Annotated in this window: 104 protein-coding genes, 2 pseudogenes and 1 riboswitch (2 of these 107 cut by a window edge); of the genes and pseudogenes, 60 read left to right on the top strand and 46 right to left on the bottom strand. The window is 42.4% G+C overall.

Annotated features, from left to right (window positions below; all coding sequences use genetic code 11):
- Window positions 1–1,072 carry the end of a bifunctional [glutamate--ammonia ligase]-adenylyl-L-tyrosine phosphorylase/[glutamate--ammonia-ligase] adenylyltransferase gene (gene glnE, locus AACQ38_RS01480; protein WP_165577238.1) on the top strand. Its footprint begins 1,799 nt before the window's first position, so 1,072 of the gene's 2,871 nt are visible here — the last part of the coding sequence; its start codon lies off the left edge, out of view; it ends in the stop codon at window positions 1,070–1,072.
- Window positions 1,073–1,159: 87 nt separating this feature from the next.
- Window positions 1,160–2,584, top strand: coding sequence for a bifunctional D-glycero-beta-D-manno-heptose-7-phosphate kinase/D-glycero-beta-D-manno-heptose 1-phosphate adenylyltransferase HldE (gene hldE, locus AACQ38_RS01475; RefSeq protein ID WP_011148101.1), 1,425 nt, complete (start codon window positions 1,160–1,162; stop codon window positions 2,582–2,584).
- A gap of 81 nt (window positions 2,585–2,665) precedes the next feature.
- Here hldE and AACQ38_RS01470 read toward each other — a convergent pair whose 3' ends face one another.
- Window positions 2,666–2,815, bottom strand: coding sequence for a hypothetical protein (locus tag AACQ38_RS01470; RefSeq protein ID WP_158538189.1), 150 nt, complete (start codon window positions 2,813–2,815; stop codon window positions 2,666–2,668).
- 358 nt (window positions 2,816–3,173) lie between these two features.
- On the opposite strand from AACQ38_RS01470, the gene AACQ38_RS01465 reads away from it, so the two are divergent.
- The 3 genes from AACQ38_RS01465 to AACQ38_RS01455 are packed head-to-tail and all read left to right on the top strand — an operon-like array spanning window position 3,174 to window position 4,885.
- Window positions 3,174–3,845: a CsgG/HfaB family protein gene (locus AACQ38_RS01465; protein WP_011148100.1), complete on the top strand. Its 672-nt coding sequence runs from the start codon at window positions 3,174–3,176 to the stop codon at window positions 3,843–3,845.
- A gap of 21 nt (window positions 3,846–3,866) precedes the next feature.
- Complete coding sequence (locus tag AACQ38_RS01460) at window positions 3,867–4,226, top strand: DUF4810 domain-containing protein (RefSeq protein WP_011148099.1); 360 nt, start codon at window positions 3,867–3,869, stop codon at window positions 4,224–4,226.
- Window positions 4,223–4,885, top strand: a complete 663-nt coding sequence (locus tag AACQ38_RS01455; RefSeq protein ID WP_058589149.1) for a DUF799 domain-containing protein — start codon at window positions 4,223–4,225, stop codon at window positions 4,883–4,885. The genes AACQ38_RS01460 and AACQ38_RS01455 overlap by 4 nt, the downstream gene beginning before the upstream one ends.
- Window positions 4,886–4,964: 79 nt before the next feature.
- Here the strand turns inward: AACQ38_RS01455 and ubiK are convergent, their stop codons facing one another.
- Window positions 4,965–5,255, bottom strand: a complete 291-nt coding sequence (gene ubiK / locus AACQ38_RS01450; RefSeq protein WP_058589148.1) for a ubiquinone biosynthesis accessory factor UbiK — start codon at window positions 5,253–5,255, stop codon at window positions 4,965–4,967.
- 136 nt (window positions 5,256–5,391) lie between these two features.
- Window positions 5,392–5,569: riboswitch (FMN riboswitch) on the top strand.
- A gap of 145 nt (window positions 5,570–5,714) precedes the next feature.
- On the opposite strand from ubiK, the gene ribB reads away from it, so the two are divergent.
- Both ribB and ygiD read left to right on the top strand, forming a co-directional pair.
- Window positions 5,715–6,368 carry a 3,4-dihydroxy-2-butanone-4-phosphate synthase gene (ribB, locus tag AACQ38_RS01445; protein ID WP_165577237.1) on the top strand — a complete coding sequence of 218 codons (654 nt, stop codon included), beginning with the start codon at window positions 5,715–5,717 and terminating at the stop codon, window positions 6,366–6,368.
- 194 nt (window positions 6,369–6,562) lie between these two features.
- Window positions 6,563–7,348: a 4,5-DOPA dioxygenase extradiol gene (gene ygiD / locus AACQ38_RS01440; protein WP_058589147.1), complete on the top strand. Its 786-nt coding sequence runs from the start codon at window positions 6,563–6,565 to the stop codon at window positions 7,346–7,348.
- 238 nt (window positions 7,349–7,586) lie between these two features.
- Here the strand turns inward: ygiD and AACQ38_RS01435 are convergent, their stop codons facing one another.
- The 4 genes from AACQ38_RS01435 to AACQ38_RS01420 all read right to left on the bottom strand — a co-directional run bounded on the left by AACQ38_RS01435 (window position 7,587) and on the right by AACQ38_RS01420 (window position 10,455).
- Window positions 7,587–7,862, bottom strand: a complete 276-nt coding sequence (locus AACQ38_RS01435; RefSeq protein ID WP_165577236.1) for a type II toxin-antitoxin system RelE/ParE family toxin — start codon at window positions 7,860–7,862, stop codon at window positions 7,587–7,589.
- 2 nt (window positions 7,863–7,864) lie between these two features.
- Window positions 7,865–8,113, bottom strand: a complete 249-nt coding sequence (locus AACQ38_RS01430) for a CopG family ribbon-helix-helix protein (RefSeq protein ID WP_036778328.1) — start codon at window positions 8,111–8,113, stop codon at window positions 7,865–7,867.
- A gap of 470 nt (window positions 8,114–8,583) precedes the next feature.
- Window positions 8,584–9,744, bottom strand: a complete 1,161-nt coding sequence (locus AACQ38_RS01425; protein ID WP_165577235.1) for a glutathionylspermidine synthase family protein — start codon at window positions 9,742–9,744, stop codon at window positions 8,584–8,586.
- A gap of 6 nt (window positions 9,745–9,750) precedes the next feature.
- A complete protein-coding gene (locus tag AACQ38_RS01420) occupies window positions 9,751–10,455 on the bottom strand; it encodes a DUF1190 family protein (protein ID WP_011148090.1) in 705 nt (234 codons plus the stop codon).
- Between the two features lie 411 nt (window positions 10,456–10,866).
- On the opposite strand from AACQ38_RS01420, the gene AACQ38_RS01415 reads away from it, so the two are divergent.
- Window positions 10,867–11,268 (top strand): DUF2628 domain-containing protein, encoded by a 402-nt coding sequence (locus AACQ38_RS01415; protein ID WP_058589144.1) that lies wholly within the window; start codon window positions 10,867–10,869, stop codon window positions 11,266–11,268.
- Window positions 11,269–11,516: 248 nt separating this feature from the next.
- Here the strand turns inward: AACQ38_RS01415 and tolC are convergent, their stop codons facing one another.
- Window positions 11,517–12,890: an outer membrane channel protein TolC gene (gene tolC, locus AACQ38_RS01410; RefSeq protein WP_011148088.1), complete on the bottom strand. Its 1,374-nt coding sequence runs from the start codon at window positions 12,888–12,890 to the stop codon at window positions 11,517–11,519.
- Between the two features lie 359 nt (window positions 12,891–13,249).
- Here tolC and nudF point away from each other — a divergent pair, with 359 nt between their 5' ends.
- The 7 genes from nudF (at window position 13,250) to ftsP (ending at window position 22,421) form a co-directional block, all read left to right on the top strand.
- Window positions 13,250–13,891 carry an ADP-ribose diphosphatase gene (gene nudF, locus AACQ38_RS01405; protein ID WP_011148087.1) on the top strand — a complete coding sequence of 214 codons (642 nt, stop codon included), beginning with the start codon at window positions 13,250–13,252 and terminating at the stop codon, window positions 13,889–13,891.
- Between the two features lie 99 nt (window positions 13,892–13,990).
- Complete coding sequence (cpdA, locus tag AACQ38_RS01400) at window positions 13,991–14,830, top strand: 3',5'-cyclic-AMP phosphodiesterase (RefSeq protein ID WP_011148086.1); 840 nt, start codon at window positions 13,991–13,993, stop codon at window positions 14,828–14,830.
- A 128-nt stretch (window positions 14,831–14,958) separates the two neighbouring features.
- Window positions 14,959–15,567, top strand: a complete 609-nt coding sequence (yqiA, locus tag AACQ38_RS01395; RefSeq protein WP_011148085.1) for an esterase YqiA — start codon at window positions 14,959–14,961, stop codon at window positions 15,565–15,567.
- 72 nt (window positions 15,568–15,639) lie between these two features.
- Window positions 15,640–17,535 carry a DNA topoisomerase IV subunit B gene (parE, locus tag AACQ38_RS01390; RefSeq protein WP_011148084.1) on the top strand — a complete coding sequence of 632 codons (1,896 nt, stop codon included), beginning with the start codon at window positions 15,640–15,642 and terminating at the stop codon, window positions 17,533–17,535.
- Window positions 17,536–17,576: 41 nt separating this feature from the next.
- Window positions 17,577–19,844: a DNA topoisomerase IV subunit A gene (parC, locus tag AACQ38_RS01385; RefSeq protein ID WP_165577234.1), complete on the top strand. Its 2,268-nt coding sequence runs from the start codon at window positions 17,577–17,579 to the stop codon at window positions 19,842–19,844.
- 22 nt (window positions 19,845–19,866) lie between these two features.
- Window positions 19,867–20,595 (top strand): 1-acylglycerol-3-phosphate O-acyltransferase, encoded by a 729-nt coding sequence (locus tag AACQ38_RS01380; protein WP_011148082.1) that lies wholly within the window; start codon window positions 19,867–19,869, stop codon window positions 20,593–20,595.
- Window positions 20,596–20,999: 404 nt separating this feature from the next.
- Entirely contained in the window at window positions 21,000–22,421 is a 1,422-nt protein-coding gene (gene ftsP, locus AACQ38_RS01375) for a cell division protein FtsP (RefSeq protein ID WP_011148081.1), read from the top strand.
- 134 nt (window positions 22,422–22,555) lie between these two features.
- Here the strand turns inward: ftsP and dkgA are convergent, their stop codons facing one another.
- The 5 genes from dkgA to metC all read right to left on the bottom strand — a co-directional run bounded on the left by dkgA (window position 22,556) and on the right by metC (window position 26,831).
- The gene (gene dkgA, locus AACQ38_RS01370) at window positions 22,556–23,434 is read right to left on the bottom strand and encodes a 2,5-didehydrogluconate reductase DkgA (RefSeq protein ID WP_165577233.1); all 879 of its coding nucleotides are present in this window, start codon (window positions 23,432–23,434) and stop codon (window positions 22,556–22,558) included.
- Between the two features lie 398 nt (window positions 23,435–23,832).
- A complete protein-coding gene (locus tag AACQ38_RS01365; RefSeq protein ID WP_165577232.1) occupies window positions 23,833–24,504 on the bottom strand; it encodes a DedA family protein in 672 nt (223 codons plus the stop codon).
- Window positions 24,505–24,647: 143 nt separating this feature from the next.
- Window positions 24,648–25,136, bottom strand: a complete 489-nt coding sequence (locus tag AACQ38_RS01360) for a type II toxin-antitoxin system YhaV family toxin (RefSeq protein ID WP_165577231.1) — start codon at window positions 25,134–25,136, stop codon at window positions 24,648–24,650.
- A 5-nt stretch (window positions 25,137–25,141) separates the two neighbouring features.
- Window positions 25,142–25,492 carry a type II toxin-antitoxin system PrlF family antitoxin gene (locus AACQ38_RS01355; protein ID WP_165577230.1) on the bottom strand — a complete coding sequence of 117 codons (351 nt, stop codon included), beginning with the start codon at window positions 25,490–25,492 and terminating at the stop codon, window positions 25,142–25,144.
- 148 nt (window positions 25,493–25,640) lie between these two features.
- Entirely contained in the window at window positions 25,641–26,831 is a 1,191-nt protein-coding gene (metC, locus tag AACQ38_RS01350; RefSeq protein WP_165577229.1) for a cystathionine beta-lyase, read from the bottom strand.
- Between the two features lie 345 nt (window positions 26,832–27,176).
- Here metC and exbB point away from each other — a divergent pair, with 345 nt between their 5' ends.
- Window positions 27,177–28,148 carry a tonB-system energizer ExbB gene (exbB, locus tag AACQ38_RS01345; protein WP_165577263.1) on the top strand — a complete coding sequence of 324 codons (972 nt, stop codon included), beginning with the start codon at window positions 27,177–27,179 and terminating at the stop codon, window positions 28,146–28,148.
- A 3-nt stretch (window positions 28,149–28,151) separates the two neighbouring features.
- Window positions 28,152–28,577: a TonB system transport protein ExbD gene (gene exbD / locus AACQ38_RS01340; protein WP_112878294.1), complete on the top strand. Its 426-nt coding sequence runs from the start codon at window positions 28,152–28,154 to the stop codon at window positions 28,575–28,577.
- A gap of 107 nt (window positions 28,578–28,684) precedes the next feature.
- Here exbD and AACQ38_RS01335 read toward each other — a convergent pair whose 3' ends face one another.
- On the bottom strand, window positions 28,685–29,800 hold the full coding sequence (locus tag AACQ38_RS01335; RefSeq protein WP_165577228.1) for an ImmA/IrrE family metallo-endopeptidase: 1,116 nt from the start codon (window positions 29,798–29,800) through the stop codon (window positions 28,685–28,687).
- 10 nt (window positions 29,801–29,810) lie between these two features.
- On the bottom strand, window positions 29,811–30,410 hold the full coding sequence (locus AACQ38_RS01330; RefSeq protein ID WP_011148072.1) for a hypothetical protein: 600 nt from the start codon (window positions 30,408–30,410) through the stop codon (window positions 29,811–29,813).
- A 438-nt stretch (window positions 30,411–30,848) separates the two neighbouring features.
- Between AACQ38_RS01330 and AACQ38_RS23965 the strand changes: the two genes are divergently transcribed.
- Entirely contained in the window at window positions 30,849–30,929 is an 81-nt protein-coding gene (locus AACQ38_RS23965) for a DUF4311 domain-containing protein (RefSeq protein ID WP_165577262.1), read from the top strand.
- Window positions 30,930–30,951: 22 nt separating this feature from the next.
- On the opposite strand, the gene AACQ38_RS01325 is transcribed toward AACQ38_RS23965, so the two are convergent.
- Window positions 30,952–32,142 (bottom strand): MFS transporter, encoded by a 1,191-nt coding sequence (locus AACQ38_RS01325; RefSeq protein ID WP_339367018.1) that lies wholly within the window; start codon window positions 32,140–32,142, stop codon window positions 30,952–30,954.
- Window positions 32,143–32,323: 181 nt separating this feature from the next.
- Between AACQ38_RS01325 and AACQ38_RS01320 the strand changes: the two genes are divergently transcribed.
- The 3 genes from AACQ38_RS01320 to AACQ38_RS01310 all read left to right on the top strand — a co-directional run bounded on the left by AACQ38_RS01320 (window position 32,324) and on the right by AACQ38_RS01310 (window position 37,761).
- Window positions 32,324–33,217 (top strand): LysR family transcriptional regulator, encoded by an 894-nt coding sequence (locus AACQ38_RS01320; protein ID WP_165577227.1) that lies wholly within the window; start codon window positions 32,324–32,326, stop codon window positions 33,215–33,217.
- A gap of 385 nt (window positions 33,218–33,602) precedes the next feature.
- Complete coding sequence (locus tag AACQ38_RS01315) at window positions 33,603–35,351, top strand: GH39 family glycosyl hydrolase (protein WP_165577226.1); 1,749 nt, start codon at window positions 33,603–33,605, stop codon at window positions 35,349–35,351.
- Window positions 35,352–36,006: 655 nt separating this feature from the next.
- Window positions 36,007–37,761, top strand: a complete 1,755-nt coding sequence (locus AACQ38_RS01310) for a GH39 family glycosyl hydrolase (RefSeq protein ID WP_165577225.1) — start codon at window positions 36,007–36,009, stop codon at window positions 37,759–37,761.
- Between the two features lie 498 nt (window positions 37,762–38,259).
- On the opposite strand, the gene AACQ38_RS01305 is transcribed toward AACQ38_RS01310, so the two are convergent.
- The 7 genes from AACQ38_RS01305 to AACQ38_RS01275 form a co-directional block, all read right to left on the bottom strand.
- On the bottom strand, window positions 38,260–38,691 hold the full coding sequence (locus tag AACQ38_RS01305; RefSeq protein WP_165577224.1) for a DUF29 domain-containing protein: 432 nt from the start codon (window positions 38,689–38,691) through the stop codon (window positions 38,260–38,262).
- Window positions 38,692–38,766: 75 nt separating this feature from the next.
- The gene (locus tag AACQ38_RS01300) at window positions 38,767–38,928 is read right to left on the bottom strand and encodes a hypothetical protein (protein ID WP_165577223.1); all 162 of its coding nucleotides are present in this window, start codon (window positions 38,926–38,928) and stop codon (window positions 38,767–38,769) included.
- Entirely contained in the window at window positions 38,912–39,832 is a 921-nt protein-coding gene (locus AACQ38_RS01295; RefSeq protein WP_165577222.1) for a nucleotidyl transferase AbiEii/AbiGii toxin family protein, read from the bottom strand. The genes AACQ38_RS01300 and AACQ38_RS01295 overlap by 17 nt, the downstream gene beginning before the upstream one ends.
- Complete coding sequence (gene abiEi / locus AACQ38_RS01290) at window positions 39,822–40,361, bottom strand: type IV toxin-antitoxin system AbiEi family antitoxin (protein ID WP_165577221.1); 540 nt, start codon at window positions 40,359–40,361, stop codon at window positions 39,822–39,824. The genes AACQ38_RS01295 and abiEi overlap by 11 nt, the downstream gene beginning before the upstream one ends.
- Window positions 40,362–40,606: 245 nt before the next feature.
- Complete coding sequence (locus AACQ38_RS01285; protein ID WP_339367017.1) at window positions 40,607–41,866, bottom strand: Fic family protein; 1,260 nt, start codon at window positions 41,864–41,866, stop codon at window positions 40,607–40,609.
- Between the two features lie 44 nt (window positions 41,867–41,910).
- On the bottom strand, window positions 41,911–42,822 hold the full coding sequence (gene rdgC / locus AACQ38_RS01280; protein ID WP_165577220.1) for a recombination-associated protein RdgC: 912 nt from the start codon (window positions 42,820–42,822) through the stop codon (window positions 41,911–41,913).
- 205 nt (window positions 42,823–43,027) lie between these two features.
- A complete protein-coding gene (locus tag AACQ38_RS01275) occupies window positions 43,028–45,922 on the bottom strand; it encodes an aldehyde dehydrogenase family protein (protein ID WP_113049514.1) in 2,895 nt (964 codons plus the stop codon).
- A 1,869-nt stretch (window positions 45,923–47,791) separates the two neighbouring features.
- Between AACQ38_RS01275 and AACQ38_RS01270 the strand changes: the two genes are divergently transcribed.
- Window positions 47,792–49,747, top strand: coding sequence for a bifunctional 2',3'-cyclic-nucleotide 2'-phosphodiesterase/3'-nucleotidase (locus AACQ38_RS01270; RefSeq protein WP_165577219.1), 1,956 nt, complete (start codon window positions 47,792–47,794; stop codon window positions 49,745–49,747).
- 84 nt (window positions 49,748–49,831) lie between these two features.
- A complete protein-coding gene (locus AACQ38_RS01265) occupies window positions 49,832–50,605 on the top strand; it encodes a ribonuclease T2 family protein (RefSeq protein WP_165577218.1) in 774 nt (257 codons plus the stop codon).
- A 25-nt stretch (window positions 50,606–50,630) separates the two neighbouring features.
- On the opposite strand, the gene AACQ38_RS01260 is transcribed toward AACQ38_RS01265, so the two are convergent.
- Complete coding sequence (locus tag AACQ38_RS01260) at window positions 50,631–51,005, bottom strand: hypothetical protein (protein WP_165577110.1); 375 nt, start codon at window positions 51,003–51,005, stop codon at window positions 50,631–50,633.
- A gap of 119 nt (window positions 51,006–51,124) precedes the next feature.
- On the opposite strand from AACQ38_RS01260, the gene AACQ38_RS01255 reads away from it, so the two are divergent.
- The 11 genes from AACQ38_RS01255 to AACQ38_RS01205 all read left to right on the top strand — a co-directional run bounded on the left by AACQ38_RS01255 (window position 51,125) and on the right by AACQ38_RS01205 (window position 61,157).
- Window positions 51,125–51,730: a DUF1062 domain-containing protein gene (locus AACQ38_RS01255; RefSeq protein WP_165577217.1), complete on the top strand. Its 606-nt coding sequence runs from the start codon at window positions 51,125–51,127 to the stop codon at window positions 51,728–51,730.
- Between the two features lie 48 nt (window positions 51,731–51,778).
- The gene (locus AACQ38_RS01250) at window positions 51,779–53,293 is read left to right on the top strand and encodes an MFS transporter (RefSeq protein ID WP_113024695.1); all 1,515 of its coding nucleotides are present in this window, start codon (window positions 51,779–51,781) and stop codon (window positions 53,291–53,293) included.
- A 227-nt stretch (window positions 53,294–53,520) separates the two neighbouring features.
- The gene (locus AACQ38_RS01245) at window positions 53,521–53,670 is read left to right on the top strand and encodes a hypothetical protein (RefSeq protein WP_165577216.1); all 150 of its coding nucleotides are present in this window, start codon (window positions 53,521–53,523) and stop codon (window positions 53,668–53,670) included.
- A 293-nt stretch (window positions 53,671–53,963) separates the two neighbouring features.
- A complete protein-coding gene (locus tag AACQ38_RS01240) occupies window positions 53,964–54,551 on the top strand; it encodes a condensation domain-containing protein (protein WP_165577215.1) in 588 nt (195 codons plus the stop codon).
- 83 nt (window positions 54,552–54,634) lie between these two features.
- Window positions 54,635–54,766: a hypothetical protein gene (locus AACQ38_RS01235; protein ID WP_255562346.1), complete on the top strand. Its 132-nt coding sequence runs from the start codon at window positions 54,635–54,637 to the stop codon at window positions 54,764–54,766.
- A 257-nt stretch (window positions 54,767–55,023) separates the two neighbouring features.
- Window positions 55,024–56,877 (top strand): condensation domain-containing protein, encoded by a 1,854-nt coding sequence (locus AACQ38_RS01230; protein ID WP_165577214.1) that lies wholly within the window; start codon window positions 55,024–55,026, stop codon window positions 56,875–56,877.
- Window positions 56,870–57,013, top strand: coding sequence for a hypothetical protein (locus AACQ38_RS01225; RefSeq protein WP_157866907.1), 144 nt, complete (start codon window positions 56,870–56,872; stop codon window positions 57,011–57,013). Before AACQ38_RS01230 ends, AACQ38_RS01225 begins: the two co-directional genes overlap by 8 nt.
- A gap of 50 nt (window positions 57,014–57,063) precedes the next feature.
- Window positions 57,064–58,806, top strand: a complete 1,743-nt coding sequence (locus AACQ38_RS01220; protein ID WP_165577213.1) for an aminotransferase class III-fold pyridoxal phosphate-dependent enzyme — start codon at window positions 57,064–57,066, stop codon at window positions 58,804–58,806.
- Window positions 58,807–58,935: 129 nt separating this feature from the next.
- Window positions 58,936–59,424 carry a hypothetical protein gene (locus AACQ38_RS01215; protein WP_011148053.1) on the top strand — a complete coding sequence of 163 codons (489 nt, stop codon included), beginning with the start codon at window positions 58,936–58,938 and terminating at the stop codon, window positions 59,422–59,424.
- Between the two features lie 96 nt (window positions 59,425–59,520).
- The gene (locus tag AACQ38_RS01210) at window positions 59,521–60,390 is read left to right on the top strand and encodes a dihydroorotate dehydrogenase (RefSeq protein WP_058589532.1); all 870 of its coding nucleotides are present in this window, start codon (window positions 59,521–59,523) and stop codon (window positions 60,388–60,390) included.
- 17 nt (window positions 60,391–60,407) lie between these two features.
- Complete coding sequence (locus AACQ38_RS01205; protein ID WP_041380331.1) at window positions 60,408–61,157, top strand: creatininase family protein; 750 nt, start codon at window positions 60,408–60,410, stop codon at window positions 61,155–61,157.
- Window positions 61,158–61,640: 483 nt separating this feature from the next.
- Here the strand turns inward: AACQ38_RS01205 and AACQ38_RS01200 are convergent, their stop codons facing one another.
- Complete coding sequence (locus tag AACQ38_RS01200; protein WP_158538102.1) at window positions 61,641–61,784, bottom strand: hypothetical protein; 144 nt, start codon at window positions 61,782–61,784, stop codon at window positions 61,641–61,643.
- Window positions 61,785–62,283: 499 nt separating this feature from the next.
- Here AACQ38_RS01200 and AACQ38_RS01195 point away from each other — a divergent pair, with 499 nt between their 5' ends.
- On the top strand, window positions 62,284–63,186 hold the full coding sequence (locus tag AACQ38_RS01195; RefSeq protein WP_165577212.1) for an Rpn family recombination-promoting nuclease/putative transposase: 903 nt from the start codon (window positions 62,284–62,286) through the stop codon (window positions 63,184–63,186).
- A 355-nt stretch (window positions 63,187–63,541) separates the two neighbouring features.
- On the opposite strand, the gene AACQ38_RS01190 is transcribed toward AACQ38_RS01195, so the two are convergent.
- Together AACQ38_RS01190 and sbcD are read right to left on the bottom strand one after the other, a co-directional pair.
- A complete protein-coding gene (locus AACQ38_RS01190) occupies window positions 63,542–67,228 on the bottom strand; it encodes an AAA family ATPase (RefSeq protein WP_165577211.1) in 3,687 nt (1,228 codons plus the stop codon).
- A complete protein-coding gene (gene sbcD, locus AACQ38_RS01185) occupies window positions 67,225–68,460 on the bottom strand; it encodes an exonuclease subunit SbcD (protein ID WP_011148047.1) in 1,236 nt (411 codons plus the stop codon). The genes AACQ38_RS01190 and sbcD overlap by 4 nt, the downstream gene beginning before the upstream one ends.
- 386 nt (window positions 68,461–68,846) lie before the next feature.
- On the opposite strand from sbcD, the gene phoB reads away from it, so the two are divergent.
- The 3 genes from phoB to brnQ all read left to right on the top strand — a co-directional run bounded on the left by phoB (window position 68,847) and on the right by brnQ (window position 72,582).
- Complete coding sequence (gene phoB, locus AACQ38_RS01180; RefSeq protein ID WP_165577210.1) at window positions 68,847–69,536, top strand: phosphate regulon transcriptional regulator PhoB; 690 nt, start codon at window positions 68,847–68,849, stop codon at window positions 69,534–69,536.
- A gap of 23 nt (window positions 69,537–69,559) precedes the next feature.
- Window positions 69,560–70,900 carry a phosphate regulon sensor histidine kinase PhoR gene (gene phoR / locus AACQ38_RS01175; protein ID WP_011148045.1) on the top strand — a complete coding sequence of 447 codons (1,341 nt, stop codon included), beginning with the start codon at window positions 69,560–69,562 and terminating at the stop codon, window positions 70,898–70,900.
- Between the two features lie 350 nt (window positions 70,901–71,250).
- Window positions 71,251–72,582 (top strand): branched-chain amino acid transport system II carrier protein, encoded by a 1,332-nt coding sequence (gene brnQ / locus AACQ38_RS01170; protein WP_011148044.1) that lies wholly within the window; start codon window positions 71,251–71,253, stop codon window positions 72,580–72,582.
- Between the two features lie 130 nt (window positions 72,583–72,712).
- On the opposite strand, the gene ggt is transcribed toward brnQ, so the two are convergent.
- The 3 genes from ggt to AACQ38_RS01155 form a co-directional block, all read right to left on the bottom strand.
- Complete coding sequence (gene ggt, locus AACQ38_RS01165; RefSeq protein ID WP_165577209.1) at window positions 72,713–74,473, bottom strand: gamma-glutamyltransferase; 1,761 nt, start codon at window positions 74,471–74,473, stop codon at window positions 72,713–72,715.
- 219 nt (window positions 74,474–74,692) lie between these two features.
- A complete protein-coding gene (locus AACQ38_RS01160) occupies window positions 74,693–75,295 on the bottom strand; it encodes a peroxiredoxin C (protein WP_011148042.1) in 603 nt (200 codons plus the stop codon).
- A gap of 284 nt (window positions 75,296–75,579) precedes the next feature.
- A complete protein-coding gene (locus AACQ38_RS01155) occupies window positions 75,580–76,176 on the bottom strand; it encodes an acyl carrier protein phosphodiesterase (protein ID WP_011148041.1) in 597 nt (198 codons plus the stop codon).
- A gap of 104 nt (window positions 76,177–76,280) precedes the next feature.
- On the opposite strand from AACQ38_RS01155, the gene queA reads away from it, so the two are divergent.
- From queA to AACQ38_RS01090, 13 genes are all read left to right on the top strand, one after another.
- Entirely contained in the window at window positions 76,281–77,348 is a 1,068-nt protein-coding gene (queA, locus tag AACQ38_RS01150; RefSeq protein ID WP_165577208.1) for a tRNA preQ1(34) S-adenosylmethionine ribosyltransferase-isomerase QueA, read from the top strand.
- A 150-nt stretch (window positions 77,349–77,498) separates the two neighbouring features.
- Window positions 77,499–78,623, top strand: a complete 1,125-nt coding sequence (gene tgt, locus AACQ38_RS01145) for a tRNA guanosine(34) transglycosylase Tgt (protein ID WP_165577207.1) — start codon at window positions 77,499–77,501, stop codon at window positions 78,621–78,623.
- Between the two features lie 91 nt (window positions 78,624–78,714).
- Window positions 78,715–79,044 (top strand): preprotein translocase subunit YajC, encoded by a 330-nt coding sequence (gene yajC / locus AACQ38_RS01140; protein ID WP_011148038.1) that lies wholly within the window; start codon window positions 78,715–78,717, stop codon window positions 79,042–79,044.
- A 27-nt stretch (window positions 79,045–79,071) separates the two neighbouring features.
- Window positions 79,072–80,919 (top strand): protein translocase subunit SecD, encoded by a 1,848-nt coding sequence (secD, locus tag AACQ38_RS01135; protein WP_011148037.1) that lies wholly within the window; start codon window positions 79,072–79,074, stop codon window positions 80,917–80,919.
- 10 nt (window positions 80,920–80,929) lie between these two features.
- Entirely contained in the window at window positions 80,930–81,898 is a 969-nt protein-coding gene (gene secF, locus AACQ38_RS01130; RefSeq protein WP_011148036.1) for a protein translocase subunit SecF, read from the top strand.
- A 115-nt stretch (window positions 81,899–82,013) separates the two neighbouring features.
- Complete coding sequence (gene nrdR / locus AACQ38_RS01125; RefSeq protein WP_011148035.1) at window positions 82,014–82,463, top strand: transcriptional regulator NrdR; 450 nt, start codon at window positions 82,014–82,016, stop codon at window positions 82,461–82,463.
- Window positions 82,464–82,467: 4 nt separating this feature from the next.
- Entirely contained in the window at window positions 82,468–83,577 is a 1,110-nt protein-coding gene (gene ribD, locus AACQ38_RS01120) for a bifunctional diaminohydroxyphosphoribosylaminopyrimidine deaminase/5-amino-6-(5-phosphoribosylamino)uracil reductase RibD (protein ID WP_011148034.1), read from the top strand.
- Between the two features lie 126 nt (window positions 83,578–83,703).
- The gene (gene ribH / locus AACQ38_RS01115) at window positions 83,704–84,174 is read left to right on the top strand and encodes a 6,7-dimethyl-8-ribityllumazine synthase (protein WP_011148033.1); all 471 of its coding nucleotides are present in this window, start codon (window positions 83,704–83,706) and stop codon (window positions 84,172–84,174) included.
- A gap of 26 nt (window positions 84,175–84,200) precedes the next feature.
- The gene (nusB, locus tag AACQ38_RS01110) at window positions 84,201–84,617 is read left to right on the top strand and encodes a transcription antitermination factor NusB (RefSeq protein ID WP_011148032.1); all 417 of its coding nucleotides are present in this window, start codon (window positions 84,201–84,203) and stop codon (window positions 84,615–84,617) included.
- Window positions 84,618–84,717: 100 nt separating this feature from the next.
- The gene (gene thiL, locus AACQ38_RS01105; RefSeq protein ID WP_011148031.1) at window positions 84,718–85,707 is read left to right on the top strand and encodes a thiamine-phosphate kinase; all 990 of its coding nucleotides are present in this window, start codon (window positions 84,718–84,720) and stop codon (window positions 85,705–85,707) included.
- Window positions 85,700–86,191: a phosphatidylglycerophosphatase A gene (gene pgpA / locus AACQ38_RS01100; protein ID WP_011148030.1), complete on the top strand. Its 492-nt coding sequence runs from the start codon at window positions 85,700–85,702 to the stop codon at window positions 86,189–86,191. The genes thiL and pgpA overlap by 8 nt, the downstream gene beginning before the upstream one ends.
- A gap of 279 nt (window positions 86,192–86,470) precedes the next feature.
- Window positions 86,471–86,743: a type II toxin-antitoxin system RelB/DinJ family antitoxin gene (locus tag AACQ38_RS01095; protein ID WP_011148029.1), complete on the top strand. Its 273-nt coding sequence runs from the start codon at window positions 86,471–86,473 to the stop codon at window positions 86,741–86,743.
- Window positions 86,715–87,041 (top strand): type II toxin-antitoxin system YafQ family toxin, encoded by a 327-nt coding sequence (locus AACQ38_RS01090; RefSeq protein WP_242685493.1) that lies wholly within the window; start codon window positions 86,715–86,717, stop codon window positions 87,039–87,041. Before AACQ38_RS01095 ends, AACQ38_RS01090 begins: the two co-directional genes overlap by 29 nt.
- A 152-nt stretch (window positions 87,042–87,193) precedes the next feature.
- On the opposite strand, the pseudogene AACQ38_RS01085 reads toward AACQ38_RS01090, so the two are convergent.
- From AACQ38_RS01085 to xseB, 6 genes and pseudogenes are all read right to left on the bottom strand, one after another.
- Window positions 87,194–87,963 (bottom strand): annotated as a pseudogene (locus tag AACQ38_RS01085) (transposase).
- A gap of 140 nt (window positions 87,964–88,103) precedes the next feature.
- Window positions 88,104–88,628 (bottom strand): GNAT family N-acetyltransferase, encoded by a 525-nt coding sequence (locus AACQ38_RS01080; RefSeq protein WP_165577206.1) that lies wholly within the window; start codon window positions 88,626–88,628, stop codon window positions 88,104–88,106.
- Entirely contained in the window at window positions 88,625–88,903 is a 279-nt protein-coding gene (locus AACQ38_RS01075; protein ID WP_165577205.1) for a type II toxin-antitoxin system TacA family antitoxin, read from the bottom strand. Before AACQ38_RS01075 ends, AACQ38_RS01080 begins: the two co-directional genes overlap by 4 nt.
- A 652-nt stretch (window positions 88,904–89,555) precedes the next feature.
- Window positions 89,556–91,421, bottom strand: a complete 1,866-nt coding sequence (gene dxs / locus AACQ38_RS01070; protein WP_165577204.1) for a 1-deoxy-D-xylulose-5-phosphate synthase — start codon at window positions 91,419–91,421, stop codon at window positions 89,556–89,558.
- A 62-nt stretch (window positions 91,422–91,483) separates the two neighbouring features.
- Window positions 91,484–92,401, bottom strand: a complete 918-nt coding sequence (ispA, locus tag AACQ38_RS01065) for a (2E,6E)-farnesyl diphosphate synthase (protein ID WP_011148024.1) — start codon at window positions 92,399–92,401, stop codon at window positions 91,484–91,486.
- 4 nt (window positions 92,402–92,405) lie between these two features.
- A complete protein-coding gene (gene xseB, locus AACQ38_RS01060) occupies window positions 92,406–92,684 on the bottom strand; it encodes an exodeoxyribonuclease VII small subunit (RefSeq protein WP_011148023.1) in 279 nt (92 codons plus the stop codon).
- Window positions 92,685–92,883: 199 nt separating this feature from the next.
- Between xseB and thiI the strand changes: the two genes are divergently transcribed.
- Window positions 92,884–94,332: a tRNA uracil 4-sulfurtransferase ThiI gene (gene thiI / locus AACQ38_RS01055; protein ID WP_165577203.1), complete on the top strand. Its 1,449-nt coding sequence runs from the start codon at window positions 92,884–92,886 to the stop codon at window positions 94,330–94,332.
- 78 nt (window positions 94,333–94,410) lie between these two features.
- Here thiI and yajL read toward each other — a convergent pair whose 3' ends face one another.
- Together yajL and panE are read right to left on the bottom strand one after the other, a co-directional pair.
- Window positions 94,411–95,001 (bottom strand): protein deglycase YajL, encoded by a 591-nt coding sequence (yajL, locus tag AACQ38_RS01050; RefSeq protein ID WP_165577202.1) that lies wholly within the window; start codon window positions 94,999–95,001, stop codon window positions 94,411–94,413.
- Window positions 94,964–95,876: pseudogene (panE, locus tag AACQ38_RS01045) on the bottom strand (2-dehydropantoate 2-reductase). Before panE ends, yajL begins: the two are co-directional and overlap by 38 nt.
- A gap of 135 nt (window positions 95,877–96,011) precedes the next feature.
- Here panE and AACQ38_RS01040 point away from each other — a divergent pair.
- Window positions 96,012–96,503 carry a YajQ family cyclic di-GMP-binding protein gene (locus AACQ38_RS01040; RefSeq protein WP_165577200.1) on the top strand — a complete coding sequence of 164 codons (492 nt, stop codon included), beginning with the start codon at window positions 96,012–96,014 and terminating at the stop codon, window positions 96,501–96,503.
- Window positions 96,504–96,626: 123 nt separating this feature from the next.
- On the opposite strand, the gene AACQ38_RS01035 is transcribed toward AACQ38_RS01040, so the two are convergent.
- The 9 genes from AACQ38_RS01035 to AACQ38_RS00995 all read right to left on the bottom strand — a co-directional run bounded on the left by AACQ38_RS01035 (window position 96,627) and on the right by AACQ38_RS00995 (window position 106,397).
- Entirely contained in the window at window positions 96,627–98,006 is a 1,380-nt protein-coding gene (locus AACQ38_RS01035; RefSeq protein WP_109791807.1) for an MFS transporter, read from the bottom strand.
- A 154-nt stretch (window positions 98,007–98,160) separates the two neighbouring features.
- Window positions 98,161–99,045, bottom strand: coding sequence for a heme o synthase (gene cyoE / locus AACQ38_RS01030; protein ID WP_011148018.1), 885 nt, complete (start codon window positions 99,043–99,045; stop codon window positions 98,161–98,163).
- Between the two features lie 12 nt (window positions 99,046–99,057).
- Window positions 99,058–99,390 carry a cytochrome o ubiquinol oxidase subunit IV gene (locus tag AACQ38_RS01025; RefSeq protein WP_011148017.1) on the bottom strand — a complete coding sequence of 111 codons (333 nt, stop codon included), beginning with the start codon at window positions 99,388–99,390 and terminating at the stop codon, window positions 99,058–99,060.
- Window positions 99,390–100,004: a cytochrome o ubiquinol oxidase subunit III gene (locus AACQ38_RS01020; protein WP_112871933.1), complete on the bottom strand. Its 615-nt coding sequence runs from the start codon at window positions 100,002–100,004 to the stop codon at window positions 99,390–99,392. Before AACQ38_RS01020 ends, AACQ38_RS01025 begins: the two co-directional genes overlap by 1 nt.
- A complete protein-coding gene (gene cyoB / locus AACQ38_RS01015) occupies window positions 99,994–101,985 on the bottom strand; it encodes a cytochrome o ubiquinol oxidase subunit I (RefSeq protein WP_113024558.1) in 1,992 nt (663 codons plus the stop codon). The genes AACQ38_RS01020 and cyoB overlap by 11 nt, the downstream gene beginning before the upstream one ends.
- A gap of 4 nt (window positions 101,986–101,989) precedes the next feature.
- Window positions 101,990–102,925, bottom strand: coding sequence for a cytochrome o ubiquinol oxidase subunit II (gene cyoA, locus AACQ38_RS01010; protein ID WP_011148014.1), 936 nt, complete (start codon window positions 102,923–102,925; stop codon window positions 101,990–101,992).
- A 349-nt stretch (window positions 102,926–103,274) separates the two neighbouring features.
- Complete coding sequence (locus AACQ38_RS01005) at window positions 103,275–104,036, bottom strand: nucleoside-specific channel-forming Tsx family protein (RefSeq protein ID WP_011148013.1); 762 nt, start codon at window positions 104,034–104,036, stop codon at window positions 103,275–103,277.
- 250 nt (window positions 104,037–104,286) lie between these two features.
- Window positions 104,287–105,765, bottom strand: coding sequence for a muropeptide MFS transporter AmpG (gene ampG, locus AACQ38_RS01000; protein WP_011148012.1), 1,479 nt, complete (start codon window positions 105,763–105,765; stop codon window positions 104,287–104,289).
- Between the two features lie 53 nt (window positions 105,766–105,818).
- The gene (locus tag AACQ38_RS00995; protein ID WP_011148011.1) at window positions 105,819–106,397 is read right to left on the bottom strand and encodes a lipoprotein; all 579 of its coding nucleotides are present in this window, start codon (window positions 106,395–106,397) and stop codon (window positions 105,819–105,821) included.
- A 243-nt stretch (window positions 106,398–106,640) separates the two neighbouring features.
- On the opposite strand from AACQ38_RS00995, the gene bolA reads away from it, so the two are divergent.
- From bolA to ppiD, 7 genes are all read left to right on the top strand, one after another.
- Entirely contained in the window at window positions 106,641–106,955 is a 315-nt protein-coding gene (gene bolA / locus AACQ38_RS00990; RefSeq protein ID WP_011148010.1) for a transcriptional regulator BolA, read from the top strand.
- A 378-nt stretch (window positions 106,956–107,333) separates the two neighbouring features.
- Entirely contained in the window at window positions 107,334–108,638 is a 1,305-nt protein-coding gene (gene tig, locus AACQ38_RS00985; protein WP_058588442.1) for a trigger factor, read from the top strand.
- 273 nt (window positions 108,639–108,911) lie between these two features.
- Window positions 108,912–109,535 (top strand): ATP-dependent Clp endopeptidase proteolytic subunit ClpP, encoded by a 624-nt coding sequence (gene clpP, locus AACQ38_RS00980; protein ID WP_058588443.1) that lies wholly within the window; start codon window positions 108,912–108,914, stop codon window positions 109,533–109,535.
- Between the two features lie 136 nt (window positions 109,536–109,671).
- The gene (gene clpX, locus AACQ38_RS00975; RefSeq protein ID WP_011148007.1) at window positions 109,672–110,943 is read left to right on the top strand and encodes an ATP-dependent protease ATP-binding subunit ClpX; all 1,272 of its coding nucleotides are present in this window, start codon (window positions 109,672–109,674) and stop codon (window positions 110,941–110,943) included.
- Window positions 110,944–111,151: 208 nt separating this feature from the next.
- Window positions 111,152–113,506, top strand: coding sequence for an endopeptidase La (lon, locus tag AACQ38_RS00970; protein WP_011148006.1), 2,355 nt, complete (start codon window positions 111,152–111,154; stop codon window positions 113,504–113,506).
- Between the two features lie 228 nt (window positions 113,507–113,734).
- A complete protein-coding gene (gene hupB, locus AACQ38_RS00965; protein WP_011148005.1) occupies window positions 113,735–114,010 on the top strand; it encodes a nucleoid-associated protein HU-beta in 276 nt (91 codons plus the stop codon).
- A 293-nt stretch (window positions 114,011–114,303) separates the two neighbouring features.
- Window positions 114,304–115,343, top strand: the 5' portion of a protein-coding gene (ppiD, locus tag AACQ38_RS00960; protein ID WP_011148004.1) for a peptidylprolyl isomerase. Its footprint extends 832 nt past the window's final position; the window shows 1,040 of its 1,872 coding nt (coding positions 1–1,040); it begins with the start codon at window positions 114,304–114,306; the stop codon falls past the right edge of the window.

The raw sequence follows: 115,343 nt of genomic DNA, 5'->3' as shown, positions 1-115,343 counted from the left end.
GCCGCTGAATGCCTATAAAGATGAGTTGCGGCAATATTTGTTGCGGATACCAGAAGATGATGAAGAGCAGCAATTAGAGGCGCTCCGCCAGTTTAAGCAGGCGCAATTACTGCGGATTGCGGCGGAGGATATCACTGGCGTGTTGCCGGTGATGAAAGTCAGTGATCATCTCACTTACTTAGCAGAAGCGATTATTGAAGCGGTGGTTTTACAGGCGTGGGGGCAAATGGCAAAACGTTATGGTGTTCCATCACATCTGAGTCAGCGGCAAGGATTGGGATTTGCTGTGATTGGTTATGGTAAATTGGGCGGTTGGGAGTTGGGTTATGGTTCTGATCTTGATTTGGTTTTCTTGCTTGACTGCCCGATGGATGTGATGACTGATGGCGATCGATCGATTGATGCCCGGCAATTTTATTTGCGTCTTGCCCAACGAATTATGCACTTGTTCAGTGCTCGAACCTCCTCTGGTGTGTTGTATGACGTGGATGTCCGCCTGCGTCCTTCAGGCGAATCAGGCATGTTAGTCAGTACCATCGGTGCGTTTGCTGATTATCAGCGGAATCAAGCGTGGACTTGGGAACATCAGGCGTTGGTACGTGCTCGTATGGTATTTGGTGATGAAAACTTGCATCGGGATTTTGAGCGGATACGCCATCAGACGATATGTACGCGACGAGAACCCGCGTTGTTACGTCAGCAGGTAAGGGAAATGCGGGAAAAGATGCATAAACATTTAGGCAGTCACCATTCAGATCAATTTGATATTAAAGCTGATCCGGGGGGTATCACCGATATCGAATTTATCGCTCAATATTTGGTGCTTCGTTATGCGGCTGAAAATGAGCGTTTGGTGCGTTGGTCGGATAATGTGCGAATTTTTCAATTAATGGCGGCTTATGAAATTATGGATGAAGATGAGGCAGCCGGATTAACGCAGGCTTACGTTTCTATGCGTGATGAACTACATCATCTGACGTTACAGACGCATTCCAGTCGAGTATCAATCCACTGTTTCAGTGAGCAGCAGGAACGGGTACGTCGTAGTTGGCAACAGTGGTTGGGTGAATAATAACGGGTTTACCGGTTTGGTGTAGGGATTTTACGGTCATATGATAATATTTGGCACCAATTTGATATCTAATATTTGGAGCAAGGGATGAAAATGACACTCCCGGATTTTCACTGTGCAGAGGTTTTAGTCGTCGGTGATGTTATGTTAGATCGCTACTGGTATGGGCCGACCAGCCGGATTTCGCCGGAAGCGCCGGTGCCTGTAGTAAAAGTCAATACCATTGAAGAGCGTCCGGGAGGCGCTGCCAACGTTGCTATGAATATTGCTGCTCTTGGGGCAAATTCACATTTAATCGGTTTGACTGGGATTGATGACGCAGCACATGCGCTGAGTGAGAAACTGCGCAGCGTCAAGGTGCGCTGTGACTTTGTTTCTGTCCCAACCCATCCGACAGTGACTAAACTGAGGGTACTTTCCCGTAATCAGCAGTTAATTCGCTTAGATTTTGAAGAGGGTTTCGATAACGTCGATGCACAGCCAATGTTTGAGCGCATTGAACAGGCGTTACCCCATATTGGAGCATTGGTTCTATCTGACTACGCCAAAGGTGCACTGAGTCAGGTTCAGGAAATGATCAAACTGGCAAATGCGGCCAAAGTCCCGGTATTAATCGATCCAAAAGGTAATGATTTTGAGCGTTATCGAGGTGCAACTTTGCTAACGCCAAATCTGTCTGAATTTGAAGCGGTCGTGGGCCACTGCAAAGATGACAATGAGTTGGTTGAGAAGGGAACTCGGCTAGTTAAGGGTTTGGATCTTCAGGCATTACTGATCACCCGTTCTGAACAGGGAATGAGTTTGCTGAGTGTTGATCAGCCACCACTGCATTTGCCTACGCAGGCGCAAGAAGTGTTTGATGTTACGGGTGCTGGCGATACAGTTATTGGTGTGTTAGCAACGGCGATTGCGGCTGGAAAGCCACTGAATGAAGCTTGTTTCCTGGCGAATGCTGCTGCGGGGGTTGTTGTTGGCAAACTGGGAACGTCGACCGTTTCGCCGATTGAACTGGAGAATGCTATCCGTGGCCGCGCTGAAACAGGTTTCGGTGTGATGACCGAATTTCAGCTTAAACAGGCTGTTGTTGATGCTCGTCAACGTGGTGAAAGGGTTGTGATGACTAATGGCTGCTTTGATATTCTGCATGCAGGTCATGTCTCTTATCTGGAGAATGCCCGTAGACTGGGTGATCGGTTAATTGTTGCTGTTAACAGTGATGCATCAACTAAACGGCTGAAAGGTGAGAGTCGTCCAGTTAATCCACTAGAACAACGAATGATTGTGTTATCTGCTCTGGGCGCGGTGGATTGGGTTGTTCCATTTGAAGAGGATACACCACAGCGATTGATTGCGGATGTTTTGCCGGATGTATTGGTAAAAGGGGGAGATTATAAACCGGAAGAAATTGCTGGTAGTGAAGAAGTTTGGGCTGCGGGCGGAGACGTCAAAGTGTTGAACTTTGAAGATGGTATTTCGACAACCAATATCATCAAGGCGATTAAAAATCAGTAAATAATGCTTTAGCTTGTCATTGAAAATAGTCAGAAGATATTACTGCATTGATCACTGTAAATTATTTATTTGATCATATTATTAGAATGAAAGTCGGGTAAGAGATGAAATCTTCCCGGCTATTTTTTTATTTAATTTGTACTTAATTGAGTGATATTTCATCATAAATAATATATACCCGTCATCTTTCAAGTTGCCTCTTTGTTGGCTGCACTCACTTACCCCGGTCATATCGTTATCTATGCTCCCGGGGATTCGCACCCTTGCCGTCGCGATGCATCTTGAAATCCATAAGGTATAGATATTTGTAATATCGTGTGCGAGTCATTTAATTAACGATACAATTATTATAATAACAATTTAAGTTAGTGTGATTTTATTATCTATTTTGTGGGGGATTTATCAGAAGAAGTGTGATGTAACAGATAGTTTTTTATCTTTGTGGCATAAAATGCTGGTCACGTAACGTCGGCTTATTCATAATGATTTCTGATGTAAATGATTTTTTAATGGAATATGTTATCTATAACTTTTACATCTTAAAGTTAGTAGATAAACGGATAAATTTTTTACGTAGGAATAAGTTCTTATGCAAGGTAAGTTGATTTTATCTTCAATTTGTTTGGCTTCGGCAATATTAGCAGGGTGTACAACTGAATCTTCTAATACCGTCCAGGTACAAAAAGTTAATTCTTATAATACAGTATATCAAGGTGTTCGTAGTCCAATTGCGATTGGTAAGTTTGAAAACCGTTCCAGTTATCAAAATGGCATTTTCTCTGATGGCGTTGATCGCCTCGGTAATCAATCTAAAACGATTTTAATCTCGCATTTACAACAGACCGGGCGCTTTACGGTGCTGGAACGCACCAATATGGCGGAACTGAAAGCAGAAGCGGGTTTACAAGGTAAATCGCAGAAGTTGAAAGGTGCTGCTTACGTTATTACTGGTGATGTGACTGAATTTGGCCGTAAAGAAGTGGGTGATCATCAGTTATGGGGCTTGTTAGGGCGTGGTAAATCACAGGTGGCTTATTCTAAAGTCATGCTAAATGTGGTGAATGTAGAAACTTCCGAAGTGGTTTTCTCTGTGGCTGGTGCAGGAGAATATAAATTATCCAACCGTGAAATTATCGGCTTTGGTGGTACCGCCAGCTATGATTCCACACTGAATGGTAAAGTATTGGATCTGGCTATTCGTGAAGCAGTAAACCGTCTGGTTGAAAGTGTTGAAACCGGTGCATGGAAGCCATCTAATTAAGAAATATAGGGATATATATTCATGATATTAATGAAAAAAGCGGGCTTATTGCTGGCAGCTATGACCTTAGCGGGTTGTGTCACTCAGCCAAAAACAATTTATGAGTGGGATAAATACCAACCTACAATTTATCAGTATTATCAGCAGGATAAGATGGGGTTTGAAGAACAGTTACAGGCTTTGCAGCAGGTGATTGAAAGAGCGAAAGCCAAAGATAAGTCTGTACCGCCTGGGCTGCATGCTCAGATTGGCTTGCTTTATAGCAAAACAGGTCGTGTTTCAGAAGCATTTCATCAATTTGAAATAGAGAAAAAATTGTTCCCTGAGTCAGCGCCATTTATGGATTTTCTATTAAGTAAAAATAAAGGAACTATGCAATGAACCGTATTCTCGTCGCATTAAGTCTATTGGCGGCATTTGTGCTGACAGGATGTAGTAAATCTGTCCCTTATGATTACACTGCATTTAAAGAAAGCAAACCTAAATCTATTCTGGTTCTGCCGGCGGTAAACAAATCTCTGGAAGTTAAAGCAGGGCACAGCCTGATTTCTCATGTGACATATCCATTGGCAGAATCTGGCTATTACGTTTTTCCGGTTGCTGTTGTGGAAGAGACATTTCAGCAAAATGGTGTGACAGCGGCACAGGATGTTCAGGATATCAGTTACAAAAAATTGCATGATATTTTTGGTGCAGATTCAGCGCTCTATTTGGATATTGAAGAATATGGTACGCAATATCAGATTATCAACAGTGATACGCGTGTAACGGCTTCCGCGAAGCTGGTGGATTTGCGTAGTGGTAAACAACTGTGGCATGGTCGAGCAATGGCTTCATCAACTGAAAATCAAAGCAATTCGAATAATCTTGTTGGCATGTTGGTATCCGCCGTAGTTTCACAGATAGCTAATACCATTATGGATAAAGGTCATGAAATCGCTGGCATTACAAGTAACCGCTTACTGACAGCCGGTGGTAGTCGTAGTTTGCTGTATGGTCCACGTTCTGAGCATTACGGTAAAGAAAACCAGAAGCATTAATCTCTGATTGGTGTGGATGTGTAATGAGCAGATATCACATTCTGCTCATTATCACGGTTATTTTTATGTATGGTAATAATTACTCTTCTTTTTTTGTCGTGTTATCAGCAGATGGAACATTCTTATTCTCAAACTTCGCTTCTAGTTCACTTAAACGCTGTTCCATCGCGGTCAATTTTTCACGAGTACGTAACAGAACCTGAGTTTGGATATCAAATTCTTCACGATTCACTAAATCAAGCTTGCCAAGTTGGGATTGCAAAATCATCCGTAATTTTTTTTCTACATCACCACCAAACTCTTTAACCCCTTTTGGTAAAGAATCTTGGATCTGGCGGGCAATTTGTTCAATTTTTTTGGGATCGAGCATGATGCATCCTTTTTATGACATAAATAATTTCTGAATAGTGTAATACCAGATAGTAAAACCATAAACCATTGTGAGCTAGGTTTCATATTTGATTTTGTTGATTGCCGCTGGCAAATATTAGCGTTATAGTTCACTGGCTTATCTCAGGGCGGGGTGAAAGTCCCCACCGGCGGTAAACATCAGTCCATTTTTTGAGTGGCATGGTGAAGCCCGCGAGCGCTCCGTTTGTGGTTATCTTAATGATAAAGCGGAGGTCAGCAGATCCAGTGTAATTCTGGAGCCGACGGTGATAGTCCGGATGGGAGAGAATAACGGCATCTGTCGGGCTTTGTGCTCGCCTGTTGTTCCGGCTATGGTATTCACACATGATATTAATGTTATGGCATGATGTTATAGCGAGAACTCCTCAAGACCGCCCTGATTCTGGTAATCCATAAATTTTAATGAGGTTTCTTTACCATGAATCAGACGCTACTTTCTGAATATGGCACATCATCAGAACGTGTTGAACACGCCATTAACGCTTTGCGTGATGGAAAGGGGGTGATGGTGCTGGATAATGAAGATCGTGAAAATGAAGGTGATATTATCTTTGCGGCCGAAACAATGACTGTAGAGCAAATGGCACTGACTATCCGTTATGGCAGTGGTATTGTCTGCTTATGTCTGACAGAAGAGCGCCGTCAGCAATTACAATTGCCCATGATGGTAGAAAATAACTCTAGCCCGTTCCAGACTGCATTCACCGTAACCATTGAGGCCGCTCAAGGAGTGACGACGGGGGTTTCTGCGGCTGACCGCATCACGACCATTCGTGCAGCAATTGCTGATAATGCCAAACCAAGTGATTTGAACCGTCCGGGACATGTTTTTCCACTGCGCGCTCAACCTGGTGGCGTGTTGGTTCGTCAAGGGCATACTGAGGCAGCAATTGATTTAGTCAGTTTAGCCGGATTTAAACCGGCAGGTGTATTGTGCGAATTAACCAATGATGACGGTTCAATGGCGCGTACTCCTGAAGTAGTGCAATTTGCGAAGCTACATAATATGCCGGTAGTCACTATTGAAGATCTGGTGATTTATCGCCAGGCAATAGAACAGAAAGCAAGCTGAAACCTAATTGTCCGATAACCAGATGAAATATCAGTTATAACGTACATACTTTTTAAAGTCACAGTTTGCGCAAGCTGTGGCTTTTCAGTTTTTTTGAAAAACTCCATCACCATTAGCCCACTGTTTTGCTTATCTAAAAGGCGTAACCTGTCAGCAAGTATTAAAATTACCTATATTTGGTGTGAGAGGTCATTATGAATATTTCCAGAATGCCGGCACTGTTTATTGGTCATGGCAGTCCAATGAATGTACTGGAAGAAAATCGCTATACCAATGTGTGGCGTGAACTTGGTGAAAGACTGCCTGTACCCAGAGTGATTCTGGCGATTTCTGCTCATTGGTATACCAATGGCACACTGGTAACAGCCATGACACAGCCGAAGACTATTCATGATTTTCGTGGTTTTCCACAGGAATTGTATGAAACTCAATATCCGGCTAAGGGCTCGCCTGAACTGGCCGCTTTAGTGCAAGAGATGCTGGAACCTGTAGAAGTTTATGCCGATCATCATCAGTGGGGGTTGGATCACGGAACTTGGGGAATTCTGGTTAAAATGTATCCATGGGCCAATATTCCTGTGATTCAACTGAGTATAGATGATGCCAAGCCAGCGACGTACCACTATGAATTAGGGAAAAAGCTGGCTGCTTTACGGGATGAAGGTGTTTTAATCTTGGGGAGTGGTAATGTAGTACACAATCTTCGTGCCATGAAGCGGCAAGATCCTAATGCTGAACCTTACCCGTGGGCGGAATCATTTAACCATTATGTGCGTGATAACCTTACCAGTTATGAGCAACCTTATCCTTTGATTCATGCACTGGACAGAGAAGATGGTCTATTATCGAACCCATCTCCTGAACACTTTTTACCGTTGCTGTATATCATGGGAACGTGGGATAGAAAAGAAGCGGTTTCCATTCCTGTCGATGGTATTGAGTCTGGTTCGCTGAGTATGTTGTCTGTGCAGGTTGGTTGAATTGAACGTTCTTGTTGTTATTATCCGCATTTGACATAAGAGGAGTTCATTCAACAGCACAGCCGGTTGAGTGATGCTCAGGGGGTAATTGCCCATGAATTGGGGCTTTCAAGTTGGGTTAAGCTGAAAGCCCATGTCGACGTACTGGAACAGGTCAGAATGGCTAGTTAAATTCAGAATTTAGCACCAGATCATGAACTTGTTATACTGAATATCCTTTTGTGAGGATGGTTTTTAACTAACGGTTTTCGCGGGTATGCCAAAGGTCTACAATGTAAATTGTATCGTTGGATATCTCGTAATGGACTTCGTAATCACTAAAAAGTACCTTACGTACCTCGCGGGGCTTATATCTAGGCTGAGGAATCCCTATCTTAGGTTGCAGTGCCAGATCTGTAGTGCTGATAATTAGATGGTCTAACACATTATTAGCATGTGATTTACTGTATTGACAGGCAAAATGATAGATGCGCTTCAAATCATTTTGAGCTTTAAGTGTCCAATAAACCTCCATGATTATGATTTTTTCAGCTTGGATGCAAAATTAATAACATCTGAATGATTCACAATACGGCCTGTATCGACATCCGCGAGGCCAGCCAAAATCATTTGGTGGCGATGTTCACGTTCCTCAATCATTGAGGTAAGAGCCTCTTTAATGATCCACGATTTTGAGCGGTCTAACTCTTTGGCTAAATCGTTTATGGCTGTAGCTAGTTTGATCGGTATCTGTGCGGTAATTGTCTGTTTTGCTGATATGGACATAAGAGCTTCCAATAAAAACCAATAATAGTTATTGAACACTATAGCATCAATAACGGCTGGATTCTTTATTTTTTAAGGCTTGATAGCTGACCGGTGAGACAGGGATTTTCTTGCCCATTGTGTGAAAATGCATTGATGTTTCGTCACTAAAAATTTCATTGGTTCAATTATCTTTGTGTTATATATAAAGGAATCGATTTCGTGAGCAGTCTAATAGAATGAGGTCAAAAAAGATTGTAAAGTGATAACACTAAATTTTAGCTTAAAATATGGACAGTTATAACTGCAATTTTAATATCATGAGCTACAGTACAGAGATATTTAAAAATGACGAATAAGGTTGACATTGATAGAGGTAGATTAATCTATAGGGTATATAAGCTTATAAGAATACAACGTTTTTATCGGATTGTTGAAGGAGGAATCTTTGGCGTTGTGGCAACCTGCTTTAATTCCTCCTTGGTGAGTAATTAATCCAAAATAATATGTGGATAGAAGCGAGATAAATCTTGGGTTATTAGTTCACTGTCTTCCCGCAAACCAATACCGCAAGGCTGATCATTTACCAGCCAGCTACCAATAAGCGTATAATTGTCACCGAATTTTGGCAGTGTATGAAATTGCTGAACGATCATACCTTCTTTACCGTAAGGGCCATCAACACTGGCAATTTCCTTGCCCTTTTCAATAATACGGATATTAGCCCCTTCCCGTGAGAACAGCGGCTTAATAACATAGTTATCCATTGCCGGATAATTATCATCGGCAAAATAAGCAGGTAGCAGGTTTGGATGATTTGGAAACATCTTCCACAACATGGGTAGCAATGCTTTGTTGGAGATAATACTTTTCCACGCGGGCTCTAACCAACGAACGCCAGCATCTTCCAATTTGGTAGCGAAAATCTCACGGAACATCAATTCCCAAGGGTAGAGTTTGAATAGATTGCTGATCACCTGGTCTTTTAGATCAGTAAACTGCCCTTTTTCTCCCAGACCGATATCTTCAATAAATAAGAACTCGGTTGGAACACCGGCTTCCAGCGCACAATCTTGCAAGTATTGAACGGTACCGCGATCTTCTTCCGTATCTTGACAGCAAACCATGTGCAGTAAGCCAAAGCCATGTTCATCACGCAATTGAGCAAAGCGTTCAATCAATTGCTCTTGCATGCTGTTGAATTGATCGGCATGTGCTGGCAGTAACCCGGCATTCATCTGATCTTCTAACCAGATCCATTGGAAAAAAGCGGATTCATACAGCGAGGTTGGCGTATCAGCATTATTTTCCAACAATTTTGCCGGGCTTTTACCGTCGTAAACCAAATCCAAACGGGAATAGAGTGACGGCTGGCTGGTAATCCAGGAACTACGGACAAAATCCCAACAATGTTTTGGGATCTGAAATTTAGTCAGCAATTCTTCACTATCGACAACTTTCTCGACTACCTGCAAACACATTTGATGTAGTTCAGCGGTGGTAGCTTCGATTTCTTCAATTTGGGCAAGAGAAAATTGGTAATAAGCTTCTTCACACCAGTAAGGTTTGTCATACATGGTGTGAAAATTAAAGCCATATTCTATCGCTTTTTCATGCCAATCCGGACGTTCAGTAATAGCAATACGTTTCATCCGTGGTTAGCCTCCAACTGAACGGGATGTGGAGCCCGAAGAGGCGCTGCGTTGCATGGTTGACTGTTTGGCGACAGAGTCACCGAAGCCGCCACGGGTAATGGTTGTGGTTGTTGCTGGTTTTGGTGCCATAGCCGTTTTAGGCACTGTCATGGAACGGCCACCTGCGGTTGCAGGGCCATAGCTTTTACCTGTCGAATCAACGAATTGACCGTTTGCCGGGCTGGTAGCGGATTTGGAGCTAAACAGAGGTTGTGATGGTGCTGAGCCACCGCCCATTAGACGCCCCATCATGTAACCTGCCATCAGCGGCATCCAGAAGCTGCCGCTTTGCTGCTGCTGTGCCTGTGCTTCACCATTGGTGGAGGTACTAGAAGTAGTGGTGCCAAGGCCAGCTTGCGCCGGGGTTTGAGTACATTGTGCTTCACCAAATTCGGCAATACAGTCTTCTTTGGTGGCATATTTAGGCGCTGTTTTTTCCGCTTCTTTCAACGCATTGTTGTAAGCAGTAGTACATTGCTCACTTTGTGATGGATTGGCTTGAGAACATTCATCTGCATTCATGTAAAGAGAGACAGTTTCATCACTCTTTTCACAGGCAGATAACATGAAAACCGCACTGACAGCTATTGCCACAGGTGCAAGGCGATAGTTACGCCAAGCCTTACGGAATGTGTCGTGATTAATATCTTTGGTCCGCTTTATTGTCATCGTCGTATACCCAGATTTTAGATGTCTATGATTCTTTATGAAATAGCTTTAAGGATAGGGGAAATATGAACAAAATTAAAGCATAAACCTTCGAATTGCTAGCTTGATTTTTTGTCTGACAAAGATATGGCCGGATATTGATTATTTGGTATTCCGTTTAATCTGGTTTTAATGTTGAAAAATATCTATTTTTTAGAAAAACAGTGCCGAAATTAATATTTTATGATATTAATCTTAATCTCGTAAATTTCAGTGAATTAAAGGTGATTTAATATGTAACATGATGATGTAAGTGAATCTACTAATTATGTTTTTTACTTTATGTCTCTAGCAAATAATCTTAAATTAATAACTTTTTGTGATTATATTATTGGTATTGTATTTTCTATTTTAATTAAGGAATTAAGTAGCATGGATAAAAATCAATATTCGGAAAAATGGCAGATGCGCTTTGCATTCTTTGAACAGAATGGTGCTCCTAAAACGCCTGAGCACAAAGCTGCCATGAAAGTAGAACCCTATATGCGCCGTATATTGTTGAACATGAATTTTATTGCCTTCTTTTTTGGTTTTATTTACTTTTTTGTTTTAGGTTTATGGCGAAAGAACCTGACTTTATTTGGTGTTGCTGTTGTAGTGATAATTATATTGGAGATTATGGAAAGTGTCTTGAGTATTTATATTCCTCCTGCTGTCGACATGGGGATTAAATTTGCGTTTTCAGCAATATGGGGAACCACTGCTAACTATGCCTATTATCTGAAAGAAAAAGTGAATAGCCAGAGCTGGAATCCATTTGAAGGATTATTTTAATTTATGTGTTTTTTCATTAAGAAAAATATCTGTTTATTGTTTCAGAACCCAATTATATACCCTATGGATTTCAAGATGGATCGCGATGGCAAGGGAGTGAATCCTCGGGAGCATAGATAACGATGTGACCGGGGTGAGTGAGTGCAGCCAACAAAGAAGCAACTTGAAAGATAACGGGTATAGTTGGTTGGAAATAAAACAGCCCGCTTGATGGCGGGCCGTTAATTTAGTGGAAGTGAAAGACTGTATCAGTTACGAGCAGAAGTTACTGGGGTTCCTGTTCCCTGAACAATGCTGTTAGCGGAAGTTGAGAGCTGTTTACCTAGCGAATTATTCAGAGCAACTAAATCCTTCTCATTTAACGTACCCAGTGCATGCTGAATATTCAGTTGATTAATCAGATAATCATAGCGAGCATTGGATAGCTTCTGTTTGGCATCGTACAACTTGGTCGTGGCATTCAGTACATCAACAATGGTACGTGTGCCAACTTGATAACCCGCTTCCATTGCGTCGAGCGAGCTTTGCGCCGAAACAACAAGCTGTTTGTAGGCGTCGATACTGCTGATGGAAGCAGATATGTTGTTAAAGGAAGAACGGACAGTCTGTACCACATTGCGGTAAGTGCTCTCTAATTGTTCGCTGGCGCTGACAAAACCATATTGTGCTTGTTCAACGCGGGAACTGGTGGCACCGCCGCTATAAATTGGCAGACGAAGTGTCAGGCCAACGCTGTTTTCACCGCTATAGTTGTTTGATCTGCCTGGTGCATGATTCTGGCTATTTGAAACATTGGTAGAAGCGCCTAAATCAATAGTTGGCATATGGCCGGTTTGGGCTGCTTTGATTTGTTCACGAGCCAGATCCTGACCTAAACGAGCAGATAGTAAACTTAAATTACGTTTCTCTGCCTCTTTTAGCAGAATATCTACCGCTTCTGGCTTCTGTGTTTTGAAATGATCAATATTTAGTGAGGCTAACCGAGGGTAATAAATCCCCGTGACCTGACGCAGGGCTTCCAATGCATTGTCCAGCTCATTACGGCTGGCAACTTCCTGAGCGAGTACATCATCGTAATTAGCTCGGGCGTTCTGGACATCAGTAATTGCAACCAGACCGACATTAAAACGTTGAGTCGTTTGATCCAACTGGCGGTAAATGGCCGCTTTCTGAGCTTCAATGTAGGAGAGTGTATCAATGGTGCGCAGTACTTTGAAATAAGCTGTTGCACTATCCAAGATCAGTTTTTGTTCACTGCTTTGATAGGTAACATCAGCAATACCTGCCGTTTTTTCTTCTAAGTTCAATAGGCGCCATTTAGACATATCAAAAATGGTTTGAGTCAAACCAAGCTTTGCATTCAATGTATTGCTTTCTGTGTCACGTTGATCGCGGTAACCACTGTTATAGGCGTATCCGGTATTTAATTCCAACTGAGGTAATAATGGGCTACGGGATTCATTAATTTTTTCAAAAGCTTTATTACGTTCAGCCATTGATTTACGTAGTTCAGGGTTACCCTCTTTTGCTTGCTTATAAACTTGCAAAAGATCTTCAGCTTGACTCATCGAACTCAATCCCGTCAGGCTCATAGCGATAAAAATGGAGAGCAGTTTCTTCATTGTAATTCCTTGATTGCACAGCTATTTTGCTCGTTGTCTATCCCATTAGGCTATTTTATTTACCATGCTTTGTGATAAAGAGTGAATGCTTCAGGTGCTGCGCACAGCCTGAGTTCACTGTTCATTTACAAAAACGGCCTGCACCAATTACGCTTATTGGGATAGACTCTTACGTTGCCTTGGTGAAAAACGAAATGTTACTGATTCTAGCAGAGTATGCTATCAGCGAAAGGTAGCCGTTTGTGCCATATTGCCTTAATTTAGTTTAACTTTACACCATCAACGAGTGAATTTTTTAACTCTGCTTGATTAATATCATCTTAGTGGCTAGCAAGTAAGGAACTATTTAGGAGAATTTTATGCATAAGAAGCCGTTAACGCCAGTCATGTTGGATAAGCAGGATATAGAAATTATCGCGAAAAAAAGTTTGTACAATGGCTTCTTTAAACTGACAAATTACCGTTTCCGTCATCGTCTGTTTGCCGGTGGTTGGAGTGAAGAGGTTAGCCGTGAAGTTTTTGAGCGGGGCCATGCCGGCGCATTGTTGCCTTATGATCCACGTCGTGATGAGGTTGTATTGATAGAGCAGATACGTATTCCGGCAATAGAGACGAAAGCGACGCCATGGTTACTGGAAATTGTTGCCGGTATGATTGAAGAGGGCGAAGATGTCGAACAGGTGGTGCGCCGCGAAACAATGGAAGAGGCCGGAATCGAAGTTAAACGTTGCAGACCCGTGTTGAGTTATCTCTCCAGTCCCGGAGGAACAACGGAACGTATCTCTGTGATGGTGGGGGAAGTGGATGCCACGACAGCGACCGGTATTCATGGATTATCTGGTGAACATGAAGATATTCGGGTGCATGTGGTAAGTCGTGAACAAGCTTATCATTGGATGGAAGAGGGAATTATTGATAATGCTGCTTCAGTTATTGCGATACAATGGCTGGCATTACACCATGAAAAGTTAAAAAAAGAATGGAATTCAGATAATTCCTAATTTTTAACCGAGAAAAGGGAAGTGTGTGCCAGTCAGCAGATCTCTTGCGTTAAAACGAGTTATGATGCTCGTCGATGACTTATAGGACAAGGAAACCATTTGGAAAGCCAGTTTGAACTGCCTGTGGTAGAGGGAACCACAGCCAAAATATTGCAAATAACAGATACGCATCTTTTTGCCAGCAAAGAAGATACTTTATTGGGTATCAATACTTATCGCAGTTACCAAGCGGTGCTGGATGCCATCCTCAAACAAAATGCTGATATTGATTTAATCGTAGCGACAGGTGATTTGGTGCAGGATCAGTCGTTGGAAGCTTATCGACATTTTGCTGATGGTATTGCCCGTTTACCGGCACCTTGTGTCTGGTTACCCGGTAATCATGATTATCAGCCTGCGATGGTGGATGCCTTGGCGGCGGCTGGCGTTTCTCCGTCGAAACAGATTTTAGTCGGTAAGCACTGGCAACTTTTGATGCTTGATAGTCAGGTGCAGGGCGTTCCCCACGGGGAGTTGTCGGAATATCAGCTTGAATGGATGAAAAATTGCCTGGATAGGCACCCTGAACGTTACGCGGTGATCCTGCTTCATCATCATCCATTACCATCAGGTTGTACCTGGCTGGATCAGCATAGTTTGCGCAATTCACATATTCTGGCCCAGTATCTGCAAAGTTATTCACGAGTTAAGGCGATGCTTTGTGGGCATATACATCAAGAGATGGATCTGGATTGGAATGGCATCCGTATGATGGCGACACCATCAACATGTTTGCAATTCAAACCACATTGTACCAATTTTATGCTTGATACTGTTGCTCCGGGATGGCGTTATCTCGAATTGTCTGTTGCCGATAATGGCGAATTTGGTTTGACAACTCAGGTCTATAGACTGGCAAGTAATGAGTTCTGCCCTGATTTAGATTCGGATGGATATTAGGTTGTGTTTGTCTCTTTGTGTTGCTGTGTTACTCTCTGCTTATTGGATTTGCCAAGCCTCACCATCTGTGGTGTGTCGCACAGGAGCATAGTGGCCAGTGGTATTGCACAATTGAGGGGCTCGGTCTGATGTCAACCTTACTCTATTTGCACGGTTTTAATAGTTCCCCGCAGTCTGCAAAAGCCAATGCCTTAAAAGCGTGGCTGTATCAGCATCATCCTGACATTGACATGCTGGTGCCTCAGTTACCCCCTTATCCTGAAGAAGCGGCTGAGCTGCTCGAAAATCTGGTGATGGAGCATGCCGGGGATGATTTGGGTATCGTTGGCTCTTCTCTCGGTGGTTATTTAGCGATATGGCTTTCACAATGTTTCAGCTTGCCCGCTGTGGTCGTTAATCCAGCCGTGCGTCCGTTTGAATTACTGCGGGATTATCTTGGGGAAAATATTAACCCTTATACAAACCAACGATATACGTTGGAATCGCGCCATATTCATGATCTCAAAAGCATGTGGATTGAACCATTGGAGTCACCGGATCTTATCTGGTTATTGCAACAAACCGGAGATGAGGTGCTGGATTACCGCCAGGCGGTTGCTTATCTGGTATTATGTAAGCAAACTATTGAATCTGGTGGTAATCATGCCTTTATCGGATTTGAACACTATTTCCCACAAATCATCAACTTTCTTGGGCTTTCTAGTGATGGCGAGAAAAAACTTGCCAAAAATGTTTGAACGACTGGTATTATCAACAGTATACAAAACTGATTAGCCCTTTAATCAAGAAGCAACCAACAGAATTACAACATGACTCAATCTAGTTACAACGCAGATGCCATTGAAGTTCTCAGTGGTCTGGAACCGGTTCGCCGTCGTCCGGGAATGTACACTGATACAACGCGTCCGAACCATTTGGCACAGGAAGTGATCGATAACAGCGTGGATGAAGCTTTGGCAGGTCACGCTAAACATATTGAAGTGATCCTTCATAGCGATCAGTCACTGGAGGTCATTGATGATGGCCGCGGCATGCCGGTTGATATTCATCCAGAAGAAGGCGTTTCAGCGGTTGAGTTGATCCTGAGCCGCTTACATGCCGGTGGTAAATTTTCGAATAAAAACTATCAGTTTTCTGGTGGTCTCCACGGTGTGGGGATCTCGGTGGTTAACGCTTTGTCCAAGCGGATTGAGGTCACCGTTCGCCGTGACAGTCAGATTTATCAGATTGCTTTTGAGAATGGCGATAAGGTGCAGGAGCTGACAGTAATAGGAAGTTGTGGTAAACGCAACACCGGTACTGGTGTTCACTTCTGGCCTGACGAAAGTTTCTTTGATAGCCCTCGTTTCTCTGTTTCCCGCTTGACCCATTTGCTGAAAGCGAAAGCCGTTTTATGTCCGGGAGTGGAAATTGTTTTTAAAGACAAGATCAACGGTACTGAACAGAAATGGTGTTATGCCGATGGTCTGACCGACTATTTGATGGCTGCGGTTAATGGCCTGACAACATTGCCGGCTGCGCCTTTTGTCGGTACTTTCAGTGGTGCAACCGAAGCGGTTGACTGGGCGTTACTCTGGTTGCCGGAGGGGGGAGAGCTACTGGCTGAAAGTTATGTCAACCTCATCCCAACGATGCAGGGGGGAACACATGTAAACGGGTTGCGTCAGGGGTTACTGGATGCGATGCGTGAATTTTGCGAATTTCGCAATATCTTGCCACGTGGTGTGAAGCTTGCTGCCGATGATATCTGGGATCGCTGTACTTATGTTCTGTCGGTAAAAATGCAGGATCCGCAATTTGCTGGTCAGACGAAAGAACGCCTCTCTTCGCGCCAATCTGCTGCTTTTGTTTCTGGTGTTGTCAAAGATGCTTTCAGCTTATGGTTAAACCAGAATGTTCAGGAAGCAGAGCAGTTGGCTGAACTGGCGATCGCTAGCGCACAACGTAGAATGCGTGCAGCGAAAAAGGTTGTGCGTAAAAAACTGACCAGTGGCCCAGCATTACCGGGAAAACTGGCTGACTGTACATCACAGGATCTCAATTTTACCGAACTGTTTCTGGTAGAAGGAGATTCTGCGGGGGGATCGGCAAAACAGGCGCGTGACCGTGAATATCAAGCCATTATGCCGCTGAAAGGGAAGATTCTGAATACTTGGGAAGTTTCTTCAGATGAAGTGTTGGCATCACAGGAAGTCCATGATATCTCTGTCGCGATTGGTATCGACCCGGATAGCCACGATCTCAGTCAGTTGCGTTATGGCAAAATCTGTATTCTGGCGGATGCAGACTCAGATGGTTTGCATATTGCGACGCTATTGTGTGCCCTGTTTGTCCGCCATTTCCCAACATTGGTTAAGAACGGCCATGTTTATATGGCAATGCCGCCTCTATATCGTATTGATCTAGGTAAAGAAGTGTATTACGCATTGGATGAAGAGGAAAAAAGTGCGGTGTTGGATCGTCTAAGCCGCAAACGGGGTAAGCCTAACGTACAGCGCTTTAAAGGATTGGGTGAGATGAATCCCATGCAACTGCGTGAAACAACGTTAGACCCGAATACCCGTCGTCTGGTGCAGTTGACTATCGATGATGAAAACTACCAGGAAACCTTCTCTATGATGGATATGCTTCTAGCGAAGAAGCGTTCAGAAGATCGCCGTAACTGGCTGCAAGAGAAGGGCGATACGGTAGACATTGAAGTGTAACACCCACAGGGATAGTCAAAAGATTCTGAGGAAATTAACGAATGAGTGAGATAACTCACGATGGAGTGGAGCGTTTGCCGCTCCACTCATTTACTGAAACCGCCTACCTGAACTACTCCATGTACGTCATCATGGATAGGGCGTTGCCTTTTATCGGTGACGGTTTGAAACCGGTTCAGCGCCGTATTGTTTATGCCATGTCAGAACTGGGATTGAACAATACCGCCAAATTTAAGAAATCCGCCCGTACCGTGGGTGATGTACTGGGTAAATACCATCCGCATGGTGATGGTGCTTGTTATGAAGCTATGGTGTTAATGGCGCAGCCATTTTCTTACCGCTATCCTTTAGTGGATGGGCAAGGAAACTGGGGAGCGCCGGATGATCCCAAATCTTTCGCCGCGATGCGTTATACCGAGTCTCGCCTGTCCAAATATGCCGAGTTGCTGTTGGCTGAGTTAGGCCACGGTACCGTTGATTGGGTGCCAAACTTTGACGGCACATTGCAGGAACCGAAAATGCTGCCGGCGCGTTTGCCAAATATTTTGCTGAATGGCACCACCGGTATTGCGGTGGGGATGGCGACAGATATTCCGCCCCATAATGCGCGTGAAGTGGTGAATGCACTGGTTACGCTGCTGGATAAGCCACAGAGTTCCCTTGATGATCTGATGGAACACGTTAAAGGTCCTGATTATCCGACTGAAGCGGAGATCATCACTTCTCACGAAGATATCCGTAAGATTTATAAAAATGGCCGTGGTTCGGTACGGATGCGAGCTGTTTGGTCAAAAGAAGATGGCAATGTTGTGATCACTGCGCTGCCGCATCAGGTTTCTGGTGCCAAAGTGTTGGAACAGATCGCTAACCAAATGCGGGCTAAAAAGCTGCCTATGGTTGATGACTTACGAGATGAATCTGATCATGAAAATCCAACTCGTCTGGTTATTGTCCCTCGCACAAACCGGGTTGATTTGGAGCAGGTGATGAATCATCTGTTTGCCACTACCGATTTGGAAAAGAGTTATCGCGTTAACCTGAACATGATCGGGTTGGATAACCGTCCGACCGTGAAAGGGCTGGTTGAGATCCTCTCCGAATGGTTGGTATTCCGCCGGGAAACCGTTCGTAAACGTCTGAACCATCGTCTGGAAAAAGTTCTTAAGCGCCTGCATGTGCTGGAGGGCTTACTGATCGCATTTCTCAATATTGATGAAGTCATTCACATTATCCGTAGTGAAGATGAGCCAAAACCAGTATTAATGTCACGTTTTGGTTTAAGTGAGACGCAAACGGAAGCCATTCTTGAGCTGAAATTACGCCACTTAGCTAAACTGGAAGAGGTAAAAATCCGTGGCGAACAGAGCGAACTGGCAAAAGAGCGTGATAAGTTACAGGCGATTCTGAGTTCTGAGCGCAAACTGAATACCCTGTTGAAGAAAGAGATCATGGCTGATGCGGCCACTTATGGTGATGAGCGTCGTTCTCCAATGAGAGAACGTGATGAAGCCAAAGCGATGAGTGAGCATGACATCACGCCTTCTGAGCCGGTGACAATCGTATTGTCCGAGATGGGTTGGGTTCGTAGTGCGAAAGGTCACGATATTGATCCGGCCGGTCTGAATTACAAAGCAGGTGATAGCTTCCGTGGTGCGGCTCGTGGTAAGAGCAATCAGCCGGTTGTGTTTATTGATACAACAGGTCGCAGTTACTCGCTTGATCCGCGGGATTTACCTTCTGCCAGAGGGCAGGGGGAACCACTAACGGGTAAATTGACTGTACCCGCAGGGGCAACGGTAGAACATGTACTGATGGCACCGGATGAACAGCAGTTTCTGATGGTCTCTGATGCTGGTTATGGTTTTATCTGTACTTTTAGTGATTTGGTTGCTAAAAACCGAGCAGGTAAGGCACTGATTACATTGCCGGAAAATGCTCGCGTCATGACGCCGCTGGAAATAAATAATCCGCAGGATGATATGTTGTTGGCAATTACCAGCGCAGGCCGGATGTTAATGTTCCCGGTTGCAGATTTGCCGCAACTTTCTAAAGGGAAAGGGAATAAGATAATTTCTGTTCAGTCAGCCGCAGAAAATGACCTGTTGAGTTGGTTATTGATACTACCGCCACAATCGTCTATTACACTTTACTTTGGAAAGCGTAAATTGACGCTGCGTCCTGAAGATCTTCAGAAATTCCGAGGAGAACGTGGTCGTAAGGGAACGTCTCTACCTCGTGGGTTGCAGCGTATTGAACGGGTACAGATTGAGACTCCACCTTCTGCTACTAATACTAACGTAACTAAATAGTGGGATTAAATAAGAGGCGGCTATGTTAGCAATTATTCGCGGCATTATTGTTATTCTGTTTTCGATTGTAGTGTGTGTCTCTGGTGCTATTTACTGCTTATTCAGGCCACGTCATCCTGACCATGTTATGGTGTTTGGGAATATGTTTGGTCGGTTGTCGAAAATATTTGGCGTCAAAATTATTGAGCGTATTCCTGCTGAAGCTAAGCATTATGGTCCGAGTATCTACATTGGCAACCACCAAAACAACTATGACATGATAACTATGTCCAATGCGGTCCAGCCGGGCACAGTGACAGTAGGTAAAAAAACGTTGGTGCTGATCCCATTTTTTGGTCAGCTTTATTGGTTGGCAGGTAATATCCTGATTGATCGTGCTAACCGTGCTAAAGCACATGGCACGATTGCTCAGGTTGTGGAGCAGATTAAAAATCGTCATCTTTCTGTTTGGATGTTTCCGGAAGGGACACGTAGTCGTGGTCGTGGTTTGTTGCCATTTAAAACTGGCGCTTTCCATGCTGCGATCTCTGCGGGAGTGCCGATTGTCCCGGTCTGCGTTTCTTCTATCACTAATGGACGTATTAAGCTGAATCGCTGGAATAATGGTCCCGTCATTGTTGAAATGTTGCCTCCCATTGATACTTCTGGCTATACCAAAGAGCAGGTGCGTGAGCTGGCAGAATATTGTCATAAAGTGATGAAAGCTAAAATAGATGCATTGGATGAAGAGTTGGCTGCAATGGAGAAATAGGGTAAGTATTCATAATAGGTTGTTTGGAGCCACTCTTTTATAATAAAGTGCGGGTCTAACCAAGGCGATAGCTGTTAAGCGTACTTTAATCCTCACATATTTAGCATATGTGAGGATTTTTGTTCGTTATCCATGACCACAATTTATTATTAGTCGGAAATGACATGTACTGATGCTGATCGGGAAAGATTCGTGTAATGCATTCAGATAGTTTAATTCCCACCATATTCGCGTTATGATGAGCGCTTGATAAATAATGTTTTTGTTAAGCGCAATCAAAAGGATAATAAGCTTTAATAACTTCAATATTGAGTTATTCGCTTCCGGGATGAATGATTGCAGTGTCTCAACTATTTTTGAGCCATATAGGCCCGGAATTTAATTAGGTTTGTCGCGGAGAAAATATGTCATTTAGTCGGCGCCAGTTTATTCAGGTATCAGGCTTGGCGATGTGTATCGGAGCCGCTCCTTTATTGGTTCGGGCCAGCAAAAATCAGCAGACTGCTTTGCCGGTTCCCCCTTTATTGGAATCCCGTGGTGGGCAGCCGTTATTTCTGACTTTACAAAAAGCGCATTGGACTTTTGATGGACAATATAAAACCAGTGTATGGGGGATTAATGGTCAATACCTTGGTCCGACTATACGGGTTCATAAAAACGATGATGTCAAACTGATATACAGCAATCGGCTAGCAGAGCCGGTTTCAATGACCGTCAGCGGATTACAATTACCGGGTACATTGACCGGTGGAGTTGCCCGTCAGATTTCTCCGGGGTCTGACTGGTCGCCAGTGTTGCCTATTCGTCAGCAGGCGGCAACTTGCTGGTATCATGCCAATACACCTAATCGGATGGCACCACATGTTTATAAAGGTTTGGCTGGTATGTGGTTGGTAGAAGATGAAACCAGCCGCCATTTGCCGTTGCCGAAACACTATGGTGTTAATGATTTCCCGGTTATTCTTCAAGATAAACGGTTGGATAACTTTGGGGTTCCTGAGTATCAGCCGGCCTCTGATAGTGGATTTATCGGTAATACTCTGTTAGTTAATGGCGTACAGAATCCTTTTATTGAGGTATCTCGTGGCTGGATCCGTTTACGTTTACTCAATGCATCTAATGCTCGCCGATATCAGTTACAGATTGGTGATGGCCGTCCTTTCTATATGATAGGCACTGATTTGGGGCTGTTACCTGCGCCGATAGCCGTTCAGCAACTCTCCCTTGCGCCAGGAGAACGGCGTGAGGTATTAATTGATATGTCCAAAGAGGATGAAGTTGTTGTTACCGCAGGTGAATCAGCTGGGGTACTTGATAAGTTGCGTGGGTTGTTTGAACCCTCTACGGTGTTGATTTCCAGCACCGTTTTGACCATTAAAGCAACCGGTTTATTATCTCTGGTGACAGATAATCTCCCATCTCGTTTGATTGATGATGTTACGCCAGTTTCCAGTGTAATCCGTAACCGGGAAATTTATCTTGATGATAATACGCCGGGAATAAACGGTGCGTTATGGGATATGAATCGGGTGGATATTACTAGCCAGCAAGGAACGTGGGAGCGTTGGATCGTAAATGCTTCTGCCCCACAACCATTCCATATTGAAGGTGTGCAGTTTAAGCTGATTAACCACAACGGTGAGGCCCCTCAACCGCAAGATTATGGTTGGAAGGATACGGTTTGGGTTGATGGGCGGGTGGAATTGCTGGTTTATATGAACCAGCCCTCTTATGAGCACTTCCCATTCCTCTATTACAGCCAGATTCTGGAAATGGCCGATCGCGGCTCTGTTGGGCAGTTAGTGACTATACCGGTCAATCAATAATGGAAAAAACCAGATGAGTGATAATCGGTAGAACCAAGAAAATAGCTCAGCAAAATTGGGGCGCGGCGGTGATGCCGCGCACGTTTTAATTCTACTTTGTCCACGATCACCCTATCAATTTTATCAGCCGTTTTTCAGCACTGATTATTAGCGCTATTTTGCTCAAGAAGCTGAATGAATTCACTGAAATCAACGAATATTTCAGGGGTTGGTCCCAGACGTTTACCGATATCTAGCGTAGTCATCGCGGTCAAATCTTCTTTTTCTAGTTTGAAATCGAACACATCAAAGTTCTCTTTAATTCTCGATAACGTGGTTGATTTTGGGATCACAATCATGCCGTTATCAATGTGCCAGCGAATAACAACCTGCGCGGGTGTTTTGCCATACTTTTGTGTCAGATGTTGAACCAGTTGATTATCAAATACATTTTCACCACCTTGTGCCAGTGGGCTCCAGGATTCGGTAACGATATTATGTGTGGCATTCCAGGCATGGAGCTGACGTTGTTGTAACAGCGGGTGCAACTCAATCTGATTAATGACGGGATGAACACCGGTTTCATTGATCAGTCGCTGGATGTGTTCAGGTTGGAAGTTAGAAACACCAATACTGCGAATAAGCCCCTCTTTCTGTAATTCAATCAATTGTTGCCAGGCACCGACATATTGATCTTGCGGTGGTGCAGGCCAGTGAATGAGGTAAAGGTCAACATAATCCAGTTGCAACTTTTCCAGACTTTCTGCCAAGGCAGCACGGGCATCAAGGTGTCTGTCATTCCACAATTTAGTTGTAACAAAGATATCTTCACGGGGGATATCTGTTTCTTGTAACGCGTTGCCTACGCCTTTCTCATTGTTGTAGATAGCGGCGGTATCAATTGCCCGATAACCGATATCCAGTGCAGCATGGATTGTTTCTGCTATCTGCTGGTCATCTGCGGCCCATGATCCAAGCCCCAGTTGTGGCATGTGATTCCCATCAGCAAGTCTGATAATAGGTTGATTATCCATTACTAACTCCTATAAAAAGAGAGACTTAAAATATCAGTTGAAATTATGGCAATTGATATTAAGTTGATATTAAGCGTAATTGAAGGAAGTAATACAATCGGCGTGATCTAAGCCATGTATTGTGTCAATACATGGCCAAGTCCATAGATTGACCGGTTTGGTGATGCATCGATACCAAGAGTATCACTTAGTGGCTGAGCCTTAGCCTATACCCGTTATCCTTCAAGTTGCCTCTTTGTTGGCTGCACTCACTCACCCCGGTCACATAGTTCGCTATGCTCCCGGGGGTTCGCTCCCTTGCCGTCGCGATGCATCTTGAAATCCATAGGGTATATATAATATTGGTACATTAAGTTAAGGATAAAAACCCTGCCGCTGCTTGTAAACCATGATGACTTTTATTTACGTTTTGTCGCCGAGATTTTCTTGTGGTGCCAGTACATCAACAAAGAGGCGCTTAAACCACTTAGCAATAGCACTATGGGTAAAATTATCAAAATGTTCATCACCAAATCTTGGTGATTTTTAATAAACGGGATCTGATTAAGGAGATAACCAAAACCGACCACGATGACAACCCATAGCAGGCCACTCAACCAGTTAAAAACTTGAAAGCGTTTACTGTTAAGGCCGGATATACCCGCCAATGTTGGTAACAGAGTGCGGACAAAAGCCAAAAAACGGCCAATCAGTAACGCGGCCAAACCATGTTTGAAAAACAGCTCGTTAGCTCGTTGGCGATACTGAATAGGAAGTTGTGCCAGCCAATTCTTAACTCGTTTGGTATCGCCAAGCCATAGCCCTTGAAGATAGCCAAACCAGCAACCGATACTTGCCGCCGCTGTTAATATAAAAACGGTTGGGATAAAACTCATGACTCCCTTGGCAACTAATGCACCGGCAAGGATTAACAGAGTATCACCGGGCAGAAAAGCGGCAGGTAATAAGCCATTTTCCAGAACCAGTGTCACGAATAGAATGCCATAGATAATCCAGAGAACATCGGGGTTGGCAAGTTTAGAAAAGTCATGCTGCCATAATGCCTGCATGATCCCGTTTAGTACTTCCATTGCTTATCCTGTAACTGTTATACCCGTTATCTTGAAATCCATAGGGTATATAAAATAAATTTATTGCATCTGTATATATAAAGTCAGTTTACAGTAAAAGCTTTGGCATGGCTTGACTTTATCCGGATAAGGAGAAACTATGACTAATGTTCATTAATAAGTTTAGTTAAGTGTGGTGAATCAATGGATTCTTTTAAAAGAGAGTTCCAGTCGTCTGGTGGGTGTCCTGCATTAAGCATTTCACCAAATACTTTGTAAGCATCGTGCTTATCACCATATACCCTTTTTGTTCTCTCATCATTTACCCAGCCAAAGATAATAATTTTACTTTCAGCGTGAAAACGGAAAAAAAGGCGATATTGTTGGAAAAATTTTGCTCTGAACCAGTGTTTTCTTTTGCCACCTAATGTATCACCTAAACGAAAGGCTATATTAGTTGGGTCATTGGGAATAATTTCAGTAACGAGTTTTATGATTGCAGCCAAGCGTTTTGTATCATTTTTTTTCAAGTAGTCATTTGGATATTTTTGTTGAAGTTGTTCTACCTTATCTATTGATTGTTTTAATTGTTCTACAAAGCACGGATGAGCAAAAAGAGCCCATCCGTTTATTACACATACTCGATCATACATAGTCTTTACTCATCGTCAGCAGATAATGGGTTGCTCAGATCTATGTCTATTCCAGCGATAAGTGACTTCGCCTGGTTAATGAGTTGTTCATCTAATTGTTGTACTTGTTCCGGATGTCTCCGAATGTCTTTTGCCAGAAAGTCCAGAAATGATTCCATGACAAGATCTTTTTCTTCTTCACTATTTTTACGGCTGATAAGTACATCACCAGAAGATAAAATCTTATATGCGATACTGTCATGACCTGGTTTTAACTTAAGCGCTTTACGGACAGATGTTGGGATGGTTGTCTGGCTGCGACTGGTAAGCTTGGATTCTGCACCAACCTCGAACTCAACATTTGGTAATGCGTGCATATTTCTACCTCGTTATGCTGATTTGAGAATCTGTTCAACAAAGTGTAATGCAAATGCATTGTACTGGCAATATATCTATATTATCGCTTCATTATGATTTCAAATGTTAAGTTTTTCAGTTTATTACATTGAATAACAATAAGATTACTCAAGTCGAAATTCGACCAAATCCCTCTGCGAGGTCATCAATCAAATCTTGAACATTTTCCAGCCCGACATGCAGGCGGAACAGAGTGCCCGTCCTTTGTGAAATATCGTATTGACGCATCATTTTTATCTCTTCTGGTTGATAGCCTAGGATCAGAGATTCAAAACCGCCCCATGAGAATGCCATTTTAAAATGGTGAAAATTATCCAGGTAATCCGTAAATTGTTGGGGAGTTAACTTCTTTTTCAATTGAAAAGAGAACAGGCCGCTACTGCCACTGAAATCACGGATAAAATTATTGTGACCGGGGCAGGAAGGCAGAGCGGGGTGATAGACAGCGGCAACTTCGGTTCGTTGTTGCAGCCAGTGTGCGACTTCAATACTGCTTTTTTCATGTTGTTTCAAGCGAATGGCTAAAGTACGCAATCCGCGACTGGCCATATAGACCGTATCGGCATCGGCTATCTGCCCCATCAAATAGGAATTTTCTCGCAGTTGCGCCCAACAACGTTCATTAGCCACGGCAATCCCTAACATTGCGTCTGAGTGACCAATAATATATTTGGTGCCTGATTGAATCGAAATATCGATGCCGAATTCTAGCGCTTTAAACAGCACACCTGCCGCCCAAGTATTATCGATTATGATGACAATATCTGGCTTGGCTTGGCGCACTGCGCGGACAATAGTGGGGATATCTTGTACTTCCATTGTGATGGAGCCGGGGGATTCAAGAAACACCACTTTGGTATTGGGCTTAATCAGATCAGCAATCTCTTCGCCAATCATGGGATCGAAATAATCGGTGGTAATATTCATCCGTGACAATATCTTGTCACAGAAACTTTGCGTCGGGTCATAAGCTGAACCGGTTAATAGAATATGATCGCCTGCGGCGGCAAAAGCGAGAATGGCATGACTAATCGCGGCGGCACCAGAAGGGTAAAGCATACAGCCTGCGCCACTTTCCAGTTCAGCCATTGCGGCTTGAAAAGAGAAATGAGTCTGTGTACCACGGCGGCCATAAAACAGTTCGCTCTTGCTCCGGTTTTGCGTAGCATGTTTTTTGTCGGCGACAGAATCGAAGATCACCGATGAAGTTCGCTGAATGATGGGATTGACTGCGCCTTGAGTAAATTTTTGGCTTCTACCTGCATTGACCAGTAACGTTTCCAGTTTTTTTTCTGCCATGATCCACTGCCACCTTTAACACTTCAATTTTTGAAATGGTGTAAAAAATAGAGTTAACACGTTAAAAGATTTAGACCTTTTTGTACAAAAGGATTAAGACAACTTGACGAAAATTCATCTCATTACCTGTGAGTAGGGGTTGTTTAACTTGATTTTGTGAAGGGGTAATACTTTTTTATTAAACAATAATGATAATTACTATCAAATCACTTAAGGTTTGATATTATCAGCCTGCATTTTCATTCAATCTGGTGAAGACTCAGTAAAAATAAGGTTAGTGAGATGACGAAAAGTAATTCACTGCTAAATAACAAGGTTTATAGCAAAGGGAGTAAAGGCCAACTGATGCGAAATTTGACTGCTTCAATAATATTAGCGTTCGGGCTGACAGGTTCAGCATTGGCTGATACAGCACCAGCATCTGCAACAGATAGCAATACCACGTCAAAAACCGTACAAATTGCAGGGTCTACTCCCGCGACTACTCAGGCAGCGACGGACACAACTGCACCATCTGCAAATCAGATTGCACCGCAAGCGGTACCTACGACAGAATCCACTCAAGTTACGCCGCTTGCAACGGATGAGGTTGCACCTAAAATTCCTGCTGATGAAGCCAACCTTTCCAGTGGCTTTGCAACTGATCTATCCATTTGGGGCATGTATCAGAACGCCGATATTGTGGTTAAGACCGTTATGATTGGTCTGGTGATTGCTTCTGTTATTACTTGGGCGCTGTTCTTCTCAAAAGGTACTGAATTGTTGGCGGCCGGTCGTCGTTTGCGTAAAGAGCGATTAGCTTTAACGGACGTTAAGAGCCTTGATCAGGCTGCGGAAATTGCCGAAGGTTTCAACAAACACAGTATCAGCCGCTTATTGCTGAGTGAAGTACAGGCAGAACGTCAGTTATCTTCTGAGAGCACTGACCTGAATAGCACCAAAGAGCGTGCCGCTTTCCGCCTGGAACGTTCCGTTGCGGCTATCAGCCGTCATATGGGGCGTGGCAATGGCTATCTGGCAACCATTGGGGCGATTTCTCCTTTCGTTGGTCTGTTTGGTACGGTGTGGGGCATCATGAATAGCTTTATCGGTATTGCCCACTCACAGACAACTAACCTCGCGGTTGTGGCACCGGGTATTGCGGAGGCCTTGTTAGCAACCGCACTGGGTTTGGTCGCAGCGATCCCTGCCGTTGTGATTTATAACATCTTCGCCCGTATGATCGTTACTTACCGTGGTCAGGTTGGTGACATGGCGGCACAGTCAATATTACTGCTTGGCCGTGATCTGGATTTAGCAAATAGCAAGACAAGGTGACTTATGGCAATACGTCTTAATGAAGATCTGGATGATAGTGGCGAATTGCATGAAATTAACGTCACACCATTTATTGACGTGATGTTGGTGTTATTGATTATCTTCATGGTAGCAGCACCACTGGCAACAGTTGATATTAAAGTGGATTTACCTGCTTCGTCGGCAAAACCGCAGCCGCGTCCAGAAAAACCGGTATTCTTGACGGTTAAAGCTGATCGTCAGCTTTATGTCGGAGATCAACAGGTCGATTATGATACTTTGGCGGCGGTATTGGATCAGACCACCCAATCTAATAAAGAGACAACCATCTTCTTTCAAGCGGATAAAACCGTGGATTATGAAACACTGATGAGTGTGATGGATTCTTTACGTAAATCGGGCTATCTGAAAGTGGGCTTGGTAGGGATGGAAGCGGTTTCATCAGGTTAATTGTCACTGATTCTTCCATTGAATAACCGCGCTGGAAAGCGCGGTTAAGATAAAATGATAATTGGTTTGTATTAATAAGAGCTTAATTTAAACAGGATGGGGGATAATCACGCTATTCTGGATCGATATGAAAACATCGAAATGACATTTACAGAATTTGTCTGATCATTAAGCTCATAAAGTGAACTATCGTTAGCGAGTTTAAGCAGCATTGGCACTGTAATTTTCAGACGCTCAGCTAATGTTTCAATATCAATACAAACATCATTAATAAGCACTTTTATTGCTCGATGAAATAATTCAGGTTTTTCATGGGGAATAAGATAATCCTCTTTTTCCTCAATAGCTTCTCCCTTACGTTTAAGCCCCAAAAAAGCCGTTTTGTATTGCGTATCGGTTAAAAGGGAAAGCTGATGTGCCCGATAAATAATTGCTGCTTTACTTACTTTCCAGGTTAACTTGAACTCACTTAGACCTCGCCAGTTGATTCTTCCGCTTATCGGGGCAGGGAAATATTTAGCCATCGCACTTCGCGGTAAAAGTAGGGCAGAGGCAAATTGGTTGGCTTGAGATTCGGTTATTCTGTCACCAGTAGATATTCCGCCGTGTAACACAATATGTCCAATTTCATGTGCAATATCAAACCGTTGTCGGCATGGTGACTTCTTGGCTGTATTTCTGACAATGAAAGGTCGATCTAATGGAACGGATAACGCGTCAACATCATCAGATACTGAGTCAAACGAGGTGACAAATGCACCTAGCTTTTCAGCCAGGCGAGTCACATTTTCAATTGGCCCAAGTCCTAATCCCCAATCAATCCGACATTTTTCTGCTGCTCGTTCAACTTCTTCCGGGGAGTTTGCTTTTAATTCAGGAAATAACACTGACGGTAAATTTAGATTTTCCTCAAAAACGACGATTAATCGTCTGTATAATTCAGCCTTTGCAAGTGCTGCTAATTTTGTTGCTACTCTAATTGCGCTGCGTTTACGGAAATGAACAATTTCTTCGTTCACAGGAGATTGTATTTGGGTTTCAAAGAACGCAGGAGTAACCTGCAATACAGTCGCTAATTCATTAGAAAGTTCATTAGTTGGCACAGCAAAGCCGGATTCCAGCCGCTGAATATATTGGCGGGTTTTATTAACCCGCTCAGCCACTTGCTCAAGAGATAGCTCGTGATACAGACGAGCTAATCGCAAATTAGAACCATTGAACACTTGTCACCTACTACTTGTTGTTGCGCTTGTTTTCTCTGGATTTATCAGGCATCGCAGCACTGATAGGATCCAATTCGATTGTTACCGCAGATGGCGGTGTGTTATCTGTAGAATGCAGAGTAGATATTTTGCTGTTATCGTAAGTCCATTGAGACAACATTTCTTCATGCTCGTTGTAACCAGCAAAATGAACTTGCGCACCTTCGCCTTCAAACTGGGGCTTTTCTACAATAAAGCGCCATATTGTTGGTATCGTGATTTCTGGTGCCCAGAGTTGGTCTACACTGTTACGGCGAAAGAAGCCTGATTTTTTGGGGTTTTCTGGGTCATCAGTAAAAAAACGAAGTGGGATTGTTTCTATTTCGATGGTCGTATCCATATTAGGATTAGTGAGTTTTAGCCAATCATAAGTACCTTTCATACAGAGCTGAATAAGACATTGCCTTTGGCGGCCAAATGTACAGGTTCCTCGGGTGTAATTATCATCTAATGGTGTCGAAAGCTGCTCATAGGTATGATCAAGCACATTGAGTAGTTCTTTTGCAATGATACTTAAACGTTCTTCACTTAACTGTGGATGGAATTCCCAAGGGTAGCGGATGTTTGGCATTTGCTGTTTTCTCTAAAGGTGCAAAAATTCAAGTTTGTCAACTTTGATGTTGGTGCAAATTTCTGATTTTGTCAACTTAGTATCATCTAAATTGTTTTTTGATGTAAAGAACGTTTCGTAATTATGCTACACATAGCCTTCCTCAGCCATTGTTATACATAGAATTATGGGTGGTATAAGATGTAGCGCTATTTTGGAATCTTATTTACTTTAAATCTAACAAATCACATGGTTGTTTATACTCTATGGATTTCAAGATGCATCACGACGGCAAGAATCCCCGAGCATAGATAACTATGTGACCGGGGTGAGAGAGCGCAGCCAACTAAAGAAGCAACTTGAAAGATAACGGGTATATACCACTTATGTTTATTCCTTTTGGTTAATTGCTATTTAATTTCCACTTATAACTGGAAAAAATTGGCCTTCAAAGAGTGAATGGTACCGGCTGTTAATCTACTGGTTAATACCGTGATGCCAATTATCTTCTGGCTGGTGGCAATCTATCACAAAAGATAGCTTGGGGCGCAGTGTGTAAAAATCATATTTGCTTGTGGCTCTTTGGATTAAATAGAACCCACAGCGCGGCTAATAATGCGCATCCTCCGCCGCTGAAAGCGACGCCATACCAAGAAAAATGCCAGGCGGCGACAGCTCCTAAAGAGGAACCTATTGCGCCACCAGTGAAATAGCAGGTCATAAATAGGGTATTTAGTCGGCTGCGGGCATCAGGTAATAATGTATATAACCGTGTTTGATTTGCCACTAAACCCGCTCGGCTGCCAAGATCTAACAGAATAATACCCGCGAATAAAAATAGAATATTGTGGCTGGTGCCGCTAATTAGGCACAAGGCCAATGTCACTAATAAAGCGCCTGTGGCAACAATTGCCCTTCCACCGAAGTGATCCGTCAACGAACCTATTATGGGTGAAGCTAGCATTCCCACAATGCCCATCAAACCAAAAAGACCTGCGATATCACTCCCCCATTCGTAAGGTGGTTGGGAAAGTAATAAGGCCAGCGATCCCCACAGCGTATTAAAAGCGGCGAACAGTAAAAAACCGGATAATGCAGCTTCACGCAAAAGGGGTTGTTGCTTTACCAATTTACCGAGTGAAATAAGAAGTTGGCCGTAAGTTATCGTGTGTGGTGATTCTATTTCTGGCAACACAAACCAGATCAGAAAAAATAGGCATATATCGATTAAAGCGGCCAATATAAACATTTCACGCCAGCCGAAATACTCTCCGACTGCACCACTTAATGCCCTGGCAAGTAGTGCTCCGGCGAAAAGGCCACTCATCAGACTTCCTACCGCTCGGCCACGCTTTTCTGGTATTACCCAACCAGATACGGCAGGAATAATGATTTGTGCTGAAATAGAAGTTATCCCTACAATCAGGCTACTTGCCAGAAGACAGGTAAAATTTGGTGCTGTGGCACATAAAATAAGGCTGATTATATTGCCGATTAACAGGCAGAAAATCAGTTTGCGATGGCTTAGCGTATCTCCAAGCGGCCCAAAAAAGAGCAGCCCCGCCGCATAGCCGATCTGCGTTAGTGTCGCGATCCAGCCGGATATTGAACCATTAACGTTAAAACTTGTCCCAATTATTGGCAATAATGGTTGGTTATAATAAATATTCGCTACAGCAAAACCACAAGCAGCGGATAATAAGATGAGAGAAATAGAAGAAATAGGATTTGGTTTTATTGCTGTATTTGACACGGGAACTCTCAGCATTTGGCCGGACTTATGATGAAATAATTCTGGCACTATCTTGAGATCATGGGAATAAAGAGAGCGAACGAAATTGTTTTGCATAGAATGCAAAAATGATAGCGCTAATAGGCGTTATTTATTATTTGTAATATATGAAGTGTTTGAATATTCGAAGGTAAAAATTGCGATGAAAGATTTATTACGTACTGATATGCTAACAACATTCATTCATGTTGTCCGCTCACAGAGTTTTTCTGCCGTTGCTCGTTTGCAAGGTATGGCTGCATCTTCTATCACACGTCAGATAGACAACCTTGAACAGGTGTTAGAGACAAAACTATTCTTTCGCTCTACCCGTGGTTTATCGCTGACTGATGCAGGGGAGATTTTGTTTGCCAGGGCGCAAGGTATTATTAATGATCTTGTTGATGTCCAGGCTGAATTAGCGGCGTTGAATGGCGAGCCGCAAGGGGTATTACGTGTAGCTTGCCTGCCAACGTTTGGACGTCAACATATTATTCCGATGCTAGCAGAACTATTCACGCGGTATCCTAAAATTCGGGTTGAACTTGATCAAACCGAGCGGTTGACTGATCCGGTCAGGGATCGCCTTGATGTAGTTATTCGTATTGGTGAATTAAAGGACAGCACACTTTATTCCAAACGTATCGCCACACAAACTTGGATTATTTGTGCCAGCCCAGGCTATATTCAAAAGCATGGAACACCGACAACACTTACTGAACTGGGTGGGCACTATTTGCTTGATAAACATCATGATCCCGCGGGCATTTGTTGGTCACGCTATCGCAGTGTTATTAATTTCAGCGATAATAATAGGATCTTTCGTAGTGATGACTTTGAAACATTAAGAATGGCCGCTGTCAGTGGATTTGGAATAGCGCTTCTGCCTAATTGGGTGGTATCTACAGATATTCGTTCTGAAAAACTTATCCCTCTATTTGATGATCCCGATGGACGTAAAGAAGATATTTATTTACTACGAGCACTTGCACACCCGCCAGCAAAATTAACCGTATTTATGTCGTTATTGCAAAAGAGGCTTGCCAAGATTATTTAGGGGAATCCGTCTGATATATATTAATAAATTTATGCGATATTATTTAATATAATTCACTCACTATATGATTTTATTGGATGTTTTTTTACTGTCGTTATTAATATCAATTTATTATTGAAGTATATGTTCTTTAGTGCTGATTTTGTTAAATAAATCACAGGATCGATTATTGGCGTAAATAATTATATCTATGTGATTATTGATTGATATAATAAATTAAAATTAATATAGGGTAATTTTAAGATATAGTTAAAAGTAATATTTAACTATTCTCTAAGTATTCGGTTCATTTATTGTTGTTGAGTTGTCAGAGAAATATATTTATTCTTCTATATTATTTTTGATTTATAACAATGTCATTTCTTAATGAATATAGAGGTTTATTGTGACTAAAATTTTTTCATTCAATAAAAATCATCGAGATTTATCGGCGGGGCATCACTCATTGCTTAAAGAGGTTAATGGTTTGAATGGTGTTCCTAAATCTTTGATGCCGGGTTTACCTGATTTAGATGATCAATTTAATCAGATGGGAATTACCCATATCCGGCTTCATGATGGTTTTGGTATTGGGGATATGGATAATTATTTCCAAGTGGATAGAGTCAATGATCGAAATCAAATTATTGTTAATGTCCCAGAAGAAAATAAACCTGCGGCTAAAAAACTGCTTACTGATATTTCAAATATCAGAAGCATTTTTCCCAATGCCGCTGCCGGGATGAGAAATAATGATATTAGTCTTGCATTAAAAGAGGCTAATTATAAAATGACTGATGCTTATCTGCGCGATATTATGAATAATCAAGCTGAGCTAAACCCAGATAATATTCAGCGAAAAATCATGTTTCGTATTGGACGTACCGGTGACGGTGGTTATGAAATACCAGAAGATTTTGATATTTATGCAATATTAGTTAGTACGCTGGTGAATCGCTACGCTTTAAACTATGCCAGAATTGGTTTACCAAGAAAAATAACCTATTGGCAGGTTTGGAATGAACCTGATTTAATTTTTTTCTGGAATAGTAATGATCCTAAAAAATATTATGAATTATATGCCAAAATTGCAAGAATAATTAAAGCTGTTGATCCTGATGCTAAAGTCGGTGGTGCTGGTATTGGGTTTGTTGATAGAGCACAAGAAGATTATCTTGATGGGTTTTTACGATATTGTAGAGATAATAATGTACCGTTAGATTTCTTTTCCTGGCATGGGTACGTTGAAACCGGAGACCCACAAAACATTATTGATGTGGGGAATAAGGTTCAAAAAGGTTTGCATACTTATGGTTTTACCGGTATAGAAAGTTTTTGTACTGAATGGAATTCTTGTCCTATTGGGACAAAAAATACATATACAAAAGTGCAGGGTATTAAAAATGCGGCATATATTGCTTCCACGTTTATTTATATGCAATATATAAAAGTCGATAGAGCTTATTATTATCGAGGAGATGGCTCATCTTTTGGTTTGTTTAACAACCAGCCTAATCCTAACAATCCAAGTGTTAAAAATTTCTGTACCTATTCAGCTCAATCCTTTTACCTATTTGCCAAAATGTCCGAAACACCTTGTATTTTAAGTGGTAATAAGGATTTTTCCACAGGTTTAACTGTTTTGGCCGCCGAGAATACCGAAGGAAATAAAATAAATATTCTTGCCGCAAATTATAAAGTTGATAAGAGCCTTGCTGATGGTAATGCGGCTCCTGATTATTTATATCAACAATACTATTTGGATACCAGCAGAACACTGAATCAATTAACGGATACTGGGAGTAAGAATAAATGGTTTGGCGGCGTTGATCCGACAACCGTTCGCGTTGATAACGCGGTAGTACAACGTGAACCGGTTAAGCCATTTCCGGATAATAATATGTTGAGAGCTAAAAATCGTGATTATGCTGATAGCGACCAAGGTGTTACTGTGGTAATTAATCATATAGGTTATAAAAAATTTAAAGTCAAAGCATTCCGTATTCAAGAAGGTGGATCGCTGGAACAAATGACACCACCGGAAGTAACTGACCAGATTAATGTGTCTATAGCTAATAATAAATTAACGTTAGTGGATAAGGGAGCGAAGCCTGAGACAGTAACATTATATTCGTTAGAGTTAGAGGATAATTAATTTTATACCCGTTATCTTTCAAATTGCCTCTTTGTTAGCTGCACTCACTTACCCCGGTCACATAGTTCGCTATGCTCCCGGGGATTCGCTCCCTTGCCGTCGCGATCCATCTTGAAATCTATTGGGTATATATTCAATGGAAATATTATAGTAAATTATTTTAATCTAACAGGCTCTGGAAAGAGCCTTTTTGATAACAGTTAATTGAATTGTATGGATTTTTTGTATTTTTTTCTGGCTTGTTAAGGTTGAAAACATGTTTTTAATATATATCGATGATCTTTTTTGCTATATTTTAAATATAATCTACTCTCTGTATGGTTTTATTGCGTGCTATTTTATTATTGTTATTAATATCACTTTTGGTTGATTAATATATATTTTTTTCTATTTTAATGATTCTGCGGTTAAATAAGTCTCAGAGTCAATTTTATTATCGTAAATAGTTGTGTTGATGTAATTGTTTGTTTAATCCAATAAATTCAAAGTAATAGCTGTGAATTTTAAGGTGTAGTTGAAATTGAAAGTGATATTTAACTATTATCTGGGTCTTCCATTCATTTATTGTTATTGAGTTGTCAGATAAATCTATTTATTATTTGATATTATTTTTGGTTTATAGGGATATAATTTCTTAATGAGTATAGAGGGTATTATGACTAAAGTTTTTTCATTTAATAAAAATCATCGGGATTTATCAGCGGGACATAACTCATGTCTTAAAGCGGTTAATGGTGTCAATGGTCTGCCTAAATCTATAGCGCCAGGTTTCCCTGATTTAGATAATGAATTTAATCAGATGGGAATTACCCATGTCCGGCTGCATGACGGCTTTGGTATTGGGGATATAGATAATTACTTCCAGGTGGATAGGAAAAACAATCAAAATCAAATGATTGTTAATGTGTCGGAGGAAAATAAACCCGCGGCTAAAAAGCTTGTTGCTGATATTGCAAATGTCAGAAGTCTCTTTCCCAATGCGGCTCTCGGAATGAGAAATCATGATGTGAGTCTTGCATTAAAAGATGCCAATTATGAAATGACGGATGCTTATCTACGTGATGTTCTGAATAATCAAGCAGATCTGAATCCAGATAATATTCAGCGACAACTTCTGTTTCGTATTGGGCGTTCACTTGATGGTGGTTATGAAATACCCGAGGATTATGATATTTATGCAATATTAGTTAAAACCTTGGTGAATCGTTATGGTGTAAATTATGCCAGCATTGGGTTGCCGAGAAAAATAATCTATTGGGAAATTTGGAACGAGCCTGATTTACTGTTTTTCTGGAATACGGATGATCCACAAAAGTATTATCAATTATATGAAAAAGTAGTGAGATTAATTAAGACGGTTGATCCTGATGCTAAAGTGGGTGGTGCAGGTATTTCGTTTAGTAATCATGCAGGAGGACATTATATTGATGGATTTTTCCGATATTGTCGGGATAATCATGTGCCGTTAGATTTCTTTTCTTGGCATGGATACGTTGATACTGGAGACCCGCAAAACATTATTGATATGGGTAATACGATTCAGAAAAGTTTGCATACTTATGGCTTTACTAAGACAGAGAGTATTTGTACTGAGTGGAACTCTACTGCTTTTGGGTCGAGAAATACATTTACCAAAGTGCAGAGTCCTAAAAACGCAGCATATATCGCCTCTTCGTTGATTTATATGCAATATACCAAAGTTGACTTGGCCCATTATTATCGGGGTGATGGTTTATCTTTTGGTTTGTTTAATAATCAGCCTAATCCTAAAAACCCAAGCGTTAGAAATTTCTGTACCTATTCAGCTCAATCTTTTGGTCTTTTTGCTAAAATATTAAAAACACCTTATATATTAAGTGGTCAAAAAGATTTTTCAACCGGCTTAACGGTTTTGGCGGCTGAAAATAAATCGGGTAATAAAATTAATATTCTTGCAGCAAATTATAAAGTGGATAAGAGTTTTTCTGATGGTAATGTAGCCCCCGTTCCTGCGGATTTATATCGACAATACTATTTGGATACTAGCCGAACATTAGATCAATTAACCGATACTTGTAGTAAAAATAGATGGTTTGGTGGTATTGATCCGACAACCATTCAATCTAATAATGCGGTAGTGCAAAAAGATCCGGTACAACAACTGCCACTAGATTCTCTTTTAAGACCTAAAACTCGCGATTATACTCATAGTGACCAAGGCGTTACAGTGGTGATTGATCATATAGGTTGCAAGAAATTTAAAGTTAAAGCGTATCGTATTCAACAAGGTGGATCGCTGGAAAAAATAACGCCACCAGAGGTGACTAACCAGATTAATGTGTCTATAGCTAATAATAAATTAACGTTGATAGATAAAGGCGCGAAACCTTCAACGGTAACATTGTATTCGTTAGAGTTAATTCATCATTAATTTATACCCGTCATCTTTCAAGTTGCCTCTTTGTTGGCTGCACTCACTCACCCCGGTCACATAGTTATCTATGCTCCCGGGGATTCGCTCCCTTGCCGCCGCGATCCATCTTGAAATCTATAGGGTATATATGCAATGAAGATATTAGGGTAGATTATTTTATCTTTCTGTTAATAATTGGAGAATAAAGTTAGACAGGCTCTTATAAGAGCCTGTTTAATAATGGTGAATAATTTATTGAAATAAGGTTGATTAGGAGTAAATAGGTGTTTGTTATTAATGGTTTAATGGGTGGTTATATTTCATGTAATTAGATGGTTTTTGGAAATAATATTTTTTTAATGGCGCTTATGTGATTGATAAGATGATAGGTATTCTTATATGTATTATGATTTTATTGAATTAAACCATATAATAAATGAGGATAAAAGTGAGATATATTATTAACGCTGGTTTTACCCAGCGTTAATAATTTGTGTATTCAATAAATTTGTAAGATTATTTTGGATAAAAACCTTGGGATAAAATCTGCTCTATATCCCAGATACAGGATTCAGGAAAAACATCCAGCCCGGTTTCATTAGCAGCAATTGCAACTGCATCAGACCATGCGTCGTCTAACCACTCTTTATCTGCCAGACATCCCTTAAGGCTTGGCGTCTTATCAATACGTCGCGATAGAGATTTTCGTTGTTCTTTGATGGTTCTTTGCCAACTGGAGCCGCGGCGGCCTGGCTGAAATTGCCATTTCATAAGGTGAGCCAGTAGAACGGCCAGCCGACTTGCTAGCTCGCGTTTTTCACTTTTACCCACGTCTTCTATCTCCTCGGCAATGTTTTCTATATCTATCTGACTCAGCTTACCGCTGCGTAGTAACGCTGCTTGTTCATTAGCCCAAGCTACCACGTCGGTTTCATAACGTGTTCCCATGAAAGCCTCCGATTTGGATTATCTGTACAAAATGAATAGATTTGCTCTGTTTCTACGATATCGAGTAACTAACACCTAGTGATATTTTCGTTTATACCCGTTATCTTTCAAGTTGCCTCTTTGTTGGCTGCACTCACTCACCCCGGTCACATCGTTATCTATGCTCCCGGGGATTCGCTCCCTTGCCGCCGCGATCCATCTTGAAATCCATAGGGTATATCTACATATTGAATTCATTCTCGGATGTTGAGCAACTGTTTAGTGAGTTTTGTACCCGTTGTAGCATATCAGCGATTTCGGTAGTTAAAAATGTAAAGAATTTTTCTTTGTGCAGAGTGCGTTCCTGGACATCCTGTGGGATAAAGCGCTGCATTTCGTTACGGAAAGCATCACCTTTAATAATTGCAGGCAAGCGTGTCAGAATATTGGCTAATTTGTCTGAATAGCCACTAATCCGATAATCTGTAATCTTGTTATTGACCCAATCCATACGCAGGGTAGCTCCTTTCTGTTTTAACCAGCGTAAATCCCAGATATCTCGGTGCCGTACATAGTGTTGTGTATTGACCAGAGAAACCAGTTTATCTGCCATGACTTCATCCAATGATTCGGTTAATACCAGCGTATCGGCGTAGCCATCAGGTAGAAAATTGTAGTTGGTCATTAATGCCTTCGGTTCCTGTGAATAAGAAGGGATATTGGCAATTTCAATTTTGATTCTCTGTTTGGGGAGATCTTTGCGCTCAGGCGCGGTGACAATTGAGACCTGCCACTTATCTATATTAAGGCCAGCATATTCAGGCTCGTTTCTTAAATCGGCGGGTTCTTTAACTGAAACGTCAAAGTCGTAACGTTTGCCAATGTAATGTTCTAAACATGTTTTCATGGCTTGTAATTGATGACGATTAAAGTTAACACCACCGGAAAAGTCTAGATCTTCGCTAAAACGTGGAGCTCCATGGCACAAACGCAGAGAGGTTCCTCCTTGGAAAGTGAGTTGATCAAGTAATCCATTAGTATCAAGGCAATAAAGAATATCGTAATGCAACAGTTCCTTCTCAATAACCGGTCGCATATGGGAACGTCCTGGTACCTGCATTGCTAACTCTATGAGTTGGGCGAAATTTGCTTTATTGAGCATGTGTAATCTCCTGTTTATTCACTAAATGAGTATTGCGACCAACTCGTTTCAAATCACGCAGTGCACATTCAAGTTTGGCGAGTCTCAAAGGGCGGTTTGTTTGCGTGATACTCGCTAGGATATCTTCCTGCTGGCGTTTGGTATGAGTGAATTCAATAGTGCCCAGTGGCGTGTGATAAAGACCTTTCCGGCCTGTTGTCATCACGGTGAGCCTATCGATCAGGATCTGTGAAATAACGCCATATTCACTTAGTGCTGATTCAAGGCTAATGTAATTGTATTCACCACGTCGTAGAGCTTTGGCAATATGTTCAATGGCGTAACTATCGCGATTATGAGCAAAGTTAAACAGATAAACCCCGCGTGCAGGTCGTGAAAGCACTGATTCTTTAACCAGACGATTTAAGCCTGCCTGGAGTGTTTTGGGGCTATCTTCAGGAAAGATTTTTCTGAGATCGGCAAGGGTGAAGACGTATCGCCCTTTTTTGTCCCAGTCAATAAAACGTTTAAGTGCAGTAGATCTATCCATGGGGTATGTATTTGTGGTTTTAATGTTCACTTGATTATAGTTATTTTAAGTGGACATTAAAGCACTATAATTATGGTGTTCATGTCCACTTAATGAGTTTTTCAAAATAGTGAAAGGAGTGAGTATTTCGCTGGCGTGGTTGAATTGTTTTGTTAATATATTGATATTTAATCAGATATTATAGTCCAGTTTTTTAGCGGGTTCTTATCGAAGCCCCTGATAAGGCAGGAATTGGTTACTTTTCACTATTGGTGGTGATTTTTTAAATTTACCCCTTTTTCCGTCAAGCGATAGCGCTGTAATGGACTGCTCGGTTTTTCTGGATGGCTCATTTCAATTAATCCTGCTGCCAAAGCGGGTTGCAAATAACGTAGACGGAATGAATTACGATCTTTTAATCCAAGGGCGGATTGCAGTTGCCCACGGTTCATTTCCCCTTTTAATACCATAATGAGTTGTTTAACTTGTTGGGTAGCCTGATGGGTAGCCTGATGGGTAGCCTGATGGGTAGCCTGATGGGTAGCCTGATGGGTAGCCTGATGGGTAGATGTCAGAATTGCATCACGGATCATGTGCAGCATAAACTCAATAAACGGTGCACAATCAACAAGTTGGCTACTGAGATTAATTGCCTGATAGTAATGAGCTTGATGTTCATAAACCAGGCTTTCAACGGGAATAAATTCAAATAAAGGGTTCCAGTGGTTTAAGATTAATGTTTGCCATAATCTGCCCATTCTGCCGTTTCCATCGGCAAATGGATGGATGAATTCAAATTCATAATGGAAAATGCAACTGGCTATAAGTGGATGAATATCAGTCGATCCTAACCAATGAAAAAGGTCACCCATCAGCTTTGGAATCCGGTTTGCCTGTGGAGCCATGTGAATGACTTTTTCTCCATCCATCACCCCGACGCCGCTGTGTCGATAACTGCCGGCATTATCTAGCAATCCCTTCATCAGAACATAATGGGCTTCCAGTAAGTTTTGCTCTGATGTGAAATGCCAATGGTTAAGCTTTTCATAAGCCAAGATAGCGTTACGCGCTTCTTGTATTTCACTGATCGGTGCAATAACTCGCTTTCCTTCAATAATGGCTGTGATTTGGCTTGCATCAAGTAAGTTACCTTCAATTGCCAGTGAACCCTGAATTGTGCGTATCCGATTGATACGCCTCAATCGCAGGGCTTTTATTTGTTCCTGTTCTGTGCTTAACCGCCCGATGTTCTCACTGATTTCAGCAACTAATTGGATCATTTTAGCTGTAATCGAGAAAGGCGGCTGATAGCCTTTTGTAGCTGAATTCATTGAATACCTAATTGGATTAATGGGATTATCGTGACTAGCTTTAACGTTATCATTGGCACTGAAATAGGTTGATATTATCGCCAGTAAGGGGGAAAGAGCAATATACCCGTTATCTTTCAAGTTGCTCCCTTGCCATCGCGATGCATCTTGAAATCCATAGGGTATATAAGGTTGAAAAAGAGATAATAATGCCACTTTGAAAAATAGTTCAAAGCGGCAAATAGCATTAAAGGTTGAGGTTATTTTTCTGCTTCGCCGCCTAGTGCTTCAATGGTGCTGTTAATCAGCGCACTTAATTCACCGGTCATCAGAATAAAGTCAGCATCAAACCGTTGGGCAAAATCTTCTCGATCGATGTCATCATTTTGTTCACGCAAAGTATCACTGAATTTTATGCGCTTGAAAGTACCATCATCTGACAACATAAATTGAATACGTTCTTCCCAATCGAGCGCCAGTTTAGTGACACATTTGCCAGCTTCTATATGAGTAGCGATTTCATCAGAAACTAAATCTTGTTTTTTACAACGGATCACGCCACCTTCTTCCAGAATAGCTTTTAATTCAGCTTCATCCATTAAAGCAAAACCTGTTGGCAGAGCACCGGAACGTACCCATTCGGTCAGGGTTAATTCTATTGGGTTTTTAAATGTCAGGGGAACAACAGGTAAAGAACCCAAGCTTTTTCTCAATAATGCCAAATTATCTTCGGCCCGTTTAGCACTGGCAGCGTCAACAATAATTAGATTATTGGCGATATCGATCCAAATATAAGTTTGGCTGAATCGGCTAAATGCCCGTGGTAGCAGGGTATGCAATATTTCATCTTTTAGAGAGTCTTTCTCTGTTTTTTTAAGTTTGCGATGCTGTTCTCCTTCCAGTTTTTCAATTTTTGCTTGTAGTGCTTGTTTGATAACCGGTGAAGGTAACATCTTTTCTTCTTTACGGGCGCAAATCAGAATTTGATTATTCGCGACATGGGTGAAGGCGTCACTGTGTGAACCCATTGGTGGCACCCAACCTGTTTTCGCCATATCTTGACTACCACATGGGGTGAATGCTAACGGACTCAATTGTTTTTCCAGTTCATCCGCAGAAAGTGAAGTTTCTCGGTTTAAACGGTAAATCATTAAATTTTTGAACCACAACATAAAATTACCCCATATTTTTGCTCAATGAATCGGGAGCATGACCAACATAAGGTAGCATGATAGCGAATCACAGGGATAAGCCCTAGTATCTTGTGTCAATTATCCTGATTGATGATTTTTATTGAACGCTGAGACACGCCGTGCTTATTTGTGGAAGTACGGCGCGGTCAGGTCATCCGTTGAAGTGAGGACTCACCGGAGTAGTTTAAATTCCCGCTTGAACGCAGTGGCGTTTTTCACTCTTTGGCGTGGGAGGGGTATCAAAGGGTTCAATTAAATAATGGTATATATCACGCTGTGGCAACGTACTGCCATTAATCCTATTACCTTCGTACCAAAGGCATGAAGCCGCCGGCCCTTGACCACCATAGGGAAGGTAACCGTGTTCTTCCCGATGTAAATCAGTATTACTCAGAATACTATCGGGTAAGTGAAGGCGTTCGCTGAGTTGATGATGGATATAGTCACTGGTACCAAACAAAGATATATACATAGCATTAGCAGAATACAAAGGATCGGAAAAATAATGGATTAAATCTTGATCCTGATAATATCTTTGTAAGAAGAACACAGGAGCAAAAAATTCTTTATAATTGCCACCTAATGATAATTCTTTCTCGAAAACCGTTGGTTTTATCATGCCATTGATGGGATTAACTTCTCCTCCATAGGTGCAATAGGGTCTATTGACTTTAAATAATGAAGCAATTTTTATGCTGTGATCAATATCGCTATTGGGACCGACTATATTTTTATAGTCACTATAAGGACCAACTCTATCCTCAATATTCTGCAAATCAGAGATTAATCGTTGCTTGAATAAATCGTATATATCATTGTGTACTAATATGGCGTTTGGACCAGCACAATCCTGCCCTTGATTGTAAAGAACAACGCGTTTTGCACTTTCAACAGCCAGATTAATATCTGCATCTTTTGAGATAATAAGTGGATTATGACCGGCGCCATTAAGAATAAATAAGGTATTTTTTCTGAAATGTTTACGTACTTTGAGCGCATTCTCTGGCGTTCCCGTAAAGATTACTGCATCAGTTATTTTTACGCGTTGACTTAAAAATAACTCTTTATCTTCATAAGAAATAGATAATGTTGGAGAAAATTCGGATAAATTAATAACCGCCTCAAATTTTTTGTAATGTGTATGCATTGCTGTCGGCGGGCGTATGCACACGTTTTCTGCCATAAGTGAAGGGATAAAACCAAAACATACAGAAGCGTAAATGGGTTGGTTAAGCGGGAGAAATGATGTCACACCATAAATTTTCTTTTTGAAATATTCTCTGTTGTTCTCAATATTATTCAAGACATCTATTGAACGGAGAATTTCATCTTCGGTGACGTTTTTACATTGATAGCCAGAGAGTGCTTCAACTAACGCCTCACTATTCTTCTGTAAAGCGGAAGAAAGTTCATCACATTTTTTCCTGATTTCGGTGAAATTAATTTTACTGTATAACTTAGTCATATATGTTTTGTTCTCCTCAATGCTATTGTTTAGTAATCTCTCTTTTTGAGATTTGTTAATTTCGTTGTTAACGATGTTTTCCTCATTTTTTTGGGATGGGTTTTTATATGGGTTTTTATGTGGATGGCTAAAATGGGTTAAAATATGCTGCATGCAATTTAAATCTAACCATGTTTTAATTCGTGGGCCTTTGGTATCACCAAATAACCCTCGGTAGAGCAGAGGCCATATTTGGGATGATTTATCATCTGAAAAATGGTCTTCATATGTAGTGATTATATGTTGGAAAAGTTGATCTTTAGTGGATATTTCTCCTGAATTTATTGAGTTGGCAATGGCTGAGAAATATTTTTCTTCTTTAATGTTTTGTAACCCTTGATTTTCATTTTCACATGTCCTGATATAATAATGATAACTTATTTCCAATTCCTGATCTGAAATGGATTCTCCCGGTTTTTTATAGCGATTTAGAAAATTTTCAGCCGCGAGTTTACTTGCTGGTTTTGATGCGTGTAATATTCTTGCTATCTTCGAAAAAGATAGTCTTTTTCCATCTTTTTGCGAAATATTAACTTGATCATTGAGATGTGGTGCCAGCGCGACATAAAATTTAGACGATCTCTGTGGCTCTTTTGAGAGGTAAGTGCGAATTGCGTCTCGTGTGAGCAGATGGCGAATATCATCTAAAGAGAAACTATTTCCTTTCGATTTTGATATTTTTTTACCTGAATCATCAAGGAAAAGCCCATATTTGTAAAAACGTGGAATTGGCCGGTCTAATGCTCCCGCGATCTGGCGAGCAACATCGGCAGAAGCCAGCAAATCTTCACCATGCATTTCAAAATGAATGTTTCTGGCAAGGAGGCGCATACCCCAGTCGGCTTTCCACTGAAGTTTAGATTTACCGTTTAGTACCGAAATAGTTTGCTCTTGGTCCAATATTTCATTTTTATAGAATTCCCGAATTTCTACGCCATATTCATAACCGGGTTTATTAATGACTTCATCTCCAGGTATGTAATAGGTTATTTCGCCTGATGCAGGGTTCACGTCTGTAACGATAATATGTTCAAGTACGGCACCCGTTCTTTCAGAAATGGGCATGATCATACTGTAGGTTCTTTGTCTTAAAGATCCGGTAGATTCCTTGCATATTTGGTTTAGCACTAAAAAATTTTGTAGGAATAGTTTGATTTCGTCATTGTAATCGCCATTTTGATAGGCTAAAGAGTTTCTGACTAGCTGACACTCTATTTCGTATTCTGTGGCGAGCTTCATAAGTTGATACTCCGCCATTTCAGAGAATGACGTGAAATTTCCGAAAGGGTCTGGCACCTTGCTTATCGGTTGGCCTAGATAAGGCGTTAATTGTTCAGCATTTGGAATATTCAAAGGCACTTTTCTGAAAGGGTCCAAATCATCTGAAATGAGATAAAAATTAACTGTTCTACCTGCTTTCTCCAATTCGGTTTTGATGAGATTGGCTCGGAGGATTTCACAAAGGGTTCCTATGTGTGGCAGCCCTGTAGGTCCGAAACCCGCTTCGATATTGATTGATTCCTCGTAGGGTATAGCCTGATTAATTGCGAGGGCTTCCTTGACATACCATTTCATTTGCAGTTACCTCCATCATAATGTTTTGATTATTTTAGGATTAATGGTGATGAATAAAGACAGTAGAGGTGTTATTAACTTGTCAGGAAATCCTCAGTAATCCTGATGAGAAAAAATGCTTTAACTTTAAGATGTTATATTATTTTATGTTTTTTGTTTTGACGTCAGCGATTAACCTGAAAATCGCTTTAAAATTAATGAATAGTTAAGGCTAGTTCTAGCTAATTAACTATTACTATATCCCGTTATCTTTCAAGTTGCCTCTTTGTTGGCTGCACTCGCTCACCCCGGTCACATAGTTTGCTATGCTCCCGGGGATTCGCTTCCTTGCCGTCGCGATCCATCTTGAAATCCGTAGGGTGTATAATCAATTATTGAGATAAACTTATTCCAAATGCTTTCGGCTCTGCAAGAGTGCTGAAATGATAAAGTTCAATGATATTCTTTATAATGTTAAATAAAATTAATGTAATTATTGTTTCTGGTCAAGAGGGAAACATAAATTTTTTTATTTTTTCTTCATTGCTGAATTGAGTGAGATAGTGGAGCGATGGGTGGATGTGTCATGCTGATCAGAAAAGTCGATTATAGTAATTCTAGTGGTGTCAAAGTTATTAATAAATTATAATTTTAAAAATAGTAATTTTATTATTTTTTCTTTTAAATCAGTATGATAATTAATTTTTATATTTTGTTTATAAATTTATTCATTATTTTTGTTTTATTTTAAAAAAATAAATTTTTTTTACTTATTATAATATGATAAATATATGTATATATTTGCACGAAATAACTTTAATTGATTTTCGAGATTGATTTTATGTAAGATTAATAACATTGTTTTTTATGGTTTTTAATGTTTTTTTATTTTTGAGTTAAAGTTAATTTATATTTAAATTAATTATTAAAGTTTTAATATTTAAATTGTATTTTTTATAAATAATGTAATTAATAAAATTAAAAAGATAAAGTTACCTGATGATGTGATTATTATCACAAATAATTGTAACTATTTTTTTGCTTAACGATGCAATTGTGCATTTTATCACGAAAATTATTTTTGTTTTTATTTATTATATAGTTACAATAGATTGTTTGGTTGAAAGTTATATCAGAAAATTGAAACTTTCATAAAATCACTCTTTTTTGATTAAAATTTTTCATAATTATAACCTAAATTAACGATTATTTTATAATTAAAAACCATAAAAGTTTATATAAGGAAACCATAATATGGATAATAATTGATTGGTTAAAAGTATTTACAAATTATTAACAAATTTGTTTTATACGGTAATATTATGAGCGGTATTTATTAGCTTGAATATTTTACCGGCTCAATGGAATAGAGAGATTTTTGTCCAGAAATAAAGCTAATAATTAAATACAGAGCATTATATACCCTATGGATTTCAAGATGGATCGCGGCGGCAAGGAAGCGAATCCCCGGGAGCATAGGTAACTATGTGACCGGGGTGAGTGAGTGCAGCCAACAAAGAGGCAACTTGAAAGATGACGGGTATAGATATTTTATTCTTACTTAACTTAACTTAAACCGTGTTAATGTTATGGGAGGAGTGAGATCTTGGCAAAGTGGTACGCTTGCGGGTAACTCTTGGCGTGATAGAAATGAAAAGACCCTAACTATAAAAAAACAGATTTATCTTGTGGATTGAGATAAACGTTTTGCAGTTTCTCAGTACAATAGCCTGCGTTTGTTCGTTGAAACGGCATATGATGATGTGTACAGCGACAATCCAGCTTATGAAAATAAAAGATAGGTGACGCTCATCTGTATTTGTAAGTTGACAGTGATAGTAGGAGAGCTAATTTTGAATCCTCCAAAACTACCTAAAAAAGAGGTGTGAAATGGTTAACAATGTGTTGAAAGTCTCCACATTAACCTTATTGGTCGCATGTAATGTCCATGCTGCAACAGTTGATTTGCGGGTAATGGAAACATCTGATGTTCACAGTAATCTGATTGATTTTGATTACTTTAAAGATAAACCTACAGAACAATTTGGTTTGGTACGCACAGCGAGTTTAGTTAAAGCTGCCAAAGCAGAAGCCTCTAACACCATTCTGGTCGATAACGGTGATTTGATTCAAGGTAGCCCACTGGCTGATTACGTGGCCGCAAAAGGTCTTAAAAAAGGGGAATCTCATCCAGCACATCAGTTAATGAATACAATGGGTTATACCGTGGGTAACTTTGGTAACCACGAGTTTAACTTTGGTTTGGATTATCTGAAAAAAGCCATTGCCGGTGCGAAGTTCCCTTATATCAATGCCAACATCATGGATGCGAAAACCGGTAAGAACTATTTCACCCCCTATATTATTGTTGATGCGCCAGTAAAAGACCGGGAGGGTAAAAATCATACCATCAAGATTGGCTATATCGGTTTTGTACCGCCACAGATTGTTATCTGGGATAAGGTCAATCTGGATGGGAAAGTTGTCGTTAACGATATCACTGAAACCGCGAAAAAATTTGTTCCTCAAATGAAAAAAGCGGGGGCAGATTTGATTATTGCTATTCCTCATTCCGGTTTTTCCAAGGAGCCTTATAAGGCAATGGCTGAGAACTCGGTTTATTACTTGAGTGAAGTTAAAGGTATTGATGCGATTATGTTTGGTCACTCACACGGTGTGTTTCCAAGCAAAGAATTTGCCGATATTAAAGGCGTTGATGTTGCCAAAGGTACGGTTAACGGTATTCCGGCTGTTATGCCCGGCCAATGGGGTGATCATTTAGGTGTTGTTGATATGGTTATCGACAACGAGGGTGGGGCCTGGAAAGTGACGGAAGCCAAAGCGGAAGCGCGCCCGATTTATGACAAAGTGAATAAAAAGGCACTGGTTGAGCGTGATAGTGAATTGGCGAAAATTATTGGGCAAGCTCATCAGGGAACGCGGGGTTTTGTCGGTAAATTGATTGGCAAAGCGTCTGCCAATATGTATAGCTATTTGGCTTTGATTCAAAGTGACCCGACAGTGCAGATTGTGAATGATGCACAAGCCGATTACACGCGGCATTTTATTCAAGGTGATCCCGATTTAGCGGATATTCCTGTTCTGGCCGCTGCGGCACCATTCAAAGTTGGCGGGCGTAAAAATGCACCCGCAGAGTTTGTTGAAGTTGAAAAAGGTGATTTAACCTTTCGTAACGCAGCAGATTTGTATCTCTATTCCAATACACTGGCTGTTGTGAAAGTCACCGGTGCTGATGTGATTGAATGGTTGGAGTGTTCGGCCGGCATGTATAACCAGATTGATCCAAATTCAACTCAGCCGCAGTATCTGTTGAATTGGAGCGGCTTCCGTACTTATAACTTCGACATGATAAGTGGCGTGAATTATAAGATTGATCTGACTCAACCTGCTAAATACGACGTTGATTGCCAGATCATCCATCAAGGGGCGAATCGTATCAAAGAGCTGACTTACCAAGGTAAACCGATCGATCCTCACGCTAAATTTCTCATTGCTACCAATAATTACCGCGCCTATGGCGGTAAATTTGCTGGCACAGGTGAAGATCACATCGCATTCGCTTCACCGGATGAGAACCGCGCTATTTTGGCGGCTTACATTGTCAAAATGTCTAAACAGAAAGGGATAGTAACGACCAAAGCAGAGAATAACTGGTCGATTATGCCAATCAAAACTGACAAGAAATTGGATATCCGTTTCGAAACGTCTCCAAGTGAGAAAGCGGCGAAATTCATCAAAGCATTTTCTCAATATCCAGTGAAATATTTGGAAAATGATGAGATCGGTTTTGCGGTGTATCAAATTGATCTGACTGAAAAAAAATAATTTTAATAGTCGCCTGCCCTAATTTGGGCAGGTTTTTGTTTGTTTACCATCAACAGGGAAATAATTTCCCATAAAGGAATGAAGATGCGTTTTTTTAATTTATTATCAGCAATATTCGTTTTACTGATTGTGGGTTGTGCGAAGCAACCAGAAGTGACTGACTCGTTGGCGTCTCTATCAACATTGGAAGAGGGGGCATCTTGTATCTTACCGGCTACTCCGCCGAAAGATTATGACTATGTTGCTAAAGGTGATCGTTATGGTCAGAACGCAACCGCATCGACAGATTACTTCAAACTGGCTATTAGTTATTCTCCTGCATTTTGTAAGGGCAAAGCAAAGAATATTGAGCGCCTGAAAAAGAGTAACAAACTTGCTGAAGCGCAGCGTGAATATGAAAAGTTTGAATTGCAATGTTTCTCCAAAAACAAATTTAGTTGGGTGATTCACGGCTTGTGGGCGCAAACCTGTGATAGTAAATCAATGGCGCAGTGCCGTGATTGGTCTGATGTCAGAAAACATCCACGTCTTTGCAAAGGGGATTTGCCGCCACTGGATTATCAGGTGATTAAACCTTATCTGTGCGCTTCTCCAGGGGCAGATTTGTTACAAAGTGAGTGGGAAAAACATGGTGTTTGCGCGTTTACAACGCCAGATCAATTTTTCAGTAAACAGCAAGAACTGTTTGATGGATTGGTATTGCCGAGTGATCGCCCATCTAATGAGCAGTTAATTAAATTCCTCCAGAAAAATAACCCATCGTTAAAGGGAAAAACCATTCAGATCAATCGTGATGAATTATACATTTGCTACAGCAAAAATTTCGACGTGATTGATTGTCCAAAGCGTGAGTTGTGATGGTTCTCCTTTCTATAAAGGAAAATCACCGTGATGTGCCTGACCTGCGGTAACGTGGGTCAGGTTTGCCTTCTCTTAATCGTCTATACCCGTCATCTTTCAAGTTGCCTCTTTGTTGGCTGCACTCACTCACCCCGGTTACATCGTTATCTATGCTCCCGGGGATTCGTTCCCTTGCCGTCGCGATGCATCTTGAAATCCATAGGGTATATAATGGCGATGATATCCCGAAATAAACGGCGTCTGATGCAGAAAACTGCCCAGAAAAAATATTGCTTGCAGGCTTATAGCAATTCACGTCAAGCTCTTCTGTCTTCTGTCTTCTGTCTTCTGTCTTCTGTCTTCTGTCTTCTGTCTTCTGTCTTCTGTCTTCTGTCTTCTGTCTTCTGTCTTCTGTCACCTAAGCAACGAATTGATAAAGGGTTTCAAGATCTGATGTTATAGAATGCCATCAAAATCAGATCTGAAATTGACCAATTTAGCCGTAGCTAACTTGACCAATTTAAACGTGGATCTATCATGACAAATAGAAATGTTATCTGGTTAGTAAGGCCCGTAGGCTATCAGGCCATTTTGAAACGTTGCCCTGGCTGTGAAGTAAAAAAGGAGTTTTATCCAGCCGGCACTTTTAGGGTTAATGCGCAGAAAAAAGTCTTAGATGTGTGGAGTATCTATAAATGTGAGAAATGTGATTACACCTGGAATATTGATATTTTTTCCAGGATTCATGTCAACAAATTGGAAAGCAATTTGTATGAACGGTTTTTGCATAATGATCAAGATGAAATACGACGGTATGCATTTGATTACCGCGTATTGGCAAAAAATAGAGCTGAACTCGGCACTGCTCCTGACTTTATCATCGAAGGTAAAAAGCTTCAGGACATCGCTCAAATTCCAGCGGCAGAGATCACAATACAGCTTGAATATCCCATTCCTATCAGGTTGATCTCAATCTTGACCAAAAAGCTCGCATTGTCACGTAGTCGAGTGGAGAAGCTCGTTGGGCAAGGCACTATTCAGGGGGTAACGGAAACGGAATTAAACAAAAAGTTGAAACGTGATATCACTCTTAGCGTTAACGTTAACAATTTATTGCAAGAATATGATAGTTATTGCGTCTAAATGACGCCAGATTTCCTGGAGATGACATAGGCAGTAAAAATGAATGAAATGAATACGATAAAAAAATGGTGGGTGCTCACTGCTGTTTCAGTCGCGTTATCGCTGGTTGCTATCGATATGACCGTGTTATATACCGCGTTACCGAGTCTGACCCACAGTTTGGGGGCGAATACAACGGAAAAGTTATGGATAGTGAATATCTATCCTCTTGTCGTCTCTGGGTTGTTGCTAGGCGCGGGTACCTTGGGAGATCGCATCGGGCATAAACGGTTGTTTGTTTATGGTCTCATCATCTTTGGCTTCTCATCCTTGATAGCGGCCTACTCCTATTCGCCAGAAATGTTGGTGGTTTCTCGGGCATTATTAGGGGTTGGGGCGGCAATCATGATGCCTGCCACACTGTCGATTATCGCTTTGACATTCGAAGATGAAGATGAGAAATCATTTGCCATTGGGATTTGGACAGCGGTTGCTTCTGGCGGCGCGGCAATAGGTCCCCTGATTGGCGGCGTATTGCTTGAATATTTTTGGTGGGGATCAGTGTTTCTGATCAACGTTCCTCTGGTGATTTTGACACTCATTCTGTCGTGGTTGTTTGTCCCAACAGCGAAAACAGATTCGTCTCACCCGTGGGATCTTATTGGCTCATTGCAGATCATGGTTGTCTTGATAAGCTTCGCCTATGCCATCAAAGAATTTGCCAAACGGGAGCCTTCTTATATTGGAATATTGATAACTTCCACTCTGACGATAGGTTTTCTGACGTTGTTCATTCGACGGCAAAAACGCAGTGTGCATCCGTTGATTGATTTTGACCTGTTCAAAAGCCCGGCCTTCTCATCTGCGGTTATCGCCGGGCTGGTGGCTTCCGCCTGTTTGATGGGCCTTAATCTGGTGTTAAGCCAGCGTTTGCAACTGGTATTATCATTAACGCCTTTGCAATCCGGGCTCTATTTTCTGCCTTTTTCATTGGGTGCGATTGTTGCAAGTCCTGTGAGTGGTTGGGTTCTTCCTCGCTTAGGGAGTGCACGCTTCCTTATAACCTCGTTGTTGATGTATGCCATTGCCATACTGGCGCTCATGGCGAGTTTTTCAGCGCCGCTACCTTTGCAGATAGTTTGCTTTTTTGCGCTCGGGACATGTCTTGGAGCAACAATGACTGCGGCATCCAGTACTATCATGCAGGCAGCACCGCCTAATCGGGCAGGGATGGCGGCGTCCGTTGAAGAAGTTTCCTATGAATTGGGTGGGGGATTGGGCATTGCGATCATGGGTAGCATTATGTCATTTATCTATAGCTATTTCATTGAAATTCCAGTGGATTCTCCTATCTACGATGTGGCTAAAGATGGTATTGATGGCGCATTGATTGCGGCAAAAGAGATGGCGCCGGATGCGGGGCAGGCTTTGGTCAGCCTTGCTAAGTCAGCATTTGATGATGCTGTTTTTTCTGTGATGGGTGCTGCGTCCCTGTTTCTTCTGATGATGGCGGTGTTGGTATGGTTCAATTTCCGCCGCTCCTCACTGAGTAATACATCTCATGCTGCGATTCATCGTCAGTGAAATCGGTGAGCAGGGTTGATTGTACCAGTCGTTTCTTAATAGGAAATTAATGGTTGAATAAGGGAACCGCATTTTTACTGGTTCCCTGACCCAACACACTGGCGGCTAGTCGGGTAAGTTCCTCGACCCAGTATTCTGGGCGGCCTCTTTTCTCTATCTATACCCTATGGATTTCAAGATGCATCGCGACGGCAAGGGAGTGAATCCCCGGGAGCATAGATAACGATGTGACCGGGGTGAGCGAGTGCAGCCAACAAAGAAGCAACTTGAAAGATAACGGGTATATATGTAGAAGAGTTCATAAAAGCCGTAAAGTGAGGGTATGGTTAAAACAAAACATTAACCAAATTACTTATTTGATAGTAATAATGTATTAATTATTTTGGTCCAGCTCAAATATCTGGATTGATTCGTGGAGGTTTATTTTTTTATTGCTACTTTTAAAATCGTCACTGTGTTTTTAATACCTGAATAAATGACGCTAATTATCATTCCATGTGGGTAGCCGGGCTATCAATTCCCGTTTTTTTACTCTGCATGTTCGCTTTCTCTGGTAGTCAAAAGTAAACGCTGTGTTATTCGACTAATTTGTATGCAGAAGAGTATTGAGTCTGCATAACGTTTTAATTTCGTTTCTGCCCGCAGGGCTTGCAATGGAAAGGTGAATATTATGCGTGTTCAATTAGGGCAATTATATGATTTGCGATATTCGCTGAGCGTTGATCAGTTGTGTGTCGGTGAAGTATTAATGCCCTTGGAGCGATTGGCACCGGCACATCTTAAGGTAGCGATTGAATATCTATTGCATAAGTATTCTGTTCTGAGAGCACGGTTTGTTGGTAGCGGGATGAATATGAAGATGGATTTCGTGCCGCCTGGCCGTGAATTATTGCATCAGGTTTTTGAAGTTAGAGAGCAAACCGATAGTCCATGTGATCGCCGACGCTTAATATCAAACTACATTGCTGAGGTTAGGGCTGCCATGAATTTGGCAAATCCGCCGTTATTGCGTTATTGCTTGTTTGATGGCAATTGTGCCCGTGATCAAAGATTGGTATTGATATTCAATCATCTGGTCTGTGACGGTATTTCCAGCAGGATCTTATGGCGAGATCTTTCAAAGGCATACAGAATGTCAGTGAATGGTCAGCCCCTTGCGCTTGAAAATGCCACAAATTATGAGCAATTTTGTGCTGAATTGTATGAACAACATCGGCAAATCGTAAAAGGCGCTAGCGGCTGTTTTTGGGAAGGGTAGCCTGAATATGCTGTTGTGGGTCAGTCCTCATTTTGTGGGGTATTGGGAAACCCGATGAAGATGCGCAAGAGATACCATTGAGCATGGATATAGAGATCTATGCCGATACGATGGAGGTCACTATTTCTTCCAGGCCAGATTGTCATCTACAGATTTTACCACCTCGTTTGATGGAACTTTGGTTGGAAATGATCGGAGAATCTGGAATTGATTGAGGAGAAGGGAGTTGAATGCCAGATAGAACTGACCACTCTTTAGAGGGATCTACCATCTGGCAAGCGTTGTTGAAGATGCCCCGCTTATCATGTAAATGCACAAAGTGATGAGGTTATGATCACGCCTGAGAAATTTTCCCATGAAGAGCAACGTCAGGCGATAACTGAAATAGTGATAGAAGAGCTGACTCCGTAACGAGGCTGGCTTAGCCAGAGGGTGGGGATACTGTTTAAGTATTTATGGAGCTTGACACGTTATGTATAAAGATTGCCCACAGATTGGTGATGAAGAATTGCTGTCCATGCAGCAAAGCGCTTTATGGTTCATTGACAATGATACCCCTGGCGATTCCAAATATAATATTTCCATGGCATTCCGTATTCACGGATCGTTTCAAATCGATGCTTTTCGCTATGCGGCTAACCAGCTCGTTGCCAAGAATGCCACCTTGAGAAGCACTTTCGTTAATGTGAATGGCGAACCAAAGTTGGTCATTAATGAACACTTGCCGCCGGCATTGGAGGTTTTCGATGCAACGAACTTGAGCCAGAAGGCGCTTGAAGATGCCGTTCAGAACTTTCATTCCATCCCTTTTCAATTAGAAAAATTGTCGTGTCTGCGTTTCGGTATCTACGTTGTCAGCGCGGAAGAATACGTTTTACATATGTGTGTTCACCATATTGTGTCGGATTTTACTTCACTGGGGCTGATGTTGGATCAACTTGAACACTATTATCTGGCTGGACTTGGCGAAGATGACGATTCCTGGTTACCGCCCGCTGAGGATTTTAAGGATTATGCTGTCAAAGAACGGAAGTATTACCAAAGTGAAGCGGCGGAGGAATCGAAAGCTTATTGGAGTGAATGTTTAAAGCAGCCGCCAGACGTATTGCAATGGGATAGTTTTTGGCGCAAAGGCGCTAATGACAAGTCATCCGTTCTGTTTAGTATTGGTGAAGAGACAACCAAAAAAATCAAGCGGCTTGCTTCAAAAATAGGTGGATCGGTCTTTACAGTCATGTTGGCCGCATGGAGTGCTTACATCGCCAGAGAGACAAAAACTGCTGATATCGTTATGGGGGTGCCGGTGTCGATGCGTCACTCGGTTCATCGGCACATTATCGGCTGTTTGTTTAATGTATTACCCATACGTTTATCCGTCGATCAGACATTTCACCACTTTCTATTAGCAGCGAAGGAGCGATTGTTATCGGCCCTTGATAATCGAAATTTTTGTCTCAGCCAAATGGTCGAACACCTGGCTGCGGAACGAAATGATGGTCGTAACCCATTGTTTCAGGCAATGGTGAATATGCTAGGGCATGTAGAGCAGTCGCGTTGGGTGGCGCTGGAGATGGCTGGCGATTCTGTTCAGGTATCATGGGCGGGACGGACTATTTCCCCATTCAGGGTTTGTCAGCAGGAAGGCCAGATTGATATTGAACTGCTATTTGTGGATGCCGGTTCCCACTTAAGATGTGAGTTTAAAGCGGATAAACATTTTTTCTCACATTCAGGTCTTCAGATATTTGCAGAGCGCTTTGAGCTGGTGGTTGAAGCGCTTGTCACAGCGCCTGATGAACAGTTGACTACTCAGTGTTTCACTGCTGATCCCTATATTCATCATAGACGTATGTATAAAACCGGTGATTTAGCCTATTGGGATGGGGAACGAATTCATTTTTGTGGCCGTGTAGATGACCAAGTAAAAGTCTCTGGTTCTCGAATTGAGATTGCTGAGATTGAGGATTGCCTCAATCGTCATCATGCTATTGCGGACGCCGCTGTTATCGTTGAATCTTACGAAGGACTCGATCGTTTAGTCGCAATATTCGTCCCTGTCAATAAGGATAACCTTCCCGAAGAGTCCGCTATTCGTGATCATCTCAAGGCTTATCTCCCCATCTACATGTTGCCCAGTAGGATGATGCTGGCGGATGAATTGCCGCGTAATGCTCACAACAAAATTGATAGAAGAGCATTAAACGGCTTGATTGAAGCGGGGCAATTGACAGATATCAGTTCGTTGAGACCCGCGCCTATGTTACCTGTCGATTCGCGTTTGCCGGATATTGATCTGTTCGACAGTGGTGACCCCTCAATTGAGTAAACTGCAAGAGATGTATATTTCGCCTGCCTCTGTCTGGCAGGCCGGGGGAAGTATCAATTGGGATATTTTTTACCAGAGCGAATATCGTAAATGGCTCCCGCTGCCAACTTATCCATTTGAAAGAACGGCAATCTGAGCTGTAAAAACGGTAGAGATCGTCTTCATTTTGAGGAAAGTGAGGTTGATATGAGTAATATTGAAATTATTCAGAGAGAAATAATCACTATTTTTGCAGAGACATTTGGTTTATCGAAAGAAGAGATAAAACTAGAAATACCGCTGGTTGAATTGGGGGCGGAATCACTCTTGTTATTCGAAGCATTAGAGCCCATCCATAAACAATTTGGTGTAAAACTTTCAGTGCGGCAATTTTTCGCAGAATTACAAACAGTTCGTCAACTCAGTGAATATATCTTGATGGTGGGTAAAAACAGGGTTGTGGAAGATAACCATTCGGTTACTCAACCCGTCTTGTCTGATCAGGAAAAAAGGTCTGAACAATCCGATACGTCAGATATTCCACCGATTAATAAAGAACGCTTTTTCCAATGGATGTTGAGAAGTGCACCATCGATTGAATCTGAGGAGAGAAAAAAGTATCTGGCTTCATTTATATCTAAATATAACGAGCGAACGATTAAATCAAAAATTCATTCGGTAGCGGTACGTAAAAATATTGCCGATAGCCGTTCTGGAATTGGCTTTAAACTCTCGATAAAAGAGCTACTTTACCCGATTGTCTGCACCAAATTTGCCGGACCTGTTGTCAAGGATATTGATGGTAATGATTACATTGATATGACGATGGGGTTTGGTGCGCATTTGTTTGGCCATAGCCCACCCTTTGTAGTTAAAGCGCTCACTCAACAAATAGACAACAGTTTTGGTTTGGGAACTCGGCATGAGATAGGCTTAGAGGTGGCTGAACTTATCAAAGAGATTACCGGCATGGATCGCGTTGCTTTCGTCAATAGTGGAACAGAAGCGGTGATGAATGCGGTTCGGGCAGCACGGGCGCTCACTCGCCGTAATCATATTGTGCTCTTTTCTAGCAGTTACCACGGGCATTGGGATGCCGTACTGGCTAGAGCGGGTGACTATGATGAAGCTAATGCGACAAAACCCGTTTCGGTGGGCATACCTGAAAATATGGTTGCTGATGTTTCGGTGTTTGGGTTTGGTTCCAATGAGGCGATTGAGTTTCTCAAAACCAATAGAACCGATATCGCTGCGGTGCTGGTAGAACCTGTACCAACGCGTGACCCAGGATTGAGCAATCCAGATTATTTGCGACATTTGCGTCGAGTGACCAGGGAGTTAGATATTCTGTTGATATTTGACGAAATCGTGACAGGTTTCAGATCTCATCCAGCGGGTATCCAGGGGTTATTCGGTATTGAGGCAGATATTGTGATCTATGGCAAAACGATAGGGGGTGGGATGCCACTGGGCGTCATTACGGGTAGGAAGAAGATGCTTGATTCGATTGACGGTGGAAACTGGAATTTCAACGATGATAGTTTCCCCGCAGCGGAGCCGACATTCTTTGGTGGGACCTATTTTCAACATCCGCTTTGCATGACTGCTGCGAAAGCCACTTTGCAAGAGATCAAGAGGAGAGGGGAAACTTTTACCAAGGTACTGACTCAGCGTACTGAATCGTTTGTTTCACGTTTGAACCAACTGTTCTTAAGCCGTCGGGTTCCTATCGAGGCAAGATCATTTTCCTCATTTTTTAGATTAATGCATCGCGACAACATGGATTTGCTTTACTACAACCTATTGATGAGAGGGGTTTATATTTGGGAATGGCGTTGCTGGTTTATCTCTGATGCGCATGATGACACTCATCTGGAAAAAGTTTATTTGGCATTTGTGGATAGTTTGGATGAACTTGAGGAAAACAACCTGCTTCCTCGATATAGCTAGATCAAACTGGCCTGTTGTGAGCAATAACTTATTGAATGATTAAGCATCCTATCCTCTGGCTGTGCTGAGTTCGATGTTCTGAAACGACGGCTCATAGTCTGTTGAGTAATGAAAATTAAGGGGAACGTTATGCCGTTGGCAAATAAAAGTGTTTTCGTTGGTGGGCCGATTCAATTTGCAATTTGTGATAACGGTTTTCATGAGGAATTGAGAACGACTATCCAACTGGCGATTAAGACGGTGAAGGCATTGAATGGTAATGTATTTTCGGCGCATTTGACTGAGAAATTTGGCATTGATACACCTAGTTATACGCCAGATATGGTATCGAAACGGGATTTCCAATGGATGCAGCAGTGTGATTTTTTCATGCCGATTCTTCCGGTTCATCAAGGTGATGAATTACTGCGTACTGACGGTACACATATTGAACTTGGTTGGGCCTCTGCTCTGAAACGGCCCGTCTTGTTGATCACTCAACTACCGATTGTGAATGGTGGTAGTCATTTGTTAAAGGGATTAGAGCATATTTGCAATGTGTCGAAATTGGATATTCACGATTTCCGTCAAAATCCGGGACAGATTGGCGAGATTTTCAGGAATTTTGCAGTTGAGTAGCTATTGATCACCTTTTTGAGGATATACCGCCTTTCTATTGAATGGAAAGGCGGGTTAATAGCGAGTTTGCTTGAATGGGTAATTTGTGGAGTGACGATGGAAAATCGAGTTATTGAACCAACCTATGATGTTTTAGGAATGAAGATAAAAAACCCAATTATTGTTGGGTCGGGTCTGCTTTCTGATCAAGCTAAAAATATTCGCCAGTTTATCGCTCACGGCGCAGGGGCGGTTGTGACAAAAACGATTTATCCGCGCTCGGAAAAATTGCATACAGAAAAGACCTATTTATTCAGTACAGGGATGCTGAACAATACGACATATTCGAAGAAAACCGTTGAATATTGGTTAACACTTCTCCGTGAATTTAAGGAAGAACAACTTCCGGTGATCGTTTCTATCCATGCGGAATCACCTGAGGCGTTAGCTTCATTGGCTGTTCGTATTTCGGCAGTGACCGATGCCCCTTTGGAGTTAGGCATTTCATGCTTGCATGCGGACGACTTCACGGAAGATACACCAGAACGAGTATTCAACTACACCAAAGCGGTGAAGGAGCGAACGAACACCCCTTTTGCGGTCAAACTCTCGCTTGGCGATAATTTGTATGGGCGTGTTCAAGCTGCGGTAGAAGGGGGGGCTGATGCGATAACTTTGAGCGATACCATTTCAGGAATTGCATTCGACACAGCGAATGGTGAAGCGCTGCTTAATGGGGTTTGCGGATACTCTGGGCCGGGGATTAAACCAATGGTGCTTGCCGCTATTTATAACCTGCGTAAGCGAGGGGTGACGATTCCAATACTTGGGTCGGGAGGCGTACAGGATGGTAATGATGTTCATGAATACCTACTGGCAGGGGCGAATACGGTGCAGGTTTATACCGCGCTTCATCGGCATATGTATAAAACATTGCAGCGCATTGTTCATGAATATACGCAAGTCATGACGTCAGAAAAAGGATGAGGAAAAGGGATAACATCATGAATAATAAAAAAATTAGAGAGTTTGCGGAACTGACCAGTGAGCAGGTTTTAACCGCAGTTGAAGGTAAGACATTGATATGGCCGATTGGCGGGATTGAACAGCATGGGCCTCATCTGCCGTTGAATGTGGATTCCGTGATCCCAGAAGCCTTTGCCCGCGTGTTGGCGGAGGATATTAATGGTTTCACCTTACCGGTACAGCCGGTGTCTGCCAGATCATTGCCACAGAGTGGTGGAGGGCTTGAATTTCCCGGCACAGTTTACCTGGATGGATCAACATTTACCGCTTATATCAGCCGAACCATTAAGAGCTTGTGTTCACTACCCTTTAAGCAACTGGTGATCATTAATGGTCATTTTGAGAATGAAGGTTTTATTTTCGAAGCAGTAGATGCATTACGGGCAGAAGGGCATTTTAACGATCGTTCCGTTATCGTATTTAGCTGGTGGAGTTTGGTATCTGATGATTGGACTCGTGAACATTTAGTTGATTTTCCCGGTTGGCATGCTGAGCATGCAGGGTTAACAGAAACGAGTTTAATGTTGCATTTACGCCCGGATTTAGTGAGAGCGGAGCGACCTGATCACGATAAACCTCCACGTGCTGGGATCTATCAAGTACCGATTAAAAAAGAATTTTCAACGAGAGGCGTTCTTTCTAAAACATCCGGTTCGAGTGCGGAGATTGGCGAACTCATTTTCGAGCATGTGAGGCAGCAAATACTGGAACTGGTTACTGCGGATTAATCCGTCGTAATATCGCGGTGTTTTTTCGATTTTGCCCAGGCTACTGGGACTTTCATTTTAGTGAGAGAATTTTTTACAGTAATAGAGACATAGATAATTGTATGAGTAACCTTAGCCGCCGGTGAGTTAGTTGGGCGGTTAAGGTTTATAAATAGTTGTAAGTGACTTATTACATGGCTTTTAATCTATTAAACCATTAAAATTAAATCGTTAAATCGTTAAATCGTTAAATCGTTAAATCGTTAAATCGTTAAATCGTTAAATCGTTAAATCGTTAATTATCTGTCAGTGTAGTTTTAAAATCTGGAAGAAATTGGCAAGCGTATTATGAAAGAACAGGTAAAAACTTTAATCATCAAAGATAAAAAGAAGTGGTTAAGGTTATTTTTCAGAGGATAAAAAATTCGATGCTATATTATCATTGGAAGAGAAAAAATCAGGAAAAGCAGGTTTTAAGTTTATTTTACAGGGATGTAATGAAATTTATGTGAAATCAGAGATAATCGTTAAATAAAGCCGATAAAATTTCAGGTTAACCAGATTAAGATCATTAAAGATGATTAAAGAAATATACCCGTTATCTTTCAAGTTGCCTCTTTGTTGGCTGCACTCGCTCACCCCTGTCACATAGTTATCTATGCTCCCGGGGATTCACTCCCTTGCCGTCGCGATGCATCTTGAAATCCATAGAGTATAGATTAATCAGACAATCTGTTTTCTTAAAGGGACTGGCTTTAATAACGTTTTCAATCGGAAAATAAACTTTTTTATAAAGTAATTAAATAATTTATTATGGTAAATAGGTATAAAAACCCTCAAGAAAATGATTTAAGGGAATACGAGTATGTTTACTTCCGGATTAACGATGTTGCACTTATTATGTGAATCTACCAATAACTTTCATTGAGTAGTTGTTGTAAATATAATGTTTCCTCGTTTTTTCTTTGCTGGTATTTGATTCTTTAGGCATCTTATATTAATGCATTCGGTAAAGACTTGCCTGAGAAAATCTGGGAAAATGTTTTTTGTAACTTGATTGCGAGTTTTCCAGAGATATTATAGCTTTTATAATAAGTGGCGATGACTAATAGATAAATAGATAAATAGATAAATAGAGAAACAGATTGTGGCAAAGAAAGAAAAACGGCCTCACCATGACGGATTATTCAAATATTTTTTAACGCAGCCTGAAACGGCTAGGGAATTCTTATCCCTTTATCTGCCGGAAGAGGTCCAGTCGTTGTGTGACTTAGCCACATTGAAACTGGAACCCGGCAGTTTTGTGGACCGGCATTTACGTCAACTGCACAGTGATGTGCTGTACTCGGTTGAAACAGCTCGGGGACAAGGTTATATCTATTGCCTGATTGAGCATCAGTCCACTCCTGACCCGTTGATGGCCTGGCGGTTGATGGGTTATGCCATGTCAGCTATGGCGGCCCACCTGAAAAAAGGCCATACTGAACTCCCTTTGGTGGTGCCTTTGCTGTTTTATCATGGTGAGGTTCGTCCTTATCCTTACTCAAACCGGTGGCTGGATTGTTTTACGTTCCCTGAACAGGCTGCCCGCTTATACTGCCAGGAGTTTCCGTTGGTGGACGTCAGTGTACTCAGCGATGAAGAAATCCTGACGCATAAAGGGGTTGCCCTGATGGAGCTGGTGCAAAAACACATCCGCTGCCGGGATATGCTGGAATGGGTCCCTCAATTGGTGAAACTTTTGAATGCGGGGTATAATACAACTGAGCAGCGCAATGTGGTGTTACGCTATATTTTACTGAATGGACATACGCCGGATCTCTCACAATTTGTCCATCAACTGATTGAACAATCTCCGGAGCATGAAACGATGTTGATGACTATTGCAGAACAGCTTGAACAAAAAGGGCGCGAACAAGGCCGAGTTGAAGGTAGAGAAGAAGGTAAACTGGAAACGGCTTGTGCCTTGTTACGGCATGGCGTGAGTTTGGACATTATTGTCACCAGTACCGGTTTGAGCCGGGATAAAATTGAAGCGTTAAAGCATTAAATTATTCTCCTCTTTTACAGCAAAATGCCGATGTTCAAGATCGGCATTTTTGTTCTTATTCAGGATGATGGCTATACGAGGGACTTTTACGTTTGCCCGGCGAAGCTGAAACCGGTCATACTCAAGCAACTTTATAGAGGACGAAATGACACCCTAATAACATGGGGAGCGCGATTAGGTGAGTTGTTTGTGGAAACAAATACTCGTTCTATTGTAGTAGTTATTATTCCTATTGCATATTCCTTATTATCTGTGAAATTAATCTATAGGGTATATGTTGGCGAGCGCACTCTTTCAAGGAAAAAATGGCGGCATTCAGTTCACTTTGGAAATACTTTTTATTTATTGTTTTCCGCTATTGTTGATCATAACGAAACTCAGGTGAGAGTTTACTTATCCCAAGCCCATTAATTTTTTTAACCTTAATCTGTACAGGTATCCGTTCTTTCATGGCTTCAATGTGGCTGATAACACCTATGGTTTTACCGGAAGCATTTAAATGATCCAGTGCATCAAGAGCAATATCAAGGGTTTCTGGATCAAGTGTGCCAAAGCCTTCATCCAGGAACAGTGAATCAATACAGGTTTTATTGCTGACTAAATCAGATAGTGCTAAAGCCAGGGCGAGGCTGACCAGAAAACTTTCGCCCCCGGAAAGCGTTTTGGTATCACGAATAGCATCGGCTTGCCAGGTATCAACCACTTGTAGTTCAAGACCATCACTGTTTTTACGTTGCAAATCGTAGCGTCCGTGCAATTTTTTCAGCCGTTGATTGGCGAGATGAACCAAATGATCCAGTGTTAATCCTTGAGCAAAGCGACGGAATTTAGCACCATCAGCCGAACCAATCAGGTTATTAAGATAACTCCAGTCATCATAATTTTGTCGGCAATGGCTGATCTCTTCCAATAAGGATTTTTGCTGTTGACGGCGTATTGCATCATTACCAAGCAGGTTTTTCAGCTCTCCTTGTTGTAAGGTGTTTCTTTTTAGCTCATCAGTAATGTTTTCCAACTGTTCGGTCAGTTGTGATTTTGTATATTGATTAAGTAACTCAGGGCGATTTTTCCGATGTTGTTGCAGAATTTCTGCTGCTTTCTGGCATAGGGCGTTGGCTTGTATCTGCTGTTGTTCAAGCTGTTCTTTGAGTTGTTGCAATTCCTTACGTTGCTCTTGCGATAACAGCGCCGATTCAACGGCATGCTGATCGGCAAATGGGCTTTTTGCTAATGCAGCATTGAAATTTTGTTCTGCCTGCTGTTTTTGTTGCTCAGACTGGTTATAGTTTTTTTCTGTCTCATTAATGGCGCCGGTCAGTTGGTTAATACTGGATTGCGCCTGTTGCAGATGTGACAATGCCTGTTTGTGCATTTCCTCCAGTTTTTGAGATTGTTGTTGTAATGCCTGAGTGATTTCCGTAACGGATTGTTCACCAAATAGTTGCTGGCGCTGTTGTTGTATCTCTACGAGTTGTTGTTTCTGTTGTTGAGCTGTTTGATTAAGCCTATTTAGATGGGAGACATATTCTTCTTTCTGTTTATGCAATGATTCAATTTGATTTTGAATGACTGCTTCTTCTTTTTGGATCTGTTGCCAGTTTTCATGACAGTTTTGGTATATCTGCCACTCTTCTCTACGTTGTTGCAGCCAGTTTTCAGTATCATTCAGCATTGGCAGGGATAAATTATATTGCTGTAATTCTGACGTCATTTTTTCGATGACATCAGTTAGTTTATGCTGCTGTTGTTGTATCTCTGGTTGCAATTCAGATAACTGTTTTTTCAGTATATTGTGTTGATGCTTACTCAGTTCAATATTTCGTTCAATTTCTTTAACGTATTCTTGATGAGCGGTCACTGTTTTTTCTGTTTTCTGGTACGTTTTTTCTGCCAGTTCAAATTCGGTTAATTGAGTTTGGCAAAGCCGATGAGCCGATTGGTTTTGTTGCACAAATAGTTCAAGAGTGGGTTTATCTGAAAGAGAAATTTCGGTCTGTAATATTGCGCAAGTTTCCTGCCATTGTTGCGTTAATATATTCAATCGTGGTTCAGCATCAGTAATTTCTTGTAAAATATGGTCGTATTCTTGCTGTTGGAACTCTTTTTTATTAACCAATGATATTTTGGTGGCTTGCAGCGCTTCAAATTGCTGGCGTAAATCTTTTAACCGTTGTTCTGATTTTGGCAGTTCAATATTTTGATAAGCCTGAATTGCAGGATGATGTTCAGCGCCGCATAGTGGGCAAGGAGAACCTTCCTTGAGCTGTGTCCGCTCTTTTTCCAGACTGACAATCTTTTGTTCTAACTGAATACGTTGAGTAAGATCGGATAAATGTTGCTGTTTGTCTGAGAGTTGTTTATCGATGGATTCAATTTGAACAGGAAATTCTTTTAATAATTTTTCCGGTTGTTGTAAGCGAATATGATGACTGGCAATAGCGGCTTGTAATTGTAAGATTTGTGGCGACAGGATCTCCAGTTTATGTTGCAGCGGTAGCTGTTCCTGATATTGAGTTAATTGTTTTTTTAATTTCTCTGGCGAATATTGTTTTTGCAGAGTAAAAAATTGTTGCTTGGCCTGTTCAAATGCCAGTTCCAGTGGTTGGTTATTTTCAATTTGTTGTTTTAAGTCTTCCCCTTGTTTGTTCAGGTTATTGCTAAGTTGCGTGATTTCGGCAGTGAGCTTGCCTACTTTTTGTGTTTGGTGATCAATTTGTTGTTGATGTTCTTGCCGCCACGAGAATTGGTGTTGCCAAAAAGCCAGTTTTTCACCGAAATATTGATGATAAGGTTGTTGTTCGAAATAGTTTTCCAGTTGTTTTCTTTGATTGGTGAATGATAAGGCGCGCTGATTTGCTGTGTCATATTGTTGACAACGGTTTTCAAGCACCGTTTTCTGTTCGTTGATTTGTTGCTGAGTAAGATTGAGCTCTTTAATCTGTACCGCAATTTGATGATCTAATGGAATCACCTGTTCTGTTATCAGCTTTTCTTGTTGTTGCCGGTGCTGTTGATACTCTGCTCTGGCAGAATCTGCATGAGCCACCTTTTGCTGTATCGGTGTGAGCGTCTGTTGCAGTTGTTGAAGTTGCTGATGCATCTCTTCCAACTGTTTGCTGGTTCTCTGATGTTCATATTGTGTTCGGTTTTTATCATCCAGCAATGGGCGCAGTGTTTCTGCGGGTTCACTGTTAGCCAGTTTTTGCAGTTGCGGCTCTGCATGAGTAAGCGCTTTTTCTGCCTGCTGTAAGATAGCGTTATTTTCAGTGACGAGTTGCTCAAGTTCTTCTTCACGTGTCAGCCATTGCGCCGAATGTTGCACTGTTTTTATCTGCTGATTGAGTTGTGATTCTGCATGGGTGAGTTGTTGCTGTTGTTCCAGATATTGTTGATGTTGCTCTGCCGTTAGCAAATCAATGGCAGATGCTTTGGCTTGCAGAATATCCAGCACTGATTGTGCTTGTTTATGTTGTTGGTAAATTTGTTGGGATAAAATTCCGTAAATTTCAGTGCCGGTTAACTCTTCCAATAAATCAGCCCGTTCGTTTGGCTGAGCATTGAGGAAAGCCGCGAAATCTCCTTGGGATAGCAATATGGATTTGGTGAAACGGCCGTAATCTAATCCAGTAATTTCAATGATTTTTTCTTTCTTATCTTGGATTTTATCGGCCAGAATTTTACCACTGCTGCTAAGGGCGAGTTCCACTTTAGGGGCTTGCAGGTTGCCATTGGGTTGATTACGCGCTCGCCGTTGGCTCCAGAAAGCACGGTAAGCGACACCTTTCACTTCAAACTCTACTTCAGCCAATGATTCCGCAGTGTGTCGGGTCATCAGCTCATTTTGTGAGGTAGAAATCGTCAAGCGTGGGGTTTCGTGATAAAGCGCAAGGCAGATCGCATCCAATAAGGTGGTTTTACCCGCACCGGTCGGGCCGGTTATGGCGAACAAACCACTGCTGGCAAACGGCTCTGCTGTGAAATCAATTTTCCATTCACCTTGTAATGAATTAATGTTTTTTAGCCGTAGACTCAAAATTTTCATGCCTGCTCCTCCTTGTTTTTAGCCTGATAGATATCGTTCAGTGTTTGTTCGAAAAGGGTGGTCAGACGTTTTTTATGTTCTTCATCTTCGAGTGCTGATTGTGCAAGCCGTCGGGCAAAAACCTCGTTAACGCTAAGTTCTGTCAGAGTTTCCCTGTTTTCTTGTGCTAGCCTATTTTGTTGTTGTGTTTTACTACGTCGTAGCAGAATGATTTCGACAGGAAGCTCGGCAACCATTGATCGAATCCTTTTCTGGATATCATGGAGGTAATCTTGGGTTGCAACTTCAATATCCAGCCAGACGGGTTGCTCTCCTTGATAGTCATTAAAAGTTTGCAACTGTTGTTCAATGTGTTGCAGGTTGCCCTTGATGAGTTGCATGGGCTGATATTGCGGAATGGGTAAAAGCTTGATGGATTCCAGTTTGTCTTGGGTAAATTCCACCAAACAGACACTTTTCTCTTGCCCGACTTCATCGAAACTAAGAGGAATAGGGGAACCGCTGTAGCGAATGTGTTCAGATTTAGCCACTATTTGTGGCCGGTGAATATGCCCAAGCGCAATATAGTCTACCGGCGGGAAAGCTTGCGCCGGGAAGGCATCCAATGTACCAATATAAATATCCCGCACCGAATCTGTAACAGTGGCGCCAACGGTCGTCAGATGCCCGGTAGCAATGATAGGTAAGGGTAAATTCAATTCATCACGTAATTCACACGCTTGCTGATAGAGTCGATGATAATGTTCTGCAATAGCTTCTTGTAATACGAGCTGTTTTTGTTCTCCTGACTGACCAGCCTGGCTGATCATAATATCTCTTGGCCGCAGAAAAGGGACTGCACAAAGAATTGCACCGGCATTGCCTTGTTTGGTGGTGAGTATTTTTATCTGTTTTTGTTGATCTTTTTCTGCGTGAGCAATAACGGTGGTATTCAGGCAGGAAAGGAGTTCTTTTGATTCATTTAATGTTGCTACTGAATCATGGTTACCACCAAGGCTAATTAACTGACAACCGGTCGGTTGTAGTTCAACGACAAAGCGATTATATAGTTCACGGGCATAGCTAGGTGGTGAACCCGTGTCAAATATATCTCCGGCAACAATTAATGCATCGACCTGATAATGTTCAATCTGTTTAATCAGCCAGCGCAGAAAATGTTGATGTTCAGCAGCCCGGCTTTTTGTAAAAAAATATTGGCCAAGATGCCAGTCCGAAGTGTGAATAATACGCATATTTTCGCCGTCATTGGTTAAAGTGAAGCACGATTATAATCGTTATATTTTGGATGTCGCTTTTAAATCTGATTTCGTGAATATATCTACGAGCGGCTTCGCATTCATTATGAAATATGGCAATTGTTAAATTAATTATTGCGAAATCGATTGCAGAGAGAAGATAACCAAGGCAGGATTTCATAAATTTGTCATAAAACTGACGCATAATGCTTTTTCAAACTAAGTAACGTTTATACCCTATGGATTTCAAGATGAATCGCGGCGGCAAGGGAGTGAATCCCCGGGAACATAGCAAACTATGTGACCGGGGTGAGCGAGTGCAGCCAACAAAGAGGCAACTTGAAGGATAACGGGTATATCTCAATATATTAACGGGACTAATCATGGCAAGACGCATTCTGGTAGTTGAAGATGAAGCTCCGATTCGTGAGATGGTCTGTTTTGTTCTGGAAAAAAACGGGTATCAGCCGGTAGAAGCAGAGGATTATGATTCTGCGTTGGCATGTTTATCTGAACCCTATCCTGATTTAGTGTTATTGGATTGGATGCTCCCCGGTGGTTCTGGTTTGCAGATAATTAAGCAGATGAAACGGAATAATAATATTCGCGATATTCCGGTGATGATGTTGACTGCCCGTGGTGAAGAGGAAGATCGGGTGCGTGGCCTCGAAGTTGGGGCAGATGACTATATCACTAAGCCTTTCTCTCCTAAAGAGTTGGTTGCCAGAGTTAAAGCGGTATTACGGCGTATTTCACCGATGGTCATGGAAGATATTATCGAAATGGATGGTTTAGTTTTGGATTCAACGTCCCATCGGGTGATCAGCCGGGATAAAGCACTGGATATGGGGCCGACGGAATTTAAATTACTGCACTTCTTTATGACTCACCCTGAGCGAGTCTATAGCCGTGAACAGTTGCTTAATTATGTTTGGGGAGCAAATGTTTATGTTGAAGATAGAACTGTTGATGTTCATATTCGCCGTTTACGTAAAGTATTAGAGATTGGCGGCCATGATAAAATGGTGCAGACCGTTCGTGGCACGGGCTATCGTTTTTCTACCCGTTACTAAGTCCATGCACCGGAGAATCTAATGTGTTAGAACGTCTATCTTGGAAAAAACTGGTTTCAGAACTGTTTCTCTTTTGTTTGCCTGCGTTAATTCTGGCGATATTTATTGGTCATTTGTCCTGGTGTTTATTGGTTTCGGTATTTTTGGTGCTGATATGGCATGGTTATAACTTGCTGAAACTTTCGAATTGGCTATGGTTGGATCGCAGTATGTTGCCACCGTCGGGGAGAGGAGGGTGGGAGCCAATTTTCTATGGTATTCACCAGATGCAGCAACGGAATCGAAAGCGGCGTCGTGAGCTGGCGCTGTTGATCAAACGGTTTCGTAGCGGGGCGGAATCATTACCCGATGCTATTGTGATGATGACAACGGAAGGTAATATTTTCTGGTGTAACCGTTTAGCGCAACATTTACTTGGTTTTCGTTGGCCTGAAGACAATGGACAGCATATTTTTAATTTACTTCGCTACCCTGATTTTAGCCGATATATCCTTTCCAGAGATTTTTCGCGCCCTTTATCCATTGAATTAAATAATGGGTTCGTTGTTGAGTTCCGGGTGATGCCTTATTCTGAGGGGCAGTTCTTAATGGTTGCCAGAGATGTGACTCAGAAGCGAACACTGGAAAATGCCCGTCGTGACTTTTTTGCTAATGTTAGTCATGAAATGCGTACCCCTCTAACCGTCTTGCAGGGTTATTTGGAAGTGATGCAGGATCAGGCAGCAGAGGATAGTTCGCTAAATAAGAAAGCGCTGAATACGATGCAGGAACAAACCCGGAGGCTGGACGGTTTGGTGAAACAATTGTTGCAACTGTCCAAAATTGAAGTCGCTCCCCAAATTGATATGAATGAAGTCGTTGATGTGCCTTTGATGCTTAAAGTATTGCGTCAGGAAGCGATTGCGCTAGGTAATGAATGTTATAAGATTAATTTTGATATTGGTGAAGATCTAAAAGTATTCGGTAATGAAGAGCAGCTTCGCAGTGCAATGTCGAATTTGGTTTATAACGCGGTTAACCATACTCCTAAAGGGACTCAAATTGATGTCAGTTGGAAAAAGAATTCCCACGGTGCTGAATTTACAGTGAAAGATAATGGGCAAGGTATCAGTGCTGAACATCTACCTCGTTTGACCGAACGTTTTTATCGAGTAGATAAAGCGCGTTCCAGACAAACTGGAGGAAGTGGTCTTGGTCTTGCGATTGTTAAACATGCCTTACATCATCACCATTCTCATCTTAAAGTTTCCAGCGAAATAGGCAAAGGGACGATCTTTAGTTTTACTTTTCCGGCCGGATTGATTGTACCTGTCAAAATAACCAGCAGAAGAGATAGGAATAGTTTGATTAACAGTAATAATTAATCTTCGTAATTGATTATTATTTTTTCAGGTTAAAAAAAACGCAAATCATATAGTGTTTATTCAATGATAGCTAACAGCAATCACTAGTTTTGAAAAAGAGTGCGGCATATACTTCTGCATTCTGGTTTATCTATTGCCTTCTGGCACTATAAAAGTTTTACTTGTGGGCAGTTGTTGGCGATTCTATCTATCATGGTCACTATAATCTGTCTTCAACAGATACCTGGTGAATATTGTTTTGATAATAAATCGTTAAATTAGGGTTCAATATTGTCAATATGGGCTTAACTGTTGATGATATTTATATTATTCAGGCCATTAAATATGGTAACAAAACATTAATAATCATTATGACACATCGTTTATCATCTAAGGATATTTGGGCATTAGGGTTTATGACTTTTGCTCTGTTTGTCGGGGCGGGAAATATTATTTTTCCCCCTATGGTGGGGTTACAATCAGGTGAATATGTTTGGTTAGCAGCACTAGGCTTTCTAGCGACTGCGGTTGGTTTACCCGTCATTACAATCATCGCATTGGCAAAAGTTGGCGGTGGTATTGAAGAGCTGAGTTCACCTATTGGTCGAGTTGCTGGTTTGCTGCTGGCGACAGTTTGTTATTTGGCTGTTGGTCCTTTATTCGCTATCCCACGGACCGCAACGGTCTCTTTTGAGGTAGGCATCGCCCCGCTTACCAGTACCAGCGAGTTATCCCTGTTTATCTACAGTCTTATTTATTTTGTTCTGGTAATTGCTGTTTCCCTTTACCCAGGCCGTTTGCTTGATACTGTCGGGCATGTGTTAGCACCCATCAAGATGTTGGCGTTAGGTATACTTGGTGTTGCTGCTTTACTTTGGCCAGCCGGTGATTCAATTCCCGCGATTGATGTTTATCAGCAAATCCCATTCTCCAGTGGTTTCGTCAATGGTTATCTGACAATGGATACGCTGGGAGCGATGGTGTTTGGGATTGTTATTGTTAACGCTGCGCGTTCAAGAGGCGTTGCCTCATCTTCATTATTAACTCGTTATGCAATGTGGGCAGGTTTTATTGCCGGCTTTGGTCTGATACTGGTTTATCTTTCCCTGTTCAAGTTGGGGGCTGGCAGTGGATCGTTAGTGCCTCATGCAGAAAATGGTGCGGTCATTTTGCATGCCTATGTTCATCATACTTTTGGTGGTGTTGGCAGTGTTTTCCTGGCTGTGCTGATTTTTGTTGCCTGTATGGTGACTGCGGTTGGATTAACTTGTGCATGTGCTGAGTTTTTCAGCCGTTATTTGCCCCTGTCTTATCGTTCATTGGTTCTGATCCTTGGAGGATTCTCCATGTTGACTTCTAACCTTGGTTTGAGTCATTTGATTAAGATTTCCATACCGGTACTGACAGCTATTTATCCACCTTGTATCGTTCTGATTGTGTTGAGTTTTACGCTGTGCTGGTGGCACAATTTTACTCGTATTTTGGCTCCGGTAATGTTAGTTAGTCTGATATTTGGTATTTTGGATGCGATTAAGTCATCCGAAGTATTAGTTTATTTGTTACCAAACTGGGCAACGCGTTTACCACTGGCGGATCAAGGATTGGCTTGGCTAGCACCATCCCTGTTGGTTTTAGTTGTGGCTGGTATTTATGACCGTGTTTTAGGGCGTTCAGGTACCCGTGAGACTCAAATGCATCAGTGATGATGTTTGTTTCTCTGACTGTTTGCCATCGTCAGATGTTCAGGGAAAGCATGGGATGGGATTCCTGAAAAAAGGATATCCCATCCCGATATTGCCTACACAGATTAGCTATTTTTTTAGCTGTTGGTCATTAGTAGCCAATAGCCGCACCAGCCGGGCGTCGGACATCATTGGCACCATAAAGATGGTTTTCACGAACTTGACCAGATACGGTGGCATCATTGCCTGAAGACTTAGCTGAAGTGCTAGTGGTTTTAGGTAAACCAACCATAATCACTTCAGCCGCGCCCCATGGTATCTGCTCCACCATTTTATATCCCATTTTTTCTAGCAAATTCAACGAGTCTTTAGAAATACCACGTTGCTCATAATAAACTTCATCAGGTAACCATTGGTGATGAATACGGGGGCTATTGACCGCTTCTTGAGGAGACATACCGTGATCAATAATGTTTAAGGCGGTTTGCAAGGTAATAGAGATAATACGGGAGCCGCCGGGTGAGCCCAGAACAAGGAATGTCTTATTGTCTTTTGTGACAAGTGTCGGGCTCATTGAGGATAGTGGGCGCTTACCGGGGGCAATAGAGTTAGTCGCACCTTGAATGAGACCATAAAGATTCTTTTCACCAATTTTAGTGGTGAAATCATCCATCTCATCATTGAGGAAGAAACCTGTTCCGGGGGCGATGACGACAGCACCAAAAAGTCCATTGATAGTATAGGTAGTTGAAACTGCATTACCTTCTTTGTCGACAATGGAGTAGTGTGTGGTTTCTGGCTTCTCATGGGGTCCAATACCCGGCTGAATATTCTCCGATAATGTTGCTTTACCTGGCTCTATTTTTTTACGTAGAGATTCAGCATAGTGTTTACTCAGTAAGTGATCGATTGGATTTTTAACAAATTCTGGATCACCAAGGTAAGTATTTCTGTCCATGTAGGCATGGCGCATGGCTTCTGTCAATGTGTGAATATAATCAGCCGAGTTGAATCCCATTTCTTTGAGGTTATAACCTTCCAAAATATTCAGAATTTCACACATGGTTACTCCGCCTGAACTTGGCGGCGGGGAAGAGATAAATTTATAACCGCGATAGTGACAGGTGACGGGGGTTGTTTCTGAAATTTTATAATTGGCAAAATCAGCTTCGGTAATAATGCCGCCGGATTTTTTAGCGGCTTCGGCGACCAGTTTAGGAATATTTCCGTGATAAAAAGCGTCTTGCCCTTTTTTAGCAATTAATTCTAACGTATTTGCCAGATCGGTTTGTATTAATCTATCTCCTGGTTGATAAGGAGAGCTATCTTTACGTAGGAAGATACGAGCTGCTTCTGGATCTTTGCGGAAACGCTTGATTGTGGTGTCCAGAATATCGGTATCTGCACGGGTCAGTATAAAGCCTTCTCGTGCCAGCTTAATTGCAGGGGCCATGACTTGTTCACGGCTCAACTTGCCATATTTTTTTAGGGTGCTGTCTAACCCCATCACGGTTCCGGGCACACCCGCCGCGCGGTAGCCATATAAACTGGCTCCTTTAATAACATTCCCTTCTTTATCCAGATACATATCGGCACTTGCTGCACTTGGCGCGGTTTCGCGGAAGTTAATAAAAGTATCGGTACCGTCGGTTAAATGAATTGTCATAAAGCCACCACCACCGATATTGCCACAACATGGATTGACAACGGCTTGGGCATAGCCAACAGCAACCGCTGCATCAACCGCATTTCCACCCATTTTGAGGATATCCACACCAACTTGTGAAGCAAGATGTTGGGATGAAACGACCATACCATTTTTGGCTTCAACAGCCGGTTCCGAAGCGGCGTAAAGGTGGGACGAGACGAGCAGGGATGTTATTACCAGCGGTGTTTTCCATGTTTTCAACATGTTGTAAGCTCCTGTCTTTTGGTGAGGTTATTTTTGTCGGTGTAATGACTTGTTTTATTTACACTGATTTTAATGTTAAACAATTGTAAATTTAATTGTAAGTGGTGATAGTTATTGGGAATAGGGGGTTTTTGTGCGCAAGGTGGCAAAACGAGGAATTTCAGTGAAAAAAAACCAGCCGGAATAACCAGCTGGCCTAATTATGGATAATATCTAAGGTTATAGTTTAGCAGCGTTTTGAGACAGGTATTTAGCTACGCCATCTGGAGATGCGCTCATGCCTTCTTTACCTTTTTCCCATTGTGCAGGGCAAACATCGCCGTGCTCTTCATGGAATTGCAGTGCGTCAACCATACGCAGCATTTCGTCAATGTTACGGCCCAGAGGCAGATCGTTCACGACTTGATGACGAACTACACCGTTTTTGTCGATCAGGAAAGAGCCGCGCAGAGCAACACCCGCTTCTGGGTGCTCAATGCCGTAGGATTTTTGAATCTCGCGTTTAGTATCAGCAACCATTGCATATTTAACTTCGCCAATACCACCTTGATCGACAGGAGTTTTACGCCATGCGTTGTGGACGAATTCAGAATCAAAAGAAACACCTATAACTTCCACTCCGCGCTTTTTGAACTCTTCGTAGCGGTGGTCAAATGCGATCAGCTCAGAAGGGCATACGAAAGTAAAGTCCATTGGCCAGAAAAAGATAACGGCAGGTTTACCATTTAGGTGTTTTTTCAGGTTGAAATTCCCAACTATTTCGCCGTTGCCGAGGACCGCTGCTGCTGTAAAGTCAGGGGCTTGACGAGTTACCAGAACCATGAGTTACTCCTGTAGTTTTGCGGGGTTTATGTAAAAATTGGATATAGAATAAGGAATTAGCGTACACCAATAAAGGATAAAATACTAATCTTTGCAATAGATTTTACCTATCAATACCTTATTTTTATTTTCTTTACTGTCATGTCTTTCTGCGTGCTAGGATGAGACTGCTTGCTTCATAAGCTGTGGTGCATATTTGCTCAGTCTGACACAGGTTGTATTAGCTAGAAAGGGGGAGTTCTACGGTGTGTATTAAATGAAGGTGATATTTTGAACATAAACGTCTATTGGGGTAAGCAGTAAAAATCCTTATTTTCTGCCTTTTCCATCATATAGGGATAAAATTGCCAGAATAGTGCGTCGAAATCAGCGTAATGTTGCTCTATATCCTGAAATGATCCAGATAAAGCCGATAATCTGGGATGTCTTCGAGCCATGCCTTTTAATACATCTGCGATAAATGCAAGATCTGCATAACGGATCAGCCAGTTTTGCCGCCATAAAAACGCATTCAGCTCCTGAAATTTTTCGGGAGTGTAATAAAGATGAGGTTCAATCTGACTACGAGCATGGTGAATAAATGCCGGTAATGAGTAAGTGGGAACCAGTTTATCCCAATTCAAGGAGAGGAAGTGATCCCAGATAATATCTAAAGTAATCGGCGCAACCCGTCGATATGAATTACTGAATAAATGACGGGCTTGAATAACCAGTGGATGGGTATCTGTTAATACGTCAACACGCCGATGCATACGAATACCTGCAACCACATCAGCGCTGTATTGTCCCTCTGGATTACCGCGCACAAAATCAGCCATCAGGTTTCCTAGTAAGGAACTGTCAGCCAGAGTTGCTAAATGAAGGTGAGCGAGAAAATTCATTCGGCAATTATAATATAAATCCGCGAAGTTATGTGCTTATTTGTTGCACCCTCAGGGCTGCGGCACTAGACTAGTCCGCTTGTTTTTCTGAATGATTAAATATAATGCGTGTCTCCGATTTTACTTTTGAACTTCCTGACGAAATGATTGCTCATTACCCTCAACCACAACGTAGTGGCTGTCGTTTGCTCTCGCTTGATGGTGAAACGGGGGCATTAACGCATGGTATTTTTACGGATGTTCTCGATAAGCTGAATGCCGGAGATTTACTGGTTTTTAATAATACCCGCGTCATACCTGCGCGTATTTTCGGCCGAAAAGCTACGGGCGGTAAGCTGGAAGTGCTGGTTGAACGGGTGTTGGATGATAAGCGGGTACTTGCACATGTGCGTGCTTCCAAAGCGCCAAAAGAGGGAACTGAGCTGTTATTAGGTGACAATGAAAGTCTTAAAGCAACCATGTTGGCCCGTCATGATACCTTGTTCGAAATACGTTTTGATGATGAACGTGATGTGTTGTCCATTTTGGATGACATAGGTCATATGCCTTTGCCGCCTTATATTAATCGTCCTGATGAAGAGGCAGACCGTGAGTTGTACCAAACTGTATACAGTGAACGGCCCGGAGCGGTAGCTGCACCAACGGCCGGTCTTCATTTTGATGAGCCATTATTGGAAGCGCTGCGTAAAAAGGGCGTGGAGATGGTTTTTGTGACATTGCATGTTGGTGCGGGTACTTTCCAGCCTGTGCGGGTGGAGACCATTGAAGACCATATTATGCATGCTGAGTATGCAGAAGTGCCACAGGATGTGGTTGATGCTGTGCTGGCATGTAAGGCGAGAGGTAACAAAGTTGTTGCCGTTGGCACAACGTCAGTTCGATCGCTGGAAAGTGCCGCAAAAGCCTGTCAGGATAAGTTAATTGCGCCATTTTTTAATGACACGCAAATTTTTATCTATCCGGGTTTTGAATATCAGGTTGTGGACGCGTTGATTACTAATTTCCATTTGCCGGAATCGACACTTATTATGCTGGTTTCTGCGTTTGCGGGTTATAAAAATACGATGAATGCTTATCAAGAGGCGGTTGCAGAAAAATATCGTTTCTTTAGTTATGGTGATGCTATGTTTATTCGTCGTAATCCCTTCGCTTGCAAGGAAAAGATTTCTTAATTCAATGTAATGATTATGGCATTGACTGGAATATATTATTGAAGTTGTTGAAAATAGGGTTATGTGAATATCTCAGTTCAACGGTAAATTTCAACTTTGTCTGATTTTGAACAACAGCATCGGACTGTTTATCTGATGCCTGGAGGTTAAGTGAAATTTGAATTACAAACTACCGACGGTCAAGCTCGTCGTGGTCGTCTGATTTTTGAGCGTGGCGTGGTAGAAACGCCGGCATTTATGCCAGTTGGGACTTATGGCACAGTAAAAGGAATGACACCGGAAGAAGTGAAAGAAACCGGTGCGCAGATCTTGCTTGGCAATACTTTCCATTTGTGGCTGCGTCCAGGGCAGGAAATCATGAAACTTCATGGCGATCTGCATGGATTTATGCAATGGCATGGTCCAATCTTGACGGATTCAGGCGGTTTTCAGGTATTCAGCCTTGGCGCCATGCGTAAAATCAAAGAGGAAGGTGTACATTTCCGTAACCCAATTAATGGTACGCCGGTTTTCCTCAGCCCAGAAAAATCGATGGAAATCCAGTATGACTTGGGTTCTGATATTGTCATGATTTTTGATGAATGTACGCCATATCCTGCTGATTGGGATTATGCGAAACGTTCGATGGAGATGTCGTTACGTTGGGCTGCGCGTAGTCGTAAGCGTTTTGATGAACTACAGAATAAAAATGCTTTGTTTGGTATTATTCAGGGAAGCATTTATGAAGATTTACGTGACATCTCAGTAAAATGTCTGGTGGAGATTGGTTTTGATGGATACGCTGTAGGTGGTCTGGCGGTAGGGGAGCCTAAAGAGGATATGCACCGCATTCTTGAACATGTCTGTCCGCAAATCCCGCAAGACAAACCGCGCTATCTGATGGGAGTAGGAAAACCAGAGGATTTGGTGGAGGGAGTTCGTCGCGGCATTGATATGTTCGATTGTGTGATGCCAACCCGTAATGCCCGTAATGGTCATCTTTTTGTGACCCATGGTGTGATTAAAATCCGTAATGCCAAACATAAAGAGGATACTTCGCCACTGGATGAGCAGTGTGACTGTTATACTTGTCGGAATTATAGTCGGGCATATTTGCATCATCTTGACCGTTGTAACGAAATTCTCGGTGCAAGGCTGAATACTATCCATAATTTGCGGTATTATCAGCGCCTGATGGCTAAGATCCGTCAGGCCATTGAGGAAGGTAATCTTGAACAGTTTGTTGAAGATTTTTATCAACGGATTGGTAAACCCGTTCCGGCATTAAGTATTTGACTTAAGTAGTGATTGACTGGTTTCAGTGGGTATAGCATATTGCGGCTGGTTTTTGATTACTATTGAATTTGATAACAATGAGGGAAGTTTAATGAGTATTATTTCTGAAGCAGCAGCATCTGCTGGCGCACCGGCTCAGGGAAGCCCATATTCTTTGATCATCATGCTGGTCGTTTTCGGCTTGATCTTCTATTTCATGATCCTGCGTCCACAACAGAAACGTACCAAAGAACACAGAAAGCTGATGGATTCTATTTCCAAAGGTGATGAGGTGATGACCAATGGTGGTTTGATTGGTCGTGTCACAAAAGTTTCTGACACGGGTTATATCGTTGTAGCACTGAATGACACTACTGAAGTGACCATTAAACGTGATTTCGTCGCTGCCGTTTTACCGAAAGGTACAATGAAAGCTCTGTAATTTCTGATTTTCCCGAAGGGAACTGCCGTGCTAAACCGTTATCCTTTGTGGAAGTATCTGATGCTGATCGCTGCGATCCTCATCGGTTTGCTTTATGCACTTCCCAACCTTTATGGTGAGGATCCGGCTGTACAAATCACTGGCGCGCGAGGCATTGCCGCCAGTGAGCAAACGCTGGTCCAAATCCATAATGTTTTAGAAAAAAATCAAATCGCGAGTAAATCTATTGCGCTGGAAAATGGTGCGATTCTTGCTCGTTTCGATAATTCCGATATTCAGCTTCGTGCCCGTGAAGCATTGGTGTCCACATTAGGCGATCAGTACGTGGTGGCACTGAACCTGGCACCAGCAACACCAACTTGGTTAAGTAAGGTTGGTGCCGAACCAATGAAACTGGGTCTTGATCTGCGAGGTGGGGTGCACTTCCTGATGGAAGTGGATATGGAAACCGCATTAGGCAAACTGCAAGAGCAGAATATTGATGGCCTGCGCACTGATTTGCGTGAAAAAGGTATTCCTTACTCCACTGCCCGTAAAATTGATAATTACGGTGTAGAAATCCGCTTCCGTGATGAGAAAGCACGGTCTGAGGCGGAAAACTATCTTACTGGCCGTCACCGTGATTTAGTTTTCAGTATTGGAAGCAATAATACTCTGAAAGCGGTGATGAGTGATGAACGTCAGCGCGAAGCCCGCTCTTATGCGGTGCAGCAGAATATTACCATTCTGCGTAACCGTGTTAATCAACTGGGTGTGGCTGAACCATTGGTTCAGCGTCAGGGCGCTGACCGTATCGTGGTTGAATTACCGGGTATTCAGGATACTGCTCGTGCAAAAGAGATTCTGGGTGCGACAGCAACGTTGGAATTCCGTCTGGTCAATACCGGTATTGACTCTACCGCAGCTACATCAGGCCGTGTGCCAGGTGATTCTGAGGTGAAGAGCACTCGTGATGGTAATCCGGTTGTGTTATATAAACGTGTTATTCTGACCGGTGATCACATTACAGATTCAATCCCGGATACCGATGAATATGGTAATCCACAGGTGAGTATTTCACTGGACAGTGCCGGTGGCACAGCGATGTCTAATTTCACCAAAGACAATGTTGGTAAGCCAATGGCGACATTGTTTGTGGAATATAAAGACAGCGGTAAGAAAGATGCTAATGGTCGGTCGGTGTTAGTTAAACATGAAGAAGTGATTAACATTGCTAATATTCAGACTCGTCTGGGGAACAGTTTCCGTATCACGGGCCTTTCCAACGCAACCGAAGCGCGTCAGTTATCCTTATTGTTGCGTGCGGGTGCTCTGATCGCGCCGATTCAGATTGTAGAAGAGCGTACTATTGGGCCAACCCTTGGTCTGCAAAACATTGAACAAGGTTTAGAGGCTTGTCTGTGGGGCTTAATTGCATCAATTCTGTTTATGGTGATTTACTATCGCAAATTCGGCGTGATTGCGAGCAGTGCGTTGTTGGCTAATCTGGTGCTGATTGTTGGTATCATGTCTCTGTTACCAGGGGCGACGTTAACCATGCCGGGGATTGCGGGTATTGTGCTAACGCTGGCGGTGGCGGTTGATGCGAACGTGCTGATCAACGAACGTATCAAAGAAGAGTTGCGTAATGGCCGGACAGTCCAACAAGCGATACATGAAGGTTATAAAGGCGCTTTCTCCAGTATTATTGATGCTAACTTGACCACGTTGATTACGGCGGTCATTCTTTATGCTGTTGGTACCGGGTCAATTAAAGGCTTTGCGATAACAACGTCAATTGGTGTCGCGACTTCTATGTTCACCGCTATTGTAGGTACGCGAGGAATCGTTAACCTGCTATATGGCGGTAAGCGTATTAAGAAGCTGTCAATTTAAGGAGCACGTTGTGGCACAGGATTATACTGTTGAACAATTGAACTACGGTCGCAGAGTCTATGACTTTATGCGCTGGGACAACGTTGCTTTCGGAATTTCGTTGCTGCTGTTGGTAGCTTCTGTTTTTGTGATGGCAACTCGCGGGTTTAACTGGGGACTCGATTTTACCGGTGGTACGGTAATTGAAATCAAACTCAGTCAATCTGCTGATTTGGATAAGATGCGTGATAACCTGGCAAAAGCGGGCTTTGAAGATCCGCTGTTGCAAAATTTCGGTAGTAGCCGTGATGTAATGGTGCGTATGCCACCAGTTACGGGTGCGGCGAATGAGGAACTGGGTAAAAAGGTTATTAAAGTCATTAATGACACCATTGATAAAGATGCGAGTGTCAATCGTATTGAAATTGTTGGGCCGAGTGTCGGTGCTGAGCTCGCCCAAGATGGTGCAATGGCGTTGCTGGCGGCGCTTATCTGTATCTTGATTTATGTTGGGTTCCGTTTTGAATGGCGTTTAGCATTGGGTGCGGTTCTTGCGCTTGCCCATGATGTCATCATCACGCTAGGGGTTCTGTCATTGTTCCGTATCGAGATTGACCTGACCATTGTGGCATCGCTGATGTCAGTTATCGGTTACTCATTGAATGACAGTATCGTGGTTTCTGACCGTATCCGTGAGAATTTCCGTAAGATCCGTCGTGGTACGTCGTATGAAATTATGAACGTCTCTCTGACGCAAACATTGAGCCGTACAATCATGACATCTGCAACAACTTTACTGGTGGTGCTGATGTTGTATATTTTCGGTGGTGCAATGTTGAAGGGGTTCTCACTAGCGATGTTAATTGGTGTTTCTATCGGTACGGTATCTTCTATCTATGTTGCTTCCGCTTTAGCGTTGAAACTGGGTATGAAGCGTGAACACATGATCCAGCAAAAGGTTGAGAAGGAAGGGGCTGATCAGCCATCTTTATTGCCTTAATTATTCTGCCTTGATGCTGTTCAAACACCCTGTGAGTATCCGGCTGACAGGGTGTTTTTTATTCAGATTAAGGATAAACTGTAAATTTAGTTCGGATTAACCATCAGGAAACGATATGCATTGCCCATTTTGTGCTGCTGTTGATACCAAAGTGATTGACTCTCGTTTGGTAGGGGATGGCTCGCAGGTGCGCCGACGGCGCCAGTGTCTTGAGTGTCATGAACGATTCACCACTTTTGAAATGGCTGAGCTAGTTATGCCTAGAGTAATAAAAAGTGACGATATCCGAGAGCCGTTCGATGAAGAGAAATTGCGCCGTGGTATGCAAAAAGCACTGGAAAAGCGCCCAGTCAGTTCTGATGATGTAGAAATGGCGATTAGCTATATTAAATCTCAGTTACGTGCTACCGGTGAGCGGGAAGTTCCATCCAAGATGATTGGTAATCTGGTTATGGATGAATTGAAGAAATTGGATAAAGTCGCCTATATCCGTTTTGCTTCTGTCTATCGCAGCTTTGAAGATATTCGTGAATTTGGCGAAGAGATTGCTAGATTACAAGGTTGAACCAGTGAATAACGATAAAAAATATATGGCGCGCGCTTTGGAATTGGCGCGTCAAGGGCGCTTTACCACGTCACCTAATCCTAACGTTGGTTGTGTGATTGTGCATGATGGACAAATTGTTGGGGAAGGTTTTCATTTACGTTCTGGTGAGCCGCATGCTGAGGTTTACGCGTTACAGATAGCCGGAGATAAAGCTAAAGGCGCAACTGTTTATGTCACGCTTGAGCCATGCAGCCATCACGGTAAGACACCGCCTTGTGCCGATGCGTTGATTGCGGCTGGCGTTAGCCGTGTGGTTGCGGCGATGCAGGATCCCAATCCACAGGTAGCAGGAAGAGGGCTTTATAAGCTGCAACAGGCTGGTATTGCAGTAGAACATGGACTGATGATGGAAGAAGCTGAATCTCTCAACCGGGGGTTTTTGAAGCGGATGCGTACCGGGTTTCCATATATTCAGTTGAAGATGGCGACTTCTCTCGACGGCCGAACGGCATTAGCTTCTGGTGAAAGTAAATGGATTACATCACCACAAGCTCGCTGTGATGTGCAAAAATTCCGTGCTCAATGTAGCGCGATTCTGAGTTCCAGTAGCACTGTTTTAGCTGATGATCCTCACTTGACAGTTCGTTGGAGTGAATTGGACGCAGAAATTCAGGCGGTTTATCCCGAGGAAAATCTTTGTCAACCGGTACGTGTTATTGTTGACAGTCAGAATCGTGTTAGCCCCCAGCATCAGGTCATACAGCAGCCCGGTTATTGTTGGCTGGCTCGCACTAAAGTAGATGAACATGACTTATCTGAAAATGTAGAACAGATACTGTTACCTGCTCATGGTATTGGGGTAGATTTGGTGTCATTGATGATGCAGCTGGGTAAGCGCCAGATCAACACAGTCTGGACTGAGTGTGGGGCATTGCTGGCAGGCGCATTGCTAACTTTAGGGTTGGTGGATGAATTGGTTCTTTATGTTGCGCCAAAAGTGCTAGGTGATACGGCTCGTGGTTTGTTCACTATTCCTGAACTCAAAAATCTGGCAGAGGCACCGGAATTTGACATTTTTGATGTACAGCAAGTTGGGCCTGATCTTCGTCTGCATCTGCGGCCTGTATACTGACTGAATATGTGAGTGTGGGTGAGTTTGCCTGTTTTTATGCTCTGCTGCTAAATCGGCAGGCGCAGCTAACGAAAGAATATGATAGAATCCGCCCCCCTGCGGATATGAACAGATGGAAGGAAGGCTATGAACGTAATCAAAGGTGTTGTTGCAGCTCCACAAGCTCGTGTGGCGATTGCCATTGCACGTTTTAACAACTTCATTAATGACAGTCTGTTAGGAGGAGCGGTGGATGCGCTTGAGCGTATCGGTCAGGTTGCTTCAGAGAATATCACTGTTGTCTGGGTTCCTGGTGCTTACGAGTTGCCATTAACAGTGAAGACATTGGTCGAAACCCAAAAATATGACGCTGTTGTCGCGCTAGGTACAGTTATCCGTGGTGGTACCGCTCATTTTGAATACGTTGCTGGTGAATGCAGTTCTGGTCTGTCTAGTGTAGCGATGGCTAGTGAAATTCCAGTAGCGTTTGGTGTTCTGACCACAGAAAGCATTGAACAGGCGATTGAGCGTGCTGGAACCAAAGCGGGTAATAAAGGCGCAGAAGCCGCATTAACCGCACTGGAAATGGTCAATGTAATTAATGCCATTAAAGGCTGATTTTAGTTTTAATTAAGGGGAATCTTGTGAAACCTGCTGCTCGTCGTCGTGCTCGTGAGTGCGCTGTTCAGGCTATATATTCATGGCAATTATCTGGCAATAGCATTGCTGATGTTGAATTACAGTTTCTGTCGGAGCAGGACGTCACTGGTGTTGACGTAACCTATTTTCGCGAATTGCTGTCAGGAGTAGCTGTAAATGCGGCTAAGCTGGATGCTTTGATGGCCCCTTATCTTTCCCGTCAGCTCGAAGAGTTAGGTCAGGTAGAAAAAGCCATTTTGCGTATTGCTATGTTTGAACTAAGTTATCGTGATGATGTCCCTTATAAAGTGGCTATTAACGAAGCTATCGAATTGGCAAAAGTCTTCGGTGCTGAAGATAGCCACAAGTTCGTAAACGGGGTACTGGATAAATCTGGCCCGGCAGTACGCAGAAAAAGATAAGCTACTGCTTGTCGGGTTTTTCCCACCGTAGACGATGATTTGTAAGGCCGGGATACCGGCCTTATGTTCGTGATCATCAGTAACTTTTTGGGATTTTATTATGGCATGTGGCGAATTTGACCTCATTGCACGTTATTTTGATCGCCAGGAGATTAACCGGCGTGATGTAAATTTAGGTATTGGTGATGACTGCGCACTGATGACACTAGCCGATAAACAACAATTGGCGGTTAGTACGGATACCTTAGTTTCAGGCGTTCATTTTTTACCTGATATTTCTCCTGAAGATTTAGCTTACAAATCTCTTGCTGTGAATCTGAGTGATCTGGCCGCAGTCGGCGCTGATCCTGCCTGGCTTTCATTAGCGTTAACATTACCGGAAGTGGATGAACGCTGGCTGAGTGGTTTCAGTGACAGTCTGTTTGAGCAGTTGCGTTATTATGGTATGCAGCTTATTGGTGGTGACACTACCCGCGGTCCGATGAGTCTGACGTTGACGATTCATGGTTTAGTTCCCGCAGGCAGGGCGTTACGGCGTACTGGCGCAAAAAATGGCGATTGGATTTATGTGAGTGGATCGCTGGGGGATAGTGCGGCGGGTTTGGCTCTGTTACAAAATCGTTTGCAAATTTTTGATCCGGTATCTCACAACTGGTTGGTTCAGCGCCATCTCAGGCCGCAGCCTCGTATTTTACAAGGGCAAGCACTACGTGGCTTGGCAACATCAGCAATTGATTTATCTGATGGTTTGATTTCTGATTTAGGTCACATTCTGAAAGCCAGCCGATGTGGAGCCAGAATAAATCTGGATGCGCTTCCTTACTCTGATGCAATGAAACAGTACGTTGAACCACAACAAGCTTTAATGTGGGCTTTGAGTGGTGGTGAGGACTATGAATTGTGTTTTACTGTCCCAGAGAGGAATCGTGGTGCGTTGGAAATTGCGTTGGCGCATACCGGTGCTGGTTTTAGCTGTGTTGGACAGATTATGGCGGAATCAGAGGGTATTCGTTATTACAGCAATAATAAAGAGATTAAATTAGATCTGAAAGGGTTCGATCACTTTATTACCGAGGAAGCACATGGATAAGGCAAAGCATCGTTTACGGATGAGTAATCCCTGGCATCTATTAGCGACAGGTTTTGGTAGTGGGTTGTCGCCCGTGGTGCCGGGGACAATGGGATCGGCAGCGGCTATTCCATTCTGGTTATTACTGGTTCAGTTTCCGGAATGGATTTGCTGGTTGGTTATTATTGTTGGGATGTTTTTCGGCATAATGATTTGTCAGCGTACTTCTGATGATATGAAGGTTCATGACCATGGTAGTATTGTCTGGGATGAATTTATCGGTATGTGGATCACATTGATGGCAATCCCTATGGTTAACTGGCAGTGGGTTTTGACCGGTTTTATAGTGTTTCGTATTCTGGATATGTGGAAACCGTGGCCAATTCGCTGGTTTGATCGCTATGTTCATGGTGGATTAGGCATCATGTTGGATGATGTTATCGCTGCTGGATTTTCTTTCGTGATTGTTTGGTTACTGGCGTTTTATCAGATTTTTATTTTCTGAGGTGTGGTGTAGATGGAAAGCCTAATGAAATTACTACAATTCCCGAACGCCTGAACAGATTGCCACTGAAAGGTAATATCGTTGCCTTGGATTCTATGAGATGTCAGCGTGGCATAGTGCAAAATATAATTGGTTAGCAGACAGACTGTATAATGCCCCTTAAAGGGGGACTCATTTTTTGCTTTATACTTCAGCATGTTCTTCTCTGGGCTAAGATTGCCTAATATCAAAATTAGGACTACGATTGTACTACAAAAATCAGCATGTATGAGGTATTAAATGGGTACTGAAACTTATGTTCGCACACGTATAGACCCAGCAATTAAGCAAGAGGCAACCGATGTTTTAGCTGCTATTGGGATTAAAATGTCTGACTTTCTACGTATTGCTGTAACGATGGTGGCCAAAGAAAAGGCGCTACCTTTCGAGATCAAGAAAATCCCTAACAGAGTTACTGTTGAGGCTATGAATGAGGCGAGAAGCTCAATGAATGCACGTTTTAACGATGCGGATGATTTAATTCATGACATTGAAAAAGACTGCGGCAAGTAAGCGCGCTAGCTTTCCGCGTCGCTCAGACTATACAAAACAGTTCGGTAAAGATTGGCAACGATTGAGCCGTTCTGGGCGCTATGACATGCACCGATTAAAATCTGTTGTAATGCTCCTCATTGCTAATGATTCACCGCTAGGAGCTGAATATAAAGATCATGAGTTAATCGGAGATTGGGCTGGATTTAGAGAGTGTCATATTGGGGGGGATTTTATCTTTTGGACGAACAGAAAAATGCAATCGAGTTTGTCAGAACCGGTACACATGCGGAATTGTTCGAGTGATAAAGGAATTTAGTGGAAGTTCTGAGTGACACAATGACGCAGATTTTCAAGGAATTAGAAGCTTAGAGGGATGAAAGAAGTATTGGTTTATAGGGAGTGTTAGAAATTTTTGGCAAAAGTCATCGACGCAGCAGTAAAGTTTTTCTAAATTAACCCGAATTCTGTTTAAGCCATCACTGGAAAATCGTCTTCTGAGTAGAAAATTTTCAGTGATGTTTTTTTTAATTTAAGGCGGTAAGCAATCACACCACCTAAAACGGTCAACAGAAATCCCGTTATACTTCGGTGGCGCGAATGCTCTATTTGAGAAATATTCTTTAATTGATCATTGATGGTTTCTATGATGAAACGCTTTGATAACATGATCTTATCCCACTCTGCCAGCATACGCGCTTTCATGTTACGACGTTTCTTCGTGATGAAAGTGACACTCTTTACCGCTGAAAAAGGGGACGTCCATCACATCATCCCATCGAGGTTTTTCCTCGTTTTGCGATCCCCTCAAAAACCTGATGACGGGGAATGCGGATGTTATGACAAATACCCAAACTGGTGGAATCAATAAAAGCAATGCCAGTCGGTTTCCCTTTTAATTGAGTCAGATAACTGCACAGTGGTGCCAAAACGGAAGGCGCGACACGAATAAAACGGGTATAACTGAGCAAGGTGGGAAAATCATTGTGGTGATATTTCCAAATATGCTCCAGATAAAAATGTTTAAAATCACGGTAATGTGATAGATGAAAGAGGATCAGGATAGTCATGATTTCACTGGGAGACATGCGACCTTGGCGGCGACGTAGACGGTATCCGTTATCAAGGCAAAACTGTGTCCACTGGGGGATGAAAAAACGGCAAAAATCGTCGACATCGCAGAAAATTTCCACTAACTTATCCCTAGCCTGTTCCTCCCCGGAGCTGTTTTCGGCGTTCACCAAAATTTTGCTCCCGGAACAGGCTTCTCGTCAATTTCTTATCCAGAACTCAGGTTAAATATGACATAGGCGTTTCCCTGTCGCTTAACAGAGATATCTGGTGGTGGTTGTAATTTATTGTGATTGGTTGCTTCGTTCATTTAAAGCTTCCCCGCAGTGACTAGAGCTGCATGTATTGTTTTGAATGGTAACAGCAAAGATAGGTGGGCATCTAATAGCGGAATAGCACCATAGCTGGCGTACCACTCGGCAACACGCTCATTCTTGGCATCAATCAGCAATGCAACCCCGCCAGCCTGTGCGGCCACCAATAAACAGCGCCGACCAGCGGCTAGCAACAACTGACCACCGAGTCCTTGACTCTGTACTGAAAGATCTATAGCCAGACGGCCAAGCCGAAATACTGGCACTTCATGTCGAGCCAGACCACGTTTAATCACTTCCGGTGCACGTTCATAAGCAATAGAAGCGGGACTTAGACTGTAGTAACCTAATACCGTTCCATTGTTCTCGCTAACCGCAAGGTAGGTTTTTGCCCCACCTTTCTCATGGCTCTGCCTTGCATGGCGATGTAAAAACTGATTCAACGCCTCATCACCACAGTCAAAAGCACCACGATCATGATGTTTGCCTATAGGTTCTTCGTGCCAGATTGGTAGCATCATGATTGTTTCGGCAAGGCAAATGCTGCGGCCAACAATTTATCATTGGGTGCCGGTGGGTTATCCAAAAGATCCAGAACATGCAAACTATCTCTTTCGGTCAGCTCCAGCCGTTCGTTCTCGTCGATAACTTTCCGTGCTGCTGGCATCACATTGCGGATCACGAACTCAGTCAAGTTGGTATGTTGTAAAGCGGCTGCACGCATCAACAGCGACTTTTCTTCTGAGGCAATACGTAGCGACATTCGGTCGTTAGTTTCTACTGGGATCTGAGGCATTGTTACGCCCTCCTATTTATACGCATTGAAATTGTACACTAAGGTGTGCCTATTAGCAAAATGTACACAATGAAAGCGTACAGGTACCGTATCAAATACGAACGTTTTTGGCACGGTCATGACCCCTATCGATTTTGTCATTTTCAGAAGACGACTGCACGAAATATCAGAAGTCGGCTGCACTGGATTGCTGGGTTTGTGTAGAGTACTTTGGTAAGCATCGTTACTTGATTCTGAAAATGGTGCCTTTTTATAGAGAAGAATGCGGAAAATACATATCATCTAATTTGAGGCACTTCCTACTATAATCCTAAAAAAAGCCGCTTCGCTATGCGTTGCGGCTTTACATGAAACCTGACAAACTTTACCTATATAATACTTGTTCAGCGTTAGTCTCGATTATTTGGGATAATAGCTATAGCAATTCCCGCTCACTAAAATTAACTACAGCAAACCAATCGGTTTATAGATTATTTAATTACAATTCCAATAATGGAACAATTCGACAGATTATCACTAATATTTCCTAACGTAGGCGTCAGAGTAGGGGGTGTAGACTGCTGGCGATTTTAACTCAAATCATTATACGTGATTAATCTGTAAATCCACACATTGAGGATAATAGGATAAATATCCTATTATCCCTATACACTCAGGAAAATAGCCTTTTATTGATACTATTTTGAATACCGGCGGCATCAAGCCTTAAATCCGCTTTGATTTCTTCCTGACTACCTTGTGGCACAAATTGATCAGGCAAGCCAATATTCAGAATTTGTACCAGGCGGCCTTCCTGCATTAGTAATTCATTAACGCCACTTCCGGCACCGCCCATAATGGCATTTTCTTCCAGTGTGACCAATAAATCATGGTTATCGGCCATGTCTAATATTAATTCTTTATCCAGTGGTTTGACAAAACGCATATCAACAACAGTTGCATCCAGTGACTCTGCTGCTGTTATTGCATCGGGTAACAGAGTACCAAAGTTTAGGATTGCTACCTTATTACCCTGACGGCGAATAACACCTTTACCAATTGGCAATTGTTCAAATGGTTGGGGTTCTGCCCCCGTTCCGGTTCCTCGTGGATAACGTACGGCTACTGGACCTTGCTGATAATGATAGCCGGTATGTAGCATTTGGCGGCATTCGTTCTCATCGCTTGGTGCCATAATGACCATGTTGGGGATGCAACGAAGGAATGAAAGATCAAAGGCACCTTGATGTGTCTGACCATCAGCACCTACGATACCGCCGCGATCTATTGCAAATAGAACAGGTAGATTCTGAATGGCGACATCATGGATAACCTGATCATAAGCACGTTGGAGAAATGTCGAATAGATAGCAACAATCGGCCTGTAACCACCAATTGCCAAACCAGCGGCGAAAGTCACGGCATGTTGTTCTGCAATGGCGACATCAAAGTATTGATCAGGATATTCTCGGGAGAAACGCACCATACCAGAGCCTTCACGCATGGCGGGTGTAATTGCCATCAATTTTTTATCGTTAGCGGCCTCTTCACATAACCAATCTCCAAAGATTTTGGAGAAAGTAGGGCGGTTGTCTGAACTTTTAGGTAATGCGCCAGTGGTCGGATCAAATTTAGGTACCGCATGCCAGCTGATGGGATCTTTTTCGGCAGGTGCATAGCCACGACCCTTTTTGGTCATGATGTGCAGTAGCTGTGGCCCTTTCAACTCACGCATATTTTTCAGTGTTTGAGTCAATGTCAGTACATCATGTCCGTCGATGGGACCAATGTAATTAAAACCTAATTCTTCAAACAGAGTGCCAGGAACAACCATGCCTTTGATATGTTCTTCAGTTTTTTTCAGTAGTTCTTTAATCGGTGGTAGATTGGAAAAGACTTTTTTCCCGCCTTCTCGCAATGTGGTGTAGAGTTTTCCGGAAAGAAGTTGGGCTAGATGGTTATTTAATGCACCAACGTTCTCCGAGATAGACATTTCGTTGTCATTAAGAATGACTAATATATCCGGGTCGATATCCCCGGCATGGTTCATCGCTTCGAAAGCCATCCCCGCTGTTATCGCACCATCACCGATAACACAAACTGTACGGCGGCCTTTGCCTTCGCGTTGAGCAGCAATTGCCATACCTAATCCAGCGCTGATAGAGGTCGATGAGTGCCCAACACATAAGGTGTCATATTCACTTTCATCTCGCCACGGGAAAGGATGAAGACCATTTTTTTGACGAATCGTATCAATGCGATCTCGACGTCCTGTCAGGATTTTGTGAGGATAAGCCTGATGGCCAACATCCCATACCAATTTATCGAAAGGCGTTTTATAGACGTAATGTAATGCTACAGTCAGCTCAACAGTACCAAGACCGGAGGCAAAATGACCACTGGAGCGACTGACACTGTTTAGCAGGAATTGCCGAAGTTCATCGCATAACTTCGGCAGGCTCTCTTTTGGCAACATACGAAGTTCTTCAGGATTTTCCGCTAATGCCAATGTGGGGTATTTGGCTATATCAATGCTCATTTGATGCTCGTTAAGAAGTGTTTATTAATAGAGCTGCCAGCAGGTAGATTTACCGGCAGACCTTAGTTATTACGTTCAATAATAAAGCTGGCAAGTGCGCGCAGCATTGTTGTGTTATAGGATTTATCTTCCAGTTTATTCAAAGCTTTTAAGGCTTCTTGATACAGCTCGTATGCTTTTTTCTGTGCTTGTTCTAACCCTAGTAATGCGGGGTAAGTGCTTTTTCCTAGCTGTTGGTCACTGCCTTGACGTTTTCCTATCATTTCGGTATCGCCAATGACATCAAGAATATCGTCCTGAACTTGGAATGCGAGACCAATCGCTTGGGCATATTGATCCAATTCAGGCAGGGCGTCATGCCCACTTTGGCCTGCGCCATATGCGCCCATTCTGACGGCGCAACGAATAAGCGCACCTGTTTTATGGCGATGAATTTGTTCCAGCATATGGAGATCAATGTGTCTGCCTTCAGCGGCCAAGTCTAGGGCTTGGCCACCACACATACCGGCTATACCACTGGCGGTTGCCAATTCAGCAACCATTTCAAGGCGATCTGCTGTTGTAACATCCGGCATTTCTCTTTTAGATAGGATTTCAAACGCCAGAGCCTGTAATGCATCTCCCGCTAGAATCGCGTGAGCTTCACCAAATTTTATGTGGCAGGTTGGTTGTCCACGGCGTAAATCATCGTTATCCATCGCCGGTAAATCGTCATGAATTAATGAAAAGGCGTGGATACATTCAACGGCTGCTGCTGGAGCATCCAGATTATTTGCGGATAATCCAAACATTTCACCAACGGCATAAACTAAAAATGGGCGCAGGCGTTTACCACCGAGTAAAGTACCATGTTGCATTGCATGAACTAGTGGGTTGTTTGCAAATGCCACTGAAGATAGTGTGCTTATCAGAACGTTATTGACTCGTTGTTGACAGATTTTAAGCTGTTCTTTAAATTGGGTTGAATTTTGTTCAGACATAGGCTTATTCAGTATCCGGGGAGAAATGACTCAGTGGCGATTGGGTGTCGTCGTTAAGCAGAATTTGTACTCGTTGTTCTGCTTGTTGCAAAGTTTGTTGCCCTTGGCGGGCTAATTGGATACCACGCTCAAACTTGCTTAGGGCTTCTTCCAGTGCCAGTTCACCTGATTCCAACCGGGCGACAATCTGTTCCAGCTCTTTTAATGAGCTTTCAAATGTCATTGCTGGTGCAGTTTCTGGCGTACTGTTTGTACTTTCTGATATTGCATTTTTCTTTGGCATAATTTTTTACTATTTATACAGAGTTCGCCTGAGAGTTGCAGACTATCCTATTACGCTGGTGCAAACAAATCCTTAACTGGTTTTGTGTTTTTTACGCGCTATACCACGAGATAGTGTTATACTTCGCGGCTTGATTTGACAACCAAAACATACCATCAGTTTTATTTATCAAAATGCCTAACTACTACTATAACTCACTATGAAGTTTATTATTAAATTATTCCCTGAAATCACGATCAAGAGCCAAACTGTTCGTTTGCGCTTTATTAAAATTCTCGCGAGTAATATTCGCAATGTGCTGAAAACGTTAGGAGATAATATTGCCGTGGTTCGCCATTGGGATAATATCGAAGTTCGCACTAAAGATGAAAACCTTGGCGTTCAAATTTGTGATGCGCTGACACGTATCCCCGGGATCCACCATATTCTGCAAGTAGAAGAGCGTGAATTTCGTGATATGCATCATATCTTTGAACAAGCTTATGAGGCTTATGGCGAATCGCTCCACAATAAGACATTTTGCGTGCGGGTAAAGCGCCGAGGTAAACATCAATTTACTTCTAATGAAGTAGAACGCTATGTTGGTGGTGGTTTAAACCAGCATATTGAATCTGCAAAAGTAAAACTCAATCATCCTGATGTGACTGTTAATCTGGAAATTGATCAAGATGTGTTGATTCTGGTAAAAGCCCGCTATGAGGGGATTGGTGGTTTTCCTATCGGAACGCAGGAAGATGTATTGTCTCTAATTTCGGGAGGTTTTGATTCCGGTGTTTCCAGCTATATGCTAATGCGCCGTGGCTGTCGTGTTCACTATTGTTTCTTCAATCTTGGCGGTTCTGCTCATGAAATTGGTGTGAAACAGGTTGCTCATTATCTTTGGAATCGTTTTGGCAGTTCCCATAAAGTTCGTTTCGTTGCTGTGGATTTTGAACCTGTTGTCGCTGAAATTTTGGAAAAAGTTGATGATGGTCAAATGGGGGTGGTGCTTAAACGGATGATGGTAAGAGCGGCATCTAAAGTTGCAGAGCGTTATGGCGTGCAGGCGATTGTTACCGGTGAGGCTTTGGGACAGGTTTCCAGCCAGACACTCACTAATTTGCGCTTGATTGATAATGCATCGGATACGTTGATTCTGCGGCCACTGATTTCTCATGATAAAGAACACATTATCAGGTTGGCACGTGAAATAGGCACTGAGGATTTTGCTCGTACAATGCCTGAATTCTGTGGTGTTATTTCAAAAAGCCCGACAGTAAAAGCCGTTAAAGCTAAAATTGAAGCAGAAGAAGCGAATTTCGATTTTAATATTTTGGAAAAAGTTGTCAGTGAAGCTCAGAATGTTGATATTCGTCAGATCGCAGAACAAAGCAGTGAGCAATTGGTTGAAATTGAAACAGTGACAGCGTTCGCTCCAACGGATGTGTTATTGGATATTCGTTCACCTGATGAGCAAGATGATCGGCCATTACAGTTGAATGGTGTGGAAATCAAATCATTGCCATTCTATAAGTTGAGCAGCCAGTTTGGTGATTTGCCAAAGGAGAAGACTTATCTGCTCTATTGTGAACGTGGAGTAATGAGCCGTTTGCAGGCACTTTATTTATCTGAACAGGGTTTTGATAACGTGAAAGTTTATCGGCCTTAATTGCTTCAATTCTATGTTTCGGGGTTCCTATTACGTGAACCCCGAATCGTATAGAGTAAGGTGTTTTTGTCTATTTTTTCAGTCCTGATAAGAATATACACCTAGTGGTAATAGGAGTTGAGCTGCCACCTCTGCTGCTGTTTCTCGCCCTTTTAATAATTCAATGAGTTTTAATGCGAAATCGAAAGCTGTCGCTGGCCCTTGGCTGGTCAATAGATTAACGCGATCATCAAAACAGACTCGGCAATCAATCCATTTATCGGACGAAATTTTGTCTTGCAAACCGGGGTAACCGGTCATTTTGCTAGTGGGGAATAAATTATGGTGTTCAAGCACGATAGCAGGCACGGCACAAATTGCAGCGATAATTTTTCCTTGAAAATGTGCCTTGCGGATTTTTTCGATAACGAGTGGATTATCACGGAAACACTCGGCACCCTGCATACCGCCGGGTAAGATGATGGCATCGAAAGGTTCATCAATAACTTTTTCCAGAGGAACATCAGCAACCAGTTTCACACCTCTGGAGCAAGTTAAAACCAATTCTCCATCACTGGCGGTGCTGGCAATCGTAACACTGATGCCAGCGCGTACCAGTAAATCAATAGTTGTAACGGCTTCTGTTTCTTCACTACCGTGAGTCAGGCAGATGAGTGCTGAAGGGTTCATAATCATCTTTCCTTATGTTTTACTAGGTTATAGATACGGGTATTTTCAGGGGCTGCCAGACCATGTGCCCCGGCTTGGCGTAATAAATAACCGGTGATATAGTCAATTTCAGTGCGACGCTTTGCGCGGACATCTTGCAACATGGATGAGTAGTTTTTTGCTGTAAGTTTAATCACATCGTAGACATAGGAAATCAGGTTGTCGATAGTGGTATGGATGTTTTCTCGTTGCATAACCTGAATAATTTCTTCGCACAAAATATTCACTTGTTCTGGGTAGCGAAGCAGATCTCCATTTTGGCATTCATAAAGCGCAGTCAGCGGGTTTACGACACAGTTAGCGGCAAGTTTCAGCCAACTAATAGAGAGAATTTCATTATGCCATGCAACATCTGGCAAAGATTGGTGTAATACATTAGCCAGAGAGCTAAGCCCAGTTGCATTTGATGTTGCTGAACCAATATAGGTTAGCCCGGAAGCGGTATGATAAACCTGTTGGTCATCCTGATATGCGCCATGCGTTGTGACGCCAAGCAGTATTGGATTAGGCGCTGATAATAGTTCTTCTTGGGTACCCATGCCATTGTGTAGTAATAAGATTGGACAATTAGGTGAAAGTTTGGGGAGTAAATTATTCACTGCATCAGCAACTTGCCATGCTTTCAGACAGACAATCAGTAATTCGCTGTTGGTAAGATGGTCGCTGTTATTAGTTGGGATTGGTTGGTTGAATATTTCCCCATTCATTTCGTCAATATGAACAGATAAATAAGATCGGGAACTTTTTAGCCAACCTTGTACTTGATGTTTTTGTTGTGATAATGCTGCTAGCCACAGTTTTCCTATAGCGCCACAGCCAAGAACGGTTATCTTCATATAATCCTCCGGGAGAGACGCTATTATGGTAATGGATAGAAATGATAAGATCCCACGAATCTGAGTATAGAGCTTTTGCTGACAATGGAAAGCGGTTATCATGCCAACTTATTGATTATCAGGAGGTCATGGATAATGCCATCTTTCGATATTGTTTCAGAAATTGATATGCATGAAGTTCGCAATGCGGTAGAAAATGCGCAGCGCGAGCTTACTAGCCGTTGGGATTTCCGTAATGTCAACGCCAGTTTCGAATTAAATGAAAAAAGTGAATCTATCAAGATTGCCAGTGAGTCAGATTTTCAGGTAAATCAGTTGGTTGATATCATGCGTGAAAAGTTGGCTAAACGTGGTATCGATGGTGCTGCATTGAATATCCCTGATGATATGTTGCACAGTGGTAAGACTTACAGCGTTGACGCGACTTTGAAGCAGGGGATTGATACCTCTACGGCGAAAAAGATCGTGAAGCTGATTAAGGATAGTAAGCTGAAAGTACAGGCACAGATTCAGGGTGAGCAAGTGCGAGTGACAGGTAAAGCTCGTGATGATTTGCAAAGTGTTATGGCATTAGTTCGTGGCGCAGAGCTGGGACAGCCATTCCAGTTTACTAATTTCCGGGATTGATTTTCCGCCTAATGGATTGATATATCTAGCCTAATGTGGAGTGGGATATTCCTGACCAGGAGTCCCACTCCCAATTTACCTTAATGTCGAATCGGAGCGAGTAGGGGTTATCTGGTTTGATACTTAATCTATCGTGTCATTATTATTAGCTATCAATTGTTCAAGTTGTGCTCTGCTTATCAGCTTAGTATCTACTTTTATGTAGGCACTATGCTCCTCCGGAACAATAACGACGTCGCAAACGCCTGGCTGAACAAGAATTTTTTGTTCCAGCAATGCCTTATTGACGATATTTTCTGGTAGAGAAATTCTGATACTGCTGACATAAGGAGGTTGTTTCATTGTTGTGCTGATAATGAACCAAATGATTGTCAGAACGATACCTGCTGCAAATACCAGCGGTGCTCCTTTTAATTCATATAACCAACCACCGAGGCCACCCCCTAAAGCGACACCTAAAAATTGGCTGGTGGAATAGATACCCATTGCTGTACCTTTATAACCCGCTGGTGCTTCTTTACTGATGAGTGATGGCAAGATAGCTTCCATTACATTGAAAGCAATAAAGAAAATTTGTATGCCGATAAAAATCATCCATAAGTGATGTCCCGCCGCCCACAATACAATTTCAGCAATCAGCAGCATCGTGATACACAGTGAAAACACTTGTTTCATGCGGCGTTTTTTTTCTGCGTAAATAATGAAAGGTAAAACAGATAAGAATGAAACTAGCATAGTGATCAGGTAAACCTTCCAATGTTGCTGGGTAGGGAGCCCTGCTTGTTGCATCACCAGAGGAAGGGCGACAAAACTTGCCATTAGCAAAGTGTGCAAACTGAGAATGCCAAAGTTAAGTTTCAGCAACTGGCTATCAGCCAGAACCTTACTGAAACTGTGACGAACAATGCCTGATTCACGGTTAAGCATGTGTTTATCTGTGGAAGGAACAGCCAATAGTGTTATCAGAATGGCACTACCGGCCAGAATGGTAATTCCCCAAAATAGGCCATTTAATCCAATAGTATTCGTAAGGATTGGGCCAAGTACAATGGCTATGGCGAAAGTTATTCCGAAGCTAATGCCAATAAAAGCCATCGCTTTAGTTCGATTTTGTTCACGGGTTAAATCAGAAAGTAGCGCCATAATTGCAGCAGATATCGCTCCAGCGCCTTGTAACGCTCGCCCAATGATTATGCCCCAGATGGAATCACTGAGAGCAGCAATAATACTGCCAAGGACGAATAGCAATAATCCGCCAACAATTAAGGGCTTACGGCCAATTTTGTCGGAAAGCAGGCCAACTGGAATTTGGAAAATGGCTTGGGTTAAACCATAAATGCCAATAGCGATGCCAATAAGTGTTTCGGTGGCATCTTTTAGATGAAGGCCGTAGGTTGTTAATACAGGAAGAACCATGAACATACCTAGCATTCGCAGAGAAAAAACTGAACCTAGGCCCCATGTCGCCCGAAGCTCAAGTGGCGTCATTTTATTATCGTTCATGATTACCTCGAAATATTTTGATGCGTCATTGTAGATAGGTTTTCAATAAGGGGTAAATAGTTAATTGAATTAATAATATTGAAGTATTAAGGAGAGGGAAATTAGGATGAGAGAACTGATGGCAGAGGAGTATTGCCACTGCCATCAGGAAAAATTACCGGACGTAAGTTAGGAAGGCTTCTGAGGGCACATGCGGGTCAATAGACATCATGACACTCAAGGAAGTGATTGCCACAATGGAAAATATAAATAATTTACGAGCCCAAATGCGGTCATTATCAGTTTTGTAACCGGATAATGCCATTCCTAGCCACCAGACGCTCACTGCTGCTGCAACAACCAAATATTTGTAACCAGCGTAACCGCTGATGGCTAACATAAGGGTTGCAATCATAAATGCCAGGATATAAAGGATAATGTGGTTCTTCGCCACAGATATGCCTTTAATGACGGGCAGTACAGGAATATTGGCTGCCTGGTAATCTTTGAAACGAAAAATAGCAATGGCATAGGAGTGCGGCATTTGCCACAGGCTGAAAATCAGTAACAGGATCAACGCGCCCGTATCAAACTGACCAGTTACTGCACAATAACCGATAACCGGAGGTGCAGCACCGGACAAACTGCCGATCAACGTGCCATAAACAGATTTCCTTTTCATATAGAGGCTGTAAACCCCTACATAGACGACAAAACCGATAATCGCTAATTGCATTGCTAAAGCATTGGCTGCTGCATAGAGCAGCACTATGCCAGCAATACCCAGTATTGATGCGTAAATCAGGCTGATTTTCGGATCAATAAGTCCTTTTACAAGGACACGGTTTTTTGTTCTTTCCATGATCCGATCGATGTCACGGTCAATGTAGTTGTTAAATACACAACCAGAAGCCACGACTAATGAAACGCCGAGCAGAGTCGAGATGAACAAAGGGTAATCAATCACCCCTTTCGAGGCGAGTAGAAAACCACCGATCACAGAAATTAAATTGCCGAAAATAATTCCTGGTTTAGTTACTTGCAGGTATTGCTTAATCATATATGCAGCTCTTTAATCAACCATCATATTAATGTTGAGGTTGTACATAATCCATAGTGAGCCAACAACAACAATACCGATAATTAAAATGGTGAACAGCAATGCTACTAAGTTCCAGCGCTCTTCTGACGAAGTGTTCATGTGCAGGAAGTAGATAAAATGAACAATAATCTGCACCACAGCCAGAGCAACTACTGTTGTCAGGATAGTCGTATGGGAGGCAGAACCATCCATTACCATCCAGAACGGAATCACTGTCAGTATCACCGAAAGAACGAAGCCTATCAGATAAGACTTCAGGCTACCGTGGCTAGCTCCAGTATGAGCGGTATCAGAATGACTCATTACATAGCTCCTAACAGATAAACAACGGTAAATACACAGATCCATACCACATCCAAGAAGTGCCAGAACAAGCTCAGGCAGTTCAGACGGGTTTTATTGACATCAGTTAAACCGCGGCGGGTTACTTGGATTATCATGATGATAATCCAGACCAGACCACAGGTAACGTGGATACCGTGAGTAGCAACCAATGCGAAGAATCCGGACAAGAATGCACTGCGGTCAGGGCCGTAACCTTCAGCAATCAGGTGATGGAATTCGTACAATTCCATCGCTACGAAGCCAAGGCCGAACAGGAAAGTCATACCAAGCCAGGTGTTAACCTGGCCGATTTTTCCTTTGTTCATTCCCAACATGGCAAAGCCATAAGTGATACTACTGAATAACAGTAGGAAAGTTTCAACCAATACAAAAGAGAGGCCGAAAATCTCTTTGCCAGATGGACCGCCCGCGGTTCCGTTAACGAGTACTGCATAAGTCGCAAACAGACATGCGAACAAAATACAGTCACTCATCAAGTAGATCCAGAAACCGAATACTTTAGTGGCTCCCGCATCGTGGTGCCCGTGATGCTCGTGGGCATGATTGTGGTTAGTCATAGTTTCAGTTGACATGGTTCAGACCTGCCTTGCTAATTTGTTCATGGTGCTGATTCTCAATTTGCTCAACTTCAGCAACGGGTACGTAGTAATCAACATCTTCATCAAAGCTTTTTGCAATCCAAGTGATAATCATGCCTGCGAAGCTTGCGATAGCCAGCCACCAGATATGCCAAATCATGGCGAAACCAAACAGCAAGCTAAAGCCAGCAATAATTACACCCGCACCGGCATTTTTAGGCATATGAATTTCTTCATACTTAGCAGGACGTTTATAAGCAGTGCCTTTTTCTTTCATATCCCACCATGCATCACGGGTTTGAACATGTGGAACGTCAGCAAAGTTATAAAACGGTGGTGGAGAAGATGTTGCCCACTCCAGAGTACGTCCGCCCCACGGGTCACCGGTCAGGTCACGGTTTTGGTCACGGTCACGGATACTAACGTAGAATTGGATGACCTGACACAGGATACCAACGGCAATCAGTGCAACACCAATCGCGGAGACGACCAGCAGATTATGGAATTCAGGGTTGATATCTTGGCTAATACGACGGGTCATCCCCATAAATCCGAGCGCGTAAACTGGCATAAAGGCGATAAAGAAGCCGGTGATCCAGAACCAGAATGCGCGGATACCCCATTTTTCATTCAGTGTGAAACCAAAAGCTTTCGGGAACCAGTAAGCAGTACCAGCGAAACAACCGAAGACAACACCACCGATGATCACGTTATGGAAGTGTGCAATCAGGAATAAGCTGTTATGCAGAACGAAGTTTGCACCTGGAACTGCCAGCAGAACGCCAGTCATACCACCGATAGAGAAGGTGACGATGAAGCCAACGGTCCACAACATCGGTGTTTTATACTCAATACGGCCTCGATACATCGTGAACAGCCAGTTGAAGATCTTAACGCCTGTCGGAATCGAGATAATCATGGTGGCTATGCCGAAGAAGGCGTTAACGTTCGCCCCGGAGCCCATCGTAAAGAAGTGATGCAGCCATACGATAAACGATAGTACGGTGATGGCAATGGTTGCCCATACCAGAGATGTATAGCCAAACAGCCGTTTTTTCGAGAACGTTGCAGTCACTTCAGAGAAAACACCAAAGACTGGCAACACCAGAATATAAACTTCAGGGTGACCCCAAGCCCATATCAGGTTGATATACATCATCATGTTACCGCCCATATCATTGGTGAAGAAATGGGTACCCATGTAACGGTCAAAAGTTAGCAGGGCAATGGTAACTGTCAGAATCGGGAATGCGGCGATGATTAGTACGTTAGTACAGAGCGCTGCCCAAGAGAATACAGGCATTTTCATCATGGACATGCCAGGAGCACGCATACGCAGGATCGTCGCAAAGAAGTTAACGCCGGTCAGCAAGGTACCGATACCGGATATCTGAAGACTCCATATCCAATAATCGACCCCAACGCTTGGGCTATATTCTATACCTGAGAGTGGAGGATAAGCTAACCAGCCGGTTTGAGCGAATTCACCTATACCCAGAGAGATGTTAATCAGTGCGACGCCAACGACGAAAAACCAGAAGCTCAGTGAGTTCAGGAATGGGAATGCCACGTCACGAGCGCCGATCTGTAGTGGAACCACGATGTTCATCAGGCCGACAACAAAAGGTGTCGCCATGAAGAAAATCATGATGACGCCGTGGGCGGTAAAGATCTGGTCATAGTGATGCGGTGGCAGGAAACCTGCTTCACCCGCAGAGGCGACAGCCTGCTGACCACGCATCATGATGGCATCGGCAAAACCACGGAGCATCATGACCAGCGCCACGATAATGTACATAATACCGATTTTCTTGTGGTCAACGCTGGTTAACCACTCGCTCCACAGCCATTTCCATTTACGGAAATAGGTCAGGGCTCCGACAATCGCGAGCCCTGCGAAGAGAATCCCAGCAAGAGTGACCATGACAATGGGCTCATGCAATGGGATTGCATCAAGTGTTAATTTTCCCAACATTACTTTATTCCTCAACTCCGGCATGAGCAGTTTCGCTCATATTCATGTTATGACCTGTCGTTGTACCGTGGCCGCCATGCATATTCATGTTGCCCATAAATTTGGCAATAATGTCTTGATACAGGTTAGGCTTAACGCTTGAGAAGTATTCAACCGGATGGTTCTGGCTTTGTTTAGCTAACTCGTTAAATGCCTGCATGGTATCCAAGGTCTTGGGAGAGGCTTTCACTTTTTGAACCCATTGTTCAAAACCTTCACGATCTGCGGTAGCGGTAGCAGTAAATTTCATGCCGGAGAAGCCGTGGCCACTATAGCTGCTGGACAAACCTTTATAAGTGCCAGGTTCATCGGCAATTAAGTGAAGTTTAGTCTGCATACCAGCCATTGCATAGATTTGACCACCTAACTGTGGGATGAAGAATGAGTTCATCACAGAATCAGAGGTGATTTTGAAGTTAATAGGAACCCCGGAAGGGAAAGCAATTTCGTTAACTGTAGCGATACCTTGCTCCGGGTAAACGAATAGCCATTTCCAATCAAGAGAGATAACTTCAATAGTCACTGGTTTTTCATCACTGACCAGTGGCTTATATGGGTCAAGCTCGTGGGTTGTTTTCCAGGTAATGGTTGCTAAAATAATAATGATAATGATAGGAACGGTCCATACTACCAGCTCAATTTTATTTGAGTGTGCCCAGTTAGGGCGATAGGTAGCACTTCTGTTGGCTTCGCGGTAACGCAGGGCAAAGGTGAATGCCATGATAATTACCGGAATAACGATGATCAGCATCAGGCCGATAGCCGTGAGTATCAGCGTTTTTTGTTCAGCGCCGATGGCGCCTTTAGGATTCATCAATACCATATCGCAGCCACTCAGCACAAGAGTAGCCGCGAGTATTGATAATATCCCAATACCTTTATTGTATTTCATAAGTCTCATCTAACGACTCCAAATAACAAAAGCTCTATTGTCGTTTCATCAGTGCGGGCATTCTACGGTAAGGCTACTGGAGTGTAAACATTTGTAATAGTTAGTTGAGGGGTTGTTACCCTTTATGTCGATGGGATCACATGCAAGTGGAGGATTAATCAGAAGTTAGCTTGAAAAGGTTATTTAATTGTAACGAAATAGGGCGGAAATACGAATTTATACTAAAGTTATTTTATATTTTTTAGCGAAGAGGAAAAAAATATAAAAATTTGCTTTAAAAATTTCCACTGCGGCCATTTTATTTAAGAATTAAATTAATTGTGAGCCACTTTTGATAGCTCACAATTAAAATCAATAATTAGAAATTATATTTGATAGTGTAAACAATCCCATCCTGCCAGAAGTCTTCACCCAATTTATGATCGGCATATCGATATTGAATGCCAGTTGTGAAGGATTGGTGAGGTGTCCACCATAACGCTATTGCACCATTGGTACCATTCCGTCCACCGTTGCCGTAGCGTTCATTTCGATTAAGTTCTATTTCATTCCAGTTAGTTATGCTGAATTTTTCTTCCCAGAGTTGAAAGTCGTAACCCGCAACCCAACCAACGACATAGCCGTTATTACCGGAGTAGAAAGTTTGGTCAACATAGTGCAGCGCCACAAACGGTTTGAACCAGACACCAGCGAAATCAGTGTTGTAGCCAATACCATAGAGGGTATTTACCTCATGGAAGTTCCCGCCATGTGCTGTACCTGGGAGGGAATAAGTACCATAAACATGACCATAGAGATTGAAACCCGTATCAGCCAGATAAAAGCGACCGGTTGTTTTAAAAGTGTATCTTTGGTTATCCCCTGGTTCAGCATGCTGATTGTTGAAAGCATTTTCCAGATCAAAGAACCCGTATAGTTCACCCCAGTTAAATCCGGCTCCGCCTTCCAGTTCTAAGTAGGCAAAGTCGTCTTTATGAGAGGTTTGCCCTGACTTGTGTGTGGTATGGCTAGTCCAGTCGAGGTAGTTCATGCTGATATTAGCAAAGCCCCCTTGATATTCAGCATAAGCTGGAACTGAGACGGTGGTGAATAAAGCAGTAGCCAGAATGGTTGTTCTCATAAATTTCTCTAACGCATCCATGAAAAGAGGTTTTGGGTTTCAAAGCTATATTAAATAACCCTTAAAATGGTAGTCTGATTCTACGCGGATATGAATATTGAACAATCAAATAATTACTCGAAAATAGCACTTTTGGGCAAATGACTATTTGAAGTGTGATCGCTATCACTTAAATATTTAAAAAGAGGGCAGAGATATCAAAGGCTGACCGTCGTCAACCTTTAATAAATTAACTTAATGTTTTCGCCTTTTAAGCCAATTTGTTCCTTCTTAATGCGAGATAATCTAGAAAGCTACCGAGAATGATGCCTGTGATACCAATTTGTGCTGCCCATAATAGCAATGTTTCGGCCAGATAAGGTGCATGAGTCCAGTTAAGAGCATTGGTGGTGATGGTAAATAACCAGAATGTGAGCAAGATGCTTGCTAATGATAGTAAGCCAAGCGCTAGACGATAGGAATTTTTGAATTCAGTACGTGGCATAAAATCGTTAGTTCGCTGGGTATAAACCAGAGTCTGGCGGCAGATAAATAACAGTAATAAGCCTGGAACAGAAGCCGCTATAGAGAATAGATAGAAGTTTGGCCAGCCATGTAATTCAACGAACCAACCCGCAATTGGGCCGACATAGACTCGTCCAACAGCAGATAAAGCAGATAATAAAGCAAATTGTGTTGCAGAGAACGATTTATGACATAACGCCATAATTAGGGCAACAAATGCAGCGGTTCCCATTCCGCCACAGATATTTTCCAGAAAAACGGCGCTGCCCATAGTGTAGATATTTTTGTCAGTAATGGATAACAGCCAGTATCCAATATTGGAAATCGCTTGCAGGATGCCAAAGATCATGAGTGAGCGGAATAAACTCCATCGTTGCATTAAATAACCACCATATAATGCACCAACGATAGTTGCTGCTAATCCCAGCGTTTTGTTGATCATTCCAACTTCACCAGCATCAAAGCCAATACCTCGGATAAGAAATGGGGTACTTAGGCTGGCAGCAAAGGCATCTCCCATTTTATACATGACAATTAACAGTAGTATCAGCCATGCATTATTGCGATTAAAAAAATCGACTAATGGCTCTATTGCGGCTTGCTGGAGTGTTTTTGGTGACGGAGCGTCAATTTCAGGCTCTCTAGCTTTTAACGTTGCGTAGACGCCAATCAGCATCAGTCCAGCCATCAACCAGTAGGTGTGTTGCCAGCCAATATAGCGGTCTGCGATCCATAATGCTAACCCGCCTGAAACTAACATGGCTAATCGATAACCAAATACCGAAACGGCAGCACCTACACCCCGCTCTTCGCTACTCAATAAATCGGTTTTATAAGCATCAAAGACGATATCCTGTGATGCAGAACAGAAAGCGACGGTTACTGCCAGTGTGGCTAGCCACCATAAATGTTGAGATGGCTGGAGAAAGCCCATTGCCGCGATACTGGCTATAAGTAATAACTGTGTAACAAGTAGCCAACCACGGCGACGTCCAAGAAAAGGGGGGATAAAGCGGTCCATAAAAGGGGACCAAAGAAATTTGAAAACATACGCTTGGCCGACAAGAGAAAAAAAGCCAATTGTTTTCAGATCAACGTCTTCAACGGTCATCCATGCTTGCAGGGTGCTGGCGGTCAATGCGAGCGGTAAACCAGAAACAAAGCCGAGTAAAAGCAGAATTCGTGAATTATGTTGGGTAAAAACGGTGAGATAACGATAAGACATGTGCCTCCCAAAACCCTGCCCTTTGCGGGCAGAGTAAATAATTAATCCTTTAATTAGCGAGCATTTTGTTTGATGAAATTACTGACGGAAGGATCTTGAGCCATATCTGCTATGACTTCTGATAATACAGTATTGACTGCATCAGCAATTTTCTCATTAGTTGCGCCTAAAGGACCTTGTACATTGTAACTAGTGCGGTAATTCTTAACTTGTTTACTGCCATTTTGCGCTGTACTAATGATGGAAATATCGGCTTTTGTTGAAATATTATGGCGCAGGCTACCTTCTTTAACGTCTGCATATAGATTGTTCACAATAATTTGCAGATTGGCATTGGCTGGAGAGCCAATCATATAACCACGGGCGGCCATCTGTTTTTCCAGGATTTCTTGGAGTAGAAAACGCAGATCACGGGAGGGTTTCAGTATTTCCAGCTTTGCATTGCGGTTAACTTGAGCAAGTGTCTGAGACTGACGATTGTCGGCACCGCTGATACTGATGGTAATCGCGCCCATTGTTGGATCTGCTGTTGGCAATGTAATTTTAGGTTCGATAGTCAGGATATTGCTGGGAGCGGCACAACCAGCAAGAAGAAAAAGCGTAATGAATGGGAATAAGATTCTTTTCAACATGTTAATTTTCTCATCAGTGATAAGGATATCCAGTAATACTTATCAATAGCATAAATTACGTCAATAATAGCACTGCCTTTTGATCATGGCATATCTCTGATGGGGTAAACGCATATAAAAACCTTATGATGTGGGATTCGATTGAAAGATATTTTAATGCGTTGATGCTATAACTCATGGAGAATAGACTAAAATTATTAGTATGGTTGGCAGTATGACTACTGTGCGGTTAAGGGGAATGATATGGTGTATCAGGATATAGAAGAGAAATTACAGGTTGCATTTAATCCCTCATATCTTGAGGTCATTGATGAAAGTTATCGTCACAATGTACCCATAGGTTCTGAAAGCCATTTTAAAGTCGTCATCATCAGTAATAAATTTGCTGGTGAACGTATGCTGAACCGCCATCGTTCCGTTTACAGCGTATTATCGGCAGAGTTGGCCGCAGGTGTTCATGCTTTGGCGTTGCATACCTACACAGAAAAAGAGTGGAATGAATTACAGGATACTGTTTTAGCGTCACCGGCATGTCGTGGGGGTAATATTGTTGTCTGAAATCCGCTGATTGATACTTAATTTGGGGCGTTTTCTTACACAATAGAATAAATTCAGTGAACGGTCTTCGGGCCGTTTTTACGTTTTATATATGATACATTTTGGATGCAAATTTAGCCGCTGAATAATCGTTATCCTGTGAAGTTGATGAATAGTTCGGGCTTTTTTCAGCAATTCTCGACTCACACCGTCTGCATCGCTATAATGTCGCGTCTAATTTTTAGAATGGTTTCGGGACGCTTCTGACATCAGGGATTCTCGGTTTTTAAATGCGACCGCCCCGGTTCTTAGAGAGTGTTGCGATTGGTGCATAAAATATGTGCTGGTTGTATGGTCTCTGGAGTTGACCGAGCACTATGATTTTTTTGAGGTAAAAAGATGCAAGTTTCTGTTGAAACCACTCAAGGCCTTGGGCGTCGTGTGACAATCACCGTTCCTGCTGCCGATGTTGAGAAAGCAGTTAGTAGTGAGTTGGTCAATGTAGCAAAAAAAGTTCGTATCGATGGTTTCCGTAAAGGCAAAGTGCCTATGAACGTTGTTAAACAACGTTACGGTGCTTCTGTCATTCAGGACGTTCTGAGTGATCTGATGCAACGTAACTTTATTAATGCAATCATCGAACAAAAAATTAATCCAGCAGGTGCGCCAAGTTATGCACCAGAACAATTCAAAAATGGTGAAGATTTCACTTACTCTGTAGAGTTTGAAGTTTATCCAGAAATTGAATTGAAAGATCTGGAATCTATTGAAGTTGAAAAGCCCGTTGTTGAAGTAAAAGACGAAGATGTTGATGCAATGCTGGAAACATTGCGTAAGCAGCAGGCTAATTGGAAAGAAACCGAAGAAGCTGTTGGTGCAGAAGATCGTGTGACTGTTGACTTCAATGGTTCTGTTGATGGTGAAGAGTTCGAAGGTGGTAAGGCTTCCGATTTTGTGCTGGCTATGGGCCAGGGCCGTATGATCCCAGGTTTTGAAGAGGGCATTGTTGGTCATAAAGCAGGGGAAGAATTTACCATTGATGTCAATTTCCCAGAAGATTATCACGCTGAAAATCTGAAAGGTAAAGCGGCTAAGTTTGCAATCACGTTGAAAAAAGTGGAACAGCGTGAGCTGCCAGAGTTTAATGAAGAATTCATCAAACGTTTCGGTATTGCTGATGGCACTGTTGATGGCCTGCGTGCAGAAGTACGTAAAAATATGGAGCGTGAACTGAAAAATGCAGTTCGTAACCGTATTAAGTCTCAGGTTATCGATGGATTAGTTAAGGTTAACGAAATCGACGTTCCTGCTGCTGTTGTTGATAGCGAAATTGATGTTCTGCGCCGTCAATCTGCTCAGCGTTTCGGTGGCAATGAAAAACAAGCTTTGGAACTGCCTCGTGAACTGTTTGAAGAACAAGCTAAGCGTCGCGTTGTTGTTGGTTTGTTATTAGGCGAAGTTATCAGTAGTAATGAACTGAAAGCTGATGAAGAACGTGTTAAAGCATTAATTGAGGAAATGGCTTCTGCCTATGAAGCTCCTCAAGAAGTGATCGAATTCTATGGTAAAAACCAAGAATTGATGAATAATGTTCGTAATGTTGCTTTAGAAGAACAAGCTGTTGAAGTTCTTTTGGGTAAAGCAAAAGTTTCTGAAAAAGAAACAACTTTCAATGAGTTAATGAATCAGAATCAAATGGCATAAGTTTTAGTTTTGTCATGAGATAATGAATTTATCATCTCAGTGAAATGAACCCGCAGATTAACCTGCGGGTTTTTTTATAAATTAAGAGGCAAGATTTTTCTTGAAAAAAGTGGGTTTACCCTCAGATCCTTTTTAATATTATGTATATGATTGCCAAATTTTTCAGGGGGAATTCCCCTTTGACTGGCTAACTTTGAATCATGGTCATCATCGCTTATCTCAAGTAGAATTGGTTATGAATGGCACCAACATGAATTCTATTAGGAGACGAAAATGTCATATAGCGACAAGCGGGATCAATATGCGCCTCACATGGCTTTGGTGCCGATGGTAGTTGAACAGACTGCTCGTGGAGAACGTTCATACGATATCTATTCTCGCTTATTAAAAGAGCGTATTATTTTCCTGACCGGTCAGGTTGAAGATCACATGGCAAATCTGGTTGCAGCTCAGATGTTGTTTCTTGAAGCAGAGAATCCGGAAAAAGATATTTTCTTATATATCAATTCACCAGGTGGTGTGATTACTGCGGGAATGTCCATCTATGATACGATGCAGTTTATTAAACCGGATGTCAGTACTATTTGTATGGGGCAGGCATGTTCAATGGGAGCATTCTTGTTGACTGCTGGGGCAAAGGGAAAACGTATCTGCTTGCCAAATTCCCGGGTTATGATTCATCAGCCATTAGGTGGTTTCCAGGGGCAAGCTACAGATATTGAAATTCACGCTCAGGAAATACTGAAAGTAAAATCGCGTATGAATGAGTTGATGGCAAAACATACGGGAAGACCGATTGAAGAGATCGCGAAAGATACAGAACGTGATCGTTTCTTGTCAGCAGACGAAGCCGTAGAGTATGGATTGGTTGATAAGATTTTCACCCATCGCGATTAATTTATTATTCCCGGAAGCTATAATATAAACATTCGGCTTACCACTTGGTAAAGCTATGACGTTCGGGGTAATAGCAGAAGTTTCCTGCTTTGCCAGACGAATCTGGGTGAGCAGTTGATAAAGTGAGGTTGTACTGATGACAGATAAGCGCAAAGACGGTTCAGGAAAGCTGCTGTATTGCTCTTTCTGCGGGAAAAGCCAACATGAAGTGCGAAAATTGATTGCTGGCCCGTCAGTGTATATCTGCGATGAATGTGTGGATTTATGTAACGACATCATTCGCGAAGAAATTAAAGAGCTTGTACCACATCGTGAGCGTAATGCATTACCAACGCCTCATGAAATTCGTCAGCATTTGGATGATTATGTGATCGGCCAGGAAACGGCGAAAAAAGTGTTGGCGGTTGCTGTTTATAACCATTACAAGCGGTTACGTAATGGCGATACCAGTAACGGTGTTGAATTAGGTAAAAGTAATATCCTGCTGATTGGGCCGACAGGGAGTGGTAAAACACTATTGGCTGAAACATTGGCCCGTTATCTTGATGTTCCTTTTACTATGGCAGATGCGACTACGCTGACTGAAGCGGGATATGTGGGAGAAGACGTAGAAAACATTATTCAGAAATTACTGCAAAAATGTGACTACGATGTGCAAAAAGCTCAGCGCGGTATTGTTTACATTGATGAAATTGACAAGATTTCACGTAAATCTGATAACCCGTCAATTACTCGGGATGTTTCAGGTGAGGGTGTACAGCAAGCGCTGCTGAAATTGATTGAAGGTACAATTGCTGCGGTTCCTCCTCAGGGGGGGCGTAAACATCCACAGCAGGAGTTTTTACAGGTAGATACCTCTAAGATCCTGTTTATTTGTGGTGGTGCGTTTGCAGGTCTGGATAAAGTGATTGGTCAGCGTCTAAATACCAGTACAGGTATTGGATTTAGTGCGAAAGTCAAAGGTGAGTCAGAAAAAGCGACTGAAGGCGAATTGCTTGCACAGGCTGAGCCAGAAGATCTCATCAAATTTGGTCTTATCCCTGAATTTATTGGGCGGTTACCTGTTGTTGCCACGCTCAGTGAATTGAGTGAGGAAGCGTTGATCCAGATTTTGAAAGAGCCTAAAAATGCGTTGACTAAGCAGTATCAAGCACTGTTTAACCTTGAAGGTGTTGATCTGGAATTCAGAAGTGAAGCCCTGACGGCTATTGCTAAGAAAGCAATGGTTCGTAAGACAGGTGCCCGCGGCCTGCGTTCTATCGTTGAAGGCGCATTGCTGGACACTATGTATGATCTGCCATCAATGGAAAACGTTGGGAAAGTTGTTGTAGATGAATCGGTTGTCAATGGTCAATCTGCGCCTTTACTAATTTACAGCAAACCGGATGCCCAGGTTTCTGGTGAATAATTGAGTCTAGGATAGGGAATTCGCTAAACGAGATATTATTAAATAAAATGAGGGGACTACCCTCATTTTATTTTTATTAAAGTATCATACTATTGAATGTCAAATTCCTGTCCCCATATATTTTATATTCTATGGAGTGAAACTCGTGAGAACCGCGTTTCACGAGATTCCCTAAAAACTGGCGAAAGCTAAACGAAGAGAGAGCTCTATGAATCTTGAGCGTTCCGAACGCATAGAAATCCCTGTATTGCCTCTGCGCGATGTGGTGGTTTACCCGCATATGGTGATCCCATTGTTTGTAGGGCGTGAGAAGTCTATTCACTGCCTAGAAGCAGCAATGGATCATGACAAACAGATCATGTTGGTTGCGCAAAAAGAAGCTTCAACTGATGAGCCAGGGGTTAATGACCTTTTCTCCGTTGGTACAGTAGCTTCTATTTTACAGATGTTAAAATTGCCTGACGGCACCGTAAAAGTGCTTGTCGAAGGGTTGAAACGTGCCCGCATTACAACTCTGACTGACAATGGCGAACATTTTTCTGCTCATGCTGAGTATCTTGACTCACCGATCGTTGATGAACGTGAGCAGGAAGTGATGATCAGGACAGCTATTAATCAGTTTGAAGGCTACATTAAGCTAAATAAAAAAATCCCGCCAGAGGTTTTGACTTCGCTACACAGTGTTGAAGATGCAGCTAAATTAGCTGATACAATTGCTGCGCATATGCCATTGAAACTCAGTGATAAACAGACTGTTTTGGAAATGTCTGATGTCGTTGAGCGTCTTGAATATCTGATGGCAATGATGGAATCAGAAATTGATTTGTTACAGGTAGAAAAGCGCATCCGTAACCGCGTGAAAAAACAAATGGAAAAAAGTCAGCGCGAGTACTACCTGAATGAGCAGATGAAAGCAATTCAAAAAGAACTGGGTGAAATGGATGATGCGCCTGATGAGTATGAAACTCTGAAGCGCAAAATTGAAGCGGCAAAAATGCCCAAAGAAGCTCGTGAAAAAGCCGAAGCTGAATTGCAAAAACTGAAAATGATGTCTCCTATGTCGGCGGAAGCGACAGTTGTCCGTAGCTATATCGATTGGATGGTGCAGGTTCCGTGGGTTGCTCGCAGTAAAGTTAAAAAAGATTTGGTTAAAGCTCAGGAAACTCTGGATACCGACCATTATGGTTTAGAGCGTGTGAAAGAGCGTATCCTTGAGTATCTAGCGGTACAAAGCCGAATTAGCAAAATTAAAGGACCGATTTTATGTCTGGTTGGTCCTCCTGGGGTGGGTAAAACCTCTTTAGGTCAGTCTATTGCACGAGCGACCGGGCGGAAATATGTGCGTATGGCATTGGGTGGGGTCCGTGATGAAGCGGAAATTCGTGGTCATCGCCGTACTTATATTGGCTCTATGCCGGGCAAATTGATTCAAAAAATGTCCAAGGTTGGAGTGAAAAATCCCCTATTCCTACTGGACGAGATTGATAAGATGTCGTCCGATATGCGTGGTGATCCAGCTTCTGCCTTATTGGAAGTTTTGGACCCAGAACAGAACGTGGCATTTAACGACCATTATCTGGAGGTCGATTATGATCTGTCAGATGTCATGTTTGTTGCAACATCCAACTCTATGAAGATTCCGGCACCATTGTTGGATCGCATGGAGATTATTCGTCTTTCCGGTTATACCGAAGATGAAAAGTTAAATATTGCCAAGCGTCATTTGCTGCCTAAGCAGATTGAACGTAATGCTCTGAAAAAAAATGAATTAACTGTTGATGACAGTGCTATTATTGGCATTATCCGTTACTACACTCGTGAAGCCGGAGTGCGTAGTTTAGAGCGAGAAATTTCTAAGCTGTGCCGTAAGACGGTGAAGACATTGTTAATGGATAAAAATTTAAAACATATTGAAATCAATTCAGATAACTTGAAAGATTATCTGGGTGTGCAACGTGTGGATTATGGTCGTGCAGATACAGAAAACCGTATTGGTCAGGTCACAGGGCTTGCATGGACTGAGGTTGGTGGTGATTTACTGACCATTGAAACCGCGTGTGTTCCGGGGAAAGGTAAACTAACCTATACCGGCTCACTCGGTGAGGTTATGCAGGAATCCATTCAGGCAGCATTAACAGTTGTTCGTGCTCGTGCTGATAAGTTGGGTATCAACTCTGATTTCTATGAGAAACGGGATATTCATGTCCACGTTCCGGAAGGTGCGACGCCAAAAGATGGCCCAAGTGCGGGTATCGCCATGTGTACAGCATTGGTCTCCTGCCTGACCGGTAATCCAGTTCGGGCGGATGTTGCTATGACGGGCGAAATCACGTTGCGTGGTTTAGTTCTGCCAATCGGTGGCTTGAAAGAGAAACTATTAGCTGCCCATCGAGGTGGAATTAAAACAGTCTTAATTCCGGAAGAGAATAAACGTGATCTGGAAGAAATTCCCCAGAACATTGTTGCAGATCTACAGATCCATCCAGTTAAACGTATTGAAGATGTTTTGGCTATTACATTGCAGGACCCTGTGTTTGGCGCAGAATTAGTGTCAGTCAAATAGTACAAAAATAGTGAATTTTTTCAATAAGTATGAATGAAATATAGGCTGGTAAGTGAATTCAGGCTTACCAGCCTTTTTATATTATTAACTTGGATAAACTGCTTAATAAATATTTTGTTGTCTTATGATTTCTTGCCAATATCGGAAAGGATTGATATAACGGCACTGCTATCGGGTTATCCGTTGGGATTCTGATGCGGTAGTAAAAACTATATGGGGATGATAAGAGTGAATAAATCACAACTGATCGACAAAATTGCTGCTGACTCTAATATTTCTAAAGCAGCTGCGGGGCGTGTAGTAGATGCATTCATTTCTTCTGTAACGGGTGCATTGAAGGATGGTGATGATGTTGCTCTGGTGGGATTCGGTACTTTTGCTGTTCGTGAACGTTCTGCACGTACAGGCCGTAACCCTCAAACAGGAAAAGAGCTCAAAATTGCTGCGGCTAAAGTACCTGCTTTCCGTCCAGGTAAAGGTTTGAAAGACGCTGTTAATGGGTGACACGAACTAAATATTGTTTGTCAATCCTTGTTATACCCTATGGATTTCAAGATGCATCGCGACGGCAAGGGAGTGAATCCCCGGGAGCATAGATAACGATGTGACCGAGAGCAGCCAACAAAGAAGCAACTTGAAAGATAACGGGTATATATTGGTAAACATAGACTGACGAGACAGATTTGGTAAGTTAAAATAGAAGCGCATCAATTGATTGGTGCGCTTTTTTTCTCTTAGCGCTTGAATTAGCGTAATATGGCGTTTTCAATTTCACCAAAGCGGAGTTTTGCCTCTTTATGATGGACAACCTACGCACGGCGGCAAACAGTCCTGTGCTTAAAATCGTGCTGGCTCTCATTATCCTGTCTTTTGTTTTGACGGGGGTTGGGGGCTACCTGACAAGTGGAGCTGGTAGTTATGCTGCCGAAGTGAATGGCCAGGCTATCAGTCGTGCTCAATTGGAGCAGGCGTTTCAGCAAGAGAGAAATGCATTGCAAGAGCAATTAGGAGATAAATTCTCGGTGTTAGCAAGTGACGAACAAAGCATGAAGCAGATTCGTAATCAGGCTTTGGATCGTCTAATTAATAATGCATTGATTGATCAATATTCCCGTGAATTGGGTTTATCTGCTAGTGATGAGCAAGTTAAGGATTCTATCCGAAATACTTCTTACTTTCAGACAGACGGTAAATTTGATAACAACAAATATCTGGAGTTGCTCAACCGTTTCAATATGAGTCCGGATATTTTTGCGGAACAAACACGCCAGAATTTAGTTAACCAACAATTAATTATGGCCTTTTCTGGCAGTGAAATAGCATTGCCTGGTGAGGTGAAACTCAATGCTGAATTGCTTCTGCAACAGAGAACTGCTCGTATAGCTACACTGGAGCTGAAGAAAATTCAGGCGCAGCAGGAAGTAACAGATAAAGATTTGCAAGATTACTATAATCTGAATAAGAGCAGCTTTATTGCTTCTGAAGAAGTGAAAATCAGCTATATCAAGATGGATGCTGTAGATGAAATGAATAAAGTTTCAGCTACATCCGCTGATGTTGATGCTTATTATGAGCATAATTTGAAGCGTTATACACAACCAGAGCAGAAAAAATACAGTCTGATTCAGCTTGCAACTGAATCTGAAGCCAGAACCGTGTTTGATGAGTTAAATAAGGGTGCTGATTTTGGTAAATTAGCGACTAAAAAATCTACGGATAAGTTTTCAGCGAAAAATCATGGTGAGATCGGCTGGATGGAAGAAGATGCTCTTCCTGAAGAATTGAAACAAGCTAATTTGAAAGAAAAAGGCCAAATTTCTTCTGTGATTAAGGTTCC

The sequence above is a fragment of the Photorhabdus sp. RW14-46 genome (assembly GCF_963887965.1).
GTDB lineage: Bacteria > Pseudomonadota > Gammaproteobacteria > Enterobacterales > Enterobacteriaceae > Photorhabdus > Photorhabdus laumondii.
This window is presented reverse-complemented; position numbering and strand designations above follow the sequence as displayed.

Excerpts from the sequence above, each read along its gene's own strand:
- ribH (WP_011148033.1), top strand. The coding sequence starts at position 83,704 with ATGAACGTAATCAAAGGTGTTGTTGCAGCTCCACAAGCTCGTGTGGCG.
- thiI (WP_165577203.1), top strand. The coding sequence starts at position 92,884 with ATGAAGTTTATTATTAAATTATTCCCTGAAATCACGATCAAGAGCCAA.
- AACQ38_RS01095 (WP_011148029.1), top strand. The coding sequence starts at position 86,471 with ATGGGTACTGAAACTTATGTTCGCACACGTATAGACCCAGCAATTAAG.
- nudF (WP_011148087.1), top strand. The coding sequence starts at position 13,250 with ATGCATAAGAAGCCGTTAACGCCAGTCATGTTGGATAAGCAGGATATA.
- cyoE (WP_011148018.1), bottom strand. The coding sequence starts at position 99,045 with ATGATTAAGCAATACCTGCAAGTAACTAAACCAGGAATTATTTTCGGC.
- abiEi (WP_165577221.1), bottom strand. The coding sequence starts at position 40,361 with ATGGATAGATCTACTGCACTTAAACGTTTTATTGACTGGGACAAAAAA.
- AACQ38_RS01090 (WP_242685493.1), top strand. The coding sequence starts at position 86,715 with ATGACATTGAAAAAGACTGCGGCAAGTAAGCGCGCTAGCTTTCCGCGT.
- nrdR (WP_011148035.1), top strand. The coding sequence starts at position 82,014 with ATGCATTGCCCATTTTGTGCTGCTGTTGATACCAAAGTGATTGACTCT.
- AACQ38_RS01465 (WP_011148100.1), top strand. The coding sequence starts at position 3,174 with ATGCAAGGTAAGTTGATTTTATCTTCAATTTGTTTGGCTTCGGCAATA.
- AACQ38_RS01160 (WP_011148042.1), bottom strand. The coding sequence starts at position 75,295 with ATGGTTCTGGTAACTCGTCAAGCCCCTGACTTTACAGCAGCAGCGGTC.
- ribB (WP_165577237.1), top strand. The coding sequence starts at position 5,715 with ATGAATCAGACGCTACTTTCTGAATATGGCACATCATCAGAACGTGTT.
- AACQ38_RS01240 (WP_165577215.1), top strand. The coding sequence starts at position 53,964 with ATGCGTGTTCAATTAGGGCAATTATATGATTTGCGATATTCGCTGAGC.
- AACQ38_RS01035 (WP_109791807.1), bottom strand. The coding sequence starts at position 98,006 with ATGAACGATAATAAAATGACGCCACTTGAGCTTCGGGCGACATGGGGC.
- AACQ38_RS01415 (WP_058589144.1), top strand. The coding sequence starts at position 10,867 with ATGGATAAAAATCAATATTCGGAAAAATGGCAGATGCGCTTTGCATTC.
- AACQ38_RS01425 (WP_165577235.1), bottom strand. The coding sequence starts at position 9,744 with ATGAAACGTATTGCTATTACTGAACGTCCGGATTGGCATGAAAAAGCG.
- cyoB (WP_113024558.1), bottom strand. The coding sequence starts at position 101,985 with ATGTTGGGAAAATTAACACTTGATGCAATCCCATTGCATGAGCCCATT.
- AACQ38_RS01355 (WP_165577230.1), bottom strand. The coding sequence starts at position 25,492 with ATGCACGCATTACCAAATGTTGAGTTCGAGGTTGGTGCAGAATCCAAG.
- clpX (WP_011148007.1), top strand. The coding sequence starts at position 109,672 with ATGACAGATAAGCGCAAAGACGGTTCAGGAAAGCTGCTGTATTGCTCT.
- AACQ38_RS01270 (WP_165577219.1), top strand. The coding sequence starts at position 47,792 with ATGGTTAACAATGTGTTGAAAGTCTCCACATTAACCTTATTGGTCGCA.
- AACQ38_RS01380 (WP_011148082.1), top strand. The coding sequence starts at position 19,867 with ATGTTAGCAATTATTCGCGGCATTATTGTTATTCTGTTTTCGATTGTA.
- AACQ38_RS01190 (WP_165577211.1), bottom strand. The coding sequence starts at position 67,228 with ATGAAAATTTTGAGTCTACGGCTAAAAAACATTAATTCATTACAAGGT.
- cyoA (WP_011148014.1), bottom strand. The coding sequence starts at position 102,925 with ATGAGACTTATGAAATACAATAAAGGTATTGGGATATTATCAATACTC.
- AACQ38_RS01455 (WP_058589149.1), top strand. The coding sequence starts at position 4,223 with ATGAACCGTATTCTCGTCGCATTAAGTCTATTGGCGGCATTTGTGCTG.
- tig (WP_058588442.1), top strand. The coding sequence starts at position 107,334 with ATGCAAGTTTCTGTTGAAACCACTCAAGGCCTTGGGCGTCGTGTGACA.
- AACQ38_RS01305 (WP_165577224.1), bottom strand. The coding sequence starts at position 38,691 with ATGGGAACACGTTATGAAACCGACGTGGTAGCTTGGGCTAATGAACAA.
- AACQ38_RS01250 (WP_113024695.1), top strand. The coding sequence starts at position 51,779 with ATGAATACGATAAAAAAATGGTGGGTGCTCACTGCTGTTTCAGTCGCG.
- AACQ38_RS01210 (WP_058589532.1), top strand. The coding sequence starts at position 59,521 with ATGGAAAATCGAGTTATTGAACCAACCTATGATGTTTTAGGAATGAAG.
- exbB (WP_165577263.1), top strand. The coding sequence starts at position 27,177 with ATGCGAAATTTGACTGCTTCAATAATATTAGCGTTCGGGCTGACAGGT.
- AACQ38_RS01430 (WP_036778328.1), bottom strand. The coding sequence starts at position 8,113 with ATGTCCATATCAGCAAAACAGACAATTACCGCACAGATACCGATCAAA.
- pgpA (WP_011148030.1), top strand. The coding sequence starts at position 85,700 with ATGGATAAGGCAAAGCATCGTTTACGGATGAGTAATCCCTGGCATCTA.
- lon (WP_011148006.1), top strand. The coding sequence starts at position 111,152 with ATGAATCTTGAGCGTTCCGAACGCATAGAAATCCCTGTATTGCCTCTG.
- ftsP (WP_011148081.1), top strand. The coding sequence starts at position 21,000 with ATGTCATTTAGTCGGCGCCAGTTTATTCAGGTATCAGGCTTGGCGATG.
- AACQ38_RS01300 (WP_165577223.1), bottom strand. The coding sequence starts at position 38,928 with ATGAATTCAATATGTAGATATACCCTATGGATTTCAAGATGGATCGCG.
- AACQ38_RS01235 (WP_255562346.1), top strand. The coding sequence starts at position 54,635 with ATGGATATAGAGATCTATGCCGATACGATGGAGGTCACTATTTCTTCC.
- AACQ38_RS01040 (WP_165577200.1), top strand. The coding sequence starts at position 96,012 with ATGCCATCTTTCGATATTGTTTCAGAAATTGATATGCATGAAGTTCGC.
- AACQ38_RS00995 (WP_011148011.1), bottom strand. The coding sequence starts at position 106,397 with ATGTTGAAAAGAATCTTATTCCCATTCATTACGCTTTTTCTTCTTGCT.
- AACQ38_RS01460 (WP_011148099.1), top strand. The coding sequence starts at position 3,867 with ATGATATTAATGAAAAAAGCGGGCTTATTGCTGGCAGCTATGACCTTA.
- hldE (WP_011148101.1), top strand. The coding sequence starts at position 1,160 with ATGAAAATGACACTCCCGGATTTTCACTGTGCAGAGGTTTTAGTCGTC.
- yajL (WP_165577202.1), bottom strand. The coding sequence starts at position 95,001 with ATGAACCCTTCAGCACTCATCTGCCTGACTCACGGTAGTGAAGAAACA.
- AACQ38_RS01020 (WP_112871933.1), bottom strand. The coding sequence starts at position 100,004 with ATGTCAACTGAAACTATGACTAACCACAATCATGCCCACGAGCATCAC.
- yqiA (WP_011148085.1), top strand. The coding sequence starts at position 14,959 with ATGTCAACCTTACTCTATTTGCACGGTTTTAATAGTTCCCCGCAGTCT.
- AACQ38_RS01205 (WP_041380331.1), top strand. The coding sequence starts at position 60,408 with ATGAATAATAAAAAAATTAGAGAGTTTGCGGAACTGACCAGTGAGCAG.
- yajC (WP_011148038.1), top strand. The coding sequence starts at position 78,715 with ATGAGTATTATTTCTGAAGCAGCAGCATCTGCTGGCGCACCGGCTCAG.
- AACQ38_RS01360 (WP_165577231.1), bottom strand. The coding sequence starts at position 25,136 with ATGTATGATCGAGTATGTGTAATAAACGGATGGGCTCTTTTTGCTCAT.
- AACQ38_RS01255 (WP_165577217.1), top strand. The coding sequence starts at position 51,125 with ATGACAAATAGAAATGTTATCTGGTTAGTAAGGCCCGTAGGCTATCAG.
- ubiK (WP_058589148.1), bottom strand. The coding sequence starts at position 5,255 with ATGCTCGATCCCAAAAAAATTGAACAAATTGCCCGCCAGATCCAAGAT.
- exbD (WP_112878294.1), top strand. The coding sequence starts at position 28,152 with ATGGCAATACGTCTTAATGAAGATCTGGATGATAGTGGCGAATTGCAT.
- AACQ38_RS01155 (WP_011148041.1), bottom strand. The coding sequence starts at position 76,176 with ATGAATTTTCTCGCTCACCTTCATTTAGCAACTCTGGCTGACAGTTCC.
- AACQ38_RS01025 (WP_011148017.1), bottom strand. The coding sequence starts at position 99,390 with ATGAGTCATTCTGATACCGCTCATACTGGAGCTAGCCACGGTAGCCTG.
- brnQ (WP_011148044.1), top strand. The coding sequence starts at position 71,251 with ATGACACATCGTTTATCATCTAAGGATATTTGGGCATTAGGGTTTATG.
- AACQ38_RS01295 (WP_165577222.1), bottom strand. The coding sequence starts at position 39,832 with ATGCTCAATAAAGCAAATTTCGCCCAACTCATAGAGTTAGCAATGCAG.
- sbcD (WP_011148047.1), bottom strand. The coding sequence starts at position 68,460 with ATGCGTATTATTCACACTTCGGACTGGCATCTTGGCCAATATTTTTTT.
- metC (WP_165577229.1), bottom strand. The coding sequence starts at position 26,831 with ATGGCAGAAAAAAAACTGGAAACGTTACTGGTCAATGCAGGTAGAAGC.
- clpP (WP_058588443.1), top strand. The coding sequence starts at position 108,912 with ATGTCATATAGCGACAAGCGGGATCAATATGCGCCTCACATGGCTTTG.
- AACQ38_RS01310 (WP_165577225.1), top strand. The coding sequence starts at position 36,007 with ATGACTAAAGTTTTTTCATTTAATAAAAATCATCGGGATTTATCAGCG.
- AACQ38_RS01230 (WP_165577214.1), top strand. The coding sequence starts at position 55,024 with ATGTATAAAGATTGCCCACAGATTGGTGATGAAGAATTGCTGTCCATG.
- phoB (WP_165577210.1), top strand. The coding sequence starts at position 68,847 with ATGGCAAGACGCATTCTGGTAGTTGAAGATGAAGCTCCGATTCGTGAG.
- AACQ38_RS01080 (WP_165577206.1), bottom strand. The coding sequence starts at position 88,628 with ATGATGCTACCAATCTGGCACGAAGAACCTATAGGCAAACATCATGAT.
- AACQ38_RS01265 (WP_165577218.1), top strand. The coding sequence starts at position 49,832 with ATGCGTTTTTTTAATTTATTATCAGCAATATTCGTTTTACTGATTGTG.
- thiL (WP_011148031.1), top strand. The coding sequence starts at position 84,718 with ATGGCATGTGGCGAATTTGACCTCATTGCACGTTATTTTGATCGCCAG.
- xseB (WP_011148023.1), bottom strand. The coding sequence starts at position 92,684 with ATGCCAAAGAAAAATGCAATATCAGAAAGTACAAACAGTACGCCAGAA.
- AACQ38_RS01330 (WP_011148072.1), bottom strand. The coding sequence starts at position 30,410 with ATGCCAAACATCCGCTACCCTTGGGAATTCCATCCACAGTTAAGTGAA.
- AACQ38_RS01215 (WP_011148053.1), top strand. The coding sequence starts at position 58,936 with ATGCCGTTGGCAAATAAAAGTGTTTTCGTTGGTGGGCCGATTCAATTT.
- AACQ38_RS01365 (WP_165577232.1), bottom strand. The coding sequence starts at position 24,504 with ATGGAAGTACTAAACGGGATCATGCAGGCATTATGGCAGCATGACTTT.
- queA (WP_165577208.1), top strand. The coding sequence starts at position 76,281 with ATGCGTGTCTCCGATTTTACTTTTGAACTTCCTGACGAAATGATTGCT.
- dkgA (WP_165577233.1), bottom strand. The coding sequence starts at position 23,434 with ATGGATAATCAACCTATTATCAGACTTGCTGATGGGAATCACATGCCA.
- AACQ38_RS01275 (WP_113049514.1), bottom strand. The coding sequence starts at position 45,922 with ATGAAATGGTATGTCAAGGAAGCCCTCGCAATTAATCAGGCTATACCC.
- ispA (WP_011148024.1), bottom strand. The coding sequence starts at position 92,401 with ATGTCTGAACAAAATTCAACCCAATTTAAAGAACAGCTTAAAATCTGT.
- AACQ38_RS01005 (WP_011148013.1), bottom strand. The coding sequence starts at position 104,036 with ATGAGAACAACCATTCTGGCTACTGCTTTATTCACCACCGTCTCAGTT.
- AACQ38_RS01435 (WP_165577236.1), bottom strand. The coding sequence starts at position 7,862 with ATGGAGGTTTATTGGACACTTAAAGCTCAAAATGATTTGAAGCGCATC.
- AACQ38_RS01420 (WP_011148090.1), bottom strand. The coding sequence starts at position 10,455 with ATGACAATAAAGCGGACCAAAGATATTAATCACGACACATTCCGTAAG.
- tolC (WP_011148088.1), bottom strand. The coding sequence starts at position 12,890 with ATGAAGAAACTGCTCTCCATTTTTATCGCTATGAGCCTGACGGGATTG.
- rdgC (WP_165577220.1), bottom strand. The coding sequence starts at position 42,822 with ATGTTGTGGTTCAAAAATTTAATGATTTACCGTTTAAACCGAGAAACT.
- AACQ38_RS01075 (WP_165577205.1), bottom strand. The coding sequence starts at position 88,903 with ATGCCTCAGATCCCAGTAGAAACTAACGACCGAATGTCGCTACGTATT.
- AACQ38_RS01470 (WP_158538189.1), bottom strand. The coding sequence starts at position 2,815 with ATGACCGGGGTAAGTGAGTGCAGCCAACAAAGAGGCAACTTGAAAGAT.
- dxs (WP_165577204.1), bottom strand. The coding sequence starts at position 91,421 with ATGAGCATTGATATAGCCAAATACCCCACATTGGCATTAGCGGAAAAT.
- bolA (WP_011148010.1), top strand. The coding sequence starts at position 106,641 with ATGGTGTATCAGGATATAGAAGAGAAATTACAGGTTGCATTTAATCCC.
- ampG (WP_011148012.1), bottom strand. The coding sequence starts at position 105,765 with ATGTCTTATCGTTATCTCACCGTTTTTACCCAACATAATTCACGAATT.
- parC (WP_165577234.1), top strand. The coding sequence starts at position 17,577 with ATGAGTGAGATAACTCACGATGGAGTGGAGCGTTTGCCGCTCCACTCA.
- ygiD (WP_058589147.1), top strand. The coding sequence starts at position 6,563 with ATGAATATTTCCAGAATGCCGGCACTGTTTATTGGTCATGGCAGTCCA.
- ggt (WP_165577209.1), bottom strand. The coding sequence starts at position 74,473 with ATGTTGAAAACATGGAAAACACCGCTGGTAATAACATCCCTGCTCGTC.
- parE (WP_011148084.1), top strand. The coding sequence starts at position 15,640 with ATGACTCAATCTAGTTACAACGCAGATGCCATTGAAGTTCTCAGTGGT.
- AACQ38_RS01220 (WP_165577213.1), top strand. The coding sequence starts at position 57,064 with ATGAGTAATATTGAAATTATTCAGAGAGAAATAATCACTATTTTTGCA.
- AACQ38_RS23965 (WP_165577262.1), top strand. The coding sequence starts at position 30,849 with ATGGTACCGGCTGTTAATCTACTGGTTAATACCGTGATGCCAATTATC.
- AACQ38_RS01320 (WP_165577227.1), top strand. The coding sequence starts at position 32,324 with ATGAAAGATTTATTACGTACTGATATGCTAACAACATTCATTCATGTT.